Consider the following 113,351-nt stretch of genomic DNA (forward strand, 5'->3'; position numbering starts at 1 on the left):
GACGACCTCCAGCTTCACCCAGTTCGTGCCCAGGGCCTCGCGAGCCAGCTGAGCGGTCAGCACGGCCTCGGCGGCCGTCCGGCAGCCCGCGGTGTTGGGCAGCGGGTCGATGCCCAGGCGGGTCAGCAGGTCGAGGACGCCGGTGCCGCCGCCCGCGTCGACCCGGCGCAGCGAGACCGTGGTCAGCTCGGTGCCGGAGGCGACCAGGGCGCGTTCGAGGACGGCGAGGTTGGCCGCGCCCCCGGTGCCGGTGATCAGCCGCGACGAGTACTCGCGGTCGGCGATGACGAGCGGGTCGTCCATGTCAGCCTCCCTGGACAGCGGTCAGGACTTCCAGCGACGCCTCCGGCGCCACCACGGTCACCGCGTGCGACGCGCGCGGCACCACCGCACCGTCGACGGCCACGGCGATGCCCGCGGACGGCAGGCCGAGCGCGGCCAGCACCTCGGCGACGGTCGCGCCGTCGGCGACCTCGCGCGGCACGCCGTTGACGACGATCCTCATCGGACTCCCTTCGCGAAGCGGGACGGCGACGTCGCCGCGGGCTCCGGCTCCCCGGCCACCAGCGCCACCACCGCGTCGGCGGTCGTGGGGGCCAGCAGCAGGCCGTTGCGGTGGTGGCCGGTGGCGGCGAGCACGCCGGGTTCGAGCCACCCGATCACCGGCACGTTGTCCGGGCTGCCCGCGCGCAGGCCCGCGGCGGTCTCGACCAGCGCGTACTCGCCGATGCCCGGCATGACCTGCTCGGCGTCGGCGATCAGGTCGCGCACGCCCGCAGCCGTCACCTCGGTGTCGTAGCCGACCTCGTGCTGCGTCGCGCCCAGGACCAGCTCGCCGTCGGCGCGCGGCACGAGGTACACCGGGCGGGACGCGACCAGGGCGCGGACGGTCCGCGACGGCGGCGGCAGCGTGCCCGCCCGCGCCCGCAGCCGCAGGATCTCCCCCTTCACCGGCCGCACCACGCCGGTCAGCGCGGGGTGCAGGCCGCGGCTGTGGGCGCCCGCGGTCACCACGACCACGTCCGCGTCCAGCGCGTGCCCGGCGAACTCCACCCGGCCCGGCCGGACCGCGACGGCCTGCTCCGCGACGAACTCCACGGCGTCGCACGCGCGCAGCAGGGCCGCCAGCAGCGCCCGGTTGTCGACCGCCAGGTCCCCCGGCACCGACAACGCCGACCGCACCCGCGGCCCCAGGCACGGCTCCAGGGCGCGCGCCGCGCGGCCGGTCAGCCGGTCCACCTCGCGGCCCCGCGCGGCCAGGAAGTCCGCCAGGACGTCGAGCGTGGCCGTGTCGGCCGAGTCGACGCCCAGGACGAGCGTGCCCTCCCGGCGCAGCTCGAAGCCCAGCTCGTCGGCGAAGGACGGCCAGCGCTCCAGCGCGGCGGCGCCGAGGTCGAGCGCGGCCTCCTCGCCCGGCCACGACTCCGTCAGCGGCGCCAGCATCCCGCCCGCCACCCAGGACGCGCCCCGGGCGGGCGCCGGATCGATGAGCCGGACCCGGTGCCCGGCGGCGGCGAGCCGCCACGCGCACGACAGGCCGATGACACCGCCACCCACGACGGCAACGCTTTCCACAGTTCCCACGCTCCCTGCGCCGGCATGACCCGGATCAGGTTCGACGGTCGGAGCGGCGCAGCTCCCTCTCAGCCCGTACCCGGACTCCCGTGCGACCAGGTCCCAACCGTAGCGTGAACCGCATGCCCGGACTAGACGCCACCCAGATCCGCGACCGGCTGGCCGCCGCCCGCCTGTACCTGTGCACGGGGCTGCGGCCCGACCTGGGCGAGTTCGTCGACGCGGCGCTGGCCGGGGGCGTGGACGTCGTCCAGCTCCGGGAGAAGGGCCTGGAGGCGCGCCCGGAGCTGGCCGCGCTGGCGGTCATCGCCGAGCGGTGCGCCGAGCACGGCGCGCTGCTGGCGGTCAACGACCGCGCCGACGTGGCCAAGGCGGCGGGCGCGGACATCCTGCACCTCGGGCAGGACGACCTGCCGGTCCCGCTCGCCCGCGCGGTCGTCGGCGACGACATGGCCATCGGGCGCTCCACCCACGACCTCGATCAGGCCACGGCCGCGGCGCGCGAGCCCGGCGTCGACTACTTCTGCACCGGGCCCTGCTGGCCCACCCCCACCAAGCCCGGCCGCCCGGCCCCCGGCCTCGACCTCGTGCGCGCGACCGCGGCGCTGCGCCCGGACCGGCCGTGGTTCGCCATCGGCGGCATCGACGAGGGACGGATCGCGGAGGTCACCCGCGCGGGCGCGGAGCGTGTCGTGGTCGTGCGGGCTGTGACCGAAGCCACCGATCCGGCCGCCGCGGCGGCGAATCTGCTCGCCGCGCTGAGGCAGACTGGCTGACGTGGACCTGGTCACCCTCGCCGACATCGAAGCCGCGGCCGGTCGCGTCGCCGGAACCGCCGTGCGCACGCCGCTGCTGCCCTGCCCGTGGGCCCCGCGCGGCCCGCTCTGGCTCAAGCCGGAGAACCTGCAGCCCATCGGCGCGTTCAAGATCCGCGGCGCGTACAACACGATCGCCAGGATGACCGACGAGCAGCGCGCGCTCGGCGTCGTGGCGTACTCCAGCGGCAACCACGCCCAGGCCGTGGCCTACGCCGCGCGCGAGTTCGGCATCCGGGCGTGGATCGTGGTCCCCGAGGACACCCCGCGGGTCAAGATCGACGCGACCCGTGCGCACGGCGCCGAGGTCGTGCTGTGCGCGGTCGGGCAGCGCGAGACGCGCGCGTACGAGATCGTCGAGGAGACGGGCGCGACGCTGGTGCCGCCGTTCGACCACCCCGACGTCATCGCGGGCCAGGGCACGATCGGCCTGGAGATCGCCGACGACCTGCCCGACGCCGACGTGGTGCTGGTGCCGGTCAGCGGCGGCGGGCTGATCTCCGGCGTGGCCACCGCGATCAAGAACCGCTCGCCGAAGACGCAGGTGTGGGCCGTCGAGCCGGAGCTGGCCGCCGACACCGCGGCGAGCCTGGCCGAGGGCCGCCTGGTCGACTGGTCGGTGGCCGACCGCAACCGCACGATCGCCGACGGCCTGCGCAGCCAGCCGTCCCCGCTGACCTTCGCCCACCAGCAGGCGTACGTGGACGGCATCGTGACCGTCTCCGAGGACGAGATCCGCGCGGCCGTCGCGCTGCTCGCGCACAAGGCGAACCTGGTGGCCGAGCCCAGCGGCGCGGTCTCGGTCGCCGGCTACCTGTTCCGCGACCTGCCCGAGGGCAAGGCGGTGGCGGTCATCTCCGGCGGCAACGTCGACCCGGCGATGCTCTCGGAGATCCTCAGTTCCTGACGTGCGTGGGCGGCGCGTCGATGTCGCAGTGCAGGCACTCGCCCGGGTGCGGCGCGTCGGCGGTCTCCTCCGGCGTGTGCGCCTCGGCCAGCACGTTGCCGCGCACGCCGATGGCCAGCAGACCGCCGATGGCCGCCATGACGGCGGCGATGACCAGCGCGTTCTGCCAGGCCGCGGTGAGCGCGGCGGGGTCGGTGTAGGCGTCGCCGGACAGGCCCGCCGCGGCGGGCAGCACGGCGATGGCCAGCAGGCTCCCGGTGCGGGCCACGGCGTTGTTCACCCCGGAGGCGACCCCGGCGTGCTCGTCGGGCGCCGCGGCCAGCACGGTCGCCGTCACCGGGGCCACGACGACGGCCAGGCCCATGCCGAAGACGAGCACGCCCGGCAGCACCGCGCCGAGGTAGGACGTGCCCGGCGTGACCCGGATCAGCAGCAGCATCCCGGCGGCCACCAGCAGCGGGCCGACGACCAGGAACCAGCGCGGCCCCGCCTTCGACGCCCACTGCCCGAAGCGCGACGACAGCAGCAGCATGACGACGGTGATCGGCATGCCCGCCAGTCCCGCCTCGGTCGGGCTGTAGCCCAGCGACACCTGCAACTGCATCGCCATCAGCAGCAGGCCGCCGCCGAGCGCGCCGTAGACGACGAACGTCAGCGCGTTGGAGATCGTGAACGTGCGGTCGGCGAACAGCGACGGCGGCACCAGCGGGTCCGCCGCGCGTCGCAGGTGGACGACGAAGACGACCAGGGAGACCACGCCGACGGCGCCGCAGCCGACCACCAGCCAGTCCAGGCCGCGGACCGGCGCCTCCACCAGGCACGCCGTGGCCGCGGCGAGGCCCACCGCGCCCAGCACCGAGCCGCGGGCGTCGATGCGGCCGACCGCGCCGCGCGTCTCGGGCACGTGCCGGTAGGCCAGCCACACGCACAGCGCGGCGATCGGGACGTTGATCAGGAACACCAGGCGCCACGACCACAGCTGCACCAGCAGCCCGCCGAGCACCGGACCGGCGGCGGCGGCGATGCCGGACAGCCCCGACCACGCGCCGATGGCCCGCGCGCGGTCCTCGCGGACGAACGCCGACTGCAGGATGGCCAGCGAGCCCGGGGTCAGCAGCGCCCCGCCGACGCCCTGCAGCACGCGCGCGCCGATGAGCACCTGCGGTGACCACGCGAGTCCACAGAGCACCGACGCGACGCCGAACCAGATCACGCCGACGACGAAGACGCGCCGCCGTCCATAGCGGTCGCCCAGCGAGCCCGCGACGAGGATGAGCGCGGCCAGCGCGAGCAGATAGCCGTCAACGATCCACTGCAGACCGGCGACGGCGGCGCCCAGCTCGGCGCCCATGTGCGGCAGGGCGACGTTGACCACCGTGCCGTCGATCATGGCCATCCCCGAGCCGAGGATGGCGGTGGCGAGGATGCCCCTCGCGGCGGGTGTTCCCCACCGGACGGTGCTCATCGCCCGGTGTTCACGGCCGGTTGAGGGTGGCGACGAACTTGTACCGGTCGCCGCGGTAGACCGAGCGCACCCACTCGAAGGGGCGCTCGTCGACGTCGAAGGAGTGCCGGGACAGCAGCAGCATGGGCATGCCGACGTCGGCGCCGAGCAGTTCGGCCTCGTGCGGACCGGCCAGCGCGGTCTCGATCGTCTCCTCGGCGTGGCCCATCTCGACGTCGAAGCGCTCGCGCAGGATCTGGTAGAGCGAGCCGCCGGAGCTGACGTAGCGGCGCAGGCCCCGGAAGCGGCCCAGCGGCAGGTGGGTGGTCTCCATGGCCATCGGCTCGCCGTCGGCCAGGCGCAGCCGGTGCAGGCGCAGCACCTTGGCCCCGGCGCGGATGCGCAGCAGCCGGGCCAGCTCGGCCTCGGCGGGGATCTCGGAGACGTCCAGCAGCTTCGACGACGGCTCGCGGCCCTGGGCGATCATGTCCTCGGTGTAGGAGGACAGCTGCAGCCGCTGGGCGACCTTGGGCTCGGCGGCGAAGGTGCCCTTGCCCTGCACCCGCAGCAGCCTGCCCTCGACGGTCAGCTCGGCCAGCGCCTGGCGGACCGTGGTGCGCGAGACGTCGAACTCGGTGGCCAGCGAGCGCTCGGTGGGGATGGGCGAGCCGGGCGGCAGGCTGCCGAGCAGGTCGAGCAGATGGCGCTTGAGCCCCCAGTACTTGGGCTCGCGCTGCCCCCTGGCCACCGAACCTTCGGCAGTGGACATCTCCAGCATGGTGTCCTCCTGTGTCTCGCTCCCGCGTACAGAATGCCCTGTCCAGGCCCGTCTCCGCGATCACACCCCGGGTGAACGGGCGTGAACAGGTGTGAACCACCCCCGCTGATGTGGACTACCGGGGCGGCCACCGCGCTATGATTGGTCTAGACCTTAACGCGTGAGGAGCCGTCGATGACGAACCCGCCCCCCGGCGAGCGCATGCGCGCCGAGATCGCCGAGCAGCCCGAGGTACTGGCCGGGCTGGTCGAGCGCCGCTCCGCGCTCGCCGACGTGGCCGGGCGGATCGCGGCGGCGCGGCCCCGGTTCGTGCTGTTCGCCGCGCGCGGGACCAGCGACCACGCGGCGCTGTACGCGAAGTACCTCACCGAGGTGCTGCTGGGCCTTCCCGCTGGGTCGGTGTCGCCCTCGACGACGACGCTATACGGGGCCAAGCCCGATCTGACGGATGTGCTGTACGTGACGGTGAGCCAGAGCGGCGGGTCGCCTGACCTGGTGGAGGCCACGCACGCGGCGCGGGCGCGCGGCGCGCTCACGGTCGCGGTGACGAACACCGCGGACTCGCCGCTGGCCGGGGCCGCGGAGCTGGCGGTGGACATCGGCGCCGGGCCGGAGCTGGCCGTGGCGGCGACCAAGACGTACACGGCGACGCTGCTGTCGCTGTACCTGCTCATCGACGCCGTGCGCGGGGGCTCCGGCGAGGCCGTCGCCGACATCGGGGCGTTGAGCGCCTCCGCTTTGGGAGCGGAGGGTGTCGAGGAGGCCGTGGCGCGGCTGCGGTTCGTCGACCGGGTCGTGACGACCGGCCGCGGGTACTCCTCGGCGACCGCGGCGGAGGCGGCGCTGAAGCTCGCCGAGACCAGCTACCTGCCCGCGCGCGCCTACAGCGCGGCCGACCTGCTGCACGGCCCGGTGGCCGCGGTCGACAAGGAGACGGCCGTGGTCGCGGTGGCGAGCGCGGGCCGGGGCGGGGACGCCGTGCGCGAGGCGCTCGAGGTCGTCGCGGCCAGCGGCGCGGACATCATCGCCGCGGGCTCCGCCGCCGCGTCGGTGCCCGCCACGCTGCGGATCGAGCTGCCCGAGGCGCCCGAGGAGGTGGCGCCGATCCTGGAGATCCTGCCCCTGCAGCGGCTGGCGCACGGCCTGGCGCTGGCCCGAGGCGGCGACCCGGACGCGCCGCGCGGCCTGAGCAAGGTGACCCGCACACGGTAGCCATTCGGTCTCTGTGCGCGATCTCACGATCTCCCTACACTGGCCCGATGCGGAGGACCTCGTTCGCGCGTTGGCCCTGCTCCATCGCCCGCACGATGGATCTGATGGGCGATCAGTGGACCCTGCTGGTGCTGCGCGAGTCGTTCTACGGCACCCGGCGCTTCGACGCCTTCCAGGGCGCGCTCGGGATCGCCAGGAACACGCTGACCGAGCGGCTCGACCGGCTCACCGGGGCGGGCCTGCTCACCCGGGTCCGCTATCAGGAGCGCCCGACGCGCTATGAGTACGTGCTGACCGACATGGGCCGCGACTTCTTCCCGGTGCTCGCGGCGATCATCCGCTGGGGCGACCAGTGGCTGGGCGACGGGCCGGGCGTGCCGCTGCTGCTGCGGCACCGCGGGTGCGGTCACGCGACGACGGCGGTGGTGAGCTGCGGCGAGTGCGGCGGCGAGCTGACGGCGGCAGGCGTGGTCGTGGAGCCGGGGCCGGGGATGCCCGCGGACGAGCGCGCCCGCCTGGCGGGGACATGAGCAGCCCGCTCCGTCGAGGGGGTGGAACGGAGCGGGCCGACACCCATGCTACGCCGAATGGAGCAACGCGCGTCGCCGTGGGGGTCGACGCGGGCGGCACAACCACCCGAGCGGTGGCCGTGGACGCGGCCGGGACGGTCGTCGGGCGCGGCGCGGCGGGCGGGGCGAACCCGAACTCCAACGGCGTCGACGCGGCCGCGGCGAACATGGCCGCCGCGGTCGGGGCCGCGCTGGGCGGCCGACCGTGCGCGGGGTGCCTGATCGGGATGGCGGGGTCGTCGAAGCTCTACGCCGACCCCGCGGTGTTCGCGCGCTTCGCCGCCGCGCTGGCGGACGTCGGGGCGGCCGAGCCGCCGGTGGTGGTGTCGGACGCGGAGGTGGCCTTCGCGTCGGGGGCCACCGAGGCCGACGGGACGGTGCTGATCGCGGGCACGGGGTCGATCGCGATGCGCATCGCCGGGCACCGCAGGGCGGCGACCGCGGGCGGGTACGGCTGGCTGCTGGGCGACGAGGGCTCGGCGTTCTGGCTCGGCCGGGAGGCGGTGCGGGCGGCGCTGGACGGGCTGCAGCGGGAGGCGCCGTCGGGGCCGTTCGTGTCGGCCGTGCTCGCGGAGGCGGGGGCAAACGCTTTCGGCGAGCTGATCACGGTGGTGAACGCCGCGCCGCCGATCGCGCTGGCCCGGTTCGCGCCGCTGGTGAGCGCCCACGCGGGAGACCCGGTGGCGGCCGACATCATCGAGCGGGCGGCGCTGGGCCTCGCCGGGCTGGCGACCCGGGTGCGCCACACCGGGCCGGTCGTGATCGCGGGCTCCGTCGCCGCGCCGGACACCCCGGTCGGCGTGCGGGTGCGGGAGCTGCTGTCGCACCTGGACGTGCGCACCGCGGCGGACGGCGTCCTCGGCGCTGCCCGGCTCGCGGTGATCGCCGCGTTCTCCGGTCAGTCGGCGGGGACCTCGACGCGCGGGTGGCGTAACCCAGGGTGATCGGCGGGCAGCGTCCTGCGCAGCACGATCGCGCTCGCGGCGAGGACGAGGGCGACCAGCGGCCACGACAGCGCGATCTGCGCGACGGTGAGCCACCAGATCGATCCCGACCACCACAGCAGTGCGAACACGACCGAGCGCAAGGTGTACTGGCCGAAGACCCACACCCAGCTCGCCCTGCCGTACGCGCGCAGCAGGTCGGGATCGCGACGCCAGCGGGCCTTCTGCCCGAGCACGGTGCCCACGACCACGCCCAGCAGCGGCCAGCGGATGAGGATGCTCACCGCCCAGGCCAGCCCACTGCCCACATTGGACAGCAGCCGGATCAGGAAGAAGTCCTGCGCGCGGCCGGTGTAGAGCGCCACGAGCGCGCCCGCGGCCACGGCGGCGAGGCTGCCCAGCACCGCGGTCGCCTTGCCGCCGGTGCACCCGCGCCAGACGGCGATGACCAACGCCACAGCGCAGGCAGCGCCTGCCGCCCACCCGATCGAGTGGTTCGCGAGCAGCCAGACCAGGCCGAACACGACCGGCGGCACGGTCGCGTCCAGCGCGCCGCGTCTGCCGCCGAGGAGGTCGGCCAGGGAGTCGCTCACGCCTCCAGCCTGCCCTACGCCCGGAAAGTGAGGTAGTCCTAACCCCGGGAATGGACGAGGGCACGAAATCGGTTGGCGATAATGGCCGCCGGTCATACGCTGCGGTAACCGACGGTAGCGTAGGTGGGCGCCCACTTGAGATATTGGGCAAGTTGGTTGGGGAAGCCAACGGGTTCGAGGGGAGGACCGGGCGGTGCCGGGTTGGGAGAGCTGGATAGCGCTAGGGGACAGCTTCACCGAGGGCGTCGGCGACGACGGGCCGCGGGGCTGTGTCGGCTGGGCCGACCGGCTGGCGGCGACGATGGGGGACCAGAATCCGCGGCTGCGGTACGCGAACCTGGCCCTGCGCGGCAAGATGCTCGCCGAGATCGTCGACGAGCAGGTGCCGATCGCCGAGGCGGCGCGTCCGCAGCTGGTGACGCTGTGCGGCGGCGGCAACGACATCATCACCCCGGGCAGTGACGTCGACGACGTCGCCGCCCTGTTCGAGTCCGCGGTGCAGCGCCTGCGCGCCGCTGGCTGCGAGGTCGCGGTGTTCACCGGCCCCGACCCCAACGTCCAGCCCCTGCTGCGCCGGGTGCGCGGCAAGGTCGCCATCTACAACGGACACGTCCGCGCCATCGCCGAGACCCACGGCGCCCGCGTGATCGACCTGTGGTCCCTGCGCGCGCTGCACGACCGCCGTGCCTGGTGCGACGACCGCCTCCACTTCTCCCCCGAGGGCCACCGCCGCATCGCCCTGCGCGCCGCCGAGGTCCTGGACGTGCCCACCACGGAGGACTGGCGCGACCCGCTCCCCCCGGAGCCGCCGCAGCGCTGGCTGCGCATGCGCCAGGCCGACCTGGCCTGGACCACCACCCACCTCCTCCCCTGGGTCCGCCGCCAACTGACCGGCGAATCCCTGGGCGACGGCCTCACCCCCAAGCGCCCCGAACTGACCCCCCTCGACCAGCACGTCTGAGGACTCCGACCGGCCCACGCCACCGCGTCGCCTCCGAGTCATCCCACCCGGAGGCGACGCGGCGGACCTGGCTGCCGGACGCGCGGCGAGGGATTCCGGCTCCCGGCCAGACCGGCCCCGCGCCCGACCACGCCTTACCGCAGCAGCACCCAGCACCTCCGCGCCCACTCCGGCAACCGATCCGGCCAGAAGCCCACATCGGCTGACCGACGCGGACACAGGCACGTCGCCAGCGCCGGTCGACCTCATGGCCGACCGCTCCTGGACCCAGTCGACCGGGCCCGGTACCCGGCCACCCATCGCGGCAGCAGCCTGCGCCGCCCGCCTGGCTGGAAGCCTCCATCGCCTGACCGCCGCACCGGCCCCGCGCCCCACAATGCGGCACCGCCGCCCACTCCGGCATCCCAGCCAGCTAGCAGCCCCGCATCGCCCGACCGGCGCCGACACCGGAACGTCGTCAGCGTCGGTGCACCTCGGGTCTGACCGCTCCCGGATCGGCGGCTCCGTGGCTTCGAGCCTGCGCCCCAACTCGGCCTGTGGGCGTCGCCGAGTGCCCTTCGCCGCCTCCCGCTGCGGCCTGCCAAGCCGTCCGCCACCCGGCCCGGATAACGCCAAGGGCCGGTCTGCGCCGTCCCCCCTTGGCGCAGACCGGCCCGTCGGGCGGGGCTCCCCCCTCCGCCCGGGTGTGCGCCAGAGCGGCGCGGGGGAACAGCTTGCCGGATGGGGGTGGGGTGCCGCTAAATCCCGGCTAAACGGCGGGCGGGAGGGAGTTGAGGGCGGCGCGGGCCGAGTCCGCCAGGGGGGAGCGGATCTGGTCGTAGCGGTCGATCGCCACCACCAGCTCCGCCCGCGCTCCCTCGATGTCCCCCACGTCGCGGCGGACGCGGGACAGGATCTCCCTGGCGAAGCCCTCGGTGAGGCACTGGCCGTTGAGCTCGGCCAGCGACACCGCCTCCCGCGCGTCGGCCTCCGCGGCCGCGTAGTCGCCGATGAGGTGTTCCAGCTCGGCGAGGTTGGCCAGGGCCAGGCCCACCGAGCCGAGGTCGCCGACCTCCCGGTAGACGGCCACCGCCGCGCGCTGGGGGGCCATCGCCGCGCCCGGGTCGTCCAGGTTCAGGTGGACCTGCGCGATGTTGTTCAGCAGGTTGCCCTCCGTCACCCGGTTCCCCGCCTCCCGCGCCAGGACCAGCGCGCGCTCGTACCCGTCGAGGGCCTCCGGGTAGCGGCGGGAGCTGAAGTGCGCCGACGACAGCCCGTTGTACGCCATCGCCAGGATCTGCGGGTCGCCGAGGTCGATGGCGATCTTCACGGCCCGCTCGGCGTCGGCGAAGTGCTCGGGGGCCAGCCCGAACCGGCTGGCCATGACCATGCGGCTGAGCAGCAGCAGGACCTCGCCCCGGCCATCGCCGACGGCGCGGGCGCTGTCGAGGCCGACGTCGACCAGCCACTCCCAGTCGTCGCGGCGCTGGCGGACGCGGCGGTACTCCCCGGCGAAGCAGGCCAGCCGCCACACCAGGTCGTGGCAGCCCGCCTCCGCGCCCGCGGCGAGGCAGGCCAGCAGGTTGGGCCACTCGCGCTCGAACCACTCCAGCGCGGCCGCCCGGTCGGACAGCTCCGGCCGCGGCACCGGGTCCGCAGCCGGGTTCAGCCCGTCCGCGACACAGCGCAGCTGTCTGCGCGCCGCGTCGGTGACGACCGTGTAGTACCGCAACAACGCCCGCAAGGGCGTCAGCGAGTCCCCCGCGAGGTCCCGGGCGAACAGCCGCACGAGGTCGTGCATCCCGAACACGTCCGCCCGGGTCTCCACCACCAGGAACGCCTCCGCCAGCGCGTGCAGCCGCGCCCGGGCCTCGGCGACGGGCACCCCGCACAGCGCGGCCACGGCGTACACGTCGAACCACTGGCCCGGGAACACGCCCAGCATGCCGAGGGTGCCCGCCTGCGCGGAGTCGAGCCCGCGCAGGGTGACGTCCAGCGCGGCCCGCACGCCGGTCTCGTCCGGCAGCCCGAGCCCGGCCAGCCGGGTCCGCTCGTCGGCCAGCTCGGCCACCAGGTCCTCGACAGTCCACTGCGGACGGACGGCCAGCCGCGCGCCCGCGATCCGCAGCGCCAGCGGCAGATACCCGCACAACTCCACCAGCCGCGAGCGGGCCACCGCCTCGTCGGCGCCGCGCGCGGGCCCGGCGACGTGTTCGAGCACCCGTTCGGCGGCGCCCGCGGAGAGGATGTCCAGCACGAGCAGCCGGGCGCCGTCGACGACCAGCCCGTCCAGCCTGCGCCTGCTGGTCACCAGGGCCAGCGACGTGCCGCCGCCGGGCAGCAGCGGGCGCACCTGCTCGGCGTCGCGGGCGTCGTCGAGCACCACCAGCACGCGCCGCCCGGCCAGCAGGGAGCGGTACAGCGCGACGCGGTCGGCCAGGTCGGTGGGCACGTCGTGCACGGCGACGCCGAGCGCGAGCAGGAAGCGGGCCAGCGCCTCGGCGGGCTCCAGCGGCGGGCGGCGCTGGTCGAAGCCGCGCAGCGAGACGTGCAGGACGCCGTCGGGGAAGTGCTGGGCGTTGCGCGCTCCCCACAGCACCGCGAGCGCGCTCTTGCCGATCCCGGCCGGGCCCGCGATCACGCCGATCACCGGGCCCGTGCCGTCCGCGCTGAGCCGCAGCCCGTCCAGCCAGGCCAGTTCCGGCTCCCGCCCGGCGAACCCGCGCGGCGGCGCGGGCAGCTCGGCGGGCGTGACCACGCCGACCTTGGGCGTCACCGGCCCCGGCGAGCGGGACAGGCTCTCGTCGTCGCGCAGGACGCGGCTGTGCAGCTCGCGCAGCGCGATCCCCGGCTCCAGGCCCTGTTCGGCAGCGGCACGGCGCGCGAAGCGCTGGTAGACCTCCAAAGCGGCGGCGCGCCGACCGCCGCGGTACAGAGCGAGCATGAACTGCGCGACGAAGTGCTCGCGGAAGGGGTAGGTGTCCACCAGGGCCGCCAGCTCGCCCATCACCTCATCGTGGCGGCCCAGGTCGAGGTCGGCGTCGATGCGCGCCTCGATGACGGTGAACCGCAGCTCGGCCAGCTCCGGCGCGCGCACCCGCTGGTCGATGTCGGACAGCTCAGGGCCGCGCCACAGCTCCTGCGCGCGGGCCAGCAGCTCGGCCCTGGCGGGCGCGGGCCTGCCGCGGGCATCGGCCAGCAGCGACCGGGCCAGGAACAGGTCGACCCGCGTCGGGTCGACCACCAACCGGTAGTCCGACCCCTCGGTCTCGATCACCGCGCCACCGGGGTCCACAGTGGACAACCACTTGCGCAGCCGGGAGATGTAGCCCTGGACGATGGTGCGCGCGGTCGTCGGCGGCTCGTTGTTCCACAGCACGTCCACGATCCGCGCGATCGGCACGGACCGTCCGACGTCGAGCAGCAGCATCGCCAGCAACGCGCGCGTTCCCGGTCCGCCCACGGTGAACACCTCGTCCCCGCGGGTCGCGCAGACCGGGCCGAGGACGCGGAACCGAACCGGCTCCGCGCCCTCCGCTGTTCCCACATTCACAAGTCCCAACCCCCTTTGCGGCTCCTCCCCGAGCACGCAAAGGACAACCTAGGCGGGACAGGCGTACTGGACGCCCGATTTCACGAATCCCCTACCCGGATGGCGTAAACGCTCATTAACTCCTGGTTAGCGGGAAAGCGGGGTGAACGTCCGGGCCGCGATGAAGTCCGGTCGGGGCGACGGCGCGGCGTAGGGCTCCACAAGGGAGTTCTCGACGCTGTTGAACACCACGAAGATGTTCGACCTCGGGAACGGCGTGATGTTGTTGCCCGAGCCGTGCATGATGTTCGAGTCGAACATCAGCGCCGAGCCCGCGGGCCCGGTGAACTGGTCGATCCCGTACGTCGCGGCGAGCTGGGTGATGTGCTCGCGGCTGGGCACGCCGATCTCCTGCTCCTTGAGCGAGGCCTTGTAGTGGTCGGCCGGGGTTTCCCCGACGCACGGCACGAAAGTGCGCTGCGAACCCGGCATCACCATCAGGCCGCCGTTGAACGGGTAGTTGTCGGTCAGCGCGATCGACATCGACACCGCGCGCGGCAGCGGCATGCCGTCCTCGGCGTGCCAGGTCTCGAAATCGGAGTGCCAGTAGAAGCCCTTGCCCTTGAAACCGGGCATGTAGTTGACCCGGCTCTGGTGCACGTAGACCTCCGAGCCGAGGATCTGCCGCGCCCGGTCGAGCACCCTGGGGTCGCGCACGAGCTCGGCGATCAGGTCGCTGATCTTGTGCACCTCGAAGATCGAGCGGACCTCCGCCGACTCCTTCTCCACGATCGTGCGCTCGTCGGCCTTGAGCTTCTCGTCGCTGGCGAGCCGGGTCAGCTCGTCGAGGTAGGCCCGCACCTCGGCCGGACTGAGCAGCCCCGGGTACTGCGAGTAGCCGCGCGCGTCGTGGGCGGCCAGCGTCGCCGCGTCCAGCGGACCGTCCACGCCCGCCCACACCGTGGGCTCGGCGCGCTCGATCAGGTCCACCGGGTCTGCCGTGCGCGTGCGGTAGCGGTCCTCGGTCCTTACGTCGGTCAGCGTCATGCGTCTGTCCTCCTTGGGGTCCTCAGGTGTCAGGAAGCGGTGGGCTCGACGATCAGGGGGTACACGCCGTTCTCGTCGTGCACCTCGCGGCCGGTCACCGGGGGGTTGAACACGCACACGGTGCGCATCCTGGTCCTGGGGCGGAGCTGGTGGTGCTCGTGCCCGTCGAGCAGGTACATCGACCCGGGCGCGAGCCGGTAGGTCTCGCCGGTCTCCTTGTCGAGCAGCTCGCCATCGCCCTCGACGACGAAGACCGCCTCGACGTGGTTGGCGTACCAGAAGTCGTTGACCGTGCCGCCCTCGAGGACGGTCTCGTGCAGCGAGAACCCGACCCCGTCGCCTGCGAGGATGATCCGCTTGCTGCGCCAGTTCGGCGTCTTGACGTCGCGGTCGGTGTCGGTGATCTCGTCCAGGGTTCGGACGATCATGCGTTCTTCTCCTTCCCGAGCACCGCGTGCACGGCCTCGGTGACCACGGACAGGCCCTGCTCGACCTCGTCCTCGGTGACGGTGAGCGGCGGCATCAGCTTGGCCACCTCGCCCTCGGGGCCTGCCGTCTCCATCAGCAGGCCGCGCTCGAAGGCGGCCCGGCAGACCGCGCCCGCGGTGTCGCCGTCGGCGAACTGCAGGCCCCTGGCCAGGCCGCGGCCCTTGGCCTTGAGCCCGTGGGCCTCGGCGAGGTCGTCCAGCACGCGGCCGATCTGCTCGCCCTTGGCCAGGGTGCCCTTCTCCAGCGTGTCGTCGGTCCAGTACTCGCGCAGCGCGGCGGTGGAGGCGACGAAGGCCGGGTTGATGCCGCGGAAGGTGCCGTTGTGCTCGCCGGGCTCCCACACGTCGAGCTCGGGCCGCAGCAGGGTCAGCGCCAGCGGCATGCCCATGCCGCCGATCGACTTCGACAGGCAGACGATGTCGGGCACGATCCCGGCCTGCTCGAAGCTGAAGAACGGGCCGGTGCGCCCGCAGCCCATCTGCACGTCGTCGACGATGAGCAGCATCCCGTGCCGCTTGCACAGGTCGGCGAGGCCGCGCAGCCACTCCGCGCGCGCGACGTTGATGCCGCCCTCGCCCTGCACCGTCTCCACGATCACCGCGGCGGGCTCGTTGAGGCCGCTGCCGCTGTCGCCGAGCAGCCGCTCGAACCACAGGAAGTCCTCGACCTTGCCGTCGAGGTAGTTGTCGTAGGGCATCGGGGTGGCGTGCACCAGCGGGATGCCCGCGCCGCCGCGCTTCATCGAGTTGCCGGTGACCGACAGCGCGCCCAGCGTCATGCCGTGGAAGGCGTTGGTGAAGTTGATGACCGACTGGCGGCCGGTGATCTTGCGGGCCAGCTTCAGCGCGGCCTCGACGGCGTTGGCGCCAGCCGGGCCGGGGAACATGATCTTGTAGTCGAGGTCGCGCGGGGCCAGCGCGATGTCCCGGAAGGTCTCCAGGAATTCGCGTTTGGCCACCGTGTTCATGTCCAGCGAGTGGGTGACCCGGTCGGCCATCATGTAGTCGACGACGGCCTGTTTCAACACCGGGTTGTTGTGCCCGTAGTTGAGCGCTCCGGCGCCTGCGAAGAAATCCAGGTATTCGCGTCCGGACTCGTCGTACATGTGGGCGCCGACAGCGCGGTCGAACACGACCGGCCAACTGCGGCAGTAGCTGCGTACCTCGGATTCGGTCGTCTCGAACACGTTCATTCGCTCACCATCCAGGGTTTCGGCAGGGCTGTTCCGGCTGACTCGTCACGCGGATACGGCCACGGGCAGCAGGGGGCCGATCCGGTGCAGGTCCTCGCGGTCGTGGTCGTCCGGGAACGCGTCGGCCGCGAACAGCGCGGTGGCCTCGCGGCGCGCTCCCCTGCGCCGGGCCAGGCCGTCGAACAGCGCGATCGACGCGGCGTTGTCCGGGGTGATCGTCGTCTCCAGGTACCGCACGCCGCGCTCGGCGAGGCGCTCGACCAGGTGGTCGAGCAGCTTCCCGGCCAGACCCTTGCCGCGCTGGGAGTCATCGACGGCAATCTGCCAGACCACGACGGTCTCGGGGTCGGCGGGGCGGATGAATCCGATGACGAATCCCACGACGGCCCCGTCGACGCGCACCACGGCGGAGGTGTCCGCGAAATCGCGGCACCACAGCAGATACGCATAGGAGGAGTTCAGGTCCAGCTTCCCGGAATCCCGCGCGATTCGCCACATGACGGAGCCGTCGCGGGTGGACGGCTTTTCGATCAGGTGCTTTCCGGACATACCAAGGCAACGTAACAGGGTCATACTGCGACTACCGGTTCTGACATTTCGCACACCCCGCCCCACCTGCGCAGACGCAGAAACCCCGGTGAGGAGTACAACAGTACGGTTGCCGGTCTCGTCGGGCCTGTGCTAACGACTGAGGTGCTCGACGAGGAACACCTGCAACTCGCCGACGCCGAAGCCGAGCGCGGCGCCGACGGCGATGAGGATCCACTCGTCCTGCTCGAAGGCCGGGCGGATCAGCGCCTCGAACTCCTCCTCCGTCAGCTCCCGCATCTTCGCGACGAGGGTGTTGCGGATGTCCATGGCGTCGGCGGCGTAGTCCTCGATGTAGGCCAGCGTCTCGGGCAGGCGCTGGATCACCTTCTCGGCGATGGAGTCCTTGATCTCGCGGTAGCGGCCGCTGCCCACGGCCAGCACGACCAGCGGGCGCACCGGCCCGGCCTGGCGGTCGAGCACCTGGCGCACCTGCCGGGCGATCAGCGCGAACAGCCGGTCGGCCAGCGGGCCGCGCAGCACGGCCTCGATGACGTTCCTCGGGGTGATGATCTCCTTGGCGATCAGCTCGCCGTAGTCGGTGGCGACCTCGGCGCGGCGCTTGAGGAACAGGCCCTGCCACTCGAAGACGCCGAGGTAGCGGGTGGGCCGCTTCGGGTTGAAGATCATCTTGAGCGCGAGCCAGTCGGTGAACCAGCCGGTCAGCCCGCCGAAGATGGGCATCACCCAGGGGTTCTTCAGCGTCGCCCACGCCACCATCTGCACGAGCCCGATGAGGAAGCCGAAGTAGATGCCGGAGTGCGCGATGAACCGGAACTCCTTGCGGCCCGCGTGCCGGAAGATCCGGTTGAGCAGTTCCTTGTCCTTGACCAGGTTGGTGACGACCATGTCCTTGAGGTCGAAGACGCTGTCGACGTCCTCTTTCACCTGGTCAAGCAGCTCGCGCACGACCGCGGGGGCGTCGTCCTGCACGCGCCGGATGATCCGCCTGCGCACGGCGTCCGGCAGGGACTCCCAGAGCCCGTGCCGGTACTCGGCGGCGATCTCCCGCGCGATCTCCTCGACGCCTGCCAGCAGCGGTTTCTCGATCTCCTTGACGATGCGCTCCGCGTCGAGCCTGCGCACCACCTCCCCGGCGGAGATCAGCCGGTCGGTCATCGTGTCGCAGGCGATCGCCGCCATCCGCGCGGCGCGGCGGGGGACGATGCCCTGCCAGCCCAGGACCGGCCTGCCCCTGATCCGGATGCCTGCGAACTCGACGGGCTGGAACATCATCCGGATGGCGACGAGCTTGGTGCCGTACCCGATGAGCGCGGCGATGACCGGCATGGAGGCGTAGACGGGCCAGTTGACGGCGAAGTCGCGCAGGATCTCCCCGATCACCGGCCTGCCCCGCGCGCCGACGGGTCGCTCGCCGCCCAGAACTGGGCGCCCAGCTCCGAGACGTGCAGCGAGAGCCGGATCACGCGCGGGCCGAGCCTGCCGACGTCCAGCGCGCGGACGCGCTCGTCGGTGAGCAGGAGCTCGTACTGGGTGTTCAGGGCCGGGACCTCGTCGCCGGTCTCGGCGAGGCCGAACCGCAGCAGCCGCGTCACGTAGAAGGGCACCAGCCCGGGCGCGACGACCCCCGCGGCCCGCCCGACGGTGGAGGCGTTCTCCAGCAGGTACCGGTGCGGTGCCGCGATCCCGGTGCGGGCGACGAGGTGCACCAACGGGAAGACGGAACCGTCGGACAACGCGGAGATGATGCGCGCCTCGTCGGGCAGCAGCTGCCGCATGACGAGCGCGAAGTAGTGCTCACGAGCGGCGTCGCGGCTGTCGGTGACCGAGCGCTCCAGCAGCTCGGCCATGGCCGCCCGCAACGGCTCCCCCGCACCGCGCGCCGGGGAGGACAGGCCGCCACGCGGTCGATAGGGCGTGCTGCCGCGGGATCGGTGGGCGGCGCTGTCGGAACGGTCGCTCGCCCGACGCCCTCGATAGGCCGTGCCGCCGGGCAGGCGGTCGACGCCGCCCGCCAGGTCGTCGACCTCGGCGCGCGATCGGTCCAACGCGGACTCGGCCCCGCCGCCGAGCGGGTCGGGCCCGTCCAGGCGCTTGCGGACCTCGTCGACCACGCCCTGCTCGATCCGACGCACCCGCCGTTCGACGGCGTCGCCGCCGGGCAGCAGCCGGGCCACCTCCCAGCCGCCCCGGTAGAGCCTGCCGAGCACCCGCCCCAGCCCCGCGGCCGGGTCGGGCCCGTCGGCGGGAGGCAGGGCACGCCGCTGGTCCATGGCCACCACCCTCTGCCGACGACGGGAGTACTGGTGTACCACAACGAGCGAAGTAACCGCAGGTCACGCAGGCCCTGCCGACGGCGGCGCCGCCGAGGCCACCCCCAGCGGCCTCGGCAGCGCGGTGGCCTACAGGCCCGCCATCAAATCCGTCTCGGTGATGCCGGGGCCGCCGTCGCGGCGGATGAACCACTCGGTGCCGAAGGCCCTGGCGAACTGCTCGTCCGGCATGGCCAGGAAGAACGAGTCCTCCGCGATCTGGCTGGCGTGCGCGCGCATCGCGGCGCGCTTGACCGAGAGGTACGCGGTGACGTCGACCGCCGCGGTCAGCTCCGCCTCCGGCTTGCCCACCTCCATGTCCTCCGGCGGGCCCCAGTCGGCCTCGCCGTTCTCCCGCGCGGCGGCGGCGTCGGCCTGGATCTGGTCGCGGTTCATCGTCGCCTCGTACACCCGCGGCGTGCCCGCGAGCTCGGCGGCGCGGTAGCCGACGCGGTGGACCTGGATGTGGTCGGGGTGGCCGTAGCCGCCGAAGTCGTCGTAGACGGTGAGGACGTCGGCCTTCTCGTCGATCAGGATGTCGGCGAGCTTGCGGGCGGCGTCCTCGACGTCGGCGCGCCAGAACGCGGCCGGGTGGTCGTTGTCGGCGGTGTCGACCATGCCGGAGTCGCGGTAGCCGAGGAACTCCACGCGCGACACGCCCAGGATGTCGGCGGCGGCGTGGGTCTCGGCCACGCGCCGCTCCCACAGCTGCTCGCCCGGGTCGAGGAAGCCGTCCGGGACCTCGCCGACCTCTCCCCTGGTCGCGACCACCAGCACGACGCGGTGACCGGCGTCGGCGGCTTTGCGCATGATGCCCCCGCAGGCGATGCATTCGTCGTCCGGGTGGGCGTGGAAGGTGACAAGGGTGGCCATGCGGCCGAAGTTACGCGGGGGCACCGACAGTCCGCACGGACGTTCGCTCTGAGCGAGACGCCCCGGCCAGCACGGACTCCAGGATCTCCCCGACGCGCACCGCGGTGTTCGACAGCAGCGTGGACGTGAGCCCGTGGCTGTGCTCGGTCCCGCCCTGCAGGTAGATGCCCGCGGTGACGTTCTCCGCGGTGCGCACGCGGTGGTCCCGCTCGACCACCGGCAGCCCCGCCGCGTCGCGCTCGCAGACCGCGCCCGCGCGCCCCAGCAGCTCGAACACGTCGCCGGGCCGGTACCCGGTGGCATAGACCACCGCGTCGCAGCGCAGCGTCTCGACCTCGCCGCTCGGAAGGTGTTCAACGGCGGCGTAGACGGCCTCGTCGGTCTCGCGCACGAACCGCAGCCGCGACGCCGAGCGGATGTCCAGCCGCCGCACGCCCGCGACCTTCTCCCGGTACTCGCGCCGGTACAGCTCCTCGATGAGGTCGAGGTCGACCACGGAGTAGTTGGTGTTGCGGTGGTAGGCCATGAGCAGGCCCTTGACCTCCGGGCTCGCGCCGTGGAAGTCGTCGACCGCGGCGGGGTCGAAGATGCGGTTGGCGAACGGGCTGTCGTCGGCGGGCGTGTAGCCGTACTTGGCGAAGACGGCGGTGACCGCGGTGTCGGGCAGCGCGGAATGCAGCTGTGCCACCGTTTCCGCGCCGCTCTGGCCCGCGCCGACGACGAGCACGCGGCCCGCGCCGTCGAGGGAGTCGATGCGGTGCATCAGCTCGATGTTGTGCCACACGCGGTCAGAGGTCTCGGCGTCCTCCGGCAGCACGGGCCGCAGACCCGTGGCGACGGCGAGATTGCGGGCGCGCAGGGAGATCACCGCGTCCTCGCCCGCAGGCGCGGCCACCACGTCGAAGTAGGCGACCTCGCCGTCGATCTCGATCGGACGCACGGAGATGACCTCGACGCCGTAGCGGACCTGGTCGGCCACGCGCGCCGCGGCCCACTCGAAGTAGTCGTGGAACTCCGTGCGCAGCGGGAACATCGTCTTGTGGTTGATGAAGTCGACCAGGCGGCTGCGGTCGCGCAGGTAGCACAGGAAGCTGAAGTCGCTGGCCGGGTCGCGCATCGTGACCAGGTCCTTGAGGAACGACACCTGCATCGTGGCGTCGGGGATGAGCATCCCCCGGTGCCAGCCGAAACGCGCCTGCCGCTCACAGAACAGCGTCCGCAGCGCGCGCTCCGGGTGGCGCCGGTTGTGCTCGTCGACGGCGACCGCCAAGGCGAGGTTGGACGGGCCGAACCCGATTCCGACCAGGTCGTACACCTCAGTGGTCACGTTGTCCTCCGTCGCGATCAAGGAGCGGAACGGAGGTAAGGCTAACCTAATCAGGCAACCCTCGGGAGTGGTCTGCGTCTCTCGCCTACGGCCGGGCGGTCAGGTATCCGCCCATGCGGGTGAAGTACTCGTGCGCGGTCAGCTCAACGCCCTCGTCCGTCCGGACTTTGGTGACCAGCAAGGCCTTGCTGCGCCCGCGCCGCGCCTGCGCGCCCGCGACGATCGCGACGCCGTCGCCCTCGCGGTAGAAGATCCGGCCGGGCGTGCCGCCGTAGACCGCTTGGGACACCTGGGCTTCCACGATCTCCAGCCTGCGCCCGCGGTGGTAGGTGAACGCGCTGGGGTACGGCGCGCACTGCGCGCGCACGAGCCGGTCGAGCTCCTCGGCCTCCCACGTCCAATCGATGCGCAGGTCCTCCTCGGCGCGCTTGTGGAAGAAGCTGGCCTTGCTCCGGTCCTGGCGGATGAAGTCCTTGTCGCCCTTGGCAATTCGCGCCAATCCCTCGACGGTGAGCTTGCCGAAGAGCGGGAGCGTCTTGTCGAACAGGTCCTTTGTGGTGTCCCTCGGCCCGACCTCGACGGCCTCCTGCGCGACGATGTCTCCGGCGTCGAGCGTCTCGTCCATCATGTGGGCGGTGACGCCGACCTCCTTCTCACCGTTGATCAGCGCCCAGATGAGCGGGGAGAAGCCCGCGTAGGCGGGCAGCAGCGAGTCGTGGACGTTGAGGGTGCCCTTCGGCGGGAAGCCGAACACCCGCGGCGGGATCCAGGTGCGCCAGTTCGTGGCGACGATCACGTCCGGCTCGGCTTCCTTGAGGGCCAGCATGAGGTCGTCGTCGTCGGCCTTCTCGCGGATGAGGACGGGGATGCCGTTCTCGCGGGCGAGGTCCTCCACGGAGTCGGCCCAGATGCGCTCGTAGGCGCCCTCCCCGCGCGGGTGGGTCACGACGAGGACCACGTCGTGCTCCGACTCGAGCAAGGCGTGGAGCGTGCGGTGCCCCCAGGTCTGGAAGCCGAACATGACGACCCGCATTAGCCTCTCCTCAGTTAGGTAAGGGTACCTAGCCTGAGGTTAACGCCTCAGCCCCGCAGGTCCACAACGACGGCGGTCACGTTGTCCCGCCCGCCAGCGTCCACGGCCATCGTGACCAGGCGTTCCGCTGCCGCGCCCGGGTCGTCGGTGTCGGCCAGCACACCGGCGATCGCCGTCTCGGGGACCTCCAGGGTCAGGCCGTCGGAGCAGATGAGGAACCGCTCGGGCGGGGCCACCGGGAAGACGTCGAGGTCGGGCTCGGGCGCCGGGGTCATGCCGATGGCGCGGGTGAGGACGTTGCCGAGGGGGTGGCCGACGGCCTCCTCCGGGCTGATGTCACCCGCCTGCACCAACTCGGCGAGCTCGGTGTGGTCGGTGGTGAGCTGGGTGAGCGTGCCGTCGACGTGCCGGTAGACGCGCGAGTCGCCGACGTTGAACACGACCCAGTGCGGCGTTCCCCGGAAGTCGGCCAGGCAGAGCCCGGTGAGGGTGGTGCCCATCCCGCGGTGCACCGGGTCGCGCCGGGCCGCGGCCAGGACGGCGGCGTTGGCCTCCAGCACGACCGCCCGCACGTCCTCGGGCTTCACGGTCCGCCCGACGAGCCCCTTGGCCACCGCGACGGCCACCTCGCTGGCCACCTCGCCCGCGGCGTGCCCGCCCATCCCGTCGGCCACCACGTAGACCCCGTCGGCGACGAGGTGCGAGTCCTCGTTGCCTGCCCGGACGACCCCGACGTCGGTGGCCGCCCCCGCGCGGATCATGTCCCCCATACCCGGGTGATCGTCAGCAGGCAACGGACCGTTAGTCGCTCGCCTGACGCGGCTGCACGACACAGTCCGCCCCCGGCTGCATGATCGTCTCGTGCCCCGCGTCATCCCGCACCCGGTAGGGCGGGGCGCCATCGGGCCCCATGACCTCGACGATTTCGAGCACACGGTCGTGGCTGCCCACAACCTTGCCGTGGACCACCAGCCGGTCTCCAGATCGGGCGTGCACGGCAAACCCCTTCCGGTAGGCGACGCCCCGAGTATTCCCCGTCCGCCCCCCGAGCGCGAGGTCAGCGCAAACCAACCTGCCCGGTCGAGCGATCACCGACCACCACCGGTCACCTTCACCGTGGCGCCATCGCAGGGCTCCTACCCTGAGGAAGAGGAGGTCCACAATGGGCGTGATCAAGGCTGGGCGACCGGGACCGCAACCACGCTTCCAATGGTGCCCGAGCAGGCCCTGGTGGCTGAAGCGCCTGATGCGAGCCGACTTCCTCATCGGTTGGGTCTACGGACTCGGCCATCGCCACGCCTGGTATCACGAGGTGGGCAAGTGCCCAAGAAACCTCTGCGACCACGACCCCCGCAGGGTGGCCCGGGAACTTCCTCTTCCCCCAGGCATGGCGCCGCCTCCGGACCGGCAGGCGTGAGCCCACCGCCCGCCAGAGACTTCGCAGGCATTCATGCCGTCAGTGGATCTTGCTAGCCATTGCTACGTATCCGCAGGTAGATGGAGCCGGCAGCGGGACTTGAACCCGCAACCTTTCGCTTACAAGGCGAGTGCTCTGCCAATTGAGCTATGCCGGCCTCGGCGCCGGGGTGGTGCGCCGGGGTCATCCTAAAGGCTGCGCGGTTGCGCCTACCGGGGGATTCCCAGACGGTGAGGGCGGCCACTGCAACATGTTGGTGGGGTCATCCGATCAATCCGGGTAGGAGGTGGTAGGCGTGTGGTTCGCTCAGCGGGGGCGGGCGAATGGGATGTGGTGGCAGACGAAGGCGGAACCGCCCAGGTGGGGGGCGGTGCACGGGCCGGAGTTGCCGGATGACCGGACCGTCAACGTCGTTCTCGATCTCGCGCTGCGGGTCGGGGACGTGCAGATGGCCTCGGGGGCGGGGGCGGCCGACGTCACGGCGACGATCATGGCTGTCACCAGCGCCTACGGGCTGCCGCACTGCGAGGTCGACGTCATCTTCACCTCGATCACCGTCGCCTGCCACCGGGGCACCGAGATGTCCCCGGTGACCTCGCTGAGGGTCGTCCGCTCGCGGAGCCTGGACTACACCCGGCTCGCGCACCTGGAGACGCTCGTCCGCGACATCACCGCGGGCCGGGTCGCGCTCAAGGACGCGCACACCGAGTTGGACCGGATCGTCAACGCCGACCACCCCTACCCCCGGTGGGTGGCCACGCTGGCCTGGGCGGGGATGGCCGCCGCGGTCACCATCCTCATCGGCGGCCAGTGGGACATGGCCGGATGGGCCGCGCTGATCACCGCCGTCGTCGACCGGGTCGGCCGGATCCTCAACCGGCGCGCGCTGCCGTTCTTCTTCCAACAGCTCGCGGGCGGCCTGCTCGCCACGGGCGGGGCGCTCGCGCTGCTGTCCAGCGGGATGCTCCCGTCCGTGCGGCCCACGGTCCTCGTCGGCGCCGCGATCACGGTCCTGCTGTCCGGGCTGTCCGTCGTCGCCACCGTGCAGGACGCCATCTCCGGATACAACGTCACCGCCGCGGGCCGGGCCATGGAGGTCTCGCTGATGACCGCCGGGCTCATCGCCGGTGTCGTCCTCGCGCTGAACATCTCCGTCGCCCTCGGGTTCCCCTATCAACCGCTGGCCGATCCACTTCCGCAAACAGCGCTGCGATTGCCCGTGCAGGCCCTCGCCGGAGCGGCCGCGGCGGGCTGCTTCGCGCTGGCCAGTTACGCCACGCCCAAGGCGCTGTTCATCGCCAGCGCCGCGGGCGGGCTCGGCGCGGCCGGGTTCGGCGCCCTCGCCCTCGGCGGGGCGGGCGCGATCACCGCGTCGGCGGGCGCGGCCGTCGCCGTCGGGTTCGCAGGCGGGCTCATCGCCCGGCGGCTGCGGATGCCGCCGCTGGTCATCGCCGTCTCCGGGATGGTCCCGCTGCTGCCCGGCCTGACCACCTACCGCGCGCTCTACGAACTCGCCATCGCCAAGACCACCGCGGGCATCCCCACCCTGATGACCGCCGCGGCCATCGCGCTCGCCCTCGCCGCGGGCGTGGTGCTCGGCGAATTCCTGGCCCAACCAGTGCGAACGGGCCTGAGCAGGCTGGAGCGCAAGATCGCCGGACCGAGGATGTCCGGGCCGCTGCGCCCCACGCGACGGCGGCTGGAATAGAAACGTGAGCGGTGCCACCCCCCATCCCCACCGGACGCAGGACGCGGGCACGGCCAACCCTGGTTAGCCTCGAATCAGGGCAACTACGAGGAGGCAACCGCTCGTGAGCAGCAGAAACGGCTCGGACTTCATAGTCGTGGCCAACCGTCTGCCGGTGGACCTGGAGCGCCTCCCCGACGGCACCACCCGCTGGAAGCACAGTCCCGGCGGGCTGGTCAGCGCCCTGGAGCCCTTCCTCCGCAATCACAAGGGCGCCTGGGTGGGCTGGCCCGGCGTCGCCGACGCCGAGGTGGACGACTTCGAGGAGGACGGCCTGGCCCTGCGCCCGGTCACGCTCACCGGCACCGAGGTCCGCGACTACTACGAGGGCTTCTCCAACGGCACGCTCTGGCCGCTCTACCACGACGTCGTCGCCCCGCCGGTGTTCGACCGGGCCTGGTGGGACGCCTACGTCAAGGTCAACCACCGCTTCGCCGACGCGTGCGCGAAGGCGGCGGCGCCGGGCGCGACCGTCTGGATCCAGGACTACCAGCTGCAGCTGGTCCCGGCGATGCTCCGCGACCAGCGTCCCGACCTGCGGATCGGGTTCTTCCTGCACATCCCGTTCCCGCCCACCGAGCTGTTCATGCAGCTGCCGTGGCGCGCGGAGATCGTGCGCGGGCTGCTCGGCGCCGACCTCGTCGGCTTCCACCGGCCCGGCGGCGCGCAGAACTTCCTCTGGCTGGCCCGGCGGCTGCTGGGCCTGGAACCGACCCGGGGCGCGGTCGGCGTGCGGACGCGACCCGGTGTCATCCAGGTCGGCGACCGGGCCGTGCGGGTGGGCGCGTTCCCCATCTCGATCGATTCCGCGGGCCTCGACGCGGTCGCCCGCAAAAAGGAGACCGTCAACCGCGCCCAGCAGATCCGCGCCGACCTGGGCAATCCCAAGAAGGTGATGCTCGGCGTCGACCGACTCGACTACACCAAGGGCATCGACCTGCGGCTCAACGCGCTGCGCGAGCTGCTCACCGAGGGCCGGGTCGACCCGACCGAGGTCGTGATGATCCAGCTGGCCACGCCCAGCCGCGAGCGGGTGGAGCACTACCAGCGGATGCGTGACGAGATCGAGCTGACCGTCAGCCGGATCAACGGCGAGTTCGGGCGGGTGGGGCACCCGGTCGTGCACTACCTGCACCAGTCGGTCGACCGCGCCGAGCTGGCCGCGTTCTTCTCCGCCGCCGACGTCATGCTCGTCACGCCGCTGCGCGACGGCATGAACCTGGTCTGCAAGGAGTACGTGGCGTGCAGGCACGACCTCGGGGGCGCACTCGTGCTCAGCGAGTTCGCGGGCGCTGCTGCCGAGCTGACAAGTTCATTCCTCGTCAATCCGCACGATCTTGACGGGGTGAAGAACGCCATGCACGCTGCCCTCACGATCGATCCAGCGGAGGGTCGCCGTAGGATGCGCGCTCTGAGGCGTCAGGTGCTGACCCACGACGTCGACCGTTGGGCTCGCTCGTTCCTGGACGCGTTGGATCCCGACAGCAACCATTAGACAGAGCCCGCCCCCGCACATCCCCAAGGAGAAGGCGTTGACCGCCGAGGCCCTGCCCGCCGAGTTGCGGCGTGCGATCGTGCAGATCGCCCGCACTCCGCGCCTGCTGGTCGCCTGCGACTACGACGGCACGCTCGCGCCCATCGTCGAGGACCCCGAGAACGCGCGGCCGCTGCCGGAGTCGGTGCACGCGCTGCGGGCGCTGGCCGGGCTGCACGAGACCACGGCCGCGGTCATCTCCGGGCGCGCCCTGCGCGACCTGGCCACGCTGTCGCGGCTGCCGTCGGAGGTCCACCTCGTCGGCTCGCACGGCTCGGAGTTCGACGTGGGCTTCGTGCACGCGATCGACGCCGACGCCCGGCGCCTGCACCGGCGGCTGGAGGCCGACCTGGCGATCCTGGTCGAGGGCGAGCCGGGCGTGCAGCTGGAGATCAAGCCCGCGAGCATCGCCGTGCACGTGCGCCGGGCCGAGCCGGACGTGGCCGCGCGCGTGCTGGACGCCGTCCGGAAGGGCCCGTGCACCTGGGACGGCGTGCACGTCACCGAGGGCAAGGCCGTCATCGAGCTGGCCGTCCTGCAGACCGACAAGGGCCACGCCCTGGACGTCCTGCGCCACCAGGCGGGCGCGACGGCGACCGTCTTCGTCGGCGACGACGTGACCGACGAGAAGGCGTTCGCCCGGATCAGCGGGCCCGACCTGGGCATCAAGGTCGGCGAGGGCGTGTCGCTCGCCGGGTACCGCATCGACGACCCGACGACGGTGGCGACCGTCCTGGCGTTCCTGCTCGAGGAGCGCCGCGCGTGGCTGTACGGCGAGCAGGCCGTGCCGATCGAGCGGCTGACGATGCTGGCCAACGAGCGCTCCGTCGCCCTGGTGACGCCGGACGCGCGGCTGACCTGGCTGTGCCACCCCGAGCCGGACTCGGCGTCGGTGTTCGCCGACCTGCTGGGCGGGCCGGGCGCCGGGCACTTCAGCGTCTCGCCCGAGCGCGGCGGCCTCCCGCTCGGCCAGCGGTACCTGCCGGGCACGATGACCGTGGAGACCCGCTGGTCGGGGCTGCTGGTCACGGACTTCCTCGACAACGACGCCGACCCGTTCCGCACCGACATGACCCGGGTGCTGACCGGCAACGCGACCGCGCTGGTCGAGTTCGCGCCGCGCCCGGAGTTCGGGCAGGTGCAGGTGCGGCTGGAGGCGCGCGCCGACGGGCTGCTGGTGCAGGGCACCGGCGACCCGATCGCGCTGCGCTCGCCGGGCGTGCGCTGGGAGATCGTCTCCGACGGCATGCACGACACCGCCCGCGCGCGGGTCGAGCTGACCTCGGACGCGCCGGTGGTGTTCGAGCTGCGCTGCGGCACCGACGACCTCGCGCCCAACCCGGTCCCGCTGGAGGAGCGCAAGGCCGTCGCCGGGACGTACTGGTCCAACTGGCTCGACACGCTCGTGCTGCCGCAGGTCGAGAAGGACCTGGTGGCCCGCTCCGCGCTGACCCTGCGCGGGCTCTGCCACGAGGAGACCGGCGCGATCATGGCGGCGGCGACGACGTCGCTGCCGGAGGAGATCGGCGGGATCCGCAACTGGGACTACCGGTACTGCTGGCTGCGCGACGCGTCGATGACGGCAAAGGCGTTGGTCTCGCTGGGGTCCACGGCCGAGGCCGAGGCGTTCCTGCGCTGGCTGCACGCGGTGCTGGCGACGCTGCCCGGCCCGGAGCGGCTGCACCCGCTCTACACGATCGCGGGCACGACGCTGCCGCCCGAGGCCGTGATCGACACGCTGCCCGGCTACGCGGGCTCGCGTCCCGTGCGCGTGGGCAACCTCGCCAACCAGCAGGTCCAGCTGGACGTGTTCGGGCCGGTCGTCGACCTGGTGGCCGCGCTGTCCGAAGTGCGGGGCTCGCTGACCGACGACGACTGGCGCATGGTCTGCGCCATGGCCGAGGCGGTGGCCCGGCGCTGGCACGAGCCCGACCACGGCATCTGGGAGGAGCGGCACCGGCCGCGCCACCACGTGTACTCCAAGGTGATGTGCTGGCTGACGATCGACCGCGCGCTCAAGCTGGGCAAGACCCACGGCCGCGCCATCGATCCCACCTGGGAGCCGCTGCGCGACGAGATCGCCACCGACGTGCTGACCAACGGGTGGAACGACGAGGTCCGCTCGTTCACCACCGCCTATGACGGCACCGACCTCGACGCGGCGACCCTGCTGATCGGCATGGTCGGCCTGATCGACCCCGCCGACGAGCGCTTCCAGGCCACGGTGACCGCCACCGAGGCCGAGCTGCGCAGCGGGTCCACGGTCTACCGCTACCACCGCGACGACGGCCTCCCCGGCGACGAGGGCGGCTTCCACCTGTGCGCGGCCTGGATGATCGAGGCCTACCTGCTGACCGGCAGGCGCACTGAGGCCGAGGACCTCTTCGCCCAGATCGTCGACGCCGCCGGACCCACCGGCCTGCTTCCCGAGGAGTACGACCCGGTGGCCGAACGGTCGCTGGGCAACCACCCCCAGGCGTACTCCCACCTGGGCCTGATCAGGTGCGCGCAACTCCTGTCCGCCTGATTTCCCCATTCGGCCCATGCCTGATCCGCCCGATCGGTACCCTGTCGGGCGGATACAGGTGTTTGACGGGGAGGCACCCATGCCGGATGGGACCGGTACCGAGCCAACGACCGACCAGCCGCCCGCCGCGGGCGACCAGATCGACCAGCAGGTCAACATGATCACCGTGTTGGAGAACCTGCCGTTCCTCGGTCCCGCGGCCACGGCCATGTACTCCTCCGGCGGCGGCGGCGAAGGCGGCCGCTTCGCCATCTCCAGCCTCGCCGAACTCGACGCCCTGATCGCGCGCTGGGAAAGCATCCTGGTGAAGATCGATGAGGGCGGTAGCAAGCTCGACGACGCACTCGCACACGTTCTCCCTCCTGCCGAAGACGCGCCCAGCAACTTCGAGGCTGAGAGGACCAAGGCCAGCCTCCAGGCCGCGTTGGACCACAACATCGTGATGTCCGACTACGCCAAGGGCTACATCGAGAAACTGAAGGCTGCCCGCGCGGACTACGCCGGTACCGAAAGCGAGAACACCGCCACCGTCAACAACTCGGGAGCTTGACCGACCATGCCCACTCGGTTCATCGGAGCAGCCGTCGCCGCCCTCTGCGTGATCGGACTCAGCGCCTGCAGCGAGAGCGGAACTCCGACCCCTGGCGGTGATCGAGAAACGACGACCAATCCCCGCCCCACGAGCGGGTCGACCACGACGACGGCCGAGAACGACCGCTATGGAGCGCCCTCCGTCGAGAATCCTCTGGACGCGACGAAACAGCTCAAAGATCCCTGCAGCTCACTGACCGCCGACCAGCAGCGTGCTCTGGGGAACCTCGAGGCGTTCGGCTCGGACCCGGAGGACACCGATCCCTCCTGCCTGTGGAAGACGCCGGACCTCGTCACCTTCGTGGTGTCGTACATCGTTCCCAACAAGAACGGGTTGGCTGACCTTTACCGAGGTCAGGAGCAGGGGCAGTGGGAGTACTGGGAGCCCACGACCGTGAACGGCTACCCGGCCGTCTACCAGCACGCCAGCGACAACCGGTCACGTGGTTACTGCACCATCTCGGTCGGTGTGACGGATCAGCTTCATTTCTCGGTTTTCAGCAGGCGGGCGGAGCCGAAGACCGCGTGTGACCAGGTCAAGGAAGTCGCCGCGGCAGTCGTCGACACCCTGAAGAACGGGGGCTGAGCCATGTCGTTCCAGATGCAGTGCATGTCCGGCCAGGCGATCTACGACAACTTCGTCAACGGTCGGGGTGGGCAGGAGCTGAGCCAGGCGGCGACGAAGGTCGATTCCGCCAAGCAGGAGTACGACCTGCTGGCATCGGAGATCCGGTCGCTGACCATTGACATGGAGGCGATCTGGGAGGGGCCTTCGGCCGGGGCGGCTCAGCGGGGTGCGGGGCCGTTGGCGGTGGAGCACGAGTTGGCGCAGCCGGAGCTGCACAACGTGCAGGATCTGACGCACCGGCAGGTGGAGTCCTACGACCAGGCCAAGAGCTCGGTGCAGCCGATCCCGAACGTGCCGGAGGAGCCGGGGTTCTGGGACAACGTGTGGAGCCTCGGCGGGGCGGGCGACGACTACGAGCAGCAGGTCGAGGCCAACCGCGCGGCCAATGAGAACAACGTCAAGGTCATGCAGGCCTACGAGAGCGCGTCGCTCCACAACGGCGAGAACATGCCCACGCAGTACGGGCAGATGCAGCCCGACAACTCCCAGATCACCATCAACAAGCCCGGCGGTGGCGACGACGGCGACGGTGACGGGGGCGGCGACGACCGGCAGAACGTGACGCCGCCGAGCGGGAACCCGGACGACAACGGGGGCAGCTGGGACACCGGCGGCAGGCCGCCGACGAACCCGAGCGGCTACGACCCGACCAACCCCAGCGGCTACCAGCCGCCGATCGGCGGCGGCGGGCCCTACCTGCCGGGCGGCCCCGGGCCCTACCAGCCCGGCCCCGGCCCGACGCCCGGACCCGGTCCTTACCCGGGCCCGTACCCCGGGCCGTACCCGCCGGGCGGGCCGGGGCAGAACCCGCCGAACGGGCGCGGTCCGAACGGGCCGGGCGGGCGTCCGCCGGGCTTCCCCGGCGGTCGGCCCCCGGGCATCCCGGGCGGCGGTCCCGGTGGCAACCCCGCCACCCGAGGCCCCGGCGGGCCCGGGCTCGGCGGCTCCAGCGGCCTGCGCGGCGGTCCCGCCGGATTCGGCGCGGGCATGGGCGTCGGCGCCGAGGAGGCGCGCGGCGCGGGCCGGGGCGGCTTCGGCGGCGCGGGCGGCGCCGGTGGCATGGGCGCTGGCGGCATGGGCGCTGGCGGCGCCGGTGGCCGTGGCGGCGCGCCGATGGGCGGCGGCGCGGGCGGCGCCCGCGGCCAGGGTGGCGAGGACGAGGAGCACACGCGCGCGTCGTTCCTCGTGGAAGACGACCCGGACAGCCTGTTCGGGACCGACCAGATGACGGCCCCGCCGGTGATTGGGGAGTAGTAGGTGCTGGACAGGCCGCTCAAGCTGTCGGTCAACACCGTCGCCAGGACGGTGAAGGCTGAGGGGCTGGGACAGCTGCACCTCACCATCTCGCCGGAGGCCCTGTGGTTTCCCCGGGACGAGGAGCGCAGGGCCGAGCAGATGGCCCGCGACGAGCTCGCCCGCGCCGGTGGCATCGACCAGCGCGGGCGGGTCGACGCGGACATGCTCGCCGTGCTGGCGATGCTGTGCACGCCGCGCGCGGAGTTCTACGGGTGGATCAGCCAGGCGAAGCGGACGGTGGGCGTCCTGGTCGCGGTGACCGGGCGCACCGCCGTGCTGGTCAGGAACGACGACGGCGTGGTCTCGATCGTCCCGGTGAACCCGGAGGCCCCCGCGGAGGCGCTGGTCGCGCAGACGCCGGAGGTGCCGCCGGGGCGCGGGCAGGTGATCACGGTGTTCGGCGAGGACGTGCGCAGCGCCGCTGGCGGGCGGCAGCGCACGGCGACCGGCGTCGGCACCCGGCAGGCCCCGCCGCAGGTGCGGGAGGTCCAGCGCATCACCGAGCTGCCGACAACCGGCGGTGGGCAGTTGTTCACGGCCGTGCGCGACAGCGCGGGCCGCAGGCACAAGGTGCCCGCGCCGCTGCGCTACGCCGACACCGTGCAGGGCCGGTACCTGAACCTGGCGCTGCCCGGCGACCGCGTGCTCATCGGACCCGCCGACCGGCGGGCGCTCGCGCAGCGGCTTTACGAGATGCACCGCGGCCTGACGACGCGCTGAACACGCCGCGCCGCCGTGCGTGTTCCCTTGGTCGCAATTAGGACACTCCTCTCACGACCCGCGAGTCCATCCCCTACCGTGTCGGCTGGTTCAGCCAATCGGGTAGGGGGTCGCAAGTGGACGGGCTCGGCATCGTCCTGCTGATCGTGGTGGCCGCGGCCATCGGCGCGCTCATAGCGGGGCTCGTGGTGCGCAAACGGCAGCAGCGTCCACCGGCGGCCCCGGCCCCGCAGGACCCGTTCGCCGATTCCGACCACCACGCCGTCTACGGCGATCCGCGCTCCCTCAAGGCGGGCGACCTGGTCGAGCTGCGCGGCGTCTCCTACTCGGTGCGCGGCTCCGTGCGCTGCGACGAGGGCGGCTGGACCTGGTCGGAGCACCTGCTGGAGACCGCGACCGAGGAGCGGGTCTGGCTCTCCGTCGAGGAGGACCCCGACCTGGTCCTGGTGGCGTGGACCGAGATCGACACCGAGCTGCGGCCCGGCCCCAAGACCCTCACCCTCGACGGCGTCGAGTACCGGTCTGACGAGAAGGGCACGGCGACCTACACCACCGAGGCGACCACCGGCCTCAAGGACGGTTCCGTCCGCTACCACGACTACAAGAGCCGCGACCGGCTCCTCTCCTTCGAGTCCTACGGCGACGCCCCCTGGGAGGCGGCCACGGGCGAGAAGCTGTCCACATACGACGTCAAGATCTTCCCGGCGGCCAACGGATGAGCACCAAGACCAAACCCAGGACCTGGTTCTGGATCGCGGGCATCTTCGCCGCGATCGCCGGGATCATCGCGATCACCATGTTCGCCCGCGGCACGTCCGTGCGCGACTACGTGGACAACACCTACACCCGCGCGGCGACCCTCGACCAGGACGAGGAGATCGCCTACACCACGACTCAGGCGCCCAGCGCGGTCACCGCGGCCATCGTCGGCGCGTGGAAGCCGGTGTCGCAGTACGCCGACGCCAGCGGGGTGTACCTGCGCTACAACGACGACATGGTGCTGGTCCGCCCGCACAACGGCGGCAGCGTCATCCGCGTCGACGACGTCGACCGCGCCTACCGCCGCTACCACTCGCACGTCAGCGGGTATTGGGGCTGGACGTCCGGGCACGGCGAGTCCTTCCGCGGCCGGGGACCGGGGGCGGGCAAGTGAGCACCCAGCAGCAGACCAAGAAGGGCGGGGCCGCGGGCTGGATCATCACCGGCGTGATCCTCGTCGGCATCGTGCTGGCGATCATCGCTGGCGAGGGCGGCTTCGACTCCAGCGACAACGACACGAGCGTGCCCCCGCCGACCGCGCAGGAGACCGCCGACCTCGCCGCCCGGCTCGCCGAGGCCGAGAAGGCGCACGGCATCTGCTACGGCTGGGAGCTGTCCAGGTCGACCTACTCGACGCGGCCCGAGGACGTCGTCAGCATGGGCTCCAGCCGCGGCGCGGGCGTCTCGGCGCGCGAGTGCGACGACTGGGTGATCCTGCAGGTCGGCGTCGAGTACACCAGCGCGAGCAGCGAGTCGGAGGACTCCGCCGCGATCGACGTGGACTCCTCCGACAGCCTCACCGGCAAGCATCCCTACTCCGGCGACCTGGAGCGCATGGGCGTCACCCGCGACGCCGCGCTGAACGACCCGGCGGCCACCACCGGCCTCGGCGTGCTGTCGCTGCCGCTGCTCATGGTGGAGGAGGGCGCGGCGCACGCGCTGCCCGCCACCCCGGCCGACGCGGCGCAGCCCACCCCGATCGGTCGCCCCGGGTCGGACTTCGTCGGCAACCACACCGGCGCGCTGATCGCGCTGGGCATCATCGGCGGAATCGCCCTGCTCTGCCTCATCATCGGCCTGATCATCCGCAAGCGCGGGAAAGAAGCGAGGTAACCACCCGTGTCCGAACTGCTGACCGGTCTGCTCGGCACCCTGGCCTACGCGGGTGCGGGCCTGGTGCTGATGGCCCTGGGCTACGTCCTGGTCGACGTGGCCACGCCGGGCAAGCTGGCCGACCTGATCTGGACCGAGCGCAACCGCAACGCCTCGATCCTGCTGTGCTCGGGCCTGCTCGGCATCGGCGTCATCCTCACCACGGCGATCCTGACCAGCGCCGACGACCTGGGCACCGGCCTGGCGAACACCGCCGTCTACGGCCTGCTCGGCCTGGCGATCATGGCGCTGTCGTTCATCATCATCGACGTGCTCACGCCCGGGAAGCTCGGCGAGGTCATCTGCGCCGAGGAGCACCACCCCGGCGTGTGGGTGTCGGCGGTGGCACACCTCGTCGTCGCCGTGGTGATCGCCGCCGCGATCACGTGAGCGAGCCCGCGGGCGGGGCGCCCGTCCGGCGCGCCCGCCCGGCCCGGGTGGCGCTGCTGGCGACGGTCTTCATCTGCGCCGCCTGCGGTCTGGTGTACGAGCTCGCCCTGGTCGCGCTGGGCAGCTATCTGATCGGCGACACCGTCGGCCAGGCGTCGATCGTGCTGTCGCTGATGGTGTTCGCGATGGGGATCGGCGCCCTGCTCGCCAAGCCGCTGCAGCGGCGGGCGGCGATCTCGTTCGCCTTCATCGAGCTGATCCTCGCCCTGCTGGGCGGGCTGAGCGTGTTGCTGCTGTACGCGGCGTTCGCGTGGTTGAGCCTCTACACGCCCGCGCTGATCGCGATGGCGCTCATCCTCGGTGTCCTCATCGGCGCGGAGATCCCGCTGCTCATGGAGCTGCTGCAGCGGATCAGGGCGCAGGCGGCGGGCTCGGCGGTGGCCGACCTGTTCGCCGCCGACTACGTGGGCGCGCTGCTGGGCGGGCTGGCGTTCCCGTTCGTGCTGCTGCCGGTGTTCGGGCAGATCGAGGGCGCGCTGGTGGTCGGGATCGTCAACGCCCTGGCCGGGCTCGGGCTGGTGCTGACCGTGTTCCGCGGCGAGATCGGCGGCGTGCGCGGCAAGGCGGCGCTGATCGGCGGCGCGGTCGCGGTCTTCGGGGTGCTGGGCGGCGCCTACGCCCTGGCCGAGGACTTCGAGGTCACCGCCCGCCAGGCGCTCTACGCCGACCCGGTCGTGCACGCGGAGCGGACGCCGTACCAGGACATCGTGATCACCGAGTCGGTCTCGCTGTCGGGCAACCGGGACGTGCGGCTGTTCCTCAACGGGGACCTGCAGTTCAGCTCCGTCGACGAGTACCGCTACCACGAGGCGCTGGTGCACCCGGCGATGGCGGGGCCGCACTCGCGCGTGCTGGTCCTCGGCGGCGGCGACGGCCTGGCCCTGCGCGAGATCCTGCGGTACCCGGACGTCTCCTCGGTGACGCTGGTCGAGCTGGACCCGGCGATGATCGAGCTGGCCCGCACGGACGCCCGCCTCGTCGCGGCCAACGGCAACGCCTTCGACGACCCGCGCGTCACCGTCCGCGCCGAGGACGCCTTCACCTGGCTGCGCTCGGTCACCGCCGACTTCGACGTCATCGTGGTCGACATGCCCGACCCGGACTCCACCGCGACGGCGAAGCTCTACTCCATCGAGTTCTACGGCATGGTCGTGCAGGCCCTCGCCGACGACGGGCGGATCGTGGTGCAGTCCGGCTCGCCGTTCTTCGCCCCGCACGCGTACTGGTGCATCGAGGAGTCGCTGCGCGCCACGGGCCTGTCCACCACCGCCTACCAGGTGACGGTGCCGTCCTTCGGCGAGTGGGGCTTCCACCTGGCCGCCCGGACCGCGCCCGCGCTGCGGCTGCCGGACCTGCCGCTGCGCTCGCTGGACGAGCGGACGCTGGCCGCGGCCGCCGTCTTCCCGCCGGACCGGCGCGCCCCCGCCGACGTGCGGGCGTCGACGCTGATGGACCCGGTGATCCTGCGCTACTCGCGCCAGGAGTGGACCAACTACTGAGTATTGCCTCGCGGTCACGCGGGCTCCTACACTCGGCTGGCGATTGGGAGCGCTCCCACAACTCCCCAGCGATCGAGGTCCCATGAAGGTCAGAAGTACCGCGGCCGCCCTGCTGGCCGCCGCCGCGACAGTGCTGGCGACCGTCTCCGCGGGTCCGGCGGCCACCGCGGCGGCGCCGGAGCAGGACTGGCTGCACGTGGAGGGCAACCGCATCGTCGACGAGGCGGGCAACCAGGTCTGGCTCACCGGCGCCAACTGGTTCGGGTTCAACGCCACCGAGCGGGTGTTCCACGGGCTGTGGTCGGGCAACATCACCGAGATCAGCAAGGCGATGGCCGACCGGGGCATCAACATCGTCCGCATCCCGATCTCCACCCAGCTGCTGCTGGAGTGGAAGGCGGGGCAGACGGCGACCCCGAACGTCAACACCTACGCCAACCCGGAGCTGGCGGGCAAGAACAACCTCCAGGTGTTCGACTACTTCCTGGAGCTGTGCGAGCGCTTCGGCATGAAGGTCATGATCGACGTGCACAGCGCCGAGGCCGACAACTCCGGCCACATCCACCCGGTGTGGTGGAAGGGCTCGATCACGACGGAGGACTTCTACCAGGCGTGGGAGTGGATCACCGCGCGGTACAAGGACAACGACACCGTCGTCGCGATGGACGTCAAGAACGAGCCGCACGGCACGCCGACGCAGCCGCCGCGCGCCAAGTGGGACTCCACGACCGACGCCGACAACTTCAAGCACGTCTGCGAGACCGCGGGCAAGCGCATCCTGGCGATCAACCCGAAGGTGCTGATCCTGTGCGAGGGCGTGGAGGTCTACCCGAGGCCGGGTGAGACCTGGAGCTCGCCGAACACCGACCCCGACCTGTCGCCGAACTACTTCTACACCTGGTGGGGCGGGAACCTGCGCGGCGTCGCCGAGCACCCGGTGAACCTGGGCGCGAACCAGGACCAGCTGGTGTACTCCCCGCACGACTACGGGCCGCTGGTGTTCGACCAGCCGTGGTTCCAGAAGCCGTTCGACAAGGAGTCGCTGATCGTCGACGTGTGGCGGCCGAACTGGCTCTACATCCACGAGCAGGAGATCGCGCCGCTGCTGATCGGCGAGTGGGGCGGGCGCCTCGGCCAGGACGAGCGCCAGGACCGCTGGATGACCGCGCTGCGCGACCTGATCGTCGACGAGGGCCTGCACCAGACGTTCTGGGTGCTCAACCCGAACTCCGGCGACACCGGCGGCCTGCTGCTGGACGACTGGCGCACGTGGGACGAGCAGAAGTACGCCCTGCTGAAGCCCGCCCTGTGGCAGCACAACGGCAAGTTCGTCAGCCTCGACCACCAGGTGCGCCTCGGCGGCGCGGGCAGCACGACCGGGATCAGCCTGGGCGAGCGCTACTCCGGCAGCGGCCCGGTCGACACGACCGCCCCATCCGTCCCGAGTGGACTTACCGCTGGCGCGGTCACCTCGTCGTCCATTTCCCTGTCCTGGAACGCTTCTACAGACAATGTGAGTGTTTCCGGGTATGAGGTCTACCGTGGAACGACCCGGGTGGCGACCGTCGCGGGAACGTCCTACACGGACAGTGGGTTGACCGCGAACACCGCCTACAGCTACACCGTCCGGGCGCGTGACGCGGCGGGCAACGTGTCGGCGGCGTCCGCGGCGCTGTCGGCGCGCACCTCGTCCGGCGGCAGCGGGTCGTCGGGCTGCACCGCGACGCTGCGCTCGGTCAACAGCTGGCAGGGCGGGTTCCAGGCGGAGGTGACCGTCGCCAACACCGGGACCACAGCGATCCGCGGGTGGACGGTGGACCTCGCGGTGGCGTCGGGCAGCGCGATCAGCAGCCTGTGGAACGGCACGCTGACCGGCAGCCGGGTCACCAACGCCGCGCACAACGGCGCGCTGGCCGCGTCGGCGAGCACGACCTTCGGCTTCGTCGGCACCGGCCCGGCCGCGGGGGTGACGGTGGTCGGCTGCACGGCGAGCTGACAGGACCATGGGGCCCCGGCGATTCCCGGGGCCCCTTGGTCATTCGCGCAGGACCTGCAGGTTGTTCATCGCCGAGCCCAGGTCGCGCACGATGCGCACCTGCAGGCCGTCGGGGACGTCGCCGCAGTCGGGCGGAATCAGGGCCTTGGTGAAGCCCAGGCGCAGCGCCTCGGCGAGCCGGGCCCGGACCCCGCCCACCCGGCGCACCTCCCCCGCCAGCCCCACCTCGCCGAGGACGACGAGGTCCGGCGGCAGGGCGACGTCCTTGGCCGCGGTGGCGACCGCGAGCGCCACGGCGAGATCCGCGACGGGCTCGGCGACCTTCATCCCGCCGACCGTCGCGGCGAAGACGTCCCGGTCACCGAGGCGGACGCCGCCGCGGCGCTCCAGCACCGCCAGGACCATGGCCACGCGGGCCGAATCCAACCCGCTCACCGCCCGGCGCGGCGTGTTGAGCGGCGAGCTGGCGACGAGCGCCTGGACCTCGACCAGCATCGGGCGCTTGCCGTCCATCGCGACCGTGACGGCCGTGCCGGGCACGCCCACGTCGTGGCGGTTGAGGAACAGCCCGGACGGGTCGGGCACGTCGACGATGCCGCGGTCGACCAGTTCAAAGCACCCGACCTCGTCGGCAGGCCCGAACCGGTTCTTGACCCCGCGCAGCATCCGCAGGCTGGAATGGCGGTCGCCCTCGAACAGCAGGACGACGTCGACCAGGTGCTCCAGCACCCGCGGCCCGGCGATCGACCCCTCCTTGGTGACGTGGCCGACCAGCAGCACCGGCAGCGCCCGGTCCTTGGCCAACGCGACCAGCGCCGCCGTCACCGCCCGCACCTGCGTCACCCCACCCGGCGTGCTGTCGACGTCGGGCGAGGACAACGTCTGCACCGAGTCGACGACGAGCAGCCCCGGCTTGATGTCGTCCACGTGCCCCATCACCGCCGACACATCACTCTCGGCGGCCAGGAACATCCCCGGATCCACGTTGCCCGTGCGCTCGGCCCGCAACCGCACCTGCCCCGCCGACTCCTCCCCCGTGACGTACAGCGTCGGCCCATTGGCCCGCCGCGCCCACTGGTAGGCGACCTCGAGCAGCAGCGTCGACTTCCCCACCCCCGGCTCCCCCGCCAACAACACCACGGCTCCCGGCACGAGCCCCCCACCCAACACCCGGTCAAGCTCCCCCACCCCGGTCGACAGCGCCCGAGCCGACTCGACATCGACCTCATCGATCCGCCGCGCAGGCGCACTAGGAGCCCCAGCGGCAACCCGCCCAGGCCGCCCGACCCCCACCTCCCGCAAGGTGTTCCACGCCTGACACTCCGGACACCGCCCCACCCACTTCACAACAGCGGCGCCGCACTCCTCACACCGAAACCCACTCTTACTCGCCACACCCTGACGCTATCGCCCCCACCCGACACCTCCCCACAAGCAACACCCACCCCACCACCAACCACCCCACACCCCACCTGGGACAGACCCCGCCCACCCAGGGGGCAGACCCCCTTGGTTCTGATCCTATCGGAGGGGAACGGCAAAAACGGAAGTGACACTCCGATTGAACGGGAGAGCTTCTACCGATGGGCGCTGAGCAGCGATGTCTGAACCTGAAAGCGCCAGGGCTGAGCCAGCAGCCATCCACAGAGACCACTCGTTTGAGTGGCTGGCCGTCCTGGAGGTCTCAAAGCAGTGCCGAGAGATCGGCGACCCATCCGGCGTGCGGGTGCGACAGCCACCACGGCTAACCCTGCTCTGCCACGTGAGGGGCTGCAGAGCCGAGCCGTCGGGGCGGGGCGCACGACGTGGCCCCGCCCCGACAGTCAGGTCTAAGAGTTAGTGCTCGCCCGTGTTGCCGTGGTCCTCCGACTCGCGGGGGTCGGTGGGGGCGGCGATGGGGAGTTCGACCGTCACGGCGCCCGCCTTGGCGAAGACGAAGGTGACCGGGTAGACGCGGCCCGGGTACAGGTCCTCGGTCAGGCCGGTGAGCAGGATCTGCAGCTTGCCCAGCTCGATCGCCCCCGTCGTGGCGACCGGGGTCGTCGTCGTGGTGGTGGTCGCGCCCGTCGTCTCCGTGCCGGTGGTGGTCGGCGCGGTGGTGGTCGTGGGGGCGGCGGTGGTGGTCTCGGGGTGGAAGTCCTCGTTCGGGGTGCCGACGGCCAGGGCGACGCCGCCGGGCAGGGCGGTGTCGCCGGTCAGCTCGGCCTTGCCCGCGATGGGGCTGGTGACCTCGACGAGGGTGTCCGCCTCGGTGCCGGTGTTGATCAGCGACGCGATCACCGCCGCCTGGCCGCCCTGGCTGTAGTGGCCGTCGTGGGGGTAGGCCAGCCTGGCGTCGCGGACGGCGATGGCGCCCGCGTCGACGCTGGACCCGTTGACGGCGGGCCGCTGCGAGTCGGTCTGGGTGATCTGCCCGGCGCCGCAGGCCGTGGTGGCCAGGAGCGCGGCCAGGCCGATGGCCAGGGACGCGCGGCGCAGCCGACCGGTCGAGTTCTGCTGTGCACGGCTCACGGGTGGGCTCCTGCGGTCGAGGCTTGCTGCGTTCTTCCGGACCGAAGAGTAGCCCGCGCGATCGCCCGCGCCCGCGCGTGGTGGGCGAAACCACGATCGGCGATCAGGTCCACTGTGGAGATTTTGCCATTCGCGGGCGGAGCTGGGTGAGCACGTCCGAAGGGGCGTTGTCAACCCCCCATCTGGCCTGTGACCTGCGGAGACCGAATCCGGGTTGAGCTGTTCGGGAGTGCGACTCGTGTTAAGATGGAGCCAGCGAAAGGGGCAGAGGACACATGGTTTTCAAGGTCGGAGAGACCGTCGTCTACCCGCACCACGGTGCCGCACTCATCGAAGCGATCGAGACCCGCGTGATCAAGGGCGAGGAGAAGAAGTACCTCGTCCTCAAAGTCGCGCAGGGCGACCTCACGGTCCGCGTTCCCGCAGACAACGCCGAGATCGTGGGCGTCAGGGACGTCGTGGGCCAGGAGGGCCTCAACCGCGTGTTCGATGTGCTGCGCGCTCCGCACACCGAGGAGCCGACCAACTGGTCGCGTCGGTACAAGGCCAACCTGGAGAAGCTCGCGTCCGGCGACGTGAACAAGGTGGCCGAGGTGGTGCGTGACCTTTGGCGGCGGGAGAAGGACCGTGGCCTGTCCGCGGGCGAGAAGCGGATGCTGGCCAAGGCCCGGCAGATCCTGGTGAGCGAACTGGCGCTGGCCGAAGGCACCGATGAGGGCAAGGCCGAGGTGCTGCTCGACGAGGTGCTGGCAGCCGCGGCGGTCTAAAGTCCGCCCGTGACACAACTGAACTCGGCCGTGGCGCTGGTGCCCGCGGCCGGCCGTGGAGAACGTCTCGGCTACGGGATGCCCAAGGCGCTCGTGCCTGTCCGCGGTGTACCCCTGCTTGTCCATGCCGTGCGCGGCCTGCTTGACGCGGGCCGCGTGCGGCATGTTGTCGTCGCGGCCCCGCCCGACGACGTCGACGCCGTGTCCGCCCTGGTCGGCGGCCTGCCGGTGGACGTCGTGCCCGGCGGCGCCGACCGCACGGCCTCGGTGGGCGCCGCGCTGCGGCACGCGGTCGCGGCGTTCCCCGACGTCCGGATCGTGCTGGTGCACGACGCGGCGCGGGCGTTCACGCCGCCGGAGGTCGTGGGGCGGGTGGTGGACGCGGTGGCGGCGGGGTCGGAGGCCGTCGTCCCCGTGTTGCCCGTCACGGACACCGTCAAACGGGTGGATGCCGACGGTGTGGTGTTGGACACCCCGGATCGGGCGGCGCTGCGCGTGGTCCAGACCCCGCAGGGGTTCGCGGTGGACACACTGGTCAGGGCCCACGGGTCGGGCGTCTCCGCGACGGACGACGCCGGGCTGGTGGAGAAGCTGGGCGTGCCGGTGGCCACGGTCGCCGGGCACCCGTCGGCGATGAAGGTCACCACGCCGCACGATCTGGCGGTGGCGGAGAAAGTGCTGGTGGAGGGCTTGTGAGGGTCGGGATCGGCACCGACGTGCATCCGGTCGAGGCCGGGCGGGAGTGCTGGATCGCCGGGCTGCGCTGGGACGGCGTGGACGGCTGCGCTGGCCACTCCGACGGCGACGTGGCCGCGCACGCCCTGTGCGACGCCCTGCTGTCGGCGGCAGGCCTGGGCGACCTGGGCGCGGTGTTCGGCACCGGGGACCCGCGCTGGGCGGGCGCGCGCGGCGTGGACCTGCTTGTCGAGGTGCGCCGACTGCTCACCGCAGCCGGTCTGCGGGTCGGCAACGCCGCGGTGCAGGTCATCGGGAACCGCCCCAAGATCGGGACGCGGCGGGCGGAGGCGCAGGAGGCCCTGTCGGCCGCGGTCGGCGGGCCGGTGTCGGTGTCCGGGACGACGACCGACGGGCTGGGGCTGACCGGACGCGGCGAGGGTGTGGCGGCCGTCGCAACCGCTTTGCTCCTCGATCTCGCATAGCGGTCAGGCGGCTACCGTGGGGGACGTGACCATCCGCGGCGTCCTCTTCGACTTCTCCAGCACCCTTTTCCGCCTCGAACCGGACGTGTCGTGGCTGGACGGGACCGGTCTGGACGGGCACGAGCAGACCGAGATCATGGTGCAGCTGACGCTGGGCCCCTCCCGGCACCTGCCCGACGACCTGCGGGCCGACTGGGACCGCCGCGACCTGGACCCGGAGACGCACCGGCGGGTGTACCTGGCGGCGTACCGGGCCGCGGGGATGGACGTCGTGCCCGGCCTGGTCGAGCAGGTCTACGCCAAGATGATCGACCCGGCGTCGTGGAAGCCGTACCCGGACACCGCCGCCGCGGTGCGGGCCGTGCGGGACGCGGGGCTGCCGGTCGGGGTGCTGAGCAACATCGCCTGGGACATCCGGCCGACGTTGGAGCTGCACGGCATCGAGGTGGACGCGTACGTCCTGTCCTACGTCGAGGGAGTGGTCAAGCCCGACCCGAAGATCTTCGCCATCGCGTGCGAGCGGATCGGGGTCGCCCCGGCGGAGACGCTGATGATCGGCGACAGCGCGGAGGCCGACGGGGGCGCGACGGCGCTGGGCTGCCGGTTCGGGCGGGTGGCTCCCGTGCCGACGCAGGACCGGCCGGATTCGCTGGTCAGTATGCTGAATGCTTATGACATCGCGGTCTGAGTGACGTCGACCACTACCATTCTGGCCATACCGCTGTTCCGTCTATCCCTCACGGAGCCCCCGTGCCTCAGTTCCTGTACGACACCGCGACCCGCACGACGCGCGAGTTCACGCCCCGGACACCCGGCAAGGCGTCGATCTACGTCTGTGGCGCGACAGTGCAGGGCGTGCCGCACATCGGACACATGCGAGGCGGGCTCAACTTCGACGTGCTGCGCCGGTGGCTGGCGCGCGGCGGGCTGGACGTCACGCTGGTGCGCAACGTCACCGACATCGACGACAAGATCCTGACCAAGGCCGCCGCCGCTGGTCGGCCGTGGTGGGAGTGGGCAGCCACCCACGAGCGGGCGTTCCAGGAGGCGTACGCGCTGCTGGGCTGCCTGCCCGCGTCGGTGGAGCCGCGCGCCACCGGGCACGTCACGCAGATGGTCGAGCTGATGGAGCGGCTGATCGCCGCGGGCAGCGCGTACGCCGCCGAGGGCAACGTCTACTTCGCGGTGTCGTCCTACCCCGCCTACGGCGAGCTGTCGCGGCAGAAGCTCGACGACGTGCAGCAGGGCGAGGACACCGCGGCGGGCAAGCGCGACCCGCGGGACTTCACGATGTGGAAGGCCGCCAAGCCGGGCGAGCCGTCGTGGCCGACGCCGTGGGGCGCCGGGCGCCCCGGCTGGCACCTGGAGTGCTCGGCGATGGCCGCGACCTACCTGGGGTCGGAGTTCGACATCCACGGCGGCGGCATCGACCTGATCTTCCCGCACCACGAGAACGAGCAGGCGCAGTCGCGGGCGGCCGGGGACGGCTTCGCCCGCTACTGGATGCACAACGCGTGGGTGACGATGAGCGGCGAGAAGATGGCCAAGTCGCTCGGCAACACCGTCTCGATCCCGGAGATGGTCCGGCGGGTGCGCCCGCAGGAGCTGCGGTACTACCTCGTCGGCCCGCACTACCGGTCGAACATCGAGTACAGCGAGGCCGCGCTGGCCGAGGCCGAGCGCGCCTACCAGCGGGTCGAGTCGTTCGTGCGCAACGTGGTCGCCCGAACGGGCTCGGTGGAGCCCGGCGAGCTGCCGGAGGGCTTCGTCGCCGCGCTGAACGACGACCTGGCCACGCCCGCGGCGCTGGCCGAGGTGCACAACGCGGTCCGCTCGGGCAACCGGGCGCTGGACGCCGGGGACGACGCGGGCGCGCGGGCGGCTGCGGCCTCGGTCCGGTCCATGATGGACGTTCTCGGGCTGGACCCGCTGGCGTGGGCGGACTCCTCGTCGGCGGAATCCGGGCTGCGCGCCGCGCTGGACGACCTGGTGGGCAGCCTGCTGGAAGAGCGCCAGCGCGCCAGGGCCGACCGCGACTTCGCGCTGGCCGACACGATCCGCGACCGGCTGCTGGCCGCGGGCGTCGCCGTCGAGGACACCCCCGACGGTCCGAAGTGGACTTTGAAGGACGAGTAGACGTGGCAGGCAACTCCAAGCGCCAGGGCGCCACCCGCAAGGCGGGAACGAAGAAGGGCATGGTCGTCGGCTCCGGCGGCCAGCGGCGGCGCGGGCTGCGCGGCAAGGGACCGACGCCCAAGGCCGAGGAGCGGGTGGGCCACGTCGCGTACAAGAAGGCCAACGCGGCGGCCAAGCGGGAGCAGGCGCGCGGGGCCAAGCCCGCCAACGAGCTGGTGGCCGGGCGCAACCCGGTGACGGAGTGCCTGCGCGCGGGCGTGCCCGCGACCGCGCTGTACGTGGCGCTGGGCATCGATGCCGACGACCGGGTCAAGGAGTCGGTGCACATGGCCGCCGACCGCGGCGTGTCGGTGCTGGAGGTCTCGCGCGCCGAGCTGGACAAGCTCACCGGCGGCGCGATGCACCAGGGCCTGGCGCTGCAGGTGCCGCCGTTCGAGTACGCCCACCCCGACGACCTGATGGCCGCGGCCGCCGACAGCGGCGAGCCGCCGCTGATCGTCGCGCTGGACGGCGTCACCGACCCTCGCAACCTAGGCGCGGTGATCCGCTCGGCAGCGGCGTTCGGCGCGAACGGCGTGCTGCTGCCGCAGCGGCGCAGCGCCGGGATGACCGCGGTGGCGTGGCGGACGTCGGCGGGCACGGCGGCGAAGTTGCCCGTCGCGGTGGCGACGAACCTGACCCGGCAGCTGCGCGCGTACGCGGCCGAGGGGCTCATGGTGGTCGGCCTCGACGCCGACGGGACGCTGCCGTTCGACGACTTCTCCCTGGCGACCTCGCCGCTGGTGGTCGTGGTGGGCTCGGAGGGCAGGGGGCTGTCCCGGCTCGTCCGGGAGGCGTGCGACGCCACCATCTCGATCCCGATGTCGGCGGGCGTGGAGTCGCTGAACGCCTCCGTCGCCGCGGGCGTCGTCCTGGCCGAGGCGGCGCGCAGGCGGCGGGTGGCCGGGAGGGTCTGACCGTATCCGCCTAATGGGGGATCGGGAGCGGCTAAAGTCTGCCCCCGAGAGGGGGAATGATGTCGTTCGCGAGCCCGCTGTTCCTGTGGTTCTTCACGCCACTGGTCCTGCTGGCCGTGCTGGTCGCGCCCCGGCACTGGCGCAACGGCATCGTCGCCTTCGCCAGCCTGCTGTTCTACACCGTCGGCGCGGGGCCGAGCACGATCCTGCTGCTGCTCTGCATGGTGGTGAACTTCCTCGTCGGGCCGTACCTGGAGCCCGACGAGTGGGACACCAACCGCAGGCGGCGCAGGAACCTGCTCTACGCCGTCGTCGGGCTCGACGTCGCGATCCTCGTCATCTGGAAGTACGCGGGGTTCGCCACCGAGCAGATCGCCGGGTTCATGCGGCTGTTCGGCGGCGACTTCCCGGTGATCGAGCTGCTGCTGCCGATCGGGATCTCGTTCTACACCTTCCACCACATCTCCTACGTGGTGGACATCTACCGCGGCGAGCGGCCCGCGCTGCGGCAGCCGGTGGCGTTCGTGACCTACATCGCGATGTTCCCGCAGCTGGTGGCCGGGCCGATCGTGCGCTACCGGGAGATCGCCGACCAGCTCCCCCAGCTGCGCACGCACCGCCTCGACGACATCGCCGCAGGCTTCCCCCGGTTCGCGCTCGGGCTGTGCAAGAAGGTGATCATCGCCGACTCGCTGAGCCCGGTCGTCGAGCAGTGCTTCACCACCCCCGCCGACGAGATGACCTTCGCGATCGCCTGGCTCGGCGCGATCGCGTACACCCTGCAGCTGTACTTCGACTTCTCCGGCTACTCGGACATGGCGATCGGCCTGGGGCGCATGCTCGGGTTCCGGCTGCCGGAGAACTTCGCCCGCCCGTACTCGTCGGTGACGGTGACGGAGTTCTGGCGGCGCTGGCACATGTCGCTGTCCCGCTGGTTCCGCGACTACGTCTACATCCCGCTGGGCGGCAACAGGTCCGGCCCGGGGCGGACGTACCGCAACCTGTTCATCGTCTTCGTCCTGACCGGCCTGTGGCACGGCGCCAACTGGACGTTCCTGGTCTGGGGCCTGTTCCACGGCGCCCTGCTGATCATGGAACGCGGCTTCGGCTGGGAACACGCGCCCACCGACCGCCGCGCCCGCGTCGGCCGCCGCGCGCTCACCCTCCTGCTGGTCTGCCTCGGCTGGGTCTTCTTCCGCGCCGCCGACATGGGCCAGGCGCTGGTGATGATCGGCCACATGCTGCTGCCGGACTTCACCGGCTTGACGGCCGAGGTGGACACCGCGCTGAACAACCAGGCCCTGGTGACCCTCCTGATCGCCCTCGCCGTGGTCTTCCTCCCCGCCGCCCCGGTCACCGGCCCCATGCTGGAGTCCTCCCGCACCCGCACCGCCTCAGCCCTGCGCGTGGCGGTGATGGTCCCGGGAATGCTGTGGGCGGCCATCCTGGTCGCCACGGGCACCTTCAGCCCCTTCCTGTACTACCAATTCTGATATCTACGCTTTTCGGCCTATCGGCTGCACCGGAATAGGCGAATTCCGGGTAAAGAAGGCCCGTCCAGCGGTCCCACCAGGGGCGGAGCGTGCTAAAGGGCGACCACTGAGAGCACAGGCGTAAACCGATTCGCAAAGTTTCTTCATTACCCGAACTGCGTGGCGAGCGTGCTATAAACCAGCGGCAGACCGCCTAAAGCGTTTATATGAGACTTGCTTGGCCACAAGCCGTTAGGGGGCATGTCGAATGGTACGAACGGACCACGACACGGCGCTCACCGAGTTGATGGGACTGTTCGAGGACTGCCGTGCGGGGCACGGCGGGTTGGCGCTGATCACCGGTGGTTTGGCCAGTGGCAAGACGCGGTTGCTCAACCGGTTCTGCGCGCATGCGCGGGAGGCGGGGGCGTTGCTGCTCACCGCCACCGGGTCGCGGGCGGAGCGGGCGTTGCGGGCCGGGGTGATCGATCAGCTGTTCCACGGGGCCGGGCTGCCGCCCGCCGTGGCCGACCGGATGTCGCGGGTGGTGTCGCCGAGGGCGGACGAGGAGTCCGGGTCGGACGCGCGGACGATGCGGCAGGGCTGCGCGATGATGGTGCACGAGGTGTGCTCGGCGGTGCTGGAGCTCTCCCGGGAGCGTCCCGTCGTGCTGGGCATCGACGACGTGCAGTTCGCCGACAGTTCGTCGCTGCAGTTCATCCTGTACTTACGCAAGCGGATGGCGTCCGCGCGGGTACTCATCGCACTGACGGAGTGGGAGCAGCCGCAGCCGACGCTGCCGGTCTTCCACGCCGAGATCACCCGGCGCCAGCACCACCGGATCGGGTTGGCGCCGCTGTCGGAGGCGGGCATCGCCGCGCTGCTGCCCGACCGGCCGGACCTCGCGCCCGTCTGGCACCGGGTCAGCGGCGGGAACCCCATGCTCGTGCAGGCCATGGCCGACGACCTCGCCGCCGGGATCACCGCGGACGACGAGCGCGCCGGGCCCGCGTACGGGCGGGCCGTGCTGGCCTGCCTGCACCGCTGGGAGCCCTACCTGCTCGACGTCGCCAGGGCCGTCGCGGTGCTCGGCGACGAGCGCGACCGCGAGCTGGTCGCTCGGCTGGCGGGCACCACGCCGGACGTCGCCGATCGGGCCGAGCGGATCCTGACCGGTGCCGGATTGCTGACCGACGGCGGGTTCCGCCACGCCGCCGCAGCCGCCGCCGTGCTCGCCGCGATGCCGGTCGCGCAGCGCTCGACCATGCACACCGTGGCCGCCGAGCTGCGCTACCAGCGCGGCGCGGCGGCGTCGACCGTCGCCGCGCACCTGCTGGCCGCCGACCGGGTCGTGGCGGGCTGGTCGGTGCCGGTGCTGCTGGACGCCGCCGAGCAGGCCATGACCGGCGACGACGCCGCGGGCGCGGTGCGGCTGCTGGAACTGGCGCTGCGCGACGGCGACCAGCGGCTGGAGGTGACCAAGGCGCTGGTGCGCGCGCTGTGGTGGACCAACCCGTCGGCCGCCGCCGCCCACATCGGACCCCTGCACGCCGCGATGTGGGTCGGTGAGCTGCGCGGACGTGACGCGGTGACGCTGGTGCGCCATGCGCTGTGGACCGGCGACCAGGACACCGCGCTGCGCGCGTTGGGCATGCTCGCCGACGCCCCCGAGCCGTTGGACCCGCAGAGCGCCGCCGAGCTGCGAATGATCGCCCAGTGGTTCCACGGCCGAGGGCCGGTGGCGGCCGCCGCCGAGGCGCTGTCGGCCGAGGGCGACGACCCGTGGACGGCCACCGCGCGGACGTTGGGCGCGATCTGGACCGGGCAGGCCGACGGCGCGACCGTCGCCGCCGCCGAGCTGATCCTCAGCAACAGCTGGCCGGGGCACACCGCGCCGGAGATGGTGGCCACGGCGCTGCTGATCCTGGCGCACGGCGGCGGGACCGAGCGGGCGGCGGAGTGGTGCGAGCGGCTGGCCGCCGACGCCGCCCGCCGCGGCGCGCCGACCTGGCAGGCGATGGTCGAGGGCGTCCGCGCCGACATCGCGCTGCGCCGGGGCGAGGCGGTGGCCGCGGCGGCGCGCGCGGAGGCGGCGATGGGCCTGCTGCTGCCGCAGGGCTGGGGTGTGTCGATCGGGTACCCGCTGTCGATCCTGATTGCGGCCAACACCGTGCTCGGCAGGCACGCCGTCGTCGAGCAGCTGATGCGGCTGCGGGTGCCGGAGGCCATGTTCGACACCCTGTGCGGCCTGCGCTACCTGCACGCGCGCGGGCGTGCGCTGATGGCGACGGGACGCGTCCTGGCGGCCATCAGCGACTTCCAGAACTGCGGGCGGCGGATGCGGGCGTGGGGCGTCGACCTGCCCGCGCTGGTCCCGTGGCGCACGCACCTTGCCGAGGCGAACCTGTTGCTGGGCAGGCCGGACGTCGCCGACCGGCACCTGAGCGAACAGCTGCGGATGCCCGGCTGCGACAAGCGCACGCGCGGCGAGTCGCTGCGCCTGCTGGCCGCCGCGCGCGAGCCCGCGCACCGCTCTGCGCTGCTGCGCGAGGCCGTCGAGTGTCTGCGCGACTGCGGGGACCGGGCCGGGCTCGCGCGGGCGATGGCCGACCTGGGCGCCGCGACGCCGGGCGGCGAGCCCGCGCGCGCCATCGCCGACTGGGCCGACCCGGTGCTCAGCGAGTCCGAGCGCCGCGTCGCCGAGCTGGCCGCCACCGGGCACACCAACCGCGAGATCGGCCGGGCGCTCTACATCACCGTGAGCACCGTCGAACAGCACCTCACCCGCGTCTACCGCAAGCTCGGCGTCACCGGCCGGGCCGACCTGCCGCACCGGCTCGCCAGCGCCCCGGTGCGCTGATTCCCCTTCGAGCAGAGAGAAGCGCTCATGTCCACCTGCCGCATCTGCGCGGGCGCCGTCACCGAGTTCCTGGACCTGGGACGGCAGCCGCTGTCGGACGCCTTCCGGCTGCCCGACGACCCGAGCGAGGAGTTCTTCTACCGCCTGGCCGTCGGCGTGTGCGGGACGTGCTCGATGGTCCAGCTGATGGAGGAGGTGCCGCGGGAGCGGATGTTCCACCAGGACTACCCCTATGTCAGCCAGGGGTCGTCGGTGATGCGGGCGCACTTCCGGGCCGCGGCGGAGCGGTTCCTGGCCGCCGGGGCGTCGTTCATCGTGGAGTTGGGCTGCAACGACGGGACCATGCTGCGGGTGGTCGCCGAGGCCGGGGTTCGCCACCTCGGGGTGGAGCCGTCCGGGGCGGTGGCCGACCTGGCCGCGGCGGCGGGCGTGCGGGTGCGCAAGGACTTCTTCGAGGAGGCCACGGCCCGCGAGATCAGGGCGGCGGACGGTCCGGCCGACGTGATCTACGCGGCGAACACGCTGTGCCACATCCCCTACATGGGATCGATCCTGCGCGGGGTGGACGCGCTGCTCGCCGACGACGGGGTGTTCGTGTTCGAGGACCCGTACCTGGGCGACATCGTCGAGCGCACGTCGTTCGACCAGATCTACGACGAGCACTTCTTCCTGTTCTCCGCCCGCTCGGTGGACGAGATGGCGCGCAGGCACGGCCTTGAGCTGGTCGACGTCGAGCGGCTGCCGGTGCACGGCGGCGAGGTGCGGTACACGCTGGCCCGGCCCGGCGCGCGGCCCCGGACTTCGGCGGTGGACGAGCTGCTGGCCGCGGAGGCCGACCTGGCGTCGCGGACGACGCTCGACGGGTTCGCCTCCCGGGTGCAGAAGATCCGCTCCGACCTGGTCACGCTCCTGACCGACCTGCGCGAGCGCGGCGAGCGGGTCGTGGGCTACGGCGCGACGGCCAAGAGCGCGACGGTCACGAACCTGTGCGGGATCGGGCCGGACCTGGTGGAGTTCATCAGCGACACCACGCCTGCCAAGCAGCACCGGCTCGCGCCCGGCTCCGGCATCCCGGTGCGGCCCCCGGCGGACTTCGCCGCCGACTACCCGCCGTACGCGCTGCTGTTCGCCTGGAACCACGCCGAGGAGATCATGGCGAAGGAGACGGCGTTCCGGGAGTCGGGCGGGAAGTGGATCGTGTACGTGCCCGAGGTGCGGGTCATCGGGTGAGGGCGCCGGGGTGGAAGTGACGGCGGTCCGGACGGCGGGGTGGCTGGCCTGCCCGCGAGCACAGGGCAGCGGGTGAAGGCGCTCGGATGAGGGTGCTCGACGGTGAGGGACGGTCCGGCTGGCCTGCGCGTCCGGACCACCGGACCTAGGTGCTCCGGTGCAGGTGACGGTGACGGACGACCGGCTGGGCCGCGAGTGCGAGCCAGCGGATACGGATGCTTGGGTGCATGCGGTGGCGCGCGGCCGTGGCGGCCCGGCCGGCCCGCAGGACCGAGCCACCGGACAAAGGTGCTCCGGTGAAAGCGGTGGCGCGCGGCCGCGGCGGCCCGGCCGGCCCGCAGGACCGAGCCAGCGGATGAAGGTGCTCGGGTGCAAGCGGTGGCGTTCGGCCGTGGCGGGCCGGCTGGCCCGCAGGCCCGAGCCACCGGACAAAGGTGCTCCGGTGAAAGCGGTGGCGCGCGGCCGTGGCGGCTCGGCCGGCCCGCAGGGCCGAGCCAGCGGATGAAGGTGCTCCGGTGAAAGCGGCGGCGCGCGGCCGCGGCGGCTCGGCCGGCCCGCAGGGCCGAGCCAGCGGATGAAGGTGCTCCGGTGCAAGCGGCGGCGCGCGGCCGCGGCGGCCCGGCTGGCCCGCAGGGCCGAGCCAGCGGATGAAGGTGCTCGGGTGCAAGCGGCGGCGTTCGGCCATGGCGGGCTGGCTGGCGACGACTGGTCTGGCGGCGCGGGTCATTGGATGAAGGTGCTCGGGTGAAAGCGATGCCGGTGGGTTCGGGCCAGCGGATGGAGGCGCTCGGGTGGCGGTATCGGGCGGTCGTGAAGCCGGTTGGCGGCGGTTGGACCGTGGCTGCGGGTCATCGGGAGAGGGTGCTCGGATGAAGGTGGCGGTGCTCGGCGGGTCGGGGTTTGTCGGGGCGGTGGTGGCGGAGCGGTTGGCGGGGGCGGGGTTGGGGGTGCGGGTGGTGGCGCGGAATCCGGGGTGGTCGCCGCATGAGGTGGTCAGGGCGGATCTGACGGAGCCTGGGCGGGTGGCGGAGGTGGTGGCGGGTGTGGATGTCGTGCTGTCGCTGGTCCTGCACACCGGGAGCGGGTCGTGGCGGGTTGGGCCGGGGCAGGCGGCTGCGGCCGAGGCGGTCAACGTCGGGATCGTGCGGGCGGCGGCCGCGAGCGGGGTGCCGGTGGTGGTCGCGGGGTCGACCTCGCAGGTGGGGCCGGGGTGGGAGCGGATCGACGGGAGCGAGCCGGACGCGCCGGAGAGTGAGTACGACCGGCAGAAGCTGGCCGCCGAGCGGATCGTGGTGGCGGCGGGTGGCTGCTGTCTGCGGCTGCCCACCGTCTACGGGCCGGGACCGCTGGACCGGGGCGTCGTGTCGGCGATGGCGCGGCGGGCGATGGCGGGCGAGGCGCTGACGGTCTGGGGGGACGGGTCGATGCTGCGCGACCTGGTGTTCGTCGAGGACGTCGCCGAGGCGTTCCTGCTGGCCGTGCGGCATCTCGACGCGCTCAGAGGCAGGCACTGGGTCATCGGGTCCGGGCAGGGCGTCCCGGTGCGGACGGTGTTCGAGATGATCGCGGCGGCCGTCGCCGAGCGGACGGGGCGGCCGCCGGTGCCGGTGCTGTCAGTGCCTCCGCCGCCGCACGCGACCGCGATGGACCTGCGCGGGCTCGTGGCCGATCCGCGCGCCTTCACCGAGGTCACCGGCTGGCGCGCCGCGACGGGACTCGCCGAGGGCGTCGCGCGCGTGGTCGCCTCCACAAAGGACACGGCGGGTACCCCTATCCTCGGTCCATAGGGGTTTACCCCGGTCGTGCCCGGTCGGAAGCTGGGCGGGTGGAAGCGCGCGAACTCGCCGTCGGCGGAGCCTGGGCCTTCACCCCCGACCTCCACCGCGACGACCGCGGGCTGTTCGTCTCGCCGTTCGAGGAGCGGGAGTTCCGACCGCTCTTCCCGGTCGCGCAGGTCAGCACCAGCGTCTCCCGGGACGGGGTGGCGCGCGGGGTCCACTACGCCAGGACCCGGCCGGGCTGCGCGAAGTACGTGCACTGCGCGCGCGGGCGCGTGCTCGACTTCGTGGTCGACCTGCGGGTCGGGTCGCCGACGTTCGGGCAGTGGGACAGCGTGGAGCTGGCCGACTTCCGGGCGGTGTACCTGCCCGCCGGGCTCGGTCACGCCTTCGTCGCGCTGGAGCCCGACTCCACCGTCTGCTACCTGCTCTCCCGCGGCTACGAGCCCGCCGACGAGCTGGCGGTGTCGCTGCTGGACCCCGAGCTGAACCTGCCCATCCCCGCGGGGGCCGTGCTGTCCCGGCGCGACCGCGACGCGCCGACGCTGGCCGAGGCGCTGGCCGACGGCCTGCTGCCGCACTACTAGAGGGAGTCCCGGTGTCCGCACCCACGCGCAACCCCGTCGAGCGGGTGGCCGACTCGATGCTCCACACCGGACCGGCCGAGGTGGCCGGGTGGCTGGCCGGGCTGGCCGACCGGTGGTGGATGCGGGTCGAGCGGGCGGACCTCGGCGAGCTGGCGGGCTGGCAGGTGGAGCCGGGGACGGGCAACCTGCGCCACCACACCGGGAAGTTCTTCACCGTCGAGTCGCTGAGCGTCGACCTGCCCGGCGCGCCGGTGCCGCACTGGCGCCAGCCGATCATCAACCAGCCGGAGATCGGCATCCTGGGCATCCTGGTCCGCGAGATCGACGGCGTGCTGCACTGCCTGATGCAGGCCAAGCACGAGCCCGGCAACCCCAACGGCCTGCAGATCTCGCCGACCGTGCAGGCCACGCGCAGCAACTACACCGGGGTGCACCAGGGCAAGGCGGTGCCGTACCTGGAGCACTTCCGCTCGCCGGAGCGGGTCGTCATCGACATCCGGCAGTCGGAGCAGGGCGCGTGGTTCTACCGCAAGCGCAACCGGAACATGGTCGTCGAGGTCGACGCGGTCGAGGAGCGGGAGGGGTTCCGCTGGCTGACGCTCGGCCAGATCGCCGAGCTGATGTCCGTGCCGGACCTGGTCAACATGGACGCCCGGACCGTGCTGGCGTGCCTGCCCGGCGGCGGCGCGGCCCTAGCCCGCGCGGCGGCGGACGACTTCACCTCGGCCCTGGTCCGCTCGGCCGACCCGGCGTCCCCGAGCGTGCACGGGCTCGGCGACATCCTGAGCTGGATCACCGAGGTCCGCACGCACACCGACCTGCGGGTCGAGCGCGGACCGCTGGCGGGGCTGCCGGACTGGCTCTACGACGACGGGCGCATCGCGCACCGCACCGGCGGGTTCTTCTCGGTGGTCGGCGTGCGGGTGGAGGCCGGGGGCCGGGAGGTCGCCGCGTGGTCGCAGCCCATGGTCGAGCCGGTCGGCACCGGGGTGATCGCGTTCCTGGTCAAGGCCATCGACGGCGTGCTGCACATTTTGACGCACGCGCGGACCGAGCCGGGGTACGCCGACGTCACCGAGCTGGCGCCGACCGTGCAGTGCGTGCCGGAGAACTACGCGCACCTGCCCGGGCGGCCGCGGTTCCTCGACGAGGTGCTCACCTCGTCGCGGGTGCGGTTCGACACCGTGCTCTCCGAGGAGGGCGGGCGGTTCCTGGGCGCGCGCAACCGGTACATGATCGTGGAGACCGACGCCGACGTGGCGCCGGACGACCCCCGGTACCGCTGGCTGACGCTGCACCAGTACGAGGAGCTGTTGCGGCACAGCTTCTACGTCAACATCCAGGCGCGGTCGCTGGTGCTGTGCCTGCGCAGCCTGATCCCTAGAGGACGCGCCTGACCGCGTCGATGACCCGGTCCTGCACGTCGGTCGGCAGCGACGGGTACATGGGCAGGGAGAAGATCTCGTCGGCGACGGCCTCGGTCACCGGCAGGCTGCCCTTGGCGTAGCCGAGGTGGGCGAAGCCGGTCATCGTGTGCACCGGCCACGGGTAGCTGATGTTGAGCACGATGTCGTGGGCCTTCAGCGCTTCCAGGATCTGGTCGCGGCGCGGGTGGCGGACGACGTAGACGTAGTACACGTGGGTGTTGCCCTCGGCGGTCGCGGGCAGGACGAGATCGGTGTCGCCCAGGGCGTCGGCGTACCGGGCGGCGACGGCCTGCCGCGCGGCGATGTAGTCGTCGAGGCGGGTGAGCTTGCGGCGCAGGATCTCCGCCTGCACCTCGTCGAGGCGGCAGTTGTGGCCGGGGGTCTCGACGACGTAGTAGGTCTTCTCCATGCCGTAGTAGCGGTGGCGGCGGAGGTTGGCGTCGACCGCGGGATCGTTCGTGATCGTGGCGCCGCCGTCGCCGTAGGCGCCGAGGACCTTGGTGGGGTAGAAGGAGAACGCGGCGGCGTTGCCGGTCGCGCCCGCGACCACGCCGTGGTGGCGGGCCCCGTGGGCCTGGGCGCAGTCCTCCAGCAGGTGCAGGCCGTGCTTGTCGGCGAGCGCCTTCAGCGGGGCGAGGTCGGCGCACTGGCCGTAGAGGTGGACCGGGAGCAGGCACCGGGTGCGCGCGGTGACGGCGGCCTCGACCTGGGCGACGTCCATCAGGTAGGTGTCGGGGTGGATGTCGACGAAGACCGGGGTGGCGCCCACCGCGTCGATGGCGACCACGGTCGGGGCCGCGGTGTTGGAGATGGTGATGACCTCGTCGCCGGGGCCGATCCCGAGCGCCTGCAGGGCAAGGCGGATGGCGTTGGTGCCGTTGTCGACGCCCACGCAGTGCGCGACGCCGTGGTAGGCGGCGAACTCCTGCTCGAAGCCCGCCACGCTGGGGCCCATGACCAGGCGGCCGGAGGAGAACACGGTCTCCACCGCGTCGAGGATGTCCTTGCGCTCGGCCTCGTACTCGCGCGTGTAGTCCCAGACGAGCGTGGTCATGGCCGCCCTTTCGTGGTGTCCGACTCCGCGCCAGCCTAAGCCGGGCAAAAACCTGGGGTAACCCCTATATTCGCAGGTCAGAACCCTTGCACTGGTGCTTGTGGCGGTATCGGCGATTAGGCCGAACGCGGAGTAGGCCTAGGGGTCGGGGTTAGGGGTGTCACCGCGCGCGACCGCCGACTTACCGTGGCGGCCGGATCTCCCGGAGGCGAGCGCATGCATCTGCTGTTCCTGTGCCATCCCGACCACGGGCACGTCATCCCGAACCTGGCCATGGTGACCGAGCTGGCGCGGCGCGGGCACCAGGTGACCTACCTGACCGCGGCGAGCATGGCCGGGATCGCCACCGACGCCGGGGCCTCGGTGGTGACCTACGAGTCGCGCTACCGCGACGCTGACTTCCGCAAGGTGGCCGAGGACCCCGGGTACCTGATGGACCTGCTGCTCGACGAGAGCGCGGCGATGCTGGCGGTGGACCTGCCGTCGCGGCCGGACGTGATCGTCTACGACACGTCGATCCTGTTCGCTGGCCGGATCCTGGCCAGGAAGCTGGGCGTGCCCTCGGCGCAGGTGATCCCGGTGTTCGCCTCCAACGAGCACTTCTCGTACCTGAACGCGATGTACAACCCCGGCGGCGGGCAGGAGAAACCCGCGGAGATGCCGTCGTGGGTGATGACGACCATGCGGCGGATCGGCGAGCTGTGCGCCGAGCACGGGGTGTCCGTGGAGCCGCCGCAGCTGTGGTTCGAGGTGCCGTCGCTGAGCCTGGTGACCGTGCCGAGGGAGTTCCAGTACGCGGGCGAGACGTTCGACTCGCGGTTCGTGTTCGTGGGGCCGTGCGTGGGCGACCGCGGGTTCCTCGGGTCGTGGGAGCCGCCGTCGAGCGGGTTGCCGGTGGTGCTGGTGTCGCTGGGGGCGGTGTTCAACGAGCACGCCGACTTCTTCCGCACGTGTGTGGAGGCGTTCCGGGGGCAGCCGTGGCACGCGGTGATGACCGTCGCGGAGGGGCTGGACCCGGCGGCGCTGGGCGAGCTTCCGTCCAATGTGGAGGTGCACCGCTGGGTGCCGCACGTGGCGGTGCTGGAGCACGCGTCGCTGTGCGTGACGCACGGGGGCATGGGGACGGCGATGGAGGCGCTGCGCGCGGGCACGCCGATGGTGTGCGTGCCGACGTCGGCGCTGGACCGGCCGACCGCGCGGCGGATCGAGGAGCTGGGGCTGGGGGTCGCGCTCGACCCGGCGACGCTGTCGGCGGCGGCGCTGGTGGAGGCGGTCGGCTCGGTGATGGGCACCGCGTCCTACGCCGCGCGGGCCGGGGAGATGGCGGCCGCGATCGCGGCGGCCGGCGGCGCGGCGCGGGCCGCCGACGAGATCGAGCGCGCATGATCGGCATCCTCGGGCCGGTGCGCGTCCTCGGTGGCGACGTGCACATCGGCCCCCGCGAGCGCGCCGTCCTGGCCCGCCTGGTGCTCGACGCCAACCGCGTGGTGAGCGTGGACCGGCTGATCGACGCGGTGTGGCAGGGGTCGCCGCCCGCGAGCGCGCGGGGCCAGGTGGCGATCCTGGTGTCGCGGCTGCGGCGGTCGGTGCCGCAGGTGATCACGACGGCGAGCCCCGGATACGTGATCCGGCTGTCGGACGACGACGCGGACTGGTGCCGGTTCAACGCGCTGGTCGCCCGGTCGCGCGCGTGCGGGGACCGGATGGGCGCGGTCGCGCTGCTGCGCGAGGCGCTGGCGCTGTGGCGGGGCGTGCCGTTCGAGGACGTGCCGGGCCTGCGCGCGGAGTCGGCCCGGCTGCAGTCGGCCCGGCTGGACGCCGCCGAGGCGTGCGCGGAACTGGAGCTGGAGCTGGGCCTGCACGACCGGGTGGGCAAGGAGCTGGCCGCGCTGGTGGCCGAGCACCCGCTGCGCGAGCGGGCGCGGGCGCAGCTGATGGTCGCCCACTACCGCTCCGGTCGGCGCGCGGAGGCGCTGCGCGTGTATCAGGAGGCGCGGCGGGCGCTGGTGGAGCAGATCGGGCTGGAGCCGGGGCCGCAGCTGCGGGTCGTGCACGACCAGATCCTGCGCGACGCGCTGCCGTCGCCGGTCCCGGTGGAGACGCCGTCGCAGCTGCCCCGCCAGCCCCTGCCGTTCGCGGGCCGGGTCGCGGAGACGGCGTTCCTGGACGAGGCGCTGTCCGACGGCGTGGACGCGCCCGGCGCGGTGGTGGTGTGCGGGCCGAGCGAGGTGGGCAAAACTGCGCTGGCGCTGCGCTGGGCCCACCAGCGGCTCGACCGCTTCCCGGACGGGCAGCTGTACGCCGACCTCGCCGCGGGCGGGCCGGTCCTCGACCGCTTCCTGCGGGCGCTCGGGGTCCGTGCGATTCCGGACGATCCCGGGGAGAAGGTGGCGCTGTACCGCAGCAGCGTGGCGCGGCGGCGGATGCTGGTCCTGCTGGACAACGCTTCCGACAGCGCTCAGGTGGCCGCGTTGCTGCCTGGTGGGCCGCATTGCCGGGTGATCGTGACGAGCCGGGAGCCGCTGGACGAGTTCGAGGCCCGGTTCGGGGCTCGGCAGTTGTTCCTGGAGCCGTTGGGGGTAGAGGAGAGCCGGGCGTTGTTGGCGATGTTGCTGGGGCGGGAGTGGGTGGCGGCTGAGGCTGGGGAGGTCGCTCGGCTCAGTGCGATGGCGGGTGGGTTTCCGTTGGTGCTGCGGCGGGCTGCGGCTCGGGTGGGGCGTGTCGGGTGTGCTCGTTCGCGGGCTGCGCTTGTGCCTGCTTGAGGTGTTCTGCGTGCTCGGCGGCTCCGCGGTTTAGCGCGGGGGTGCTCCCTCGGCCTCGATTGTTTAAGCCTGGGATGGCGGTGTAAAGGGCGCCTTCGGCGTCGCTGCGCGACAGGCTTCGCCTGCCCTTGACACCGCCATCCCAGGCTTGAAGACGGCCAGGACGAGGGAGCAAGGGGGCAGAGCGGTCGACTGTTGGCTCAGGGGGTGCTCAAGATGGTGCGAAGGATGTTGTTCAGGGTCTCGGGAGTCGCCGGGGGGTTGGGGGTGCGCCAGGCTACGTGGCCGTCGGGGCGGATCAGGACGGCGCCGGTGGGGGTGGTGCCGTATTCCTTTGCCCATGTGGGGGATTCGTCGGGGGAGATCTCCACCGTTTTCACCTGGTCGGGGGTTGTTTGGGACCAGCCGCTGCCGGTTGGGGTCATCAGGGTGAAGTGGGGGCCTAGTAGGTCCAGTGTGGACAGCTCTCGGCCCTCGCGGGTCAGCCAGACGTGGGGGGCTCGGTGGCCGGGGCGGGCTGTGGGGGTGTAGGTGCGGTAGGGGTCGGGCACGGGGGGTGGCTGAGTGCCGTCGGGGATGACCGCGCTTGAGGTGTAGTGGAAGCCCAGGACCAGGCCCTCGGAGCTGCGTCTGCCTGCTTGCAGGGTGATCGCCTCTGACAGGGTCAGTTCGCCTTCCATCATGCGGAAGGTGATGAAGGCGTTGGCCAGGCTCTCCTCGACTGTGCGGGCGCCGATGGGGTGGCGTTCGGTTTCGTAGGTGTCCAGAAGGGCCTCGCCCGCGCGGCCCTGGGTGACGGCGGCCAGTTTCCACACCAGGTTGTGGGCGTCCTGGATGCCGCAGTTCATGCCGAACCCGCCCTGCGGCGTGGTCACGTGGGCGGCGTCGCCTGCCAGGAACACGCGGCCTGACCGGAAGCGCTGGGCCGTCACCGCCTGTTGCAGCCACGGCATGATCCCGACCAGCGACACGTCGAGGTCGGGGACGCCGACGGCGGCGCGGACGATCTCGACGCAGAACTCCGGGGTGAAGTCGGCCTCGCTGCCGCCCTCGGCCGGGTCGTAGCCGGTCTGGACCATCCAGCGCCGCTGGTTGTCCACCGCCTCGACCGCGCACGGGATCTCGCTGCGCAGGAAGTACAGCGCGCACATGCGGCCTTCCAGCAGGTGCACGATGTCCGCGTCGAACATGATGCTGATCATGTGCCCCAGCGGCGGCGGGCCGTCCACGCCGATCCCCAGGGACGAGCGGATGCCGCTGCGCGCGCCGTCGGCGGCGATGCAGTAGCGGGCGCGCACGACCTCGCCGGTCGACAGGCGCGCCGTGACGCCGTCGGCGTCCTGGGCCAGCGACTCCATGCGGGTCCCGAAGCGGACGTCCGACCCCGATGACGCGACCGAGCGCAGGATCACCTCGAACTTGTCCTGCGCGCAGATGAAGGCGTAGGTCGGGCTGTGCGGCGCGTCCTCGGCGATGGGGGCCGCGGCGCGGTGGAAGTCGTCGGCGGTCAGGGACGTGCCGACGGCGACGGCGAGGGTGTCCTCGCGCGGTAGACCGGCGCGCTCCACCTCGTCCTGGATGCCCCAGGCGCGCACCAGCTCCATCGTGCGGGTGGTCACCAGCCGGGCCTTGGGGAAGATCGAGGTCCCCGCGTGCTTCTCCACCAGCAGGCTGCTCAGGCCGTGGCGGGAGCACTCGATGGCCGAGGACAAGCCGACCGGTCCCCCGCCCACGATCAGCACGTCGACGTCCATGGCAGCCAATGTCTGCCATGCGCGCGAGCCCGTCAATGCCGGGGATATCGAACTGATAGGGGAAAGAAAACGCAGGTCAGTAGCGTGGCCGTGCACGCTGGCTAGCGGTCTACACACGGGGAGACGTCGATGTTCAGCGAAGGCGCGGTGGCGGTGGTGACCGGCGGATCGCGCGGGATCGGCCGGGCCGTCGCGGTGGACCTGGCCGCCCACGGGGTGCACGTCGTCGTGAACTACTCCCGGTCGGAGGACAAGGCCAAGGAGGTCGTCGCCCAGATCGAGGCCGAGGGCGGCAGCGCGAGCACGGCGCAGGCCGACGTCACCGACGAGGCCGCCGTCCACGAGATGTTCCGCGCGCTGCGCTCCGAGCACGGGAGACTGGACGTGCTGGTCACCAGCGCGGGCGTCACCCGCGACCGGCACCTGATCGCGATGAGCGCGGACATGTTCCGCGAGACGCTCGACATCAACATGTTCGGCACGTTCCTGGTCTGCCGCGAGGCGATGCGGATCATGCAGCACCAGCAGCGCGGGTCGATCGTGGCGATCAGCTCCACCAGCGGCCTCGACGGCGGGTTCCCCGGCCAGACCAACTACGTCGCGTCCAAGGGCGCGATCATCTCCTTCTCCAAGACGCTGGCCGCCGAGGCCGCGCCGCACAACGTGCGGGTCAACGCGGTCGCGCCCGGGTTCGTGGAGACCGACATGACCAGGGCCATCCCGCTGAAGATCCGCAGCGGCTACGAGTCGCGCATCCGGCTCGGCCGCATGGGCAGGCCGGAGGAGATCGCCAACCTGGTGACGTTCCTGGCCTCGGAGAAGGCCTCCTACATCACCGGCACCGTCGTCGTGGCCAACGGCGGCGGGCTGGCCTGACCGTCCACATCGAGCCAAGCGAAGAACCGTGAGGGGCAGTCGATATGACCATCGATGAGTTGCGCGCCACCGCCGCCGCGCGCCGGGAGACGTGCGCGCGCATCAAGCGGATGATCGTCTCCCGGCTGGACCTGCCGATCGAGCCGGAGTGGATCACCGACGACCAGCCGCTGTTCGGCCGCGGCCTCGAACTCGACAGCCTCGACGTGCTGGAGCTGTACGTGGCCATCGAGGCCGAGTTCGGCGTCGCGCTCTACGACAGCGACATGTCCGTCTTCGGCTCGGTCTCGCGCCTGGCCGGGCACGTCGACCCCGCGCTCACCCTCGCCGAGACCAGCGCATGACGGCGACCGCCGCGCCCACCCGCCTCACCCACGACGAGGTGCGCGCGATCCTGCCGCACCGCTGGCCGATGCTGCTGCTGGACCGGGTCGAGAAGGTCGAGCCGGGCGTCAGCGGGACCGCGGTCAAGAACGTCGCGGGCACCGAGATGTGGTTCCAGGGCCACTTCCCGGACGAGGCCGTGCTGCCCGGCGTGGTCGTCATCGAGGCCATGGCCCAGCTCGCGGGCGTGGTGTTCGCGCTCGCGGGCGCAGGGAAGATCAGTTACCTGGCGGGGGTGCGGTCGATGCGCTTCCGCCGCCCCGTCGTGCCCGGCGACCAGCTCGTGATCACCGCCGACCGCACCGCGGGCGGGCGCGGGTTCGGCGAGTACAAGGTCACCGCCCGGGTGGACGGGCAGGTCGCGGCCGAAGGCTCCATCAGCATCGCAGACCCCGCACACGGAAAGGCCTGACATGGAATCCCCGATCGCCCAGCCCGCAGGCGCCGTCCACGGCGACATCCTGGAGGCCAGGGTCGCCCTGCGGTACACCACGCTCGCCGAGGAGTACGGCGCCATCCGCGAGCGCGCCGCCGTGCTGGACCTCTCCGGCGCGCGGATCATCGAGATCGGCGGCGCGGACGCGGTCGACTTCGCCCAGCGCGTGCTGGCCCGCGACGTCGAGTACCTGACCGCCGAGCGCTGCATGACGAGCCTGGTGCTCGACGCCGACGGACGCGTGGTCGACCAGGTCGTGGTGTGGGGCCGGGAGACCGGCATGCTGCTGGAGAGCTCGGTCGGCGGCGGCGCGCGGCTGCTGGAGCACCTGACCGGCCTCGCGGGCGACGGCGTGGAGATCACCGACCGCTCGGCCGAGCTGACCCTGTTCGGCCTGGAGGGCCCCTACTCCTGGGGCGTGGTCGGCAGGCTCATCGACGGCGAGCTCGCCGCGCTGCCGTTCGAGTCCGTCGTGGACACCGAGTGGGACGGCGTGCCGATCGTGTTCGCGCGCACCGGGTTCACCGGCGAGTACGGCTACAAGGTGTTGCTGCCCAGGACCGAGGCCCAGCGGCTGTGGGACGCCGCCGTCGCCGAGGCCGTCCCGGCGGGCCAGGAGGCGCTGGAGCTGGCCATGCTGGAGGTGCGCCAGCCGCTGGTGCACCGCGAGGCGGGCGCGGCGGACATCCTGGAGATGGGCGCGAACTGGCTGGTGGACATCACCAAGGAGGACTTCGTCGGCCGCGACGCCGTCCTCGCCGCGTTCGCCGGGCCCGAGGGCATGCGCACGGTCGGGTTCACCACCTCGGCGGACGCGCCCGCCGCGGGCACGCCGGTCACCGTGGACGGCGAGCGCATCGGCGAGGTCGTGCACGCGGTGCACAGCGTCGGCCTGGACGCCGCGCTCGGCCTGATCCGGGTGCCAGCCGACCTGGCCGCCGCCGGGCTGCGGCTGACCGTCGGCGACGCCGAGGTCACCACGCTGACCAGCCCTTATGTCACCCCGAAGTCGTGGAGCACGCCGATCATCTGATCGAGGGAGGAACCCACCATGGCGCTGCGCCCCGTGGTCATCACCGGGATCGGGGTGATCTGCGCGGCGGGCCGGGACCCGGAGGAGTTCTGGGCGCGGCTCACCGCGGGCGAGAGCGGCATCACCGCGGTCGCCGACGAGCGGTTCGCCGCCTTCGAGGCCCGGTACGCCGGTCAGGTCCCCACCGAGTGGATCGACGACCAGCTGCCCGACACCGACCGCGGCCTGGACCGCACCGCCCGGCTCGCCCTGGTCGCGGCGCGGCAGGCGGTGGCCATGGCGGGCGTCGCCGACGTGCCGGGCGAGCGGTTCGGCCTGGTGCTGGGCAAGTGCCAGGCCACCCCGGCCGCCGACGGCGGCTACCAGCCGATGCACGCCACCGGCGACGTCGTCGCGGCCCGGCTGGGCATGCGCGGCCCGCGCATCCTGGTCTCCACCGCCTGCGCGGCGGGCGGCAACGCCGTCGGGCTGGCCAAGGACAAGATCCTGACCGGCGAGGCCGACGTCGTCCTCGCGGGCGGGGTCGACCCGCTGCTGTTCGGCACCTACGCGGGCTTCGCCGGGCTGCAGGCGCTGAGCTCCGGGCCGTGCGCGCCCTACAGCCGCTCCGACGGGCTCAACCTCGGCGAGGGCGCGGCGTTCCTGGTGGTCGAGCCGCTGGACCGGGCGCTGGCCCGGGGCGCGGTCCCGCTCGCCGAGGTCGCCGGGTACGGCCTGTCGGCCGACGCCTACCACGCCACCGCGCCGGACCCGACGGGCCGAGGCGGCGTCAGCGCGATGCGCCGGGCGCTGGCCGACGCGGGGCTCGCCGCCGAGGACGTGGACTACGTCAACGGGCACGGCACGGGAACGCCCGCCAACGACGCCATGGAGAAGAAGGTCATGCGCGCCGTCTTCGGCGAGCGCGCGGCGAGCGTGCCCACGAGCAGCATCAAGTCCTTCATCGGGCACACGCTGGGCGCGGCGGGCGCGGTCGAGGCGGTGGCCAGCGTGCTGGCCCTGCGCACCGCGACGGCGCCGCCCACCATCGGCTTCACCGACGAGGCGATCGCGGCGTCCACCCTGGACTTCGTGCCGAACGCGGCGCGCGAGATGCCGATGACGGTGGTGGTGTCCAACAACTACGCCTTCGGCGGCAACAACGCCGCGCTCGTCCTGCGCACGCCCGGACCGCTGCGCGAGCACACCGGCCTGCCCGAGCGCGACGTGGTGGTCACCGGGCTCGGGCCGGTGACCGGGCTGGGCACCGGGATCGCCGAGGTCACCTCGGCCATCGCCGCCGGTCAGGCCAGCGCGGGCCCGCCGTCGCTCGACGGGCGCACGTTCGCCCCCCGCTCGCTGTGGCGGCACATGAACAACCTGTCCCGCATGGCCATCGCCGCGTCCCGGCTGGCGTGGGAGGACGCGGGCCTGAAGCTGTCGCGGGCGGCCAGCGACGCCGTGGGCGTCATGTTCGCGACGGCGGCGGGCTCGGTGGAGAGCACCGACGGCTTCGACGAGAGCGTGCTCGCCAACCCGAACAAGCCCGCCGTGCTCAGCTTCTCCAACGTCGTGCTCAACGCCACCGGCGGCGCGGTCTGCCAGACCCTGGGCCTGCGCGGCCCGACGACCACGATCTGCAACGGCGGCGCGTCGGCGTCCATCGCGCTGGACTGCGCGGTGGAGACGATCCGCGCGGGCAAGGCCGAGGTCGTCCTGGTCGTCGCCGCCGACGAGGCGCCCGAGCCTGGCGGCGCGCTCGACGGCGTCACCCCGTACGACCGCGACTCCGCCCCGGCCCCGAAGGCGTCGGCGGCCGTGGCGCTGGTGGTCGAGTCCGCCGAGCACGCCGCGGCCCGGGGCGCGACCCCGTACGCCCGGGTCGTGACGACGCGGCACGCGGGCGCGGGCGACGACGGCGAGCGCGGGCTGGTGGAGCGCAACCTGTCCGGCCTGCCCGCCGACATCGACCTGGTCATCGGCTCGGCGACCGGCGCGCGGCACGACGCCGACGAGGCCGCCGCCGTGCTGGACGGGCTGCCGTCGAGCCCGCTGACCGCCTCGACCGGGCTGACCGGCGACTGCGGCTCGGCCACCGGGGCGCTCAACCTGGCGCTGGCCGCGCTGGCCATCCGCGACGGCGTGGTCACGGCCATCCCCGGCCTGGAGAACCCGCACACCGGCGGCGTCGAGTCCTATGTGGCCAAGCCGGTGCTGCCCGGCGCGGTGCGCAGGGCGCTGGTGCTGACCGCCGCGCCGGGCTCGGTGCGCGGCGGGGTCGTGCTGGGGGCGGTATGACGCCGTTCGACGTGCTGGAGACCGACCGGCTGCTCAGCACCACCCGGTCGGTGCGGCGCCGCCTCGACCTGGAGCGGCCCGTGCCGCGGTCGGTGATCGAGGAGGCGCTGGAGGTGGCCGTGCAGGCGCCCACCGCCAACGACCAGCAGAACTGGCGGTGGGTGGTCGTCACCGAGGCGGCGACCAAGGAGCGCATCGCCGAGCTGGTCGAGATCTCCTGGAACTTCCACGAGAAGGAGTCCTGGACCCGCTCGGGGCGCAGGCGCGAGCAGGCCAAGCGCAACCGCGAGTCCGCGGCCGCGCTGGTCGCGACCCTGGCCAGGGTGCCCGTGCTGGTCATCCCGTGCGTGCTGGGGCGGCCGCCGGACATCGGCGAGATCGACCGGCAGTGGCTGGCGGCCCAGCGGCGCAAGCAGATCGTCGGCACCGAGGGCGTGACGCTGGGCGCGATGCGGGCCAGCAACTTCTACGGCTCGATCTTCCCGGCGATCTGGTCGTTCCAGCTCGCCCTCCGCAGCCGCGGCCTGGGCAGCACGATCACCTGCACGCACGTGCCGTTCGAGCGGCAGGTCGGCGAGCTGCTGGGCATCCCGGCGGGCGTCACGCAGGTCTGCCTCGTCCCGGTCGCCTACACCATCGGCACCGACTTCCGCCCGGCCAACCGCCACGCGGCCAAGGAACGCACCCATTGGGAGAGGTGGCAGCCATGAGAACCGAGCACGCCGACGTCGCCATCGTCGGCGGCGGCATCGCCGGGGCCTCCGCCGCGGCCTACCTCGCCACGCACGGGGTGTCCGTGGTGCTGCTGGAGAAGCAGGACCGCTACACCGACATCGTCCGCGGCGAGTGGATCGCACCGTGGGGCATGCGCGAGGCGCAGCTGCTGGGCGTGGAGGACGCGTTCGGCCTCGGCGGCGCGTGGGAGATCCGCGAGTGGACGCAGTGGGACGAGACCACCGACGACCCGGAGACCGCCGAGACCGTCGACATGACCCGCTTCGTCCCCGGCGTCGGCGGCCCGCTGTCGTTCCCGCACCACCTCGTCTGCGAGCTGATGGCCGAGCAGGCCGCCGACAACGGCGCGCGGGTCGTCATGGGCGCGCGGAAGGCCACGGTCGGCGACGGCCCCGTCGTCCGGTACCAGACCGACGCGGGCGACCACGAGCTGCGCGCGGGCATGATCATCGGCGCGACCGGCCGCGGCTGCACCGTCGGCCGCCAGATCGGCGTCACCATGGCGACCTCGGTGCACCACTGGGGCGGCGGCGTCCGCGTCGAGGGCCTGGACGACTGGCCGATGGACGTGCAGGCCATGGGCACCGAGGGCGAGAAGATGTTCATGGTCTTCCCGCAGGGCGACGGCATGGCCCGCCTCTACATCAACTTCCCGACCGCCAACAAGCACCGCTACCGCGGCGAGGGCGGCACCGAGCGGTTCATCGCCGACTTCGAGCTGGACAGCCTGCCCGACCGGGGCAAGTCGGTCTACGCGGCGGCGCGGCCGATCGGCCCGCTGAAGGTGTGGCCGTCGGTGGCGATGTTCCCCGAGCGGCCGATCGTCACCGACGGGGTCGTGCTCGTCGGCGACGAGGCGGGCAACGCCGACACGGTGCTCGGCACCGGCCTGTCGTGCAGCCTGCGCGACACCCGCACGGTCTGCGAGATCCTGCTCGGCGACGACTGGTCGCCGTCGGCGTTCGAGCCGTACCTGGCCGAGCGGAAGTTCCGGATGGAGCGGCTGCACTTCGGCGCGGGCATCATCGCCAAGCTGCACTGCGAGTTCGGCCCCGAGGCCGTCGCCCGGCGCCGCCGGGTGCGCGAGCTGATGGCGGAGAACTTCGCCGCGCAGGTCACCGGCCTGCTCAACATGGTCCCGCCGGAGGACGTCCCGGAGTTCGGGTTCAGCGAGTTCTTCGCCGAGCGGCTGTTCAGGGAGAGGGTATGACAGAGAGCTTGCTGACTGGCTCCGCCCAGGTCAACGGGGTCGAGATCGCCTATGTCGATCGCGGCGAGGGTGATCCGGTGGTGCTGCTGCACGGGTTCCCCGACTCGCACTACCTCTGGCGGCACCAGATCGACCCGCTGGTCGAGGCCGGGTTCCGGGTGATCGTGCCGGACCTGCGCGGCTTCGGCGCGTCGAGCAAGCCGCAGGAGGTCGAGGCGTACGACATGCGCACGATCGTCAACGACGTCGTGGCGCTGACCCTGCACCTGGGCATCCAGCGGGCGCACATCGTCGGCCACGACTGGGGCGCGGCGATCGCGTGGATGTACGCGTTCCTCATGCCGCGGCGGGTCGACCACCTCGCGGTGCTCTCGGTCGGGCACCCCGGCGTGTTCAGCACGCCGTCGATCGAGCAGCGCGCCGCGAGCTGGTACATGCTCTTCTACCAGTTCCCCGGGGTCAGCGAGCAGCTGTTGCGGCGCAACGGCTGGCGGCTGTTCAAGGAGATCATGGGGAACGAGGGCGACTACCAGCGCTACCCGAGGGAGCTGGCCAAGCCGGGCGCGCTGACGGCGGCGCTGAACTGGTACCGCGCCAACCGCTCGCCCGAGGCCGAGCTGCGCGTGGAGCGCAACTTCCCGCCCGTGCTCGCCCCGACGCTCGGCATCTGGTCCTCCGGGGACAAGGCGCTGCTGGAGGAGGGCATGACGGGCTCGGTGAAGTTCGTGAAGGGCCCGTGGCGGTACGAGCGGGTCGAGGACGCCAGCCACTGGATCCCGCTCGACCAGCCGGAGCAGGTGACCAAGCTGCTGCTGGGCTTCCTGGGCACCGAGCGGGCGGCGACCACGCCCTCGCGGCGCCGACGGCTCTAGGAGGGGGCGGCCGTGATCGCGTTCGTGTTCCCCGGCCAGGGCACGGTCCGCGTCGGGATGGGCGGCTGGCTGCGCCGAGACCCGGTGGCGGCCGAGGTGCTCGCGCGCGCCGACGCCGTGGCCCCGGTGTCGGAGCTGTGCGCGCGGGGACCGCTGGAGCGCCTGGTGGACGCGGCCCAGCCCGCGGTGACGGCCTGCAACCTCGCGGCCCTCGCCGTGCTGACCGAGCGCGGCGTCCGGCCGGACGTCGTGGCCGGGCACAGCGTCGGCGAGCTGAGCGCGCTGTGCGCGGCAGGCGTGCTGGACGTCGACGCGACGCTGCGGCTGGTGGCGATCCGGTCGCGGCTGATGGCCGCGGTCCCGGACACCGGCGGCATGGCCGCGGTGATCGGGCTGCCGGTGGCGCGGGTGGCCGAGCTGGCGGCCGCGGCGGCGACGCCGGACGAGCCGCTGGTCGTCGGCCTGGAGAACGCCGCCGACCACGTGGTCGTCTCCGGCGCGTTCGCCGCGATCGAGCGCATGGACAAGTCCGAGGCGCGCAAGGTCGTCCCGCTCAAGGTCGCCAACGCCTTCCACTCGCCGCTGATGGCCGCGGCGGTGGACGGCTGGGCGCTGGCGGTGCGCGAGACCGCGATGTCCGCGCCCCGCGTCCCGGTCATCCCGAACGCCACCGCCGAGCCGACGACGGACCTGGCGGTCGTCAAGGACGCCCTGATCGAGCAGCTGACCGCGTGCGTGCGCTGGGCGGCGACGATGGCGCGTCTCTCCGAAGTGGACACCTGTGTCGAGGTCGGCGACAGCAAGGTCCTCACCGGCCTGATGCGCGCGTCCGGCCCGCGTTGCGTGACGATGGCCGATCCCGGCACGCCGCGCAGGCTGCGCAGGGAGCCTGTCGCATGAGCAGCTGGGGCAGCGCCGTTGTCGCCTTCCGCGGCTTGTCCGCGCCCGAGGAGCTGGTCGCGCCGATGGCACTGGACAGCGTCTACACGCGCGCGGAGCGACTGCGGTCCGGCGAGGGCCGCACGTTGCAGCACTGGGCGGGCAGGCTCGCCGCGAAGCACGCCGTGCTGCGGCTGCTGGGCGTGCCGGTGTCGGAGGAGTCGCTGGGCGGGGTGGAGGTGCTGCCGCGACCGTCGGCGATGTGCGCCCGCAGCGCCGCCTGCCTGCACGGCCACCCGCCCGAGGTGCGGCTGCGCTCGCCGCTCAGCGCGGACCGCCCCATCCGCGTCTCGGTCAGCCACACCGCGGACCTCGCGGTCGCCGTGGCCCTGAGCCAGCCGGAGGACGAGACATGAGCCTGATCGACCGCCACCTCGCCGCCTGGCGCGACGGCGACCCGGACGCTGCTGCCACCGTCCATTCCTTTGTGGACCCCGACACCGACAAGCCGCTGACCGGCCACGCCCTGGCCGAGCACGCGCGCGGCTTCATGGCCCGCTTCCCCGGCGGGTTCGAGTTCACCCGCGTCACCCCCGCCGCGGCGACCTGGACGCTCACGACCGCCCACCGCGACAGCTACCTCGGCATGCCGGGAACCGGCGCCGAACTCACGATCACCGGCACCGACCTGCTCACCGAGGACGCGGGCGAACTCCACGTGCACCGGCACTTCGACCGGCTCGCGATCGCCGAGGCCATCGGGTACACGCCGCGGTTCGTGCCCCGCTCCGACGGCGCCCGCGAGTTCGGGGTCAGCTCCCGGACCCCGGGCAGCCCCGGCACGCCGGGCGCCATGGCCCTCACCTGGCTGTCGGTCCGCGACGACGACGAGGCCGCCGACGTCGACCTGCTCAGCGTGGAGGTGGTCAAGTCGATGCGCGCCGCGCGCGGGTTCCTCGGCGTGGGCACCTTCGACATCGGCGACCGCAAGTACACCCTGACCGCCTTCGACAAGCCCGAGTCGATCCGCTCGATCCACGCCCGCGCCCACCAGCGCGCCATGCGCCGCTTCTTCCGCGGCGGCCTGTGCACGGGCGCGTACACCAGCGTGTGGACCCTGGCCAAGGAGAGCCACTTCGCCCGCTGCGCCGACTGCGGGTCGATGGCCGCGGCCGAGCGGCCCTGCGACTGCGGCTGGACCCCGACCACCGACCCGCTGTTCTAGGAGCCCGCATGACGACCTTCACCGCAGAGCACCGCCCCGCGGCCGGGAAGCCGCTGGTGGCGTTCATGTCCGCGCTGTTCGCGGGCGGCTGGATCTGGGACCGCCCGTTCGCCGCGCTGGCCGAGCGCGGCTGGCCGGTGCTGCGCACCAACGAGCCCATCTGCGCGCTGGACAGCCGCGTCGCCGGGTCCATCGAGCGCCTCGGCGACGCCCTCATGGAGTCCTGCGACGCCGTCGGCGCGGACAGGGTGGTGATCTGCGCGAACTCCCTGGGCGGGCTGGTCGCCATCGACCTCGCGGGCAGGCACCCCGACCGGATCGGCGCGATCGTGGTCAGCGGCGCGCCCGGCCTGACCCCGGACCCGGACGTCGGCCTCAACATCGACCGGCGCGCCGACGTGCGCCCGACCGGCCCGGAGTTCCGCGACCGCATGCTCGCCGCCCTCTTCCACGGCACGCCGCTCTTCGGCGACGAGCAGGTCGAGGAGGTCGGCAGGCTGCTGCAGACCGGCCCGGCGATGGTGGCCATGGCGCGCAGCATCCGCGCGACCCGGACGTACAAAGTGGACCCCGCGATGGACAAGGTCGCCTGCCCGTCGCTGTACGTCTGGGGCCGCCACGACCGCATGACGCCGATCGACCCCTGGCTGGAGATCGTGCCCAGGCACGCCGGGACGGAGTTCGTCACCGTAGAGGACTGCGGCCACATCCCGATGGTCGAGGCCGCCGAGGAGTACAACGCCCACCTGCTGCGGTTCCTCGACCGGGTCGCCGGATGACCGCGCCGGTGCTGGTCGGCGTCGACGTCGTCGAGGTCGACCGGATCAGCCGGGCCGTGGCCTACAGCGGCCCGGCCTACGCCGACCACGTGGTCGCCCCCGGGGAGCACCCGCTGCACGAGGACCCCGAACTGGCGACCGCGGCCAGCGTGGCGGTCAAGGAGTGCCTGGTGAAAGCGCTGGGCGGGCGCCCGCCCGGCTTCTCATGGCACGACTTCACCGCCGTGGGCGACATCGCGGTGGGCCCGGCGGGCCCGCTGCTGGACGCGGCGGTGCCCGAGTTCGCCGCCACGACCGACATCGCGCTGACCCGCTTCAGCGCCTACTCGCTGCACGGCGCGAGCGCCGCGGCCGCGCTGACCCGGTTCCCCGACGGCGCGGGCGGTGTCGTCGGCGCGGCCCGGTGGGGCTGGCGCGGGAATCTGCTCGTCGCCCTTGCCATACTGACCGCGTTCCCGGAAGGAGCACACTGATGCCGACGGCGGTCGAGGTCCAGGTCAACCCCGGGGAATCCATCCAACAGGCGATCGACGGCGGCGCGCTGTCCATCCGCCTGTCGGAAGGTGTTTACCCGGGCGGTGTCGCGCTGCCCGACAGCGCCCGGCTGATCGGCGCGGGCGCGGGGAAGACCGTGATCGTGCCGGGGGCGCGCGCCGAGAGCGCCGTCCCGCCGCTGCACGACGCCCCCGACGCGGTCGACCACGGCGTCGTCGTGCACGCCGCGAGCGACGTCGTGGTGGAAGGCCTCACGCTGCGCGGGTTCTCCGGCGCGGGCGTGTACGCGCACACCGTCTCCGGGCTGCGGCTGGTCGACGTCGAGTCCGACGCGAACCGCGTGTGGGGCCTGTACTTCCGGGAGTCCACCGGGCTCACCGCGCGCGGCTGCCGGGCGGCAGGCAGCCAGTACGGCGGGATCGCGCTGGCGTTCTGCGCCGCCGCGGACGCCGAGATCGCCGACTGCGAGACCACCGGCAACGCCTTCGGCGTGTTCGTCGACAACTCCAGCCGCGCCCGCATCCAGCGCGTGCGTGCCCACGGCAACGCCGCCGGGATCCTGCTGCTGCACCAGACCTACCCCGGCGAGCCGGAGGGCGGCGTCACCGACTGCCTGGTCGCCGACTGCGACCTCACCGGCAACACCCTGGCCGCGGGCGGCGACGACCCGGACGCGCCGGGCGCGGCCGGGCCGCCGATGTCGGGCGTCGGCCTGGCGATGATCGGCGTCCAGCGGGTCGCGGTGATCGGCAACCGGATCACCGGCAACCACCCGGGCGGGCCGTCGGTCATGCCCGCCGCGCTCGTCGTGGCCTCGTCGGCGGACTGGGGCGGCTCGGCGTCGGCGGACAACACCATCGAGTGGAACACCGTCACCGGCAACAGCCCGGCGGACGCGCTGATCGACCCCGAGGGCCAGCGCGTGGTGAACAACGTGATCGGCGAGGGCACATGAAGCCAGCCCTGGTGTGCACGGACCTGGTCAAGCGCTACGGCGACCGGACCGTGGTCGACCGCGTCGGGTTCCACATCGACGAGGGCGAGGCCTACGGGCTGCTCGGCCCCAACGGCGCTGGCAAGACCACGACGATCTCCATGCTCGTGGGCCTGCTGCGCCCCGACGGCGGGACGGTGACCGTCGGCGGCGTCGACGTGGCCGCCGACCCGATCGCGGCCAAGCGGCTGATCGGGTACGTGCCCCAGGACATCGCGCTCTACCCGGAGCTGACCGCGCGCGAGAACCTGCGCTTCTTCGGCAGGCTCTACGCCCTCCCCCGCCGGGAGCTGGCCGCGCGCATCGGCGAGGTGCTGGAGCTGGTCGGCCTCGCCGACCGCGCCGACGACCGGGTCGAGACCTACTCCGGGGGCATGAAGCGGCGCACCAACATCGCGGTCGCGCTGCTGCACCGGCCCCGGCTGCTGATCCTCGACGAGCCCACGGTCGGCGTCGACCCGCAGAGCCGGGTGGCGATCCTGGACAACGTCGAGCGGCTGGTCGCCGAGGGCATGAGCCTGCTCTACACCTCGCACTACATGGAGGAAGTGGAGCGGGTCTGCACGCGGGTCGGGATCATCGACCGGGGCAGGCTGATGGCCGACGGCAGCAAGCGCGAGCTGGTCGCCGAGCTGGGCGGCAGCGACCGCGTCGAGCTGGTCGTCGACGGCGACGTGGAGGCCACCGCGGAGAAGCTGCGCGCGGTGGAGGGCGTCTCCGAGGCCGTGGTCACCGGCACATCGTCGGTGCGGCTGCTGGCGACCGGCGGGCGGCACCTGCTGCCGACGCTGATCGCCGCGGCGTCGGGCACCGCGGCGGTGACCGGCGTCGAGGTCGTCGAGCCCGACCTGGAGGCCGCGTTCCTCCACCTGACCGGCAGCACGCTGAGAGACTGAGGACGGGACCCCATGCGACCCCTCCTCGTGGTGGGCGGCCGAGAACTGGCCGCGCGGCTGCGCGACGGCACCGCGCTGCTGATCGCCCTGATCGCGCCGATCGTGCTGGCGACCATGTTCGGCTTCGCCCTCGGCGGCGACGACGACCCGCCGCTGCGCGCCACCATCGGCATCGTCGACCACGACGGCGGCGAGTTCCCCGCGAGCGTGCGGCGCGAGGCGCTGAACGCGGAGGAGCTGCGCGGCGTGCTCACCTTCAAGTCCTATGTGGACGATACGGCGGCGCGGGCGGCGATCGACTCCGGCGAGGCGGGCGCGGCGATCGTGTTCCCGGCCGGGTTCAGCGCGAGCGTGGGCGCTGGCGACGGCGGCGAGGTGACCGTGCTGGAGTCTGCCGACACGCCGCTGGCCGGGGTGATCGCGCGCAGCATGGTCGACCGGATCTCCGCCCTGGTGGACGCCCGCACGCTGGCGGTCCGGGCGTCGCTGCGCGCGGGCGTGCCGCCCGAGGACGTCAAGCTGTTCGTGGAGGAGAACGGGGCAGCCGGGCCGTCCCTGGAGCTGGCCAGCGATCCCGTCAGCGGCGGCGCGGTGGACCTCGCGGTGTACTACGGCTCCGGCATGGCGGTGATGTTCGCGTTCTTCGTCGTCGGGCTCTCGGCGCGCGGGCTGCTCACCGAGCGCCAGCTGGGCACGCTGGCCCGGATGCGGGCCGCGCCGATCCCGGCGTGGACGGCGGTCGCGGGCAAGGGCGCGGTCGGGTTCCTGCTGGCGCTGGTCAGCATGTGCGCCACCTGGCTGTCGTCGGAACTGATCTTCGGCGCGAGCTGGGGGCCGCCGCTGGGCGTGCTCGCGCTGATCCTGGCGCACGTGTTCGCCGCGACGATGATCGTGATGCTGGTGGCGAGCGGGGCGCGCACCGACGCCCAGGCCGACGGCTACACCCTCGGCGTGGCGTTCGTGTTCGCGTTCCTGGGCGGGAGCCTGGTGCCCGTCTACAACCTGCCGGACTTCCTGCAGACGGTCTCGCTGGCCACCCCCAACGGGTGGGTGTCGGCCGGGCTGACCGAGCTGGCCGCGGGCGGCGGGCTCGCCGACGTGGCGCTGCCGGTCGCGGTGGTGGCGGGCATCGGCGTGGTCGCGGGCGTCCTCGCGGTCCTGCGCTTCCGGAAGGGGATGCTCGCGTGAGCGCCGTGCGGGCGATCGTGGTCGCCAACCTGCTGCGGCAGACCCGGGACCGGGTCGGGCTGTTCTTCATGGTGGTCATGCCGTTCGTGACGATCATGTTCGTCGGCCTGGCGATGGGCGGGGCGGCCGACGCGCGCATCCCGGTCGCCGTCGTGGCCGCCGACGGGGACCCGACCGCGGCCGCGGTGCTGCGCGAGCTGTCGTCGAGCCCGGCGCTGGAGGTCCGGCGCGCGGACTCCGCCGAGGAGGTGCGCGCCGACGTGCGGCGCGGCGCGGTGGCCGCCGGGCTGGTGATCCCGCAGGGGTCCACGCGGTTCGACCTGGTGATGACGCAGACCAGCGGCAGCGGCATGGCCGCCCGCTCGGAGATCGACGTCGCGGTCGGCAAGGTCTCGGCGGTCATGGAGGCCACCCGGGCCGCGGAGAAGGCGGGCGCTGGCCCGGAGCTGGCCGCGGAGCACGTGCGGGCCGCGCAGGCCGAGTCCGCGGCGGTCGCCGTGCGCGACACCGGCGGCGACAGCGGCGGGCCGACCGGCTTCGCCTACACCGCCCCGGCGAACCTGCTGCTGTTCACCTTCATCAACTCGATGGCCGTCGCGGCCGCCCTGGTGGAGAGCAGGCGGATCGGCATGGTGCGCCGCACGCTGGCCGCTCCCGTCCGCGAGGGCACCGTCCTGTTCGGCGAGGCGCTGAGCAGGCTCGTGGTCGCCGCCGCCCAGGCGCTGCTGATCATCGTGGTGAGCGCTCTGATGTTCGGCGTCTCCTGGGGCGACCCGCTCGGCGTCACCGTCGTCGTGGCGCTGTTCTGCCTGGTGGCCACGGGCGCGGCCATGCTGGTCGGCGCGCTGGTGGCCAACCCGCAGCAGGCGCCCGCCATCGGCCCGCCGCTGGGCATCGTCCTGGGCATGCTGGGCGGCTGCCTGTGGCCGAAGGAGGTCGCGGGCGAGGCGCTGACCACGATCGGGTATCTGTTCCCGCACTCCTGGGCCATGGACGCGCTCCTCGCCCTCACCCGTCCGGGTAGCGGTCTGGGGACGGTGTGGACGGAGGTGGCGGTTCTGGCCGGAATGGCCGCCCTGGCACTGGGAATCGCCCTGATCGTGTTCCGCCGACGGGCACTGCGGGTGGCCTGACGCCGCGTTGCGGGTGGGGCGAACCCGGGGCGATCATGTCAGTCGTGCCGGACGAGCACGGGAACTCGGTGACCGGGTCGGTCTACGGCCCGGTCGTCGAGGCGCGGGACCTCACCCGCGAGCTGCGCGTCCACACGCGACCGGTCGTGCCGCTGCCGCACTGGTTCGGGTCGCGCCCGCCGCGCGCGTTGGGGTTCCAGGAACGCCGGATACCGCTGTCGGGGACGGTGGTGCTGACCGGGCCGGGCGGGGTGGGCAAGAGCCAGCTGGCCGCGGACCTGGCCGAGCGGCGGTGGGTGTCCGGGCGGGCGCGGCTGGTGGTGTGGGTGCGGGCCGGGTCGCGGGAGGAGATCGTCGCCGAGTACGCCAGGGTGGGCGCGGCGCTGACCGGCGTCCGGCACCGCGACGCCGAGGTGGGCGCGCTGCGCTTCCTGGAGTGGCTGGCCTCGGCGCGCGAGCCGTGGCTGGTCGTGATCGACGACGTGCGCTCGCCCGCGCACCTCGACGGGTTGTGCCCGACCGGCCGCGGCCAGGTCGTGGTGACCACCCGGCACGCGGACAGCGCCCTGGGGCCGTTGGTGGACGTGCCGGTGTTCGCGCCCGCGGAGGCCGCGGGCTACCTCGCCGCCGTGGTCCCGCCCGACCTGCTGGCCGGGGCCGACGAGCTGGCCGACCGGCTGGGCCGCCTGCCGCTGGCCCTCGCCCTGGCCGCCGCCGACCTGACCGGCCGGGGCACGACCTGCCGGGACCACGGGAAGCGCCTGCGGCGCAGCCTCGCGGAGTCCGGCCCCGTCCCGGACGACTGCCCCGCCGCGCTCGCGGCGACCGTGGCGCTGTCCGCCGAGCACGCGAACGGGCGCCGACCGCGCGGCATGGCCGAGCGGCTGCTGCGCGTGGCGAGCGTGCTGGACCCCGACGGCGTCCCGGCCCCGGTGTTCGCCTCGACCGCGATCCGCGGCCGCGCGCGGCTGGAGGACGTGCGCGAGGGCCTGGCCGTCCTGCAGCGGCTGGGTCTGGCGAGTGTGGACCAGGAGGTCCGGGTGCACGCGCTGATCCAGCGCGTCGTCCGCGCGGCGCTGTCCCCACAGGACAGGGCGGCCGTCGCCCGCGCGGCGGCATCGGCCCTGCTGGAGGTCTGGCCCGACGTCGAGCAGGACGCCGCGCACGCCCGGTCGCTGCGGGCCAACGCGGCCGCGCTCGACGACGCCGCGGGCGACGCCCTCGGCGAGGACGGCTACCCGGTGCTGATCCGGGCCACGCAGAGCCTCGGCGAGTCCGGCCAGCCGGTGGCCGCCGCGGCCGACCTGCTGCGCCTGGCCCAGAGCGCGGCCGAGCGCTGGGGCCACGACCACCCGGTGACGCTGGTGATCCGCTCCCGGCACGCGCACTGGCAGGGCGAGGCGGGCGACCCGGCGGGCGCGGCGAAGCGGTTCGCCGACGTGCTCACCGACCGGCTGCGGGTCCTCGGCCCGGACGACCCGGCGGTCGCGGCGACCCGGGGCGCCCTCTCCGCCTGGCGCGAGCGGGCGGGCGCGGCGGACTCCGCGTCGCTGGAGTTCGCCGCGCTGCTCGCCGAGCAGACCCGCGCCCTGGGCCCCGACCACCCCGACACGCTGCACACCCGAGGGCTGCTCGCCACGGCGCTCGTCGCGACCGGGAACCCCGCGTCGGCCGCGACCGCGCTGGCCGATCTGGCGGCCGACCAGTCGCGCGTCCTCGGCGCCGACCACCCCGACACGCTCACCACCCGCTTCGAGCGGGCGGTCATGCTGCTGACCGCGGGCGAGCTGAGCACGTGCGCCACCGAGCTGGCCGACCTGCTGACCGACCGGCTGCGCGTCCTGGGCCCCGACCACACCGACACCCTGCGCACCCGGGGCGCGCTCGCCGTGTGCCGCTGGCAGGCCGGGGACACCGCGGTCGCCGAGGAGATCCCGGCGCTGCTCGCTGACTGCCTGCGGGTGCTCGGGCCGGACCACCCGGACACCCTCACCGTCCAGCGCTACCAGGATTATCTGCACGACCGGCCGCCGCGGTCGGATAACCTACCCGGCGGTTAAGTCGTGGAGGTGGAGTTGGACGTCGGCCGGATCGTGGCGGACATCGCGGCCGACTGGCCGCTCTACGCGATGATGCCGGTCATCGCGGCGATCATCGGCTACGTCACCAAGCGCGTCGCCATCGAGATGATGTTCCGGCCGCTCAAGTTCGTCGGCATCGCCGAGCCGTACCTGGGCTGGCAGGGCGTCGTCCCGCGCAACTCGGCGCGGATGATCCGGGTGTCAACGGAGATGATCACGACCCGGCTGGTCGACGCGCGGCAGCTCGCCGAGCGCCTCGACCCCGACGAGCTGGCCAGGGAGATCCAGGGCCCGCTGCTGCTGATGATCGACGAGGTGACGCGCGACGTCATCGCCGAGCACCACCCGCAGCTGTGGGAGACGCTGCCGGTGTTCGTCCAGGACATGATCATCAAGCAGGTCCAGGCCGGCGCCCCGGCCATGGTCCGCCAGATCGTGGCCGACCTGCGCACGAACATCGACGAGGTGCTGGACATCCAGCAGGTGGCGATCGACGCGCTGGAGCGGGACAAGGAGCTGCTGGTCCGGCTGGTGCGCGACATCTCGCGCCCGGAGATGGCCTTCATCGCCCGCTGCGGCATCTACTTCGGGTTCGCGCTCGGCCTGGTGCAGACGGTCGTCTGGGCGCTGACCCGCGAGCCGCTGGTCCTGCCGATCTTCGGCGGGCTGATCGGCTGGTTCACCGACTGGCTGGCGATCAAGCTGGTGTTCTTCCCCCGCGAGCCGCGGCGCGTCCTCGGCCTGTTCGTGTTCCAGGGCGTGTTCCAGCGGCGCAGGAAGGTCGTCGCCCGCCAGTACGGCGAGATCGTCGCCCGCGAGGTCATGACGGTGCCGAACATCATCAACGGCATCCTGCACGGGCCCCGCTCCGACCGGGTGCTGGCCATGATCCAGCGGACGGTGGCCAAGGTCGTCGACGAGCAGGCCAGCCTCGCCAAGCCGTTCGTCGCCGTGGCCGTGGGCACCCGGCGGTTCCAGCAGATGAAGCACGCCGCCGCGGACAAGGCGCTGTCCTACCTGGACGAGACCGCCCGCATCGCCGCGCCGTACGCCACCGAGCAGATCAACCTGGGCAAGGTCATCGCCTCCAAGATGGACAAGCTGACCCGGGTGGAGTACGAGGGCCTGCTGCGGCCCGCGTTCCGCCAGGACGAGTGGAAGCTGATCGCGGTCGGCGCGGTGATCGGGGCCCTGGTCGGCGAGCTGCAGGTGCTGGTGTTCCTGTCCTCCGGCTGGTTCTGACCCGGCGGGCCCGGCTAGGCGCGGGTCAGCCCGCGGGCGCGGCCGACCGCCCAGCAGACCACGTAGATCACGAACGAGATCGCGGTGACGAACGCGCTGATCGGCGCGCCGGGCGCCAGCGAGAGGATGATCCCGCCGACCGCGGAGACCAGGGCGAAGAGCACCGACAGCACCGTCGCGCGCAGCGGGCTCGCCGTCACCCGGCACGCGGCAGCAGCCGGGGTGACCATCAGCGCCAGCACCAGCAGCGCGCCGACGGTCCGCACGCCCAGCGCGGTCGCCACGCCCACCAGCACCGCGAAGACCAGCGCCAGCGCCGTCACCGGCACGCCGCGGGCGCGGGCCACCTCCGGGTCCACCGACGCGAACAGCAGCGGCCGGTAGATCACCGCAAGGACGGCGAAAACGCCCGCCGCGCACGCCATCAGCAACGCGAAACTCGCGAAGTCCTGGCCCACGATCTGGCCGGTCAGCAATCCGAACTTGTTCGACGCGCGGCCTTTGTAGAAATACAACATCAACACGCCGACGCCCAGGCCGAACGCCAGCACGACGCCGATCACCGAGTCGTATTCCGACGAGCGCCGCGACAGCAGCCCGAGCACGAGCGCGGCGATGATCGCGCCGGCCAGCGCGCCGTTGCCGATGTCCCAGCCCAGCAGCAGCGCCGCCGCGCCGCCGGTGAACGCCAGCTCGCTCGTGCCGTGGACGGAGAACGCCATGTTGCGGCTGACGATGAGCGGGCCGAGCACCCCGGCGAGCAGGCCGAGCACGACCGCGACCACCAGCGCCAGCTGCACGAACGGCAGGCGCAGCAGGTCCAGGGTCAGGCCGAAGTCGAAGAAGTTGGCCACCTAGCCCACCTCGTGGTCGTGGTGCGGGTTGTCCTCGCACAGGTCGCTGTGCGCGCCGACGACGTGGATCTGGCCCCGGACCCTGATCACCTCGATCTCCGTGCGGTAGAGCTGCGACAGCGTCTCCGACGTCATCACCTCGTCCGGGCGGCCCACGCGGAACCGGCCGTCTACCAGGTACAGCACGCGGTCCACCAGCGGCAGGACCGGGTTGATCTCGTGGGTCACGAACAGCACGGCCGTGCCCGCCTCGCGGCGGCGGGCGTCGATGAGCGTGCTGACCGCGCGCTGGTTGGCCAGGTCCAGGGAGAGCAGCGGCTCGTCGCACAGCAGCACCGACGGGTCGCCCACCAGCGCCTGCGCCACCCGCAGCCGCTGCTGCTCGCCGCCGGAGAGCAGGCCCACCGGGCGGTCGGCGAAGGCGGCGGCGTCCACGGACTCGATGGCCGCGGCCACCCGGGCGGCGCGGTCGCGGCGGCCGGTCAGGCCCAGGCCCCAGCGGTGCCCGTCGAGCCCCAGGCCCACCAGGTCGCGGCCGCGGATGGCTAACGACGGGTCGAGCGCGCGCTGCTGCGGGATGTACCCGACGCCGCGGTTGCCCCGGCCCGGCGCCGCGCCCGCGACCCGGACCGTGCCCGAGGTCAGCCTCTGCAGACCCAGGAGGACCCGCAGCAGACTCGTCTTGCCCGAGCCGTTCGGGCCGAGGACGGCGACGAACTCACCCGGGGCGATGTCGAGGTCGAGGCCGTCCCAGAGCACCCGCTCGCCGTAGGCCAGGCGGGCCGAGGACAGCGACACCGCGCCGCCGGTGCGCGGCGACGCGGTGAGGTGCTGGGGCTGGGCGGTCACTTCGCCACGGCCGCGGCCAGGCTGTCGACCTGCGTGGTCATCCATTCAAGGTAACCGCTGACCCCCTCGGGCAGCGTCTCGGTCATGCCCACGACGGGCACGCCCGCACGCTCCGCGGTCGCCTTGACCGCCTCCGTGACCGGGGTCGCCGTCTGCTGGTTGAACACGACGGCCTCGACCTGCTTGTCGGTGATGAGCTTCTCGGTGGCCGCGCGGGCGGCGGCCGAGGGCTCGCTCTCCTCCTCGACGGCCTCGGCGAAGTCGGACGGGGTGGCGTCGACCAGGCCCGCTGCCTCCAGCAGGTAGGCCGCGACCGGCTCGGTGGACACGACCTTCGCGCCCGGTTCGCCGATCGCCTTCGCCTTCTCGGTCAGGCCGTCGAGGCCCTGGCCGAAGGAGGCGACGTTGGCCTTGAAGGTCTCGGCGTTCGCCGGGTCGATGGCGGCCAGGTCCTCGGCGACCTTCTCCGCCACGGCGTGCACGGCCTCGAAGTCGTACCAGATGTGCTCGTTCGCCCCGTGGTCGTGGCCGTGCCCGTCCTCGCCGTGCGGCTCCTCGGCGTGGGTCTCCTCAGCGTGGGATTCCTCGGCGTGCGGGTCCTCGGCGTGGGATTCCTCAGCGTGGGATTCCTCGGCGTGCGGGTCCTCGGTGGGGGAGCCCTCGGCGGGCGCGGACTCGGCGTGGCCCTCGGCGACCTCGACGGCCACGATCCGGCGCAGGTCGCCGCCCGCGGCGTCGGCGAGGCCGGTGAAGAAGTCGTCGTAGCCGCCGCCGTTGGACACCGCGAGGCGGGCGCCGTCGAAGGCGACGGCGTCGGCGGGCTTGGCCTCGTAGCCGTGCGGGTCGGCGGCCGCGTCGGCCAGGATCGGCCGGACCTCGACGGCGTCGCCGCCGACGGCCTTGACCACGCCGGCCCAGACGTTCGTGGAGGTCACGACCACCGTGGCGGACGCGTCACCGCCGGTGGGGGCCTGAGGTGATTCCCCACACGCGGCCACCCCGAGAAGCGCCGTCGCGGCGATGCCCGCGAGCGCGGTGGCCGGTCTGCGGAGGCGAGAGGTCATCTGGGGCTCCTGCTGGGCGATGGCCGCCGAACGGCGACAATGGAAACCGTTGTCGAGTTCAGTTTACGCCACGTCCGAGTGATCAATTCACACCACTGGGTGAATGCGCAGCGCGTGGCGAGGTCAGCTCGGACTTCTGCAATTGGTTCTGAACCGTTACGGTCAGATCATGGCGCGGTCTATTCATGTCCGGCGGCCTGCGACACTGGCGTCGCTGGCCGCGGAACTCGGGGTCTCCAGGACCACGGTTTCCAACGCGTACAACCGTCCCGACCAGCTGTCGCCCGAGCTGCGCAGGCGGGTGCTGGAGACCGCGCGCAGGCTGGGCTACCCCGGTCCGGACCCGGTCGCCCGCTCGCTGCGCACGCGCAAGGCGGGCGCGGTGGGGCTGCTGCTCACCGAGAACCTCTCCTACGCCTTCCGCGACCCGGCCGCGCTCGGCTTCCTCGAGGGCCTGGCGCTGGCCTGCGAGGGCGCGGGCCAGGGCCTGCACCTGGTGCCGGTGAACCCCGAGCGCGAGGACGTCGCCGCCGTGCACAGGGCGGGCGTCGACGGCTTCGTCGTCTACTCCGTGCCCGACGACGACCCTCACCTGGCCGCCGTGCTGTCCCGGCCGGTGCCGACCGTGGTGGCCGACCAGCCCAACGTCGAGGGCGTCGACCAGGTCGGCATCGACGACCACGCCGCCATCACCGCGCTGGCCCAGCAGCTCATCACGCTCGGGCACCGCCGCATCGGCGTGCTCTGCATGCGCCTGTCCCGCGACCGCAACGACGGCTTCGCCTCGCCAGAGCGCCAGCGCTCGGCCCACTTCCACGTCCAGCGCGCCCGCCTCGCGGGCCTGGCCGAGGCGTTCGGCGCCGTCGGCGTCGACTGGTCGGGCGTGCGCGTGGTGGAGCGCTTCGACCACACCACGGCCAGCGGGGCCTCGGCCGCCGCCCAGCTCCTCGACGCCGACCCGCAGGTCACGGCCCTGATCTGCACCTCGGACATCCTCGCCCTCGGCGCGCTGACCGAGGCCCGCCGCCGCGGCCTCCGGGTGCCCCAGGACCTGACCGTCACCGGCTTCGACGGCATCGCCGACGCCGACCGCGTTGGGCTGACCACCGTGCGCCAGCCGGTCTTGGAGAAGGGGCGAGCCGCGGGAAAGCTCCTGCTCGGCGCCCCCGACCCGACCCGCCCCCGCGAGGTCATCCTCGACACCGAACTCGTCCCGGGCAGCACCGCCGCCCCGCCGCGCACCAGCGAGGAGCGCTGGTTCGGTCCCTGACGGCTACCGCGCCGCACCGGCGAGTCGCGCCGGTGCGGGGTTTCGCGGCTACCGGGTGATCGTCAGCGCGGCCGCGTCGCCGGTCAGGGGGCCGAGCCTGGGCACCACGCGGTAGTCCCCGGCGGGGACGTCGTCGCGGCGGACCGGGCAGCCGGGGGCCGAGGTGCGGCCCGCCCAGCGCACCTCGAAGCCGTTGCGCATCCCCGGTTCGAGCACCGTGGGCTCCGGCGCGTCGGCGCCGAAGTAGCAGTCGTTGCTCGACCACAGGCGGGTCTTCCCGTCGCGGCTGGTCACCACCAGTTCACGGCGGGAGCGGCCGAGGTCGTACGTGCACGGCACCGGTCCGGCGTTGACGACGACCAGCCGCAGCAGCGGGCGCCTGCCCACCTGGTAGGAGCGCTCGCCGGTCTCCGCGCGCAGCCGCACGGACGTGTCCGGGCAGGGCGCGCTCGGGTCGGCGGGCACCTGCTCGGGCGTGCGGGACCTCGGGCTCGGCGACGCCGACGCGCTGGCCGTCGCCGACGTCCTGACCGCCGTGGACGGCCCGGACGACGGCGGCGCCTGCGCCGGGGACGCCGACGCGGCCACGCCGACGACCGGCTCGTCGTCGCCGATGAGCGCGTCGATCAGCCAGATCAGTGCGACCATGGCCACGACCGCGGCCACCAGGGCGCCGACCCGGCGCCGGACGTACACGCCGCGGGGGTCGTACATGGACATCGACGGTAGTCCCGGGAAGGCGGCCGGTTGTGGCAGCAAAACGTCGCTCGATCGGGCGATATCGCGTCAGCGGCACATGCCACAGTGAGCTTGGTTCCACTCCCCTTGTTCAATCTTTGGGAAGCGGGTTCCAATCACTGATCAAAACCACCGACCGCCGGGAGCAGGCCTGATGAGCGCCATCGACGATCTGCTGCAGCGCCACCTCGACGGGCCCGACATCGGGGCCCCGGGCATCCTCACCCCGTCACCGAAGCTGCACCTGGCAGTGGTGACCTGCATGGACGCCCGCATCAAGGTGTTCGACGTCTTCGGCCTCAAGCACGGCGAGGTCCACATCCTGCGCAACGCGGGCGGCGTCGTCACCGACGACGTGGTGCGGTCGCTGTCGATCAGCCAGCGCAAGCTCGGCACGCGCGAGGTCATCGTCATGCAGCACACCTACTGCGGCCTGGCGACGATCACCGACGACGAGTTCAAGGACGAGCTGGAAGAGGCCACCGGGCTGCGCCCGCCGTGGGCGGTGGAGGCGTTCCGCGAGGTCAAGGACAGCGTGCGGCAGTCCGTGGAGCGGGTGCGGCGCAGTCCGTTCATCCCGTACGTGGACAACGTGCGCGGGTTCGTCTACGACGTGAACACCGCGGCCCTCACCGAGGTCCACTGATCGCCCGGTCCCCCTGACCGCTTAGAGTCGCCGCGATGGACGTGCGCGCGGTGGTTTCCTGGTTCGACGATGTCGCGCGGGACCTGCCCTGGCGGGCCCCCGACCGCACCGGCTGGGGTGTGCTGGTCAGCGAGGTGATGCTGCAGCAGACCCCGGTCGCGCGGGTCGAGCCCGTGTGGCTGGAGTGGATGGCCCGCTGGCCGGTGCCCTCGGCGCTGGCGGCCGCCGGCCGCGGCGAGGTCGTGCGGGCGTGGGGCAAGCTCGGCTACCCCCGCCGCGCGCTGCGGCTGCACGAGGCGGCCGCGGTGATCGCGGAGTCGCACGGCGACGTCGTCCCGTCCGACGTGGAGACGCTGCTGGCGCTGCCGGGCATCGGCGCCTACACCGCCCGCGCGGTGGCGGCGTTCGCGTATGGACAGCGCTGCCCCGTCGTGGACACCAACGTCCGACGGGTGGTGGCGCGGGCCGTGCACGGGTCCGGCGAGGCGGGACCGCCCTCGACGGCGCGGGACATGGCCGACGTGGAGAGGCTGCTGCCGTCCTCGGGCGCCGCGCACTTCTCGGCCGCGCTGATGGAGCTGGGCGCGGTCGTCTGCACGGCCCGCTCGCCGCGGTGCGCCGACTGCCCGGTGTTCGCCTCGTGCGCGTGGCAGAAGGCGGGACGGCCCGCCTATCAGGGCCCGGTGAAGGCGGCGCAGAAGTTCGCCGGGACGGACCGGCAGGTGCGCGGCCTGCTGCTGGACGTGCTGCGCGGGTCGGCCACCCCGGAGCCGAAGTCGCGGCTGGACCTGGTGTGGGCCGACGCTGGCCAGCGCGACCGCTGCCTGGACTCGCTGCTCGTCGACGGCCTGGTCGAGCAGACCGAGGACGGCCGCTTCGCCCTGCCCGGGGAGTCCTAGGTGGCCCAGGGCGTCGTGGTCCTGTTCGACGACGCGGCCGACCGGGCGGTGCGGGCGCTGTGGGCCCGCCTGGACGCGGCCGGGCTGCCGTCCCGCCGGGACTTCCCCCCGCACCTGACCTTCGCCATGGCCTCCGTCATCCCGCCCCGGACCCGCGACGCCCTGCGCGCGTCCCTGCGCGTGCTGCACATCCCGTCGCTGTGGTTCGGCTCGCTGTCGACGTTCGCCAACACCGAGAACGTCCTGATGCTCGCCGCCGTCACCGACCCCGAACTCCTCGCCGTCCACTCCGCGATCCACGACGTCCTCGCGGGCGCGGTGAAGAACCCGAGCGCGTACTACCTGCCGGGATCGTGGGTGCCGCACTGCACGCTGTTGCAGCAGGTGAGCACGGAGGAACTGGTGCGCGGCTTCGGCACGGTCTTCCCGGTGGAGCCGCTACGCGCCCGCGTGTCGGGAGTCGCCGTCCTGGACTCCGCCACCGGGGAGGTCGACCTCCTGACCTGACAGGAACGCCTCGACCGCACCGCGGAAGAGGTCGGGGGCGGAGGCGTGGACGAGGTGGCCCGCGCCCTCGACCAGGAGGTGGACGCCGCCCGCGCGGCGGGCGATCTCGGCCTGCTGGCCCGGGGGCATCGCGGTGTGCTCGGCCTCGACGACCAGCATCGGGCAGCGGACGGCGTCGACCCAGGACCAGTACTCCTCGCGGCCCCACTCGGCGGCGATCGCGAAGAGGTCGTCCACCTCGGACAGCAGGTGGTAGCCGTCCGCGCGTTCCTCGACGCACTCGGCGAAGTACGGGCCGACGACCGGGCCGAAGAACTCGTGCAGGTGGGCCAGGGACCGGAACGGCACTGGCCAGGCGTCGAAGAGGCCGCGCCAGGCGTCGACCGTGCGGCCGCGCAGGTCCACCGCCATGTCCTCCACCACCAGCCCGTGGACCAGGGACGGGTGGGTGGCGGCGACGCCCAGGCCGTGCAGGCCGCCCATGGAGTGGCCGATCACGACGCCGGGGCCGTAGTGGGACAGCACCTCGGCGGCGTCGGCGACGAAGTCGGGGGTGCGCCAGGTCGAACCCCGGTGCCTGCTGCGCCCGTGCGACCGCGCGTCCATGGCGACGACGCGCCCGTAGCGGGTCAGCCAGCGGGTCAGCGGCCACCACGTGGTGGCCCGGCCCATGAGCCCGTGCAGGAGCAGGATCGTCCGCCCCTGCCCGCCGAAGTCGATCACGTCGTCCACAGGCAGCGAGTCTGCCCGAGGCAACCCGGGCTACACAGCGGGCCGGTCATGATGGACGGGTGCGTCCAGTCCCCGTTCGAGTGATGTGCGCCGTGGCGGCCGCCGCGGCGGTCACCGCGTGCACCTCCGCTCCCGAGCCCCAGCCGCGGCAGCCGCAGCCGGAGGCGCCCGCGACGGTCGACGGGGTGGGCGCCGACGGCATAGGCGACCCGTACTACCCCGAGGACGGCAACGGCGGCTACGACGTCACCGCCTACGAGGTCAGCGTCAGCTACGACCCCGAGTCCCGCCACCTCGACGGCGACACCGTCGTCAAGGCGACGGCCACGGCCCCGATGAGCCGGTTCAACCTCGACCTCACCGGTCTGGACGTGCGGTCGGTGGAGGTGGACGGCGCGCAGGCCGAGCACACCCGCGAGGGCGACCAGGAGCTGGTCATCACCCCCGCCACGCCGCTCACGCCGGGCCAGGAGTTCGCGGTCCGGGTGCGCTACGCGGGCAAGCCGCGGTCGGAGACCAACGGGCCGCTCGGCGCGGGCGGGTGGCAGATCAGCAAGTCCGGCGGCGCCTACGCCGCGGGCGAGCCGCACAGCGCCAGCAGCTGGTTCCCCGTCAACGACCACCCGCGCGACAAGGCCACCTTCACCCTGAACGCGCGCGTGCCGGACGGCTGGAGCGTGGTCTCCAACGGCGTCGAGGAGCCCGCCAAGGCCGAGGGCGGCTGGACGACGTACCGGTGGGTCGAGCCCAACCGCATCGCCACCTACCTGACCACCATCGGCATCGACAAGTGGACCTTCGAGCGCTCGAAGCTCGCGGACGGCACGCCGGTGGTCAACGCCTACGCCCCCGGCACGGAGGCCAAGAAGGCCGTCCAGTCGCGGATGCCCGAGGTGCTGGCGTTCCTGGAGAGCAGGTTCGGCGAGTACCCGCAGAGCGCGGCGGGCGGCATCTACCTCAACGAGAACATCGCCTTCTCCCTGGAGACCCAGGGCAGGCCGATCTACGCGAAGTGGGCCGAGCTGGACGTCGTCGTCCACGAGCTGGCCCACCAGTGGTGGGGCAACAGCGTCAGCGTCGACAGCTGGGCCGACATCTGCCTCAACGAGTGCTTCGCCTCCTACGCCTCGTGGATGTGGGACGAGTCCCAGGGCGCGGACCTCGACGAGCGGTACCGGACCACCGTGGCCCGCGGCTACGAGCGCGAGCGGTTCTGGAACCGCAAGCTCTACGACATGGGCGCGGGCAACGAGTTCACCGCCGTCTACGACAAGGGCCAGCTCGCGCTGCACGCCCTGCGCAAGCGCGTCGGCGAGGACGCGTGGAACGAGATCCTGCGCACCTGGCTGGCCACCCACGCCGACGGCAACGCCTCGTGGGAGCAGTTCGAGGACCTCGTCGCCAAGGTCGCGGGCGAGGACGTCCGCCCGTTCCTGGACGCCTGGTTCCGCCAGCCGTCGCGCCCGGCCGACGAGCACCTCTACCCGGGCCCGCTGGCGCGTTAGTGTGGCCGTATGGCAATCGTGAAGATCAACGCGATCGAGGTCCCCGAGGGTGCGGGCCCGGAGCTGGAGAAGCGGTTCGCGGCCCGGCTGGGCGCGGTCGAGGGCCAGCCGGGGTTCCTCGGCTTCGAACTGCTGCGCCCGACCGGCGGCGAGACGCGCTACTTCGTCTACACGCGCTGGGAGAGCGAGGAGGCATTCCAGGCGTGGATGGGCGGCTCGGCCAAGGAGGCGCACTCCGGCGAGCGGGCCAAGCCGGTGGGCACCGGGTCCAGCCTGCTGGAGTTCGAGGTCGTGCAAAGCGCGGGGCCGCGTGCCTGATGTGCTCGACGCCGCGGCCGAGCTGATCGCCTCGGCCGACGCGGTGCTGGTGTGCGCGGGGGCGGGCATGGGGGTCGACTCCGGCCTGCCCGACTTCCGCGGCGACCACGGCTTCTGGGCCGCCTACCCGCCCTATCAGCGGCTCGGGCTGCGGTTCGTGGAGCTGGCCGACCCGGTGCACTTCGCCAACGACCCCGAGCTGGCCTGGGGCTTCTACGGCCACCGGCTGGCGATGTACCGGGCGACCGAGCCGCACGAGGGCTTCGCCGTGCTGCGCGAGCTCGGCGCGCGGGTGTTCACCTCCAATGTGGACGGCCAGTTCCAGAAGGCCGGGTTCACCGGGGTCGCCGAGGTGCACGGGTCGATCCACCACCTGCAGTGCCTCGGGCCGTGCTCCAGCCGCGTGTGGTCGGCCGACGGGCTGGACATCGAGGTCGACCCGGAGACGATGCGCGCGGTCGGCCCGCTGCCTGCGTGCGAGGACTGCGGGAGCCTGGCGCGGCCGAACATCCTCATGTTCGGCGACTTCGGCTGGGTGCCCGACCGCAGCCAGGCCGAGCTGACCGCGCTCACCGAGTGGCGGCGCTCGGCGGGCCGCGTCGCGGTGCTGGAGATCGGCGCGGGCACGGCGGTCTCGACCGTGCGGCGGATGGCGGAGCTGGCCAGCGCGGCGTCCGGGGCCCTGATCCGGATCAACCCGCGCGAGCCCGACGTGCGCCACGGCCGGGGCGTCGGCGTGCCGATGGGCGCGCTGGCGGCGCTGACCGGCCTGCGGAAGCGGCTGACCTGAGTGGAGGTGTCGCTGCTCGGCCCGGTCCGGGCCGTCCGGGACGGGGTCGAGCTGCCGGTCGGCGGCCCCCGGCTCAAGGCAGTGCTGGCCCGCCTGGCCCTCGCCCCCGGCCGGGTGGTGCCGACGGGCACGCTGATCGACGACCTGTGGGGCGCGCACCCGCCCGGTGACGCCGTCAACGCCCTGCACTCGCTGGTCTCGCGGCTGCGCAAGGCCCTCGGCGACCCGGCGTCGGTCGAGTCGCACGCCACCGGATACCGGCTCACGGCCGAGGTGGACACCGTCCGGTTCGAGCACGCCGTCGGCGAGGCCAGGGATGCCGCGCGGGCGGGCCGCCACGCCGAGGCGGCGGCGGGCCTGCGGGCGGCGCTGGCGCTGTGGCGGGGCGAGCCGCTGACCGGGATCGGCGACGCCGGGTTCGCCGCCGCCGAGGTCGTGCGGCTGACCGAGCTGCGCGCGAGCGCGGTCGAGGACCGCTGGGAGGCCGACATCCTCGCGGGCCGCGCTGCCGATGTCGTCGCCGACCTGCGCACGGCCGTCGCCGCGCAGCCGCTGCGCGAGCGGCCCGCCGCCCTGCTGGTGCGCGCCCTGGGCATGACCGGCCAGCAGGCCGAGGCGCTGGCTGCCTACGACCGCGTCCGCCGCGACCTGGCCGACCAGCTGGGCGTGGAGCCGTCGCCGGGCCTGCGGGACCTGCACCTCGCGGTGCTGCGCGGCGAGCTGGCGCCGCGCAAGCCACCGCCGCTGACCAGCTTCGTCGGGCGCACGGCCGAGCTGGCCCGGCTGCGCGCGCTGCTCGTCGAGCGCAGGCTGGTGACGCTCGTCGGACCGGGCGGGGCGGGGAAGACCCGGCTGGCCACCGTGCTGGCCGACGAGCTCGACGCGCCCACGCCGTTCGTCGGCCTGGCCGGGGTCCGCGCCGAGGAGGACGTCGTGTCCGGCGTGCTGAACGCCCTGGGCGGGCGGGACGCCCAGCTGTTCGAGGCGATGCCGCCGAAGGCCGCGCTGGACCGGGTGGTCGAGGTGCTGTCCGCGCGGCCCGGCGTGCTGGTGCTCGACAACTGCGAGCACGTCGTCGACGCCGCCGCGCACCTGGTCGACGCGGTGCTGGCGCGCTGCCCCGGGCTGCGGGTGCTGGCCACCAGCCGGGAGCCCCTGGCGATCACCGGGGAGGCGGTGCTCGCGGTCGGGCCGCTGCCGGAGGCCGACGCGCTGGCCCTGTTCGCCGACCGGGCGGCGTCGGCGGGCGCGGTGGTCGAGCCGGACATCGCCGCGGAGATCTGCCGCAGGCTCGACGGGCTGCCGCTGGCGCTGGAGCTGGCCGCCGCCCGGCTGCGGTCGATGACGCCCCGGCAGGTGGCCGCCCGGCTCGACGACCGCTTCCGGCTGCTGACCGGCGGCGACCGCACCGCGCTGCCCCGGCACCGGACCCTGCGCGCGGTGGTCGAGTGGAGCTGGGAGCTGCTGACGGCCGAGGAGCGGCTGCTGGCCTCGCGGCTGTCGGTGTTCCCCGGCGGCGCCACGGCGGAGTCGGTCGCCGCGGTGGCGGGGCTGCCCGTCGACGACGTCGTGTACGTGCTGGCGTCGCTGGTGGAGAAGTCGCTGGTCATCGGCGGCGAGGACCGGTACCGGATGCTGGAGACGGTGCGCGCCTACGCCGGGGAGGGCCTGACCGCCGAGGTGCGGCTGGCGTTCGCCCGGCACATGCTCGCGTTCGTCACCGACGCCGAGCCGCGGCTGCGGCGGCCCGACCAGGTCGAGTGGCTGGGCAGGCTCTCCGCCGAGCACGCCAACCTGCTGGCCGCGGTGCGCGTGGCGGTGTCGCTGGGCGAGGTCGGGCTGGCGTGCGAGATCGCGGTGCGGGCGACCTGGTTCTGGGTGGTCACCGGGCGGCACCTGGAGGCGGGGCAGATCGCCTCGGAGCTGATGGCGCTGCCGGGGGACGTGCCCGCGTCGACGAGGGCGACCCTGGCGGCCTACGCGGCCTTCGGCGAGTTCGGCGGCATGCCGGACCGCGAGGTCATGCGCGGCCTGCTCGCCGACCTCGCCGAGTCCGACGCCATGGCCCGGTTCCCGGTCATGGCGATGCTGGAGCCCCTGCTCGCCTCCGCCATGGGGGACGCGCGGCTGGCCGAGGAGCGGTTGGACCGGGCCGCCGCGCTGGCCGACCCGTGGGGCCGGGCGGCCGGGCTGCTCGGCCGCGCGTACCTGGCCGACAACGGCGGGCGCTCGGGCGACGACGACACCGCCGCGGCCGCGCTGGCCGAGTTCCGCGCGCTGGGCGACCGCTGGGGCCAGGCGCTGTCCAGCATGCACATCGCCGAGCAGCACTCACAGCGCGGCGACCACCCGGCGGCGCTGCGCGCCCATGAGGACGCCGTGCGGCTGGTGGCCGAGCTGGGCGCGGTGGACGAGATGGTCGGCGCGCTGGCGCGGCTGGGCGTCGCGCGGGCCAGGGCGGACGACCTCGCGGGCGCCGAGCGCGACCTGGGCGAGGCGCTGCGCCTGGCCGAGGAGCGCGGCGGCCACGAACTCGCCGCGCTCGCCCGGTTCTGGCTGGCCTCGACAGCCCGCCGGATGGGCGACCTCGACCGTGCCGCGCGCCTGCTGGACGAGGGGCGGGCGGTGCTGACGACGGTGGACCGGCCGTCCGCGCAGTGGGTCGCGATCCACTGCTGCGTGTCCGCCGACCTGGCGTGCACCACGGGGGATGCGGCCGCGGCGGTGGAGTGGCTGCGCGAGGCGATGACGGCCATGGCGGCCACCCCGGACATGCCGGTGACCGCGGCCATCGCCGACTCCGCCGCCCATGCCGCTGCCGCAGCGGGCGATTTCGCGACCGCAGCCCGCCTGGTCGGCGTCGGCGCGGCGATCCGGGGACGCCCGGACGCGGGCAATCCCGAGCTGGCCGCGCTGTGGTCCACTGTGGATGCCGAGCTGGGGACCGCGGAGCGGATCAGCGCCCACGACGCGGGCGCGGCATCGGATCAGGCGGCTGCCCTCGCGGACCTGGCGGGATTCCTGGGCGTGCGGCTCACCTGAGGTCCCGCAGCGCCTGCCTGCACAACCGGTCGGCGGCGCGGGTGGTCTCCGGCTGGCGGTAACCGCGGCAGAGGCGGAGGACGAGCGCGGTGGCGGTGTCGATGTCCATCCGGTGACCGATGGAGACGAAGACCGGCTTGACGCCGTCCTGGGTGCGCAGGGCGCGGCCGACCTCCTCCCCGTCGTCGATCAGCGGCGTCCACGATCCCCGGGCGGGCGCGGGCGGGTCGTAGCGGCCCATGGGCGTCTTGCCCACGCCGATGGCGGGGAGGCCGGTCACGACGCCAGCGTGGCAGGCCAGGCCGAACCGCCGGGGGTGCGCCAGGCCCTGCCCGTCGCAGACCAGCACGTCCGGCGTGGTCGTGAGCGCGGACAGGGCAGCACGCAGGGACGGCAGCTCGCGGTAGGCGAACAGGCCGGGGACGTACGGGAAGTCGGTGTGCCCGGCGACCACGGCCGCGTCGACCAGCTCACCGGTCTCGACGTCGACGCAGGCCGCGGCCGCGACCAGCCGCCCGGTCTCGCCGAGGTAGGCCACGTCGAGCCCGGCCGCGACGCGGGGGGCGAACCCCGGTGGCGGTTCCCTGAGCACCGACGGCGCGAGTCGGAGCTGGTCGGCGATGGCGTCCTCGGCGGTGTCGGGCACACCGCCAACGCTAGGAGACGCGCTTGCGGTAGGCGCGCAGGGCCAGCGGGAAGAACACCGCCACCAGGCCAGCCGCCCAGAGGAACGCCCAGCCGGTGCTCGCCAGCCAGTCGCCGCCGAGCAGGAGCGCGCGGGCGGCGGTGGCCAGGTGGCTCACCGGGTTGATGTCCACCCACGCCTGCAGCCAGCCCGGCAGCGTCTCGGCGGGGACGAACACGTTGCTGCCGAACGTCAGCGGGAGCATGAACGCCACCAGGGTGCCGGGAACCGCCTGCGGCGACTTGACGAGCATGCCCACCCAGACCGAGATCCAGCACAGGCACAGCCCGAACACGATCATCAGCACGATCGCGATCAGGAACCGCGCCGGGTCGGTGGTGGCGCGGAAGCCGAGCACGTAGGCGAAGGCGATCAGGACGACCAGGGTCACCGCGAACCGGACGACGTCGGCCAGGACGGCGCCCACCAGCGGCGCCGAGCGGGCGATCGGCAGGCTGCGGAACCGGTCGAAGACGCCCTTGGTGATGTCGGTGTTCAGCGCCATGCCGGTGCCGAGGCTGGCGAAGACGATGTTCTGCACCATGATTCCCGGCAGCAGGTACTGCAGGTACTCCCCCGTGCCGCCGGAGATCGCCCCGCCGAAGAGGTAGACGAAGACGACCAGGAACAGGATGGGCTGGACCGTCACGTCCAGGAGCGACTCGGGGTTCTTCCTGATCTTGGTCAGGCCCCGGCCCGCCAGCGCGAGACCGTGCCGCAGTCCGGCCGCTGGTCCGATGTGGATAGTCGTCATGCTCGGCTCCCGGTCAGGCTGAGGAAGACCTCGTCGAGGCTCGGCAGGCGCAGGGCCAGCTCGTCGGCGGTGATCCCGGCCTCGTCCAGCTTGCGCACCACTGTGGACAGCAGGACCGGGTCGGCGACCGGGACGGTGAGGACGTGGGTGTCGGCGTCGGTGTGCGGCACGGCGCCGGTGATGTCGGACAGGATCGCCGCCACGGCGGGCACGTCCGCGGCGACGGTGGGCCGCACCTGCAGCGCCTGGGTCCCGGTCTTGCGCTTGAGCTCGTGCGGGGTCCCGGTGGCGATCACCCGGCCGTGGTCGAAGACGGTGATGAGGTCGGCCAGTTGGTCGGCCTCCTCCAGGTACTGGGTGGTCAGCAGGACCGTCACGCCCTCGTCGACCAGGCCCCGGACGATGCTCCACACCTCGTTGCGGCTGTGCGGGTCCAGTCCGGTGGTGGGCTCGTCGAGGTAGAGCACCCGCGGTCGGCCGACCAGGCTGGCGGCGAGGTCGACCCGCCGCCGCATGCCGCCGGAGTACGTCTTCACCGCCCGGTCGCCCGCCTCGGCCAGCTCGAAGCGGGCCAGCAGGTCGACGGCGCGGGCGCGGGCGTCCGGCAGGCCGAGCAGCCTGCCGATGAGCACCAGGTTCTCCCGTCCGGACAGGTCCTCGTCGACCGAGGCGTACTGCCCGGTCAGGCCGATGAGCGCGCGCACCGCCGTCGGCTCGGCGACGACGTCGTGCCCGCCGACCCTGGCCGTGCCCGCGTCGGCGCGCAGCAGGGTCGCCAGGATGCGGACGGCCGTGGTCTTGCCCGCGCCGTTCGGGCCGAGGACGCCGAGCACCTTCCCCTCGGGCACGGCCAGGTCGACCCCATCGAGGGCCGGGGTGTCGCCGTAGCGCTTCACCAGGCCCTCGGCTTCGATCGCGTACATAGAACTCCTTTCACGCGACCTCCACACTCCCCACCCGCGCTGTCAGCGCCCGCACAGCGCGCTGTCAGGCATCCTGTGGTCATGCGCACGGCCGAGATCGACGCTCCCGCCCCGGTGGAACCGCCCCGTCGCCGGAAGCGCCGGTGGGTCACGGCCCTGCTGGCGATCCCGGTGCTGGTGGTCGTCGCCGCCACGGTGATGCGGCTGGTCGGCGTCGACGGCGACCGCCACACGATGGCGGCCCTCGCGCTGACCCCGTACCTCACCGCGTTCGCCGCGTTCATCACCCTGCTGGCGCTCGTGGCGGGCAGGCGGGCGCTGATGGCCACCGCGCTCATCGCCACGGTCTCGCTGGGCTCGGTGCTGGTGCCGCGCAGCCTCGACGACGGCGCCCACACCGGCGACGGCCAGCGCATCCGGGTCATGACGGCCAACCTGCTCGTCGGCGGCGCCGACCCGACCACCCTGCTCACCCTGGCCCGGGACTCCCGGGTGGACGTCCTCGCCTTCCAGGAGCTGACCCCCGCCGCCGTGGAGGCGCTCGACGCTGCCGGGATGCGCAGGCAGTTCCCCTACCGCGTGCTGCGCGCCGAGGCGGGCGGCTCCGGCAGCGGGATCGTGGCCAAGGTGCCGCTGCGGCAGATCGTGCTGGTCGAGGAGTCCGTGCTGGAGCAGGTCGCCGTGGTCGCCGACCTCTCCGGACCGACCGACGTGGAGATCCTGTCCGTGCACGTGCTGCCCGGGGTGCACAACGCGGGCGCGTACCGGATCTGGCAGCGGGAGCTGGCCGACCTGCCGTCCCCCGACGCGGGCGGGCGCCCGCGCATCCTCGCTGGCGACTTCAACGCCACCCTCGACCACGCGGCCATGACCCGCGTCATCGACCGCGGCTACTGGGACGCCGCCGAGCTGACCGGCGAGGGCCTGCGGCCGACCTGGTCGCAGTACCCCTGGGGGCCGCCGGTCACCATCGACCACATCCTGGTCGACCGCCGCATCACCGCGACCTCACTGGCGGTCTACGACCTGCCCGGCAGCGACCACAACGCCGTCGTGGCCGAACTGGTCCTACCGCAGTAACGACGGCCCGCCAGCCGCACAGGAGCCCCCGACGCCATCGGGCGCAGCCCACAGGTGAGGTCCGTTGCCTGCCAGTCGGCCGACGGCGTTCCCGGTGGTGGCCGTCCACGACCGGCCGCCACCTCCCGCGACCCCCTCGGGTCTCCGTCGACCAAGCCGGAGTGGCCATCACTTTCGCCCGAAACGCGAACCGCCCCCCGAGGAAGTCCTCGGGGGGCGGTCGTCGTGCGTGGCGTCAGTCGGCGGACTCGGCGGAGTCCTCGCCACCGGCCGCGATCTCCACCAGCGGGGAGTCGGGGACGCTGGCGCGCTTCTCGCCGCGGAAGACGAAGCGGGCCTTGTCGGCGCTGGCCTCCTCGCCGTCCCAGCCCTCGACGTCGGTGATGATGATCTGGCCGGGCTCCAGCTCGCCGAAGAGGATCTTCTCCGAGAGCTGGTCCTCGATCTCGCGCTGGATCGTCCTGCGCAGCGGGCGGGCGCCCAGCACCGGGTCGAAACCGCGCTTGGCCAGCAGCTTCTTGGCCTTGTCGGTCAGCTCCAGAGCCATGTCCTTGTTCTTGAGCTGGGTCTCGACGCGGCCGATCATGAGGTCGACCATCTTGATGATCTGGTCCTCGGTCAGCTGGTGGAACACGATGATGTCGTCGATGCGGTTGAGGAACTCCGGCCGGAAGTGCTTCTTCAGCTCGTCGTTGACCTTGTTCTTCATCCGCTCGTAGTTCGAGCCCTGGTCGTTGCCCGAGGTGAACCCGAGGCCCACGGCCTTGGAGATGTCCTGGGTGCCCAGGTTCGAGGTGAAGATGATCACCGTGTTCTTGAAGTCGACCGTGCGGCCCTGGCCGTCGGTCAGGCGACCGTCCTCCAGCACCTGCAGGAGGGTGTTGTAGACCTCCTGGTGGGCCTTCTCGATCTCGTCGAACAGCACGACCGAGAACGGCTTGCGGCGCACCTTCTCGGTGAGCTGGCCGCCCTCCTCGTAGCCGACGTACCCGGGGGGCGCGCCGAAGAGCCGCGAGGCGGTGTAGCGGTCGTGGAACTCGCCCATGTCGATCTGGATGAGCGCGTCGTCCTCGCCGAACAGGAAGTTCGCCAGCGCCTTTGACAGCTCGGTCTTACCGACACCGGACGGGCCGGCGAAGATGAACGAGCCGGACGGGCGCTTGGGGTCCTTCAGACCGGCGCGGGTGCGGCGGATCGCCTGGGAGACGGCCTTGACGGCGTCCTCCTGGCCGATGATGCGCTTGTGGAGCTCGTCCTCCATGCGCAGCAGCCGGGAGGTCTCCTCCTCGGTCAGCTTGAACACCGGGATGCCGGTCCAGTTCGCCAGCACCTCGGCGATCTGCTCGTCGTCGACCTCGGCGACGACGTCGAGGTCGCCGTCCTTCCACTGCTTCTCCCGCTCGGCCTTCTGGCCCAGCAGCTGCTTCTCGGTGTCGCGCAGCTTCGCGGCCCGCTCGAAGTCCTGCGCGTCGATCGCCGACTCCTTCTCCCGGCGCACGTCGGCGATCTTCTCGTCGAACTCGCGCAGGTCCGGCGGCGCGGTCATCCTGCGGATGCGCATGCGCGCGCCCGCCTCGTCGATGAGGTCGATCGCCTTGTCCGGCAGGTAGCGGTCGTTGATGTAGCGGTCGGCCAGGGTCGCGGCGGCCACCAGGGCGGCGTCGGTGATCGTGACGCGGTGGTGCGCCTCGTACCGGTCGCGCAGGCCCTTGAGGATCTCGATGGTGTGCTCCAGCGACGGCTCGCCCACCTGGATCGGCTGGAAGCGGCGCTCCAGGGCCGGGTCCTTCTCGACGTACTTGCGGTACTCGTCGAGGGTGGTCGCGCCGATGGTCTGCAGCTCGCCGCGGGCCAGCATCGGCTTGAGGATGGAGGCCGCGTCGATGGCGCCCTCGGCCGCGCCCGCGCCGACGAGGGTGTGGATCTCGTCGATGAACAGGATGATGTCGCCGCGGGTCTTGATCTCCTTGAGCACCTTCTTCAGGCGCTCCTCGAAGTCACCGCGGTAGCGGGAACCGGCGACCAGCGAGCCCAGGTCGAGGGTGTAGAGCTGCTTGTCCTTGAGCGTCTCGGGCACCTCGCCCTTGACGACCATCTGCGCGAGCCCCTCGACGACGGCGGTCTTGCCGACGCCGGGCTCGCCGATGAGGACCGGGTTGTTCTTGGTGCGGCGGGACAGCACCTGCATGACCCGCTCGATCTCCTTGGTCCGGCCGATGACCGGGTCCAGCTTGCCCTCGCGGGCGGACGCGGTGAGGTTGCGGCCGAACTGGTCGAGCACCAGGGACGACGACGGCGTGCCCTCGCCCCGGCCGCCGGTCTCGGCGGCCTCCTTGCTGGTCTGGTAGCCCGACAGGAGCTGCAGGACCTGCTGGCGGACCCGGTTGAGGTCGGCGCCGAGCTTGACCAGCACCTGGGCGGCCACGCCCTCGCCCTCGCGGATGAGGCCGAGCAGGATGTGCTCGGTGCCGATGTAGTTGTGGCCGAGCTGCAGCGCCTCGCGCAGCGACAGCTCCAGCACCTTCTTGGCCCTCGGGGTGAACGGGATGTGCCCGCTGGGCGCGTGCTGCCCCTGGCCGATGATCTCCTCGACCTGCTGGCGCACGCCCTCGAGGGCGATCCCCAACGACTCCAGCGCCTTGGCGGCGACACCCTCACCCTCGTGGATCAGACCCAGGAGGATGTGCTCGGTGCCGATGTAGTTGTGGTTGAGCATCCGGGCCTCTTCCTGGGCCAGGACGACCACCCGCCTCGCGCGGTCGGTGAACCTCTCGAACATTCTCACTCCCTGACTGCTGCGCCGGCGGCCCTTCTCCACCCCTTCGTAGTGGATTCAGCACCGTGGGACCACTGTAGTAGGCCGGGCTGCCACGCTCAGTGCCGCGAGCGGCTCAACATGGCAACATCAGCCGGACGGAGGCCCCGTCACCCTGGATAACGTGCGGTGACCGGTCTGGATTCCGCTGTCCGCTCTCCGCGAACAGTCGCTGTCGTCCCGACTGTGGGCTATCCCACCCCGACCGCGACAGGCGCGTTTCAGGGCTGCTGGGTAAGGTTAGGCATGCCTTATCAGTCGGCCGGGCTCCGGGACGCGCGCGAACGGCGCCGTCGATGACCCTCGACTACAGCATCCGCCCCGCGGCGCGGTCCGGCCATCGGACGTTGCCGGAATCACTCTCCGTGCTCAACGGGCGGCAGGACCGGGTCGAGGTCCGCTACGGGCTGCCCGCCGAGCCGGGCTGGGTGACCTGCGGCAGCGTCCTGGCCACCCCCGACGCGTTCGGCCGCTGGCGGGCCTCGCTCGCGCGCTGGCTGCGCGACCAGTACGACGACGCCCCGGACCAGACGACCGCCGGGTACGTCATGACGTGGTACCTCGGCGTCCCGGCCTACGTCGGCGCGCTGCTGTTCCACCACGAGCGCCGGGTGCCGTCGCTGCGCCCGGCCGACCTGGCCTTCCGCACCGCCTACCCCCGCCCGCACCCGGGCTCGGTCGCGGTGCTCTCCCCCGCCTTCGCCTGCCTGCCGGACGACCCGGCGGCCGGGCGGCCCGACGTCGTGGTGGCCCCCGACGACGCCGCCCTGGCCGCGGTCCTGCGCGGGCGCTTCATCGCCCACGCCAAACGGTTCGTCGACGTGTACGCGCCGCAGGTGCGCCTCGGCAGGCGCACGCTCTGGGCCGCGGCGACCGACGCCCTGGACAGCGCGCTGTGGCAGGCAGGCCGCTGCGGCGGCGACGCGGGCGCGGGCGCGCTCGACGCCGCGCTGGTGCTCGAGGACGGCGTGAAGCCGCTCACCTCGGGCTCGACCATGCGGACCGTCGACGGCGAGTGGACCCGCAGGCGGGAGAGCTGCTGCTTCCACTACCTGCTGGAGCGGGGCGAGGGCGCGTGCGGCACCTGCCCCCGCGTGCTGCCTAGGCGTTAGGCGGGCCGTACGGGCCCTGCGGGTACGGCTGCGGGCCGGTCGGGGGTCCGTAGCCGCCGTACGGCGCGGGCTGGGCGACCTGCTTGGGCCTGGGCGAGGCCATGCCGTTCATCGCGGCGGCGCCGACCATGATCCCGATGCCCGAGAGCCCGACGGCCGCCGCCGAGATCGCCTCGGTCTGGTAGACCGCCATGGTGCCGCAGCCGGGGCTGGGGACGTCGGAGTAGCCGCCGGCGCCGTCCTGGACCTCGGTCATGTAGCAGCGGGCGTCCGCGTCGTCGTGCGTCATGCCCGCCATCACCGCCGCGATGACACAGGCGGCGAGGCCCGTGAGGATGAGCAAGCCCTGGACAATGCGGACCACGATCGTCATGCGGCAGAAACTAGCGGACCGGCATCACCGTCGTGGCCGGTTGCGACAACCCGCGATCACCGGACCCGGTGACGCCGCGCACACCATTCCGCGAGTCCACCCGACGATCGGGTGAATGCAACAAGGGCCGCCGCGGAGTGCGGCGGCCCTTAAGCCGGTCGGCGCTTAGGCCTGCTCGTTGTAGGCGTCGAGGACCTCCGAGGGGATTCGGCCCCGGTCGGACACCTTCATGCCCTGCTTGCGCGCCCACTCGCGAATTGCCTGGTTCTGCTCGCGGTCGGCCGAGGCCGTGCGCGGCGCGCGGCCAGCGGCCGCCTTGCCGACGGGGCGCTTGCGGCCGCCGGAACGGCGGGCGTGGTCGACGAAGTCGGACAGGGCCGAACGCAGGCGCTCGGCATTCTTGCTGGACAGATCGATCTGATAGGTCGCCCCGTCGAGTGCGAACTCCACGGTCTCCTCGGCCTCGGAACCGTCGATGTCGTCGACGAGCGAAACCGTGACCTTCTGCGCCATAGCGCCTCCCTCAGGCTGAAATGTGCCGGCTCAGCGAGCGTCTCGGCCACCAGTAGAAATACTCCCTGGGGGCAGGCTAGCGCAAATCAGCGGGAATGTGTTAGACCGGGGTTCATTCGGGGCGGACGAGGGGGAACAGGATGGTCTCCCGGATGCCGAGCCCGGTCAGGGCCATCAGCAGCCGGTCAATGCCCATTCCGACGCCGCCGCTCGGTGGCATTCCGTACTCCAACGCGCGCAGAAAGTCCTCATCGAGGCGCATCGCCTCGTCGTCGCCGGATGCCGCGCGCCTGCCCTGCTCGGTCAGCCGCCGCCGTTCCTCGACCGGATCCACCAACTCCGAGTAGCCGGTGGCCAACTCGAAACCGCGGACGTAGAGGTCCCACTTTTCGGCCACGCCCGGCTTGGACCGGTGTTCACGCGTCAGCGGTGAGGTCTCGACGGGGAAATCCCGAACAAAAGTCGGCGCGTGCAGGTGATCGCCGACCAGATGCTCCCAGAGCTCCTCGACCAGCTTGCCGTGGCCGAGCGCCGGGTCGTGCTCCAGGCCGACGGCGGCCGCGTGCTTGCGCAGCTCGTCGACGCCGGTCTCCGGGGTGACCTCGGCTTCCAGCGCCTCCGACAGCGACCCGTACATGGTCAGCGTCGTCCACTCGCCGGACAGGTCGTACTCCGAGCCGTCGTCGAGGGTGACGACCTCGCCGCCGAAGACCGAGCGGGCCGCCTCCTGGATCAGCTCGCGGGTCATGGCCGCGTTGGTGTCGTAGGTGGCGAACGCCTCGTAGAACTCCAGCATCGCGAACTCGGGCGAATGCGAGGAATCACTGCCCTCGTTGCGGAAGTTGCGGTTGATCTCGAAGACCTTGTCGATGCCGCCGACCACACAGCGCTTGAGAAACAGCTCGGGGGCGATCCGCAGGTACAGATCCATGCTCATCGCGTTGGAGTGCGTCACGAACGGGCGGGCCGAGGCGCCGCCGTGCAGGGTCTGCAGCATGGGGGTCTCCACCTCCAGGAAACCCCGGGCGTGGAAAGACTCGCGCAGCGACCGCACAACCGCCGAACGGACCCTTACCGTCTCGCGGGCCTCGGGCCGCACGATGAGGTCGACATAGCGCTGCCTAATACGCGTTTCCTCGCCCAGCGGCTTGTGCGCGACGGGCAGCGGGCGCAGCGACTTGGCCGCCATTCCCCACTCGTCGGCGAGCACCGACAGCTCGCCGCGCCGGGAGGTGATCACCTCGCCGGTGACGAATACGTGGTCGCCAAGATCGACATCGGCCTTCCATGCGGAAAGGGCGTCCTCGCCGACGTTGTTCAGGCTCAGCATGGCCTGCAGTTCGGTTCCGTCGCCTTCGCGCAAGGTGGCGAAGCACAGCTTGCCGGTGTTGCGCAGGAACATGACCCGGCCGACCACGGACACCTTGTCGCCGGTGGCGGTGTCGGCGGGCAGATCGGAATAGGCGGCGCGCACTTCGGCCAGCGAGTGGGTGCGCGGCACTTCGACCGGGTACGGCGAGACACCGGCGGCGAGCATTCGCTCCCGCTTCTCCCGCCGAATCCGCATCTGCTCGGGCAGGTCGTCGACGTCGGGGGTGGTCTCCTCGTTCACGGCGCAAGGGTACGAGGGCATCCCCGCGAGGTCACAACCGGTATTGCCTTACGGTTGTCCGGTGGACGATCCGCAGATGCGCGCGACCAGAGCGGGTTCATTCGGCGCCAATGCCGCGACCTACGCCGAGCACCGGCCGGACTACCCGGCCGAGGCTGTCGAATGGGTCATCGGCGACCGCACCAGGGTGCTCGACCTCGGCGCGGGCACCGGCAAGCTGACCGAGCGCCTGCTCGACCTGGGGGTGGACGTCACCGCGGTCGAGCCGGACCCGCAGATGCGGGCCGAGCTGACCCGGCGGCTGCCGGACGTGCCGACGATGGACGGGCGGGCCGAGCGGATCCCGCTGCGCGACGCCTCGGTGGACGCCGTGGTCGCGGGCCAGTCGTTCCACTGGTTCAACAACCCCGAGGCGCTGGCCGAGATCACCAGGGTGCTGCGCCCCGGCGGGGTCTTCGGCGCGCTGTGGATCGCCGACGACGACCGCGTGCCGTGGGTGCGGACGCTGGTCGAGCTGACCGCGTCGAGCGTGGGCGACCCGGCGCGGCGGCGCGAGCGGCACGTGCCCGAGCACGACCTGCTCGGCGACGCCGAGGCGAAGGACTTCAAGCACCAGCAGGTGCGCACGGTGGACTCGATGGTGGAGTCGCTGCGCACCTACTCCCACATCGCCGTGGCCCCGGAGGCCGAGCGGGCGGAGATCCTGGCCAGGGCCAGGGAGTACCTGTCGGGGCTGCCGGACTCGCGCGGGGTGTTCGTGCGGCCGCTGATCTGCGAGGCGATCAGGGCCATCCGGATCTAGCGCTGGTTGCGCTCGTAGACCAGGCGCAGACCCAGCAGGGTCAGGTCGGGGCGGTGGTGGTCGATGGTCGCCGACTCGTCGACCACCAGCGGGGCCAGTCCGCCGGTGGCGATGACGGTCATCGGGCCGTCGTGGCCCTGCCGGGCCAGCTCGCGGCGGATGCGGGTGACGATGCCGTCGATCTGGCCAGCGAACCCGTACATGATCCCCGACTGCAGGCACTCCACCGTGTTCTTGCCGATCACCGAGCGCGGGCGGACGACGTCGACCTTGCGCAGCGCGGCGGCGTGCGTGGCCAGGGCGTCCATGGAGATCTCGATGCCCGGCATGAACACCCCGCCGAGGAACTCGCCCTTGGCCGAGATGACGTCGATGTTGGTCGACGTGCCGAAGTCGACCACCGCGCACGCGGTGTTGAACAGGTGGTGGGCGGCCAGCGTGTTCACCACCCGGTCGGCGCCGACCTCCTTGGGGTTGTCCACCAGCAGCGGCACCCCTGTCCGCACGCCCGGCTCGACCACCACGCGGGGCACGCGGCCGTGGTACTTGCCCAGCATGGCGCGCAGTTCCCGCAGCACCGTCGGCACGGTCGACAGCGCGGAGATGGCGGTGACCTCGTCGGCGTGCGGGCCGAGCAGGCCGCGCAGCGACAGGTCGAGCTCGTCGGCGGTGATGCGCGCGTCGGTGCGGGTGCGCCAGTCGCGCACCAGCTCCTTGCCGTCGAACAGGCCGAAGGCGGTGTTGGTGTTGCCGACGTCGATGGCCAGGAGCACTTAGACCTCGGCGGCCAGGAGCGCGTCCAGCTTGGCGGCGTCGTCGGTCTCGGAGGTGGCCCCGCTCTTGAGGCCCGAGCCCTCGGGGGCGTGGGCGGCGTCCGCGCCGAGGTGCGCGATCCTGTTGTCGGCGTCGACGAAGACCACGCGCGGCTGGTAGGCGGCGGCCTCCGCGGAGTCCATCAGGCCGTAGGCGATGAGGATGACGATGTCGCCGGGGTGCACCAGGTGCGCGGCGGCGCCGTTGATGCCGATGACCCCGCTGTCGCGCTCGCCCTCGATGACGTAGGTCTCCAGGCGGGCGCCGTTGGTGACGTCGACGATGGCGACCTGCTCGCCGGGCAGCAGGTCGGCGGCCTCCATCAGCACCGGGTCGATGGTCACCGAGCCGACGTAGTGCAGGTCGGCCTGGGTCACGGTGGCGCGGTGGATCTTGGACTTGAGCATCGTGCGGAACATGGTCTCCCCTAACCGAGCAGGACCGGGACGTTGTCGATGAGTCGGGTGCGGCCGAGCCGGGCGGCCACCAGCAGGCGGGCGTCGCCGTCGGCCGGGGCGGGGCCGAGGTCGGGCGACCGCAGTTCCAGGTAGTCGACGGACAGGTCGGGGGTCTGGTCGAGGACGGCCCGCGCGGCGTCGATGACGGCCGCCGCTCCCTGGGCGCTGACGTGCGCGCCCGCCGCGAGGGCCGCGGACAGGGTCACGGCCGCCTGGCGCTGCGCGTCGTCGAGGTAGGCGTTGCGGGAGGACAGGGCCAGGCCGTCGGGCTCGCGCACCGTCGGCACGCCGATGACGGCGACCTCCATGTCGAGGTCCTTCACCATGCGCTTGATCAGGTTGAGCTGCTGGTAGTCCTTCTCACCGAACAGAGCGTAGTCGGGGCGGACGATGTTGAACAGCTTGTTGACCACAGTGAGCACGCCCGCGAAGTGCCCCGGCCGGACCGCGCCCTCCAGCTCGTCGCCCAGGGGTCCCGGGTGGACGGTGGTGGTCGCGCCCTCGGGGTACATGTCCTCCCGAGTCGGCGTGAAGACCAGCTCGACGCGCTCGTCGGCGCAGACGTCGAGGTCGGTCTCCAGTGGACGCGGGTAGCGGTCGAAGTCCTCGCCCGCGCCGAACTGCAGCGGGTTCACGAAGATCGAGGCGACGAGCACCGTGTTCGGGAGGCGGCGGGCGTGGCGCAGCAGCGCGCGGTGGCCGTCGTGCAGGGCGCCCATGGTCGGCACGAACGCGATCTTGCGCCCGGTCGCCCGCAGGGCGCGGGTGACCCTGGCCAGCTCGGCCGGTCCACTGTGGACGTGCAGCTTGCCCGGCGTGAACACGGGTGTCATGGGTGGCCCTCTTCGGTGTCGATGGCGGCGGTGACGTCGTCGGTCAGGTCGGCGCGCAGCAGCCCGGACGCGGCGGCGCGCTGCGCGGTGCGGCGCGCCATGGCGCGGTAGGCGGGGAGCATGGCGGGGGCGTGCTCGGAGAGGACCCGGACGTGCTTGCGCACGGTGCCCGCGTCGCCTCGGGCGACCGGGCCGGTGAGGGCGCGGTCGCCGTGGCGCAGGGCGTTGTCGAGCGCGGCGGACAGCAGGGGGCCGAGCAGGCGCTCCGGCGTGCCGACGCCGGTTCCCTTGAGCAGGTCCGCGGCCTCGGCGACCAGCGTGACCAGGTGGTTCGCCCCGTGCGCGAGCGCGGTGTGGTACAGCGGGCGGGCGCTCTCCGGGACCCGGACGGGCTCGCCGCCCATCTCCACGACCAGCGCCTCGGCGACGTTCCACGCGGCGTCGTCGCCGTCGGCGGCGGTGACGCCGAAGCAGCAGGCGGCGATGCGCTCCAGGTCCTCCGGCCTGCCGGTGAACGTCATCGCCGGGTGCAGCGCGAGGCCGAGCGCGCCCAGCTCGGCGGCGGGCGCGAGGACGTCGACGCCGTACGCGCCGGAGGTGTGCACGACGATCTGGCCCGCCCGCAGCGCGCCCGCGGCGGCCAGGCCGCGCACGGTGCCGGGCAGCGCGTCGTCGGGGAGGGCGAGCAGCACCAGGTCCGCGGCGGCCGCGACCTCGTCCGGCGGGGCGACGGGGGCCTCGGGCAGCAGGGTCTCGGCGCGCAGCAGCGAGGCGCGGGAGACGCCGGAGGCGCCCGAGACGGTGTGCCCCGCCCTGGCCAGGGCAGCGCCGAGCACGGCGCCCACCCGGCCCGCTGAGACGACTCCGACCGCCAACCTGGCTGGCCGGGTCTGACCGGCGTCCATGACAAGTCCCTTCGTTCCAGTCCCGCGTTCGCGGGTACCAGACGACGGCGCGAGCGTAACCGCCCGTTACCGGCCGGGTGGCGGCCAGGTGACCAGGTTCACCGGGCGGAGGCGCGCACGGCGGCCTGCCGCGTGGCCCGCACCACGGCCACCAGGTGGCTCTCGCTGACGTCGTGCCTGCCGGTCGCGCCCTGCGCGGCGGCGTGGCGCAGGAAGGCCAGCTCGCTGACGGCGGCGTGGTACTCGGCCATGAGCCCGGCGGCGGCGCGGCCGGAGCGGGCCCGCACGCGCTTGCGCCACTTGCGGCGGGCGTCGAGGCGGGCGAGCGCCTCGACCTCGTTGTCGAGGATCAGGTTCTCGGCGACCATGCCGGGCAGGGCTGCGGCGATGATCCGCTGTTCGCGGCGGCGGTGCCAGGTGATGAACCAGACCGCGAGGGCGAACAGCGGCACCATCACGAGGAAGTAGACGGTGAGGAAGGCGGTGCCCCCGCCGAGGGTCGCCGCTCCGTTCCACGCCGCGTGCAGCACGACCGCGGCGACGTATCCGCCGACCAGGCCGACGACCCCGCGCTTCGGCGACCGCGCGGCCAGGCCGATCCCGATGCCGATGCACGCGGTGAACAGCGGGTGGGTGAACGGGGAGAGCACGCCGCGCAGGATGAAGGCGGTGATCACGCCGGGGGAGGTGCCGTCGCCGATGCCGTACTCGGCGAAGGCGCGGCCGAAGTAGTAGATGTTCTCGGTGAAGGCGAACCCGGCCGCGACGAGTCCGGCGTAGACGATGCCGTCGATGACGCCGTCGAACTCGTGGCGCAGGAACAGGTAGATGCCGTAGACGAAGGCGCCCTTGACGAACTCCTCGAACAGCGGCGCGGACACCATCGCGCTGATGGTGTCGCCGTTGCCCTTGCCCAGCAGCATGTCGCCCACCGCCTCGGCGGTGTTGTTGATGAGCAGCGCGGTGATGGCGGCCACGCACGCGCCCCACCCGAAGGCGAGCCAGAGCAGCCGCGCGGGCTCGGGCTCCCACCGGTCGATCCACAGGAACGCCGCGACGACGGGCCCGACGGGCAGCAGCGCGGCCAGGATGCCGACGAGCTCGGCCTGCAACCCCACCCGCGCGGTGCTGACGGCGAGCAACGCCATTCCGCAGACGGCCAGCGCCAGCAGCCCCACCACGGGCAGCAGCACCGTCTTGCGCCGCGGCGTGTGCCGCTGCAGCTGATCTTCGGACACGGGCCTGATAGTAGGGGCGGACGGTCAGCCCAGTCCCGGCCACGGCGCGCACGGGCGTATCCGGATTTCACTGGATCGGGCGAAAACCGCCGTCAGTCCTCGTCCCGCCTGCGCCTGCGCCGCGGCGTGGAACCGCCGTGGGCGGCCAGCAACTCGGCGACGGAGGTGCCTTCCGCGTGCGTGCCCTCACCCTCCGCCGCGCGGCCACCGGGACCGGCCACCTCGGACTCCACGGCCCGGTGCCCCGCTGGCGGGAACACCCCGGACTCCGCGGCGCGCTTGCCCCGAGCGGGCGGGAACACCGCCGACTCCGCGGCCCGCTTACCGCGAGCGGGCGGGAACACCCCGGACTCGGCGGCCCGCTTGCCCCGCGCCGCTTCCCCCGCCTGGCCCCGGGCCGCGGGCGGGAACACACCGGACTCCGCCGCCCGCTTCCCCCGAGCACCATCGCCGCCCGGGAGGCCACCACGGCCGCCGTCGCCCGCAGGCGGGAAGACCCCCGACTCCGCCGCACGCCTCCCCCGCGCGGCCTCAGCCGCGGGTGGGAACACCCCCGACTCGGCCGCCCGCTTCCCCCGCGCCGCCTCACCCTCGGCCCGATAACCCGCACCGTTGGCAGGCGGGAACACCCCGGATTCCGCGGCACGCCTGCCATGCGCCCCCACCGAACCGCCCCGCCCGGCCTCACCAGCAGGCGGGAAAACACCCGACTCCACCGCCCGCTTCCCCCGAGCGACCTCACCCGCCCCACGCCCAGCGTCCGCAGCGGACGGGAACGCCCCCGACTCCGCCACACGCCTGCCATGCGCACCACCCTGACCCGCGTCGCCCGCAGGCGGGAAAACGCCGGACTCCACCGCGCGCCTACCGTGCGCACCACCCTGACCCGCGTCGCCCGCAGGCGGGAAAACGCCGGACTCCACCGCGCGCCTACCGTGCGCACCACCCTGACCCGCGTCGCCCGCAGCCGGGAAAACGCCGGACTCGATCGCGCGCTTGCCTCGGGCGGGCGCGTCCGCCGGGGTCCCACGGCCTGCCTCGGGCGGGAACTCCGCGCCGCGCCTGGCTCGGGCGGGCTCGCTCGCGGGCGGGAAGACCCCGGACTCCGCCGCGCGCTTGCCTCGGGCGGGCTCGGGCTGCGCAGCGCCGGACTGGCGCACCGAGGGCATCACCGCCGAGTCCACGGCGCGGCGGCCGCGGACCGCCTCTTCCGGTGAGGAGACTGACTCCTCCCCCGGCCGCCGGGAGATCACCCGGGGCGGGGCGCTGCGGTCGGCCGGGACGGGGCGCGCGCCGTGCTGGGTCGGGCTCTCGACCGGGCGCACGCCCTGCCGGGTGGCCTCGGCGTCGGCGCGGCCGCCCGCGGGCCGGGCGGCCGGGCGGGCATCCTGCTCGGACTCCTGGCGGCGCCGCTGCGCGTCGGCGTCCGGCCTGCCCCGCTGGTAGGCCTCCCCCGGCGCGCCCTCCGGGTGGGGCCTGCCCACCCGCTCCTCCGGCCGGACGCGCTGGCCCGGGTAGGCGTCCGCGCGGCCCGGCTCGGAGGCCTGGGCCTCCGCGCGCGGACGCACCGGGCGGCCGACCTCGGTGCGCGGGTCCGCCCCGCCGTCGAGCCGGGCGGCGACGCCGGGCTCCTCGCGGCGGCGGGCCGGGTCGGCGGGGCGGCCACGCGTCGGGGTGCGGGGGCGGCGGTGCTCGCCGGTCTCCCACGACGGCGTCCAGGTCGGATCGATCGGGCGGCTGCTCGGCGTGTCCTCCAGCCAGGGCTCCCGCACGCGCTCGATCATGTCGGTCTTCGGGTCCCCGGCCGCGGCCGCGATGCGCTTGACCGGCTCGGAGCGGCCCTCCACTGCCTGCGCGCGCATGCGGGTCGCCTCGGCGTGCAGCGCGATGCGCTCGACGAGCACCTCGCCGCCGAGGAGCAGTTCGAGGTGCTCGCGCATGGCCTTCAGCTCGGCGCGCAGTTCGGCCAGGTCGTCGCGGGAGCGGTCGTCGGCGGCGGCGCGGGCCTCCGCGGCGGCGGTGAGCTCGAACTCGCGGCGGGCGGCGATCTCGCGCTCCAGCTCCAGCTCGTAGACGCGCTGGGCCTGCTCGGCCTCCTCGGCCCGGTCCGCCGACTGTCTGCGGTAGCGGACGGCGAGGAACGCCCCGGCCAGCGCGGCCCACAGGGCGGCGACCACGCCGAGGCGCATCCAGCGCAGCGAGTCGCTCAGCACGAGGACGGCGGTCGCGCCCGCCGCCAGCGCGAGAGCGGCCAGGAAGAGCAGCCGCGGGAGGTTGTCGTTCCGGCCGGTCATGCAGCACACCGTACCCGGCCGTTACCTCCGCGAGACCAAACGGATGTCACACCGCGTCTCGACGCTGGTCATCGGGGTCGCGCGGGGCGCGGCAGCAGGACTCCAGCCACAGCGCCGCGGCGATCAGGACCGCCGCGCTCACCGCCCCGATCACCGCGCTCGGGATGTCCGACCGGGCCGCCTCGACCCGGGCGCTCTCCGGCACCACGTACGCCAGCACCGCGGCCCACGCGCCCAGCATGATCGAGCCCAGCAGCGAGGACGCCTTCGCCAGCGCGAGCGCCCGCGCCGCGGTGATCGGCTGCAGCGGCCTGCCCGACGACGTGCGCCGCACCCGCCCGCGCAGCACGTACCCGAACACCACCTCGACGACGGCCAGCACCAGCAGCGTGACCCCGGCGAACGTCGGCAGCGGCGGCAGCTCGCCGTACAGCAGCCGGATGAACAGGTACAGCGCGACCGCCGTGACCAGCCCGGCGGGCACCAGGTCCGACGCCTTGGTGAACCTCACCCGGCCGCCTTCCGCAGGTCGATGTCCGGCCGGGCGCGCACGCCCGCGGTGTCCAGCAGCGCCAGCAGCTCCCGCGCCGATCCCCGCCCGGGCACGACGGCGTCGGGCTCGACGTCCAGCCACGGGATCAGCACGGTCGCGCGCTCGGCGGTCCCCGGGTGCGGCAGCAGCAGGTCGGGGTGGTCGCTGCGCACGCCGTCGACGGTCACCACGTCCACGTCCAGCGTCCTTGGCCCCCAGCGCTGCTCCCGCACGCGCCCGGCGGCCTGCTCCAGCGCCTGGCCCCGGCGCAGCCACGTCCACTCGTCGGCGTCCTCGTCGGAGACGATGAGCACCGCGTTGAGGAAGTCCGGCTGGTCCGTCACGCCCCACGGCGCCGTCTCGTACACCGGGGACACGGCCACCAGCACGTCCGCGAACCCCGCCACGGCCGCACGCAGGTGCGCCGCCCGGTCCCCCAGATTGGACCCCAGCGACAGCACCGCCCGGCTCATGAACCCGCCCCGCGCGCCGACTTGCGCGAGCGCCGGACGGTCACCGCGACATCGGCGAACGACAGCGGGATCGGCGCGCTCGGCTTGTGCACGGTCACCTCGACGGCGAGCACGCGCTCGTCGGCCATCTCGGTCTCGGCGATCTCCGCGGCCACGGTCTCGATCAGGTCCCTCGGCGGCCCGGCGACCACGGCGGCGGCCCGCTCGGCGAGTTCGCCGTAGTGCACGGTGTGGGCGAGGTCGTCGGTCTCGGCCGCCTGCCGCAGGTCCAGCCACAGGGTGATGTCGACGACGAAATCCTGCCCGTCGCGGCGCTCGTGCTCGAAGACGCCGTGGCGCCCGCGCACCCGCAGCCCGGTCAGCGCGATCCGATCGGCCATGACACCCCCTTCGGCGTCCCGCCCATGGCGGCGGCCACGGTGACCGCGTCGAGCGAGCGCCCCACGTCGTGCACCCGCACGCCCCACGCCCCCGCCATGGCGACGAGCGCGGAGATGGCGGCGGTCGCGTCCTCCCGGCCGTCGGAGGGCCGGGCGACGCCGTCCCTGGCCAGCAGCGCGCCGAGGAACCGCTTGCGCGACGCCCCGACCAGCACGGGGAAGCCCAGGTCGAGCAGGGTGTCCAGGGACCGCAGCAGCGCCCAGTTGTGGTCGGCGTTCTTGGCGAACCCCAGCCCAGGGTCGAGCACGATCGCCGACTCGACGACCCCGGCGTCCAGGGCGTCGTCCACCCGCGCGCGCAGCTCGTCGCGCACCTCGGCGACGACGTCGCCGTAGGTGGCCAGCGACTGCATGTCCCGGCTGTGCCCGCGCCAGTGCATCAGCACCCACGGCACCCCCGCGGAGGCCACCACGCGCGCCATCTGCGGGTCGGCCAGCCCGCCCGAGACGTCGTTGACGATCGAGGCGCCCGCGGCCAGTGCCGCCTCGGCGACCCGCGCCCTGGTGGTGTCCACGCTGATCACCACGCCCGCGGTCGCCAGTTCGGCGATCACCGGCACGACCCGGGCGATCTCGGTCTCCGCGTCGACGCGGTCCGCGCCCGGGCGCGTGGACTCCCCGCCCACATCGATGACGTCCGCGCCGCGCTCCCACATGGCCACGCCGTGCGCGATGGCGTCGTCGAGGCCGAGGTAGCGGCCGCCGTCGGAGAAGGAGTCGGGGGTGACGTTGAGGACGCCCACCACCGCGCAGCGGCCGGGTGCGGGCAGCGTCACCGGGTCCGCCCGTTGATCAGCTCGATCGCCTCGGCCCGCGACGACGGCGCGGTCTTGAGCAGCCCGCGCAGCGCCGAGGTCGTGGTGCGCGCGCCGGGCTTGCGGATGCCGCGCATCGCCATGCACAGGTGCTCGGCCTCGATCACCACGATCGCCCCGCGCGGGGTCAGCTTGCGCATGAGCGCGTCGGCGATCTGCGAGGTCAGCCGCTCCTGCACCTGCGGGCGGCGGGCGTAGAGGTCGACCAGGCGGGCCAGCTTGGACAGCCCGGTCACCTGGCCGCGCTCGTTCGGGATGTACCCGACGTGGGCCACCCCGTGGAACGGCACCAGGTGGTGCTCGCAGGTGGAGTACATCGGGATGTCGGTGACCAGGACCAGCTCGTCGTGGCTCTCGTCGAAGGTCTTGTCCAGCACCGCGTCCGGCTCGGTGTAGAGCCCGGCGAACAGCTCCCGGTACGCGCGCGCCACCCGCGCGGGGGTCTCCAGCAGGCCCTCGCGGTCGGGGTCCTCGCCGCAGGCGAGCAGCAGTTCGCGGACGGCCTTCTCGGCCCGGTCGGGATCGAAAGCGGCGAGCGGGACCGGGTGGTTCCCGCCCGCCTGCTTCGCGGTATCACTCATCGCCAGTCTCCGAGATTGTCGCGGCCGTGCGGCCGCAACCCTCTCATTCGGACCCGTGCGTGCGCCCGTCAGAGTTGTCCTGGTCACGGGCGTCCGGACCGGGCTGCGGCGGCGCGGGGTGCCACGGCTGGCCGCCCGGCGTCGTCGCGGGCGTCCACCCGGGCGGCGCGCCGTAGTTCGGCGGGCCGGCGCCGGGCCGGTACTCCCCGCCGTAGTGCGGCGGCGGGTAGCCGGGCGCGGGCGGGTAGGGCGGCTGCGGCGGGACGCCGTTGCCGTTGCCGCCGGGCGGCAGCTCCGGGGTGGTCCTGGGCGGGCCGCCGGGCAGCTCGCCCGCGCCGGGGAAGGCCGCGACCGGGGTCTTCTCCCGCTCCCGCTCCTCGTCCGGCCACGGCTCGCCGCGCTCGTGCGCCAGCTCGCGCGGGGTCTTGATCGGCGGCTTGTCGCTGGGCA

General features: G+C 72.9%; 109 protein-coding genes, 1 tRNA gene and 1 riboswitch (2 of these 111 running past the window's edge). Of the genes, 63 read left to right on the top strand and 47 right to left on the bottom strand.

The window, feature by feature from the left end; all coding sequences use genetic code 11:
- The 3 genes from IEY98_RS02595 to thiO all read right to left on the bottom strand — a co-directional run.
- A protein-coding gene (locus IEY98_RS02595; protein WP_189208653.1) for a thiazole synthase crosses the window boundary here: on the bottom strand, window positions 1–303 show its beginning. The gene continues 453 nt to the left of window position 1, outside the view; only the first 303 of its 756 coding nucleotides appear in the window; its start codon is at window positions 301–303; its stop codon lies off the left edge, out of view.
- 1 nt (window position 304) lies between these two features.
- Entirely contained in the window at window positions 305–505 is a 201-nt protein-coding gene (thiS, locus tag IEY98_RS02600) for a sulfur carrier protein ThiS (protein WP_189208654.1), read from the bottom strand.
- Window positions 502–1,575, bottom strand: coding sequence for a glycine oxidase ThiO (thiO, locus tag IEY98_RS02605; protein ID WP_189208655.1), 1,074 nt, complete (start codon window positions 1,573–1,575; stop codon window positions 502–504). The genes thiS and thiO overlap by 4 nt, the downstream gene beginning before the upstream one ends.
- Window positions 1,570–1,676, bottom strand: a riboswitch (TPP riboswitch). It overlaps the preceding gene by 6 nt.
- 21 nt (window positions 1,677–1,697) lie before the next feature.
- Between thiO and thiE the strand changes: the two genes are divergently transcribed.
- Together thiE and IEY98_RS02615 are read left to right on the top strand one after the other, a co-directional pair.
- On the top strand, window positions 1,698–2,351 hold the full coding sequence (thiE, locus tag IEY98_RS02610; protein ID WP_189208656.1) for a thiamine phosphate synthase: 654 nt from the start codon (window positions 1,698–1,700) through the stop codon (window positions 2,349–2,351).
- A 1-nt stretch (window position 2,352) separates the two neighbouring features.
- Window positions 2,353–3,297 carry a threonine ammonia-lyase gene (locus tag IEY98_RS02615; protein WP_189208657.1) on the top strand — a complete coding sequence of 315 codons (945 nt, stop codon included), beginning with the start codon at window positions 2,353–2,355 and terminating at the stop codon, window positions 3,295–3,297.
- Here IEY98_RS02615 and IEY98_RS02620 read toward each other — a convergent pair.
- Together IEY98_RS02620 and IEY98_RS02625 are read right to left on the bottom strand one after the other, a co-directional pair.
- Complete coding sequence (locus IEY98_RS02620) at window positions 3,287–4,762, bottom strand: MFS transporter (RefSeq protein WP_189208658.1); 1,476 nt, start codon at window positions 4,760–4,762, stop codon at window positions 3,287–3,289. The two genes, IEY98_RS02615 and IEY98_RS02620, sit on opposite strands and share 11 nt — an antisense overlap.
- A gap of 10 nt (window positions 4,763–4,772) precedes the next feature.
- Window positions 4,773–5,519, bottom strand: a complete 747-nt coding sequence (locus IEY98_RS02625; RefSeq protein WP_189208659.1) for a GntR family transcriptional regulator — start codon at window positions 5,517–5,519, stop codon at window positions 4,773–4,775.
- Between the two features lie 174 nt (window positions 5,520–5,693).
- On the opposite strand from IEY98_RS02625, the gene IEY98_RS02630 reads away from it, so the two are divergent.
- From IEY98_RS02630 to IEY98_RS02640, 3 genes are all read left to right on the top strand, one after another.
- On the top strand, window positions 5,694–6,731 hold the full coding sequence (locus tag IEY98_RS02630; protein ID WP_189208660.1) for an SIS domain-containing protein: 1,038 nt from the start codon (window positions 5,694–5,696) through the stop codon (window positions 6,729–6,731).
- 47 nt (window positions 6,732–6,778) lie between these two features.
- Window positions 6,779–7,261, top strand: coding sequence for a winged helix-turn-helix transcriptional regulator (locus tag IEY98_RS02635; protein WP_189208661.1), 483 nt, complete (start codon window positions 6,779–6,781; stop codon window positions 7,259–7,261).
- 77 nt (window positions 7,262–7,338) lie between these two features.
- Window positions 7,339–8,244, top strand: coding sequence for an N-acetylglucosamine kinase (locus IEY98_RS02640; protein ID WP_229786499.1), 906 nt, complete (start codon window positions 7,339–7,341; stop codon window positions 8,242–8,244).
- On the opposite strand, the gene IEY98_RS02645 is transcribed toward IEY98_RS02640, so the two are convergent.
- Entirely contained in the window at window positions 8,199–8,837 is a 639-nt protein-coding gene (locus IEY98_RS02645; RefSeq protein ID WP_229786501.1) for a DUF3159 domain-containing protein, read from the bottom strand. The two genes, IEY98_RS02640 and IEY98_RS02645, sit on opposite strands and share 46 nt — an antisense overlap.
- Window positions 8,838–9,030: 193 nt before the next feature.
- Between IEY98_RS02645 and IEY98_RS02650 the strand changes: the two genes are divergently transcribed.
- Window positions 9,031–9,798, top strand: a complete 768-nt coding sequence (locus tag IEY98_RS02650) for an SGNH/GDSL hydrolase family protein (protein ID WP_189208664.1) — start codon at window positions 9,031–9,033, stop codon at window positions 9,796–9,798.
- Between the two features lie 748 nt (window positions 9,799–10,546).
- On the opposite strand, the gene IEY98_RS02655 is transcribed toward IEY98_RS02650, so the two are convergent.
- The 13 genes from IEY98_RS02655 to IEY98_RS02715 form a co-directional block, all read right to left on the bottom strand.
- Complete coding sequence (locus tag IEY98_RS02655; protein WP_189208665.1) at window positions 10,547–13,324, bottom strand: AfsR/SARP family transcriptional regulator; 2,778 nt, start codon at window positions 13,322–13,324, stop codon at window positions 10,547–10,549.
- A gap of 132 nt (window positions 13,325–13,456) precedes the next feature.
- Complete coding sequence (gene thpD / locus IEY98_RS02660; RefSeq protein WP_189208666.1) at window positions 13,457–14,356, bottom strand: ectoine hydroxylase; 900 nt, start codon at window positions 14,354–14,356, stop codon at window positions 13,457–13,459.
- 29 nt (window positions 14,357–14,385) lie between these two features.
- Window positions 14,386–14,784, bottom strand: a complete 399-nt coding sequence (locus IEY98_RS02665; protein ID WP_189208667.1) for an ectoine synthase — start codon at window positions 14,782–14,784, stop codon at window positions 14,386–14,388.
- Window positions 14,781–16,037 carry a diaminobutyrate--2-oxoglutarate transaminase gene (gene ectB, locus IEY98_RS02670; protein ID WP_189208668.1) on the bottom strand — a complete coding sequence of 419 codons (1,257 nt, stop codon included), beginning with the start codon at window positions 16,035–16,037 and terminating at the stop codon, window positions 14,781–14,783. The genes IEY98_RS02665 and ectB overlap by 4 nt, the downstream gene beginning before the upstream one ends.
- Window positions 16,038–16,082: 45 nt before the next feature.
- Entirely contained in the window at window positions 16,083–16,586 is a 504-nt protein-coding gene (ectA, locus tag IEY98_RS02675; RefSeq protein WP_189208669.1) for a diaminobutyrate acetyltransferase, read from the bottom strand.
- A gap of 132 nt (window positions 16,587–16,718) precedes the next feature.
- Window positions 16,719–17,915 (bottom strand): DUF445 domain-containing protein, encoded by a 1,197-nt coding sequence (locus tag IEY98_RS02680; protein ID WP_229786735.1) that lies wholly within the window; start codon window positions 17,913–17,915, stop codon window positions 16,719–16,721.
- A 50-nt stretch (window positions 17,916–17,965) separates the two neighbouring features.
- A complete protein-coding gene (locus tag IEY98_RS02685) occupies window positions 17,966–18,859 on the bottom strand; it encodes an Abi-alpha family protein (RefSeq protein ID WP_189208670.1) in 894 nt (297 codons plus the stop codon).
- A gap of 129 nt (window positions 18,860–18,988) precedes the next feature.
- Complete coding sequence (locus tag IEY98_RS02690) at window positions 18,989–19,771, bottom strand: PIG-L family deacetylase (RefSeq protein WP_189208671.1); 783 nt, start codon at window positions 19,769–19,771, stop codon at window positions 18,989–18,991.
- A 10-nt stretch (window positions 19,772–19,781) separates the two neighbouring features.
- The gene (locus tag IEY98_RS02695; protein ID WP_229786508.1) at window positions 19,782–21,098 is read right to left on the bottom strand and encodes a lysine N(6)-hydroxylase/L-ornithine N(5)-oxygenase family protein; all 1,317 of its coding nucleotides are present in this window, start codon (window positions 21,096–21,098) and stop codon (window positions 19,782–19,784) included.
- 85 nt (window positions 21,099–21,183) lie between these two features.
- Window positions 21,184–22,131: a methionyl-tRNA formyltransferase gene (locus IEY98_RS02700; protein WP_189208672.1), complete on the bottom strand. Its 948-nt coding sequence runs from the start codon at window positions 22,129–22,131 to the stop codon at window positions 21,184–21,186.
- A gap of 47 nt (window positions 22,132–22,178) precedes the next feature.
- On the bottom strand, window positions 22,179–22,901 hold the full coding sequence (locus IEY98_RS02705; protein ID WP_189208673.1) for a PP2C family protein-serine/threonine phosphatase: 723 nt from the start codon (window positions 22,899–22,901) through the stop codon (window positions 22,179–22,181).
- Window positions 22,902–22,932: 31 nt separating this feature from the next.
- A complete protein-coding gene (locus tag IEY98_RS02710) occupies window positions 22,933–23,127 on the bottom strand; it encodes a DUF1918 domain-containing protein (RefSeq protein ID WP_189208674.1) in 195 nt (64 codons plus the stop codon).
- A 502-nt stretch (window positions 23,128–23,629) separates the two neighbouring features.
- Window positions 23,630–23,705 (bottom strand) — tRNA-Thr (locus IEY98_RS02715).
- A gap of 171 nt (window positions 23,706–23,876) precedes the next feature.
- Here IEY98_RS02715 and IEY98_RS02720 point away from each other — a divergent pair.
- The 13 genes from IEY98_RS02720 (at window position 23,877) to IEY98_RS33250 (ending at window position 38,447) form a co-directional block, all read left to right on the top strand.
- Window positions 23,877–25,256 (top strand): threonine/serine exporter family protein, encoded by a 1,380-nt coding sequence (locus IEY98_RS02720; protein ID WP_189210005.1) that lies wholly within the window; start codon window positions 23,877–23,879, stop codon window positions 25,254–25,256.
- Between the two features lie 103 nt (window positions 25,257–25,359).
- Window positions 25,360–26,790, top strand: coding sequence for an alpha,alpha-trehalose-phosphate synthase (UDP-forming) (locus IEY98_RS02725; RefSeq protein ID WP_189208675.1), 1,431 nt, complete (start codon window positions 25,360–25,362; stop codon window positions 26,788–26,790).
- A gap of 37 nt (window positions 26,791–26,827) precedes the next feature.
- Window positions 26,828–29,356, top strand: coding sequence for a trehalose-phosphatase (gene otsB / locus IEY98_RS02730; RefSeq protein ID WP_189208676.1), 2,529 nt, complete (start codon window positions 26,828–26,830; stop codon window positions 29,354–29,356).
- Between the two features lie 79 nt (window positions 29,357–29,435).
- Window positions 29,436–29,906, top strand: a complete 471-nt coding sequence (locus IEY98_RS02735) for a hypothetical protein (protein WP_189208677.1) — start codon at window positions 29,436–29,438, stop codon at window positions 29,904–29,906.
- 6 nt (window positions 29,907–29,912) lie between these two features.
- Window positions 29,913–30,533, top strand: coding sequence for a DUF3558 domain-containing protein (locus IEY98_RS02740; protein WP_189208678.1), 621 nt, complete (start codon window positions 29,913–29,915; stop codon window positions 30,531–30,533).
- 3 nt (window positions 30,534–30,536) lie between these two features.
- On the top strand, window positions 30,537–31,829 hold the full coding sequence (locus tag IEY98_RS02745) for a hypothetical protein (protein WP_189208679.1): 1,293 nt from the start codon (window positions 30,537–30,539) through the stop codon (window positions 31,827–31,829).
- 3 nt (window positions 31,830–31,832) lie between these two features.
- Window positions 31,833–32,591 (top strand): ESX secretion-associated protein EspG, encoded by a 759-nt coding sequence (locus IEY98_RS02750; protein ID WP_189208680.1) that lies wholly within the window; start codon window positions 31,833–31,835, stop codon window positions 32,589–32,591.
- Between the two features lie 116 nt (window positions 32,592–32,707).
- Window positions 32,708–33,310: a DUF4178 domain-containing protein gene (locus tag IEY98_RS02755; RefSeq protein ID WP_189208681.1), complete on the top strand. Its 603-nt coding sequence runs from the start codon at window positions 32,708–32,710 to the stop codon at window positions 33,308–33,310.
- On the top strand, window positions 33,307–33,744 hold the full coding sequence (locus IEY98_RS02760) for a DUF4247 domain-containing protein (protein WP_189208682.1): 438 nt from the start codon (window positions 33,307–33,309) through the stop codon (window positions 33,742–33,744). The genes IEY98_RS02755 and IEY98_RS02760 overlap by 4 nt, the downstream gene beginning before the upstream one ends.
- Window positions 33,741–34,463 (top strand): hypothetical protein, encoded by a 723-nt coding sequence (locus IEY98_RS02765; RefSeq protein ID WP_189208683.1) that lies wholly within the window; start codon window positions 33,741–33,743, stop codon window positions 34,461–34,463. The genes IEY98_RS02760 and IEY98_RS02765 overlap by 4 nt, the downstream gene beginning before the upstream one ends.
- Window positions 34,464–34,469: 6 nt before the next feature.
- The gene (locus IEY98_RS02770; protein WP_189208684.1) at window positions 34,470–34,892 is read left to right on the top strand and encodes a DUF350 domain-containing protein; all 423 of its coding nucleotides are present in this window, start codon (window positions 34,470–34,472) and stop codon (window positions 34,890–34,892) included.
- Window positions 34,889–36,451, top strand: coding sequence for a polyamine aminopropyltransferase (locus tag IEY98_RS02775; RefSeq protein ID WP_189208685.1), 1,563 nt, complete (start codon window positions 34,889–34,891; stop codon window positions 36,449–36,451). Before IEY98_RS02770 ends, IEY98_RS02775 begins: the two co-directional genes overlap by 4 nt.
- An 82-nt stretch (window positions 36,452–36,533) precedes the next feature.
- Window positions 36,534–38,447 carry a cellulase family glycosylhydrolase gene (locus tag IEY98_RS33250; protein ID WP_189208686.1) on the top strand — a complete coding sequence of 638 codons (1,914 nt, stop codon included), beginning with the start codon at window positions 36,534–36,536 and terminating at the stop codon, window positions 38,445–38,447.
- 39 nt (window positions 38,448–38,486) lie between these two features.
- Here the strand turns inward: IEY98_RS33250 and radA are convergent, their stop codons facing one another.
- Together radA and IEY98_RS02790 are read right to left on the bottom strand one after the other, a co-directional pair.
- Entirely contained in the window at window positions 38,487–39,842 is a 1,356-nt protein-coding gene (radA, locus tag IEY98_RS02785; RefSeq protein WP_189208687.1) for a DNA repair protein RadA, read from the bottom strand.
- A gap of 441 nt (window positions 39,843–40,283) precedes the next feature.
- Complete coding sequence (locus IEY98_RS02790; RefSeq protein ID WP_189208688.1) at window positions 40,284–40,958, bottom strand: copper chaperone PCu(A)C domain-containing protein; 675 nt, start codon at window positions 40,956–40,958, stop codon at window positions 40,284–40,286.
- Between the two features lie 275 nt (window positions 40,959–41,233).
- On the opposite strand from IEY98_RS02790, the gene IEY98_RS02795 reads away from it, so the two are divergent.
- From IEY98_RS02795 to IEY98_RS02850, 12 genes are all read left to right on the top strand, one after another.
- A complete protein-coding gene (locus IEY98_RS02795) occupies window positions 41,234–41,725 on the top strand; it encodes a CarD family transcriptional regulator (RefSeq protein ID WP_189208689.1) in 492 nt (163 codons plus the stop codon).
- 18 nt (window positions 41,726–41,743) lie between these two features.
- Complete coding sequence (gene ispD, locus IEY98_RS02800) at window positions 41,744–42,421, top strand: 2-C-methyl-D-erythritol 4-phosphate cytidylyltransferase (RefSeq protein WP_268244566.1); 678 nt, start codon at window positions 41,744–41,746, stop codon at window positions 42,419–42,421.
- Window positions 42,418–42,885, top strand: a complete 468-nt coding sequence (ispF, locus tag IEY98_RS02805; protein ID WP_189208690.1) for a 2-C-methyl-D-erythritol 2,4-cyclodiphosphate synthase — start codon at window positions 42,418–42,420, stop codon at window positions 42,883–42,885. The genes ispD and ispF overlap by 4 nt, the downstream gene beginning before the upstream one ends.
- A gap of 25 nt (window positions 42,886–42,910) precedes the next feature.
- Window positions 42,911–43,573 carry an HAD family hydrolase gene (locus tag IEY98_RS02810; RefSeq protein ID WP_189208691.1) on the top strand — a complete coding sequence of 221 codons (663 nt, stop codon included), beginning with the start codon at window positions 42,911–42,913 and terminating at the stop codon, window positions 43,571–43,573.
- Between the two features lie 62 nt (window positions 43,574–43,635).
- Complete coding sequence (cysS, locus tag IEY98_RS02815; RefSeq protein WP_189208692.1) at window positions 43,636–45,021, top strand: cysteine--tRNA ligase; 1,386 nt, start codon at window positions 43,636–43,638, stop codon at window positions 45,019–45,021.
- A gap of 2 nt (window positions 45,022–45,023) precedes the next feature.
- On the top strand, window positions 45,024–45,977 hold the full coding sequence (rlmB, locus tag IEY98_RS02820) for a 23S rRNA (guanosine(2251)-2'-O)-methyltransferase RlmB (protein ID WP_189208693.1): 954 nt from the start codon (window positions 45,024–45,026) through the stop codon (window positions 45,975–45,977).
- Window positions 45,978–46,036: 59 nt separating this feature from the next.
- Window positions 46,037–47,470: an MBOAT family O-acyltransferase gene (locus IEY98_RS02825; RefSeq protein ID WP_189208694.1), complete on the top strand. Its 1,434-nt coding sequence runs from the start codon at window positions 46,037–46,039 to the stop codon at window positions 47,468–47,470.
- Window positions 47,471–47,717: 247 nt separating this feature from the next.
- Window positions 47,718–50,309 carry an AAA family ATPase gene (locus IEY98_RS02830; protein ID WP_229786510.1) on the top strand — a complete coding sequence of 864 codons (2,592 nt, stop codon included), beginning with the start codon at window positions 47,718–47,720 and terminating at the stop codon, window positions 50,307–50,309.
- A 27-nt stretch (window positions 50,310–50,336) separates the two neighbouring features.
- A complete protein-coding gene (locus tag IEY98_RS02835; protein ID WP_189208695.1) occupies window positions 50,337–51,539 on the top strand; it encodes a class I SAM-dependent methyltransferase in 1,203 nt (400 codons plus the stop codon).
- Between the two features lie 869 nt (window positions 51,540–52,408).
- A complete protein-coding gene (locus IEY98_RS02840) occupies window positions 52,409–53,326 on the top strand; it encodes an NAD-dependent epimerase/dehydratase family protein (protein WP_189208696.1) in 918 nt (305 codons plus the stop codon).
- A 38-nt stretch (window positions 53,327–53,364) separates the two neighbouring features.
- A complete protein-coding gene (locus IEY98_RS02845) occupies window positions 53,365–53,904 on the top strand; it encodes a dTDP-4-dehydrorhamnose 3,5-epimerase family protein (RefSeq protein WP_189208697.1) in 540 nt (179 codons plus the stop codon).
- 11 nt (window positions 53,905–53,915) lie between these two features.
- The gene (locus IEY98_RS02850) at window positions 53,916–55,301 is read left to right on the top strand and encodes an NDP-hexose 2,3-dehydratase family protein (protein WP_308425822.1); all 1,386 of its coding nucleotides are present in this window, start codon (window positions 53,916–53,918) and stop codon (window positions 55,299–55,301) included.
- Here the strand turns inward: IEY98_RS02850 and IEY98_RS02855 are convergent.
- On the bottom strand, window positions 55,285–56,385 hold the full coding sequence (locus IEY98_RS02855) for a DegT/DnrJ/EryC1/StrS family aminotransferase (RefSeq protein WP_189208698.1): 1,101 nt from the start codon (window positions 56,383–56,385) through the stop codon (window positions 55,285–55,287). The genes IEY98_RS02850 and IEY98_RS02855 overlap by 17 nt on opposite strands.
- A 216-nt stretch (window positions 56,386–56,601) precedes the next feature.
- Here IEY98_RS02855 and IEY98_RS02860 point away from each other — a divergent pair, with 216 nt between their 5' ends.
- Entirely contained in the window at window positions 56,602–57,771 is a 1,170-nt protein-coding gene (locus IEY98_RS02860; RefSeq protein ID WP_189208699.1) for a macrolide family glycosyltransferase, read from the top strand.
- Window positions 57,768–59,147, top strand: coding sequence for an AfsR/SARP family transcriptional regulator (locus IEY98_RS02865; RefSeq protein ID WP_189208700.1), 1,380 nt, complete (start codon window positions 57,768–57,770; stop codon window positions 59,145–59,147). Before IEY98_RS02860 ends, IEY98_RS02865 begins: the two co-directional genes overlap by 4 nt.
- A gap of 200 nt (window positions 59,148–59,347) precedes the next feature.
- On the opposite strand, the gene IEY98_RS02870 is transcribed toward IEY98_RS02865, so the two are convergent.
- Complete coding sequence (locus IEY98_RS02870; RefSeq protein ID WP_229786511.1) at window positions 59,348–60,901, bottom strand: FAD-dependent monooxygenase; 1,554 nt, start codon at window positions 60,899–60,901, stop codon at window positions 59,348–59,350.
- A gap of 129 nt (window positions 60,902–61,030) precedes the next feature.
- Here IEY98_RS02870 and fabG point away from each other — a divergent pair, with 129 nt between their 5' ends.
- From fabG to IEY98_RS02965, 19 genes are all read left to right on the top strand, one after another.
- Entirely contained in the window at window positions 61,031–61,777 is a 747-nt protein-coding gene (gene fabG, locus IEY98_RS02875; protein WP_189208702.1) for a 3-oxoacyl-ACP reductase FabG, read from the top strand.
- A gap of 44 nt (window positions 61,778–61,821) precedes the next feature.
- Window positions 61,822–62,121, top strand: a complete 300-nt coding sequence (locus tag IEY98_RS02880) for an acyl carrier protein (RefSeq protein WP_189208703.1) — start codon at window positions 61,822–61,824, stop codon at window positions 62,119–62,121.
- Window positions 62,118–62,573 (top strand): 3-hydroxyacyl-ACP dehydratase FabZ, encoded by a 456-nt coding sequence (gene fabZ / locus IEY98_RS02885; RefSeq protein WP_189208704.1) that lies wholly within the window; start codon window positions 62,118–62,120, stop codon window positions 62,571–62,573. The genes IEY98_RS02880 and fabZ overlap by 4 nt, the downstream gene beginning before the upstream one ends.
- Window position 62,574: 1 nt before the next feature.
- Entirely contained in the window at window positions 62,575–63,630 is a 1,056-nt protein-coding gene (locus tag IEY98_RS02890; RefSeq protein WP_189208705.1) for an aminomethyl transferase family protein, read from the top strand.
- Window positions 63,631–63,648: 18 nt separating this feature from the next.
- Entirely contained in the window at window positions 63,649–65,907 is a 2,259-nt protein-coding gene (locus tag IEY98_RS02895) for a beta-ketoacyl-[acyl-carrier-protein] synthase family protein (RefSeq protein ID WP_189208706.1), read from the top strand.
- Complete coding sequence (locus IEY98_RS02900) at window positions 65,904–66,617, top strand: nitroreductase family protein (protein WP_189208707.1); 714 nt, start codon at window positions 65,904–65,906, stop codon at window positions 66,615–66,617. Before IEY98_RS02895 ends, IEY98_RS02900 begins: the two co-directional genes overlap by 4 nt.
- Entirely contained in the window at window positions 66,614–67,852 is a 1,239-nt protein-coding gene (locus IEY98_RS02905) for an FAD-dependent oxidoreductase (RefSeq protein ID WP_189208708.1), read from the top strand. Before IEY98_RS02900 ends, IEY98_RS02905 begins: the two co-directional genes overlap by 4 nt.
- Window positions 67,849–68,724, top strand: coding sequence for an alpha/beta fold hydrolase (locus IEY98_RS02910; RefSeq protein WP_189208709.1), 876 nt, complete (start codon window positions 67,849–67,851; stop codon window positions 68,722–68,724). Before IEY98_RS02905 ends, IEY98_RS02910 begins: the two co-directional genes overlap by 4 nt.
- A gap of 12 nt (window positions 68,725–68,736) precedes the next feature.
- Entirely contained in the window at window positions 68,737–69,624 is an 888-nt protein-coding gene (locus tag IEY98_RS02915) for an ACP S-malonyltransferase (RefSeq protein WP_189208710.1), read from the top strand.
- Window positions 69,621–70,019: a holo-ACP synthase gene (locus tag IEY98_RS02920; RefSeq protein ID WP_189208711.1), complete on the top strand. Its 399-nt coding sequence runs from the start codon at window positions 69,621–69,623 to the stop codon at window positions 70,017–70,019. Before IEY98_RS02915 ends, IEY98_RS02920 begins: the two co-directional genes overlap by 4 nt.
- On the top strand, window positions 70,016–70,828 hold the full coding sequence (locus IEY98_RS02925; RefSeq protein ID WP_189208712.1) for a hypothetical protein: 813 nt from the start codon (window positions 70,016–70,018) through the stop codon (window positions 70,826–70,828). Before IEY98_RS02920 ends, IEY98_RS02925 begins: the two co-directional genes overlap by 4 nt.
- Before the next feature lie 8 nt (window positions 70,829–70,836).
- On the top strand, window positions 70,837–71,607 hold the full coding sequence (locus IEY98_RS02930) for an alpha/beta fold hydrolase (protein ID WP_189208713.1): 771 nt from the start codon (window positions 70,837–70,839) through the stop codon (window positions 71,605–71,607).
- Window positions 71,604–72,080, top strand: coding sequence for a holo-ACP synthase (locus IEY98_RS02935; RefSeq protein WP_189208714.1), 477 nt, complete (start codon window positions 71,604–71,606; stop codon window positions 72,078–72,080). The genes IEY98_RS02930 and IEY98_RS02935 overlap by 4 nt, the downstream gene beginning before the upstream one ends.
- Window positions 72,080–73,057, top strand: a complete 978-nt coding sequence (locus IEY98_RS02940; RefSeq protein ID WP_189208715.1) for a right-handed parallel beta-helix repeat-containing protein — start codon at window positions 72,080–72,082, stop codon at window positions 73,055–73,057. Before IEY98_RS02935 ends, IEY98_RS02940 begins: the two co-directional genes overlap by 1 nt.
- Window positions 73,054–73,992, top strand: coding sequence for an ABC transporter ATP-binding protein (locus tag IEY98_RS02945; RefSeq protein WP_189208716.1), 939 nt, complete (start codon window positions 73,054–73,056; stop codon window positions 73,990–73,992). The genes IEY98_RS02940 and IEY98_RS02945 overlap by 4 nt, the downstream gene beginning before the upstream one ends.
- 12 nt (window positions 73,993–74,004) lie before the next feature.
- Window positions 74,005–75,180: an ABC transporter permease gene (locus tag IEY98_RS02950; protein WP_189208717.1), complete on the top strand. Its 1,176-nt coding sequence runs from the start codon at window positions 74,005–74,007 to the stop codon at window positions 75,178–75,180.
- Complete coding sequence (locus IEY98_RS02955; RefSeq protein ID WP_229786513.1) at window positions 75,177–76,313, top strand: ABC transporter permease; 1,137 nt, start codon at window positions 75,177–75,179, stop codon at window positions 76,311–76,313. Before IEY98_RS02950 ends, IEY98_RS02955 begins: the two co-directional genes overlap by 4 nt.
- Window positions 76,314–76,357: 44 nt before the next feature.
- The gene (locus IEY98_RS02960) at window positions 76,358–78,373 is read left to right on the top strand and encodes a tetratricopeptide repeat protein (RefSeq protein WP_189208718.1); all 2,016 of its coding nucleotides are present in this window, start codon (window positions 76,358–76,360) and stop codon (window positions 78,371–78,373) included.
- A 69-nt stretch (window positions 78,374–78,442) separates the two neighbouring features.
- Complete coding sequence (locus IEY98_RS02965; RefSeq protein WP_189210010.1) at window positions 78,443–79,636, top strand: DUF445 domain-containing protein; 1,194 nt, start codon at window positions 78,443–78,445, stop codon at window positions 79,634–79,636.
- Between the two features lie 14 nt (window positions 79,637–79,650).
- On the opposite strand, the gene IEY98_RS02970 is transcribed toward IEY98_RS02965, so the two are convergent.
- The 3 genes from IEY98_RS02970 to IEY98_RS02980 are packed head-to-tail and all read right to left on the bottom strand — an operon-like array spanning window position 79,651 to window position 82,403.
- Window positions 79,651–80,490, bottom strand: coding sequence for a metal ABC transporter permease (locus IEY98_RS02970; protein WP_189208719.1), 840 nt, complete (start codon window positions 80,488–80,490; stop codon window positions 79,651–79,653).
- Window positions 80,491–81,288, bottom strand: a complete 798-nt coding sequence (locus IEY98_RS02975; RefSeq protein WP_229786738.1) for a metal ABC transporter ATP-binding protein — start codon at window positions 81,286–81,288, stop codon at window positions 80,491–80,493.
- A gap of 47 nt (window positions 81,289–81,335) precedes the next feature.
- Window positions 81,336–82,403: a metal ABC transporter solute-binding protein, Zn/Mn family gene (locus tag IEY98_RS02980; RefSeq protein ID WP_189208721.1), complete on the bottom strand. Its 1,068-nt coding sequence runs from the start codon at window positions 82,401–82,403 to the stop codon at window positions 81,336–81,338.
- Between the two features lie 169 nt (window positions 82,404–82,572).
- Here IEY98_RS02980 and IEY98_RS02985 point away from each other — a divergent pair, with 169 nt between their 5' ends.
- A complete protein-coding gene (locus IEY98_RS02985; RefSeq protein WP_189208722.1) occupies window positions 82,573–83,673 on the top strand; it encodes a LacI family DNA-binding transcriptional regulator in 1,101 nt (366 codons plus the stop codon).
- Between the two features lie 48 nt (window positions 83,674–83,721).
- On the opposite strand, the gene IEY98_RS02990 is transcribed toward IEY98_RS02985, so the two are convergent.
- Entirely contained in the window at window positions 83,722–84,387 is a 666-nt protein-coding gene (locus IEY98_RS02990; protein WP_189208723.1) for a hypothetical protein, read from the bottom strand.
- 178 nt (window positions 84,388–84,565) lie between these two features.
- Here IEY98_RS02990 and IEY98_RS02995 point away from each other — a divergent pair, with 178 nt between their 5' ends.
- The 3 genes from IEY98_RS02995 to IEY98_RS03005 are packed head-to-tail and all read left to right on the top strand — an operon-like array spanning window position 84,566 to window position 86,463.
- Window positions 84,566–85,057 carry a beta-class carbonic anhydrase gene (locus tag IEY98_RS02995; protein WP_189208724.1) on the top strand — a complete coding sequence of 164 codons (492 nt, stop codon included), beginning with the start codon at window positions 84,566–84,568 and terminating at the stop codon, window positions 85,055–85,057.
- 35 nt (window positions 85,058–85,092) lie between these two features.
- Window positions 85,093–85,956, top strand: a complete 864-nt coding sequence (locus IEY98_RS03000) for an iron-sulfur binding domain-containing protein (protein WP_189208725.1) — start codon at window positions 85,093–85,095, stop codon at window positions 85,954–85,956.
- A complete protein-coding gene (locus tag IEY98_RS03005; protein WP_229786514.1) occupies window positions 85,957–86,463 on the top strand; it encodes a 2'-5' RNA ligase family protein in 507 nt (168 codons plus the stop codon).
- Here IEY98_RS03005 and IEY98_RS03010 read toward each other — a convergent pair.
- Window positions 86,395–87,195 (bottom strand): alpha/beta fold hydrolase, encoded by an 801-nt coding sequence (locus tag IEY98_RS03010; RefSeq protein WP_373292304.1) that lies wholly within the window; start codon window positions 87,193–87,195, stop codon window positions 86,395–86,397. The genes IEY98_RS03005 and IEY98_RS03010 overlap by 69 nt on opposite strands.
- 83 nt (window positions 87,196–87,278) lie before the next feature.
- Here IEY98_RS03010 and IEY98_RS03015 point away from each other — a divergent pair, with 83 nt between their 5' ends.
- Genes IEY98_RS03015 through IEY98_RS03030 form a run of 4 tightly spaced genes read left to right on the top strand, consistent with a single transcriptional unit; the run spans window position 87,279 to window position 92,850 of the window.
- Window positions 87,279–88,700, top strand: coding sequence for a M1 family metallopeptidase (locus IEY98_RS03015; protein WP_189208726.1), 1,422 nt, complete (start codon window positions 87,279–87,281; stop codon window positions 88,698–88,700).
- Between the two features lie 9 nt (window positions 88,701–88,709).
- Window positions 88,710–89,018, top strand: coding sequence for an antibiotic biosynthesis monooxygenase family protein (locus IEY98_RS03020; RefSeq protein WP_189208727.1), 309 nt, complete (start codon window positions 88,710–88,712; stop codon window positions 89,016–89,018).
- A 1-nt stretch (window position 89,019) separates the two neighbouring features.
- A complete protein-coding gene (locus IEY98_RS03025) occupies window positions 89,020–89,808 on the top strand; it encodes an SIR2 family NAD-dependent protein deacylase (RefSeq protein ID WP_229786740.1) in 789 nt (262 codons plus the stop codon).
- A complete protein-coding gene (locus IEY98_RS03030; RefSeq protein ID WP_189208728.1) occupies window positions 89,809–92,850 on the top strand; it encodes an ATP-binding protein in 3,042 nt (1,013 codons plus the stop codon).
- On the opposite strand, the gene IEY98_RS03035 is transcribed toward IEY98_RS03030, so the two are convergent.
- Genes IEY98_RS03035 through IEY98_RS03045 form a run of 3 tightly spaced genes read right to left on the bottom strand, consistent with a single transcriptional unit; the run spans window position 92,843 to window position 95,212 of the window.
- Window positions 92,843–93,496, bottom strand: a complete 654-nt coding sequence (locus tag IEY98_RS03035) for an endonuclease V (protein WP_189208729.1) — start codon at window positions 93,494–93,496, stop codon at window positions 92,843–92,845. The genes IEY98_RS03030 and IEY98_RS03035 overlap by 8 nt on opposite strands.
- Before the next feature lie 10 nt (window positions 93,497–93,506).
- On the bottom strand, window positions 93,507–94,289 hold the full coding sequence (locus IEY98_RS03040; protein ID WP_189208730.1) for an ABC transporter permease: 783 nt from the start codon (window positions 94,287–94,289) through the stop codon (window positions 93,507–93,509).
- Window positions 94,286–95,212: an ATP-binding cassette domain-containing protein gene (locus IEY98_RS03045; protein ID WP_189208731.1), complete on the bottom strand. Its 927-nt coding sequence runs from the start codon at window positions 95,210–95,212 to the stop codon at window positions 94,286–94,288. Before IEY98_RS03045 ends, IEY98_RS03040 begins: the two co-directional genes overlap by 4 nt.
- Window positions 95,213–95,293: 81 nt before the next feature.
- On the opposite strand from IEY98_RS03045, the gene IEY98_RS03050 reads away from it, so the two are divergent.
- Window positions 95,294–96,292, top strand: coding sequence for an endonuclease/exonuclease/phosphatase family protein (locus IEY98_RS03050; RefSeq protein WP_189208732.1), 999 nt, complete (start codon window positions 95,294–95,296; stop codon window positions 96,290–96,292).
- 235 nt (window positions 96,293–96,527) lie between these two features.
- Here the strand turns inward: IEY98_RS03050 and IEY98_RS03055 are convergent, their stop codons facing one another.
- Window positions 96,528–99,071, bottom strand: coding sequence for an ATP-dependent Clp protease ATP-binding subunit (locus IEY98_RS03055; RefSeq protein WP_189208733.1), 2,544 nt, complete (start codon window positions 99,069–99,071; stop codon window positions 96,528–96,530).
- Window positions 99,072–99,403: 332 nt separating this feature from the next.
- Here IEY98_RS03055 and IEY98_RS03060 point away from each other — a divergent pair, with 332 nt between their 5' ends.
- Window positions 99,404–100,219 (top strand): (2Fe-2S)-binding protein, encoded by an 816-nt coding sequence (locus IEY98_RS03060; RefSeq protein ID WP_189208734.1) that lies wholly within the window; start codon window positions 99,404–99,406, stop codon window positions 100,217–100,219.
- Here IEY98_RS03060 and IEY98_RS03065 read toward each other — a convergent pair.
- The 3 genes from IEY98_RS03065 to lysS all read right to left on the bottom strand — a co-directional run bounded on the left by IEY98_RS03065 (window position 100,209) and on the right by lysS (window position 102,738).
- Window positions 100,209–100,592, bottom strand: a complete 384-nt coding sequence (locus IEY98_RS03065; RefSeq protein WP_189208735.1) for a hypothetical protein — start codon at window positions 100,590–100,592, stop codon at window positions 100,209–100,211. The two genes, IEY98_RS03060 and IEY98_RS03065, sit on opposite strands and share 11 nt — an antisense overlap.
- Window positions 100,593–100,757: 165 nt before the next feature.
- Window positions 100,758–101,105: a histone-like nucleoid-structuring protein Lsr2 gene (locus IEY98_RS03070; RefSeq protein ID WP_189208736.1), complete on the bottom strand. Its 348-nt coding sequence runs from the start codon at window positions 101,103–101,105 to the stop codon at window positions 100,758–100,760.
- 112 nt (window positions 101,106–101,217) lie between these two features.
- On the bottom strand, window positions 101,218–102,738 hold the full coding sequence (gene lysS / locus IEY98_RS03075) for a lysine--tRNA ligase (protein WP_189208737.1): 1,521 nt from the start codon (window positions 102,736–102,738) through the stop codon (window positions 101,218–101,220).
- Window positions 102,739–102,778: 40 nt separating this feature from the next.
- On the opposite strand from lysS, the gene IEY98_RS03080 reads away from it, so the two are divergent.
- Window positions 102,779–103,519 (top strand): class I SAM-dependent methyltransferase, encoded by a 741-nt coding sequence (locus IEY98_RS03080; RefSeq protein ID WP_229786516.1) that lies wholly within the window; start codon window positions 102,779–102,781, stop codon window positions 103,517–103,519.
- Here IEY98_RS03080 and IEY98_RS03085 read toward each other — a convergent pair.
- The 12 genes from IEY98_RS03085 to ftsH form a co-directional block, all read right to left on the bottom strand.
- The gene (locus IEY98_RS03085; RefSeq protein WP_189208738.1) at window positions 103,516–104,292 is read right to left on the bottom strand and encodes a type III pantothenate kinase; all 777 of its coding nucleotides are present in this window, start codon (window positions 104,290–104,292) and stop codon (window positions 103,516–103,518) included. The genes IEY98_RS03080 and IEY98_RS03085 overlap by 4 nt on opposite strands.
- Complete coding sequence (panD, locus tag IEY98_RS03090) at window positions 104,293–104,751, bottom strand: aspartate 1-decarboxylase (RefSeq protein WP_189208739.1); 459 nt, start codon at window positions 104,749–104,751, stop codon at window positions 104,293–104,295.
- Window positions 104,752–104,759: 8 nt separating this feature from the next.
- Window positions 104,760–105,623, bottom strand: coding sequence for a pantoate--beta-alanine ligase (gene panC, locus IEY98_RS03095; protein WP_189208740.1), 864 nt, complete (start codon window positions 105,621–105,623; stop codon window positions 104,760–104,762).
- Window positions 105,620–106,528: a Rossmann-like and DUF2520 domain-containing protein gene (locus IEY98_RS03100; RefSeq protein WP_189208741.1), complete on the bottom strand. Its 909-nt coding sequence runs from the start codon at window positions 106,526–106,528 to the stop codon at window positions 105,620–105,622. The genes panC and IEY98_RS03100 overlap by 4 nt, the downstream gene beginning before the upstream one ends.
- Window positions 106,529–106,626: 98 nt before the next feature.
- On the bottom strand, window positions 106,627–107,721 hold the full coding sequence (locus IEY98_RS03105; protein ID WP_229786742.1) for a PrsW family intramembrane metalloprotease: 1,095 nt from the start codon (window positions 107,719–107,721) through the stop codon (window positions 106,627–106,629).
- A 137-nt stretch (window positions 107,722–107,858) separates the two neighbouring features.
- Complete coding sequence (locus IEY98_RS03110) at window positions 107,859–110,060, bottom strand: DUF6779 domain-containing protein (protein ID WP_189208742.1); 2,202 nt, start codon at window positions 110,058–110,060, stop codon at window positions 107,859–107,861.
- Window positions 110,061–110,106: 46 nt separating this feature from the next.
- Complete coding sequence (locus IEY98_RS03115) at window positions 110,107–110,571, bottom strand: DUF3180 domain-containing protein (protein ID WP_189208743.1); 465 nt, start codon at window positions 110,569–110,571, stop codon at window positions 110,107–110,109.
- Window positions 110,568–111,065 (bottom strand): 2-amino-4-hydroxy-6-hydroxymethyldihydropteridine diphosphokinase, encoded by a 498-nt coding sequence (gene folK / locus IEY98_RS03120; protein ID WP_189208744.1) that lies wholly within the window; start codon window positions 111,063–111,065, stop codon window positions 110,568–110,570. Before folK ends, IEY98_RS03115 begins: the two co-directional genes overlap by 4 nt.
- Window positions 111,062–111,445 (bottom strand): dihydroneopterin aldolase, encoded by a 384-nt coding sequence (folB, locus tag IEY98_RS03125; RefSeq protein ID WP_189208745.1) that lies wholly within the window; start codon window positions 111,443–111,445, stop codon window positions 111,062–111,064. Before folB ends, folK begins: the two co-directional genes overlap by 4 nt.
- Window positions 111,424–112,281, bottom strand: a complete 858-nt coding sequence (gene folP, locus IEY98_RS03130) for a dihydropteroate synthase (protein WP_229786519.1) — start codon at window positions 112,279–112,281, stop codon at window positions 111,424–111,426. The genes folB and folP overlap by 22 nt, the downstream gene beginning before the upstream one ends.
- On the bottom strand, window positions 112,278–112,901 hold the full coding sequence (gene folE / locus IEY98_RS03135) for a GTP cyclohydrolase I FolE (protein WP_189208746.1): 624 nt from the start codon (window positions 112,899–112,901) through the stop codon (window positions 112,278–112,280). Before folE ends, folP begins: the two co-directional genes overlap by 4 nt.
- A gap of 43 nt (window positions 112,902–112,944) precedes the next feature.
- Window positions 112,945–113,351, bottom strand: partial view of an ATP-dependent zinc metalloprotease FtsH gene (gene ftsH / locus IEY98_RS03140; protein WP_189208747.1) — the final stretch only. 1,873 nt of this gene lie beyond the right edge of the window; the window shows 407 of its 2,280 coding nt (coding positions 1,874–2,280); the start codon falls outside the window, past its right edge — the gene reads right to left on this strand; the stop codon is at window positions 112,945–112,947.

The sequence above is a fragment of the Actinokineospora fastidiosa genome (assembly GCF_014648415.1).
Classification (GTDB): Bacteria; Actinomycetota; Actinomycetes; order Mycobacteriales; family Pseudonocardiaceae; genus Actinokineospora; species Actinokineospora fastidiosa.

Bases quoted from the DNA above. Each gene is read 5' to 3' on its own strand.
- fabZ (WP_189208704.1), top strand. From the start codon at position 62,118: ATGACGGCGACCGCCGCGCCCACCCGCCTCACCCACGACGAGGTGCGC.
- thiS (WP_189208654.1), bottom strand. From the start codon at position 505: ATGAGGATCGTCGTCAACGGCGTGCCGCGCGAGGTCGCCGACGGCGCG.
- IEY98_RS03060 (WP_189208734.1), top strand. From the start codon at position 99,404: ATGACCCTCGACTACAGCATCCGCCCCGCGGCGCGGTCCGGCCATCGG.
- IEY98_RS03040 (WP_189208730.1), bottom strand. From the start codon at position 94,289: ATGACGACTATCCACATCGGACCAGCGGCCGGACTGCGGCACGGTCTC.
- IEY98_RS02700 (WP_189208672.1), bottom strand. From the start codon at position 22,131: ATGCGGGTCGTCATGTTCGGCTTCCAGACCTGGGGGCACCGCACGCTC.
- IEY98_RS03000 (WP_189208725.1), top strand. From the start codon at position 85,093: ATGGACGTGCGCGCGGTGGTTTCCTGGTTCGACGATGTCGCGCGGGAC.
- IEY98_RS02985 (WP_189208722.1), top strand. From the start codon at position 82,573: ATGGCGCGGTCTATTCATGTCCGGCGGCCTGCGACACTGGCGTCGCTG.
- IEY98_RS02825 (WP_189208694.1), top strand. From the start codon at position 46,037: ATGTCGTTCGCGAGCCCGCTGTTCCTGTGGTTCTTCACGCCACTGGTC.
- IEY98_RS02880 (WP_189208703.1), top strand. From the start codon at position 61,822: ATGACCATCGATGAGTTGCGCGCCACCGCCGCCGCGCGCCGGGAGACG.
- IEY98_RS02685 (WP_189208670.1), bottom strand. From the start codon at position 18,859: ATGGACCAGCGGCGTGCCCTGCCTCCCGCCGACGGGCCCGACCCGGCC.
- IEY98_RS02795 (WP_189208689.1), top strand. From the start codon at position 41,234: ATGGTTTTCAAGGTCGGAGAGACCGTCGTCTACCCGCACCACGGTGCC.
- IEY98_RS02705 (WP_189208673.1), bottom strand. From the start codon at position 22,901: ATGGGGGACATGATCCGCGCGGGGGCGGCCACCGACGTCGGGGTCGTC.
- IEY98_RS03020 (WP_189208727.1), top strand. From the start codon at position 88,710: ATGGCAATCGTGAAGATCAACGCGATCGAGGTCCCCGAGGGTGCGGGC.
- IEY98_RS02665 (WP_189208667.1), bottom strand. From the start codon at position 14,784: ATGATCGTCCGAACCCTGGACGAGATCACCGACACCGACCGCGACGTC.
- IEY98_RS02990 (WP_189208723.1), bottom strand. From the start codon at position 84,387: ATGTACGACCCCCGCGGCGTGTACGTCCGGCGCCGGGTCGGCGCCCTG.
- folK (WP_189208744.1), bottom strand. From the start codon at position 111,065: ATGAGCCGGGCGGTGCTGTCGCTGGGGTCCAATCTGGGGGACCGGGCG.
- folB (WP_189208745.1), bottom strand. From the start codon at position 111,445: ATGGCCGATCGGATCGCGCTGACCGGGCTGCGGGTGCGCGGGCGCCAC.
- IEY98_RS02995 (WP_189208724.1), top strand. From the start codon at position 84,566: ATGAGCGCCATCGACGATCTGCTGCAGCGCCACCTCGACGGGCCCGAC.
- IEY98_RS02635 (WP_189208661.1), top strand. From the start codon at position 6,779: ATGCGGAGGACCTCGTTCGCGCGTTGGCCCTGCTCCATCGCCCGCACG.
- IEY98_RS02630 (WP_189208660.1), top strand. From the start codon at position 5,694: ATGACGAACCCGCCCCCCGGCGAGCGCATGCGCGCCGAGATCGCCGAG.
- thiE (WP_189208656.1), top strand. From the start codon at position 1,698: ATGCCCGGACTAGACGCCACCCAGATCCGCGACCGGCTGGCCGCCGCC.
- IEY98_RS03065 (WP_189208735.1), bottom strand. From the start codon at position 100,592: ATGACGATCGTGGTCCGCATTGTCCAGGGCTTGCTCATCCTCACGGGC.
- IEY98_RS03110 (WP_189208742.1), bottom strand. From the start codon at position 110,060: ATGACCGGCCGGAACGACAACCTCCCGCGGCTGCTCTTCCTGGCCGCT.
- IEY98_RS02680 (WP_229786735.1), bottom strand. From the start codon at position 17,915: ATGCCGGTCATCGCCGCGCTCATCGGGTACGGCACCAAGCTCGTCGCC.
- IEY98_RS02935 (WP_189208714.1), top strand. From the start codon at position 71,604: ATGACCGCGCCGGTGCTGGTCGGCGTCGACGTCGTCGAGGTCGACCGG.
- IEY98_RS02625 (WP_189208659.1), bottom strand. From the start codon at position 5,519: ATGCTGGAGATGTCCACTGCCGAAGGTTCGGTGGCCAGGGGGCAGCGC.
- IEY98_RS02865 (WP_189208700.1), top strand. From the start codon at position 57,768: ATGATCGGCATCCTCGGGCCGGTGCGCGTCCTCGGTGGCGACGTGCAC.
- IEY98_RS02740 (WP_189208678.1), top strand. From the start codon at position 29,913: ATGCCCACTCGGTTCATCGGAGCAGCCGTCGCCGCCCTCTGCGTGATC.
- IEY98_RS02910 (WP_189208709.1), top strand. From the start codon at position 67,849: ATGACAGAGAGCTTGCTGACTGGCTCCGCCCAGGTCAACGGGGTCGAG.
- ectA (WP_189208669.1), bottom strand. From the start codon at position 16,586: ATGTCCGGAAAGCACCTGATCGAAAAGCCGTCCACCCGCGACGGCTCC.
- IEY98_RS02855 (WP_189208698.1), bottom strand. From the start codon at position 56,385: ATGACCACGCTCGTCTGGGACTACACGCGCGAGTACGAGGCCGAGCGC.
- IEY98_RS02890 (WP_189208705.1), top strand. From the start codon at position 62,575: ATGGAATCCCCGATCGCCCAGCCCGCAGGCGCCGTCCACGGCGACATC.
- IEY98_RS02980 (WP_189208721.1), bottom strand. From the start codon at position 82,403: ATGACCTCTCGCCTCCGCAGACCGGCCACCGCGCTCGCGGGCATCGCC.
- IEY98_RS02950 (WP_189208717.1), top strand. From the start codon at position 74,005: ATGCGACCCCTCCTCGTGGTGGGCGGCCGAGAACTGGCCGCGCGGCTG.
- IEY98_RS02860 (WP_189208699.1), top strand. From the start codon at position 56,602: ATGCATCTGCTGTTCCTGTGCCATCCCGACCACGGGCACGTCATCCCG.
- IEY98_RS02720 (WP_189210005.1), top strand. From the start codon at position 23,877: ATGTGGTGGCAGACGAAGGCGGAACCGCCCAGGTGGGGGGCGGTGCAC.
- IEY98_RS02690 (WP_189208671.1), bottom strand. From the start codon at position 19,771: ATGGCCACCCTTGTCACCTTCCACGCCCACCCGGACGACGAATGCATC.
- IEY98_RS02735 (WP_189208677.1), top strand. From the start codon at position 29,436: ATGCCGGATGGGACCGGTACCGAGCCAACGACCGACCAGCCGCCCGCC.
- thpD (WP_189208666.1), bottom strand. From the start codon at position 14,356: ATGACGCTGACCGACGTAAGGACCGAGGACCGCTACCGCACGCGCACG.
- IEY98_RS02760 (WP_189208682.1), top strand. From the start codon at position 33,307: ATGAGCACCAAGACCAAACCCAGGACCTGGTTCTGGATCGCGGGCATC.
- IEY98_RS02940 (WP_189208715.1), top strand. From the start codon at position 72,080: ATGCCGACGGCGGTCGAGGTCCAGGTCAACCCCGGGGAATCCATCCAA.
- lysS (WP_189208737.1), bottom strand. From the start codon at position 102,738: ATGCCCTCGTACCCTTGCGCCGTGAACGAGGAGACCACCCCCGACGTC.
- IEY98_RS02930 (WP_189208713.1), top strand. From the start codon at position 70,837: ATGACGACCTTCACCGCAGAGCACCGCCCCGCGGCCGGGAAGCCGCTG.
- IEY98_RS33250 (WP_189208686.1), top strand. From the start codon at position 36,534: ATGAAGGTCAGAAGTACCGCGGCCGCCCTGCTGGCCGCCGCCGCGACA.
- fabG (WP_189208702.1), top strand. From the start codon at position 61,031: ATGTTCAGCGAAGGCGCGGTGGCGGTGGTGACCGGCGGATCGCGCGGG.
- IEY98_RS02925 (WP_189208712.1), top strand. From the start codon at position 70,016: ATGAGCCTGATCGACCGCCACCTCGCCGCCTGGCGCGACGGCGACCCG.
- IEY98_RS02835 (WP_189208695.1), top strand. From the start codon at position 50,337: ATGTCCACCTGCCGCATCTGCGCGGGCGCCGTCACCGAGTTCCTGGAC.
- panC (WP_189208740.1), bottom strand. From the start codon at position 105,623: ATGACACCCGTGTTCACGCCGGGCAAGCTGCACGTCCACAGTGGACCG.
- IEY98_RS02965 (WP_189210010.1), top strand. From the start codon at position 78,443: ATGATGCCGGTCATCGCGGCGATCATCGGCTACGTCACCAAGCGCGTC.
- IEY98_RS02830 (WP_229786510.1), top strand. From the start codon at position 47,718: ATGGTACGAACGGACCACGACACGGCGCTCACCGAGTTGATGGGACTG.
- IEY98_RS02895 (WP_189208706.1), top strand. From the start codon at position 63,649: ATGGCGCTGCGCCCCGTGGTCATCACCGGGATCGGGGTGATCTGCGCG.
- IEY98_RS02870 (WP_229786511.1), bottom strand. From the start codon at position 60,901: ATGGACGTCGACGTGCTGATCGTGGGCGGGGGACCGGTCGGCTTGTCC.
- IEY98_RS02745 (WP_189208679.1), top strand. From the start codon at position 30,537: ATGTCGTTCCAGATGCAGTGCATGTCCGGCCAGGCGATCTACGACAAC.
- IEY98_RS03100 (WP_189208741.1), bottom strand. From the start codon at position 106,528: ATGGACGCCGGTCAGACCCGGCCAGCCAGGTTGGCGGTCGGAGTCGTC.
- IEY98_RS03045 (WP_189208731.1), bottom strand. From the start codon at position 95,212: ATGTACGCGATCGAAGCCGAGGGCCTGGTGAAGCGCTACGGCGACACC.
- IEY98_RS02620 (WP_189208658.1), bottom strand. From the start codon at position 4,762: ATGAGCACCGTCCGGTGGGGAACACCCGCCGCGAGGGGCATCCTCGCC.
- IEY98_RS03070 (WP_189208736.1), bottom strand. From the start codon at position 101,105: ATGGCGCAGAAGGTCACGGTTTCGCTCGTCGACGACATCGACGGTTCC.
- IEY98_RS02900 (WP_189208707.1), top strand. From the start codon at position 65,904: ATGACGCCGTTCGACGTGCTGGAGACCGACCGGCTGCTCAGCACCACC.
- IEY98_RS02840 (WP_189208696.1), top strand. From the start codon at position 52,409: ATGAAGGTGGCGGTGCTCGGCGGGTCGGGGTTTGTCGGGGCGGTGGTG.
- IEY98_RS02945 (WP_189208716.1), top strand. From the start codon at position 73,054: ATGAAGCCAGCCCTGGTGTGCACGGACCTGGTCAAGCGCTACGGCGAC.
- IEY98_RS02905 (WP_189208708.1), top strand. From the start codon at position 66,614: ATGAGAACCGAGCACGCCGACGTCGCCATCGTCGGCGGCGGCATCGCC.
- IEY98_RS03055 (WP_189208733.1), bottom strand. From the start codon at position 99,071: ATGTTCGAGAGGTTCACCGACCGCGCGAGGCGGGTGGTCGTCCTGGCC.
- folE (WP_189208746.1), bottom strand. From the start codon at position 112,901: ATGAGTGATACCGCGAAGCAGGCGGGCGGGAACCACCCGGTCCCGCTC.
- panD (WP_189208739.1), bottom strand. From the start codon at position 104,751: ATGTTCCGCACGATGCTCAAGTCCAAGATCCACCGCGCCACCGTGACC.
- IEY98_RS02920 (WP_189208711.1), top strand. From the start codon at position 69,621: ATGAGCAGCTGGGGCAGCGCCGTTGTCGCCTTCCGCGGCTTGTCCGCG.
- ectB (WP_189208668.1), bottom strand. From the start codon at position 16,037: ATGAACGTGTTCGAGACGACCGAATCCGAGGTACGCAGCTACTGCCGC.
- IEY98_RS03015 (WP_189208726.1), top strand. From the start codon at position 87,279: ATGTGCGCCGTGGCGGCCGCCGCGGCGGTCACCGCGTGCACCTCCGCT.
- IEY98_RS03050 (WP_189208732.1), top strand. From the start codon at position 95,294: ATGCGCACGGCCGAGATCGACGCTCCCGCCCCGGTGGAACCGCCCCGT.